The sequence below is a fragment of the Streptomyces sp. NPDC087270 genome (assembly GCF_044744625.1).
Classification (GTDB): domain Bacteria; phylum Actinomycetota; class Actinomycetes; order Streptomycetales; family Streptomycetaceae; genus Actinacidiphila.
Genome location: NZ_JBIUYR010000002.1, coordinates 56,444 through 168,753, shown reverse-complemented (window position 1 = coordinate 168,753; position 112,310 = coordinate 56,444). Strand labels below are relative to the sequence as shown.

Here is a 112,310-nt window from a genome sequence, read left to right as displayed (position 1 = left end):
CACACGTCCGGGTACGGACGTGCGCGGAGTGACGTTCACCCGGAGGCGTGCACGGACATGCGGGCGCGCGGGGCCCGGGCCGGGTACGGCCGGGCGCCCGCGCGACGGGACGGGGGTGCGGCGGGTCAGGTGTTCGAGGTGCCCCAGTCGCTGTCGGGCGCGTTGCCGTTGCGGCCCGCGCGCATCTTTCCGGCCAGGGCGTCGGGCATCCGGTCGCCGACCTTCGCCGTCACCGTCTCCTTCGCCTTGCCCGCGGCGGTACGGCCCTGCTGCATCGCGGACTCCGCGGTGTTCCGCACCGCCGGGTTCTGCGCGAGCTTCCGGGCGGCCTCCCGGATCTGCTCGTACCGCTCCCGCCCGGCCCGCGCGCCGAGCACGAAACCGACCAGGGCTCCGGTGATGAACGTCAGCCGGTAGCGCATGGCTCCACCCTTCCTAACTCCGGTTCTGCCGGACCTGTGGCGCGCCTACCCTGCGTCGCCGGGGGCAACCCCGTGCAAGCAGTTGGCGGAGCACCCCCCTGCTTGCGCTAATGTATGTGTCGCACCGAGAGCGCGCCTTCCGGGAGGACCCTGGGGGGTGCATTCGGTGCATGTAGCGCGATCCCCTGTAGCTCAATTGGCAGAGCAGCCGGCTGTTAACCGGCAGGTTACTGGTTCGAGTCCAGTCGGGGGAGCTGATCCCCTGTAGCTCAATTGGCAGAGCAGCCGGCTGTTAACCGGCAGGTTACTGGTTCGAGTCCAGTCGGGGGAGCGCGGAATCAGGACCCTTCGGGGTCCTTTTTCGTCCCCCGGGCCGCTGTCCCGCCCTCACCTCCGGTCGCGTCGCGTCCACCTGACGACGCGTCCGTACACCCGCGAGGGCGACAGATCGTATGAGCGGCTATGCTGCGGCAGACGGCGCGCACGGCACGCCGCACGGGGCGGTAGCTCAGCCGGTTAGAGCAGCGGACTCATAATCCGTCGGTCGTGGGTTCGAGTCCCACCCGCCCCACCCTGCCGGCCTTCCCCGCCACCCGGACCCACCTGCGGAAACCGCTCTGCCGAGCCTTCCCGCGGGGGCCTTCGCGGGACCCTCGAACGGCCGATGAGCCCGGGGTCGGCCCGGGAGTCTGGCTTCCTCCGATCGGACGAGTCCGCGGGGACGGGCCGGGCGGCGCGGTTCGGGGCGTCGGTGGCGAGGTTCCGTTCGACGGGGTCCAGGTCGACGGTGCCCGGGTCGACGGGGTCCGGGTCGGCGGGGTCCGGGCTGACCGCCACGGCGGCCGCCGCGGGAGCGGAGGGGCTGATCGGCATCCTGCGACGCGCAGCCGTCCGTGAGGGACCCCGCGGCCCCCGCACCCGATGGCGCCGGCCCCACCGCCGCCCTGCGCACCGGCGGCGCGACGGTCACGCCGTATCCCACCGCCGCCTCCCGCACCGGCCGACTCGACCCGGGCGGAGTCCACTTCGGCTGTCCCGGCGCCGGCAGAACCATCCCGGCGAGGTGGTGGCGGTCACCGGGCCGAGCGGCGCCGGCAAGTCCACGCTGCTCGCGCTGCTGATGCGCTTCTTCCACGACCCGGACGCGGGGTCGATCCGGCTGGACGGCGCCGACCTCTGGGACCGGTCACACTGCTGCCGCTGCGCACCCGCATCCTCAGCGGCAGCGTCCGGGAGAACATCGCCTGCGGCCGGCCGGGCGCGACCGACGAGGAGATCCGGCGGGCCGCCCGTACGGCAGGGGCGCACGGATTCGTCACCGCGCTCGACGACGGCCGCTTCACCCGGCTGTCCGGCGGCCGGCTCCAGCGCATCGCGATCGCCCGCGCCCTCGTGCGCGACACGCCCGTCCTCGTCCTCGACGAGCCGACCACCGCACTCGACCCGCGGGCGGCCCACGACCTCCTCCCCGCGCTGCCCGGCCTGTCCGCCGACCGCACCATCGTCATCGTCCGTCAGCCACGACGTGAGCCTCGCCGCCCGGGCCGACCGCGTGCTGGTCCTCGACGAAGGACAACTCGCCGAATCCGGCGCCCGCACCCAACTGCTCGCCCGGGGCGGCCGCCAGGCGAGCCTCCACGCCTGAGCGCCGCTGCCGCGGGTCAGGGCGGGTCCCAGGCGGTCGCTCACCTCTGCTTGCTGTACAGGCGCAGGGCGATCGGGGTGCAGACGAGCGCGAGGGCGGCGGTGGCGGTCAGGGACCAGGTGACCGCGCCGGCGGTGTGGCCGGTGTCGTTCATCAGGTCGCGGGCCGCGGTGGCGACGTGGCTGAGCGGGTTGACGCGGACGACGGCCTGGAGCCAGCCGGGCATGGTGCGGGGCTGGACGAAGATGTTGCTGGCGAACGAGAGCGGCATGAGGACGGCGTTGGCGATGCTGATGACCACCGCCGGGTCGCGGACGAGCAGGGCGACCGCGGCCCACAGCAGGGACAGCGACAGTCCGAAGGCGACGACGAGGGCGACGGCGGCGAGCACGCCCGGCACGCCGCCGTCGGCGCGGTAGCCCATGGCCAGGCCGAGGCCCACCACGATGGCGGAGGCGAACAGGTAACGGGCGGCGTCGCTGAGCAGACCGCCGAGCACGAAGGCGCCGCGCCAGATCGGCAGGCCGCGGAAGCGGTCGAAGGCGCCGCTGCGCACGTCCTGGGCGAGGCGGCCGCCGCCGTACATGGTGACGATGGCGATGCTCATGCTGAGCACCCCGGGCAGCAGGATCGTGAGGTAGTCGCCGGTCGAGCCGCTGATCGCGCCGCCGAACAGGTAGGTGAACAGCACGGTGAACAGGATCGGGATGGCGGCCGAGTCCACGAGCTGCTTGGGGTCGTGCTTGATCTTGAGCAGGGCGCGCCGGCCGAAGGTGGCCGAGGCGGTGAGCGCGGAGGCGCGGCGGGCGGAGCGTCCGGCGGCGAGCAGGGCGTCGATCGGGTCGGCCGGTGCGGGGGTGGGGCGGGCGGAAGAGGCGGAGGTGGCAGCGGAGGAGGCCGAGGCGGCGGAAGTGCTCATACGGTCGGGTCCTTGCGGTCGTCGGCGGTGGCCGGGCCGGCCGGGTGGCCGGTCAGCGCGAGGAACGCCTCGTCGAGGCTGGGCCGGCCGAGGGAGAGGTCGGCGACGCCCACGCCGGCGTCGGCGAGCCGGGTCATGGCGCGCCCGACCAGCCGGCCCATGTCCCGTGCCCCGTCCGTGCTTTGCGCACCCGGCGTCCCGTTCACGCCCGGCGCCCCGGCCGTGTCCTGCGGGTCCTGCGCGTCCTGCCTGCCCCGCGGGTCCGGCCGGGTGGCGAGCGATACGGACAGGGCGAGCGGGTTGGCGGCGAGCCGGATCGTGCCCTCCAGGCTGCCGGCCAGGATGTCGCGGGCCTTCGGACGCTGCTCGCCGTCGAGGAGCCGCAGGTGCAACGTGCCCGAGCCGACCCGGGACTTGAGCTGGGCGCTGGTGCCTTCGGCCACGATCCGGCCGTTGTCGATGACCGCGATCCGCTCGGCGAGCTGGTCGGCCTCTTCGAGGTACTGGGTGGTGAGCAGCACCGTGGTGCCGGCCGCGGCGACGTGGCGGACCAGCTCCCACACCTGGTTGCGGCTGCGCGGGTCGAGACCGGTGGTCGGCTCGTCGAGGAAGAGCAGGTCGGGGGTGACGACCAGGCTGGCGCCGATGTCGAGCCGGCGGCGCATGCCGCCCGAGTAGCCGCCGACCGGCCGCCCGGCCGCCCCGGTCAGGTCGAACGCGGCGAGCAGGTCGTCGGCGCGCCGCCTGGCGGCGGCCCGGGTCAGGCCGTGTAACCGGCCCAGGACCAGCAGGTTCTCGTATCCGGTCAGGTCCTCGTCGAGGGAGGCGAACTGGCCGGTCACCGCCACCCGGGCGCGGATCGCGTCGGCCTCGGTCACCACGTCGTGGCCGAGGACGCGGGCGGTGCCGGCCGAGGGGCGGGTCAGCGTGGCGAGGATACGGATCGTGGTGGTCTTGCCGGCTCCGTTGGGGCCGAGGAACCCGAACACCTGGCCGCGCCGGATCGTGAGGTCGATCCCGTCCAACGCCCGGCTCTCGCCGTAGACCTTGACCAGGCCGCGTGCCTCGATCGCCGGATGGTCGTCTCCGCTCCCGGGTGCTCCACTCCAGCTTTTCTTTGACATGCCGTAAGAGTTGGCTAACTCTGTCGGCTTGTCAAGGTTACGGTCGGGCGCATATTGTCGCGGCATGGCCGACCCGCACGACCCGCACGAAGCCCCCGCACCGCACGACACCCCCGCACCGCACGACGTCCCCGCACCGCACGGCATCCCCGCACCGCCGCCGCCGTCACGGCGCCGCCGGGCCGACGCCCGGCGCAGCATCGACGCGATCCTCAACGCGACCCGGGTGGTGCTCGGCGAGCGGCCCGACGCGAGCATGGAGGACATCGCCGCGGCGGCCGGCGTCACCCGCCAGACCGTCTACGCGCACTTCTCCTCGCGGGAGGTCCTGGTCGCGGCCCTCGTCGAGGTCGCGTCCGCCGAGTTCGCCGCGCTGCTCGACGAGGCCGCTCTCGACACCGCCCCGCCCGCCGACGCGCTGACCCGGTACCTCGACGCCGGCTGGCGGTTCCTCGACCGCTACCCCCTCCTGCTGCACTCCGCCACGGCCCAGATCCCGCGGCCCGCCCACGACCCCCACGACTTCGTGCCCCCGCGGCTCACCCGGCTCGTCCGACGCGGCCAGTACGCGGGCGACTTCGACCCGGCGCTGCCCGCGGACTGGCTCGCCGCCGCCATCCTCGGGCTCCAGCACACCGCCGTGGACCAGGTCGCGGCCGGGCTGCTGACCAACGACAAGGCGGCGGAGCTGTGTGCGGAGAGCGCGCTGCGCCTCTGCGGCGGCCAGGCACAGCCGTAGCCCCATTGGTGGCCGTGCCGTGGCCGTGCCGTAGCCGTAAGGGCGCGGGCCGGCTGTCACGCCTCCTCGGCCCACCAGGACCCGGACCAGGACCAGGACCCGGACCCGGGACAGGCCGGGGTGCGCCGAGGCTCCGCCGCACGTCCGCTCGGGCAAAGGGAGTTGCGCCCTGGGCCGATCCGTTTGCGTCCGTGGCCAGGGCCTGTGTCCTGCCGGCCTCAGGGGTCCGCGGCTGCACCGGCTGGGGCGGCACCCGTCTCCTCAGCGAGGCGCCGAACCCGCCCGGTTCGCTCCTGACGCCCGGCGCGACGACCGGCCCTGCCGGCGCCGTCGGCGGAACCTGAGGCCGAGGCCCACGCACGGGGGCCGCGTACCGGCGCCCGGTACGCGGAAAGTGCCCGCCACCTGGACCGGCGCGACCCGAAGGTTCGTCGTCCCAGCGCGGAGGGCACTTTTCGCGTGCACGGCGGGCGGCGATCAGCAGGAGAGGTTGCCGATCGGTGCGGTGATTCGGTGCGTGGACGGGTGTGGAGATCGGTGTGGAGATCGGTGCGGGGTGGGCGTGGGGATCGGTTCGGCGGAGCCGCGACGCCGGACGGCGCCCATGCCCGCGCTCCGCGCGCCTGGCTCCACGCGGTCACGGGTGATCGTCCGTCCAACCGGGCGGACATGATGGGGCGTCAGGCGTAGAGTGCCTGATATGGAAGCCGAAGGGGGAATCGGCGGCCGGAGCTCCTGGGCGGCGCCGTCGTGGGCGGTACGTATCCGGCGGGGCGATGGGACGATCGCGGGGGCCGGAGTGCTGGTCGACCCGGAATGGGTACTGACGCACGCGGGGGCGGTCGCCGAAGGAGAGCGCGTCACCGCGGAGTTGGTCGGCGCCGGCGGGGTCTCGCTGCACGCGGTCGCGGACCAGGTGTGCGCGGCCGAGGCGGGCGGGGTGGCGCTGCTGCGGCTGGACGGGTCCGGCCCGGCGGGCGCGGCCGGTTCGCTGCGCCGGCTGTCCGTGCCGCACCGCAGGGTGCGGATGTACGGCTTCCCGGCCGCCGACGGCACCGGGCGGTGGATGGCCGCGGCCACGGAAGCCGTGGCGAGCGGCACCGACGGGCGGGTCCGGCTGGCGCCGGCCGGTCCGGGCGCCGCGGGCTTCGGCGGCGCCGGGGTCACCGACGCCGCCACCGGCGACATCGTCGGCGTGGCGCTGCCCGGAAACGTGAACGGCGACCGCGCGGGCCCGTATCTGAGCCCGGCCGAGACCGTCGTACGCCACCTGCCGCGCGCCCGCGGCTGGACCCGCGGCTGGGCCGCCGTCGACGAGCGGCTGGACGTGCTCGGCCGCGAACGGGGCATGTTCGACCCGCACTTCGCGCAGCGGCTGGCGGAGTGGTTCCGCGGTGACCGCCCGAGGTCCGTGCCGCGCCCGCCGGGTGCGCCCCATGTGGCGGGCGCGCCGGTCCGGCCCGGTCCGGCCCGCACCCGACGGCGTACCGGCGACGGCAGCCAGGTCAAGATCAGCCAGGTCCGCGCCGACCACCCGGTGCGGGTGACCACGCTCTGCCGTGCCCTCCGGCTCGCCGACCGCGAACTGCCCGGCCCGGCCGCCGGCGACGCGGACACCGACCCGCCGCCCGGTGGCCTCGACCTGGCGCTGAGCGCGTCCGGCCGCAGCACCCTGTGGATCGCCGAGCGGGTCGCCGACCGGCTCGGCGTGCTCCCGGAGGGCCGGGAGGACATCGACGACACGGGCGTCGACGCGATCGTCCGGCGCATCCTCGCCGCCTCGACCACCCTCACCCTCGTCCTGGTCGGGGTCGACGAGGCGCCCGACCCCGACGGGCTGCTCGACCTGCTCGCCCGGCTGCGCGTGCACGGCGACCGCATGCTGCTGGTCTTCCGCCGCGACGGGGCCCATGTCGCCCGCGCGGAGAGCCAGTTGGTGATCGAGCCGAGCCAGCAGCGGCAGGCGCGGCTGGTGGGGATGCTGACCGAGATCACCGGCCCGCTCGCCGACGCGCTGCACGAGCGGATGGCCGAGGTGCGCGCCGACTGCGACCGGGCGCTGGACGCGCTGGTCAAGGCGCACGCGGTACGGACCACCATGGCGGGCACGGTCGGTGTGGCGGCCGGACGCGGCGGGCACCCGGACCTCGCCCGGTTCGAGCGGGTGGCGGTCCGGGCCGAGCGGCGGATCAGGGAGGCCGTCGAGCGCCTCGACCCGCTGATCGAGCGCCGCGCGGAGCTGATCGGACGCCTCGACTCGTACCAGGTGCTCCACCAACAGGCTTTGGACAGCGAGGACTTGGCCGCGGAGGACCGTTACCAGGCCGCCTACGAACTGCTGCACGCCCGGCCCTGCGACCTGGCCGCAGCGGAGGTCGCGATGCGCGAGTACGCCGGCTTCATCGAGCGATGGAGCAGCAGGCACCCGCAACGGCGGGGGCCGTCGGGCCCGGGGGCGGACGGGCAGCCGGGGAGCGGGGACGGTGCGGGGGAGGGGGCGGAGGTGCACCACGTTGCGTCGCCGAACCGTCGTGCGGAGCCGAGCCACGAGGTGGAGCCGAACCACGGTGCCGGGCCGAACCACGGTGCCGGGCCGTACCGCGCCGCCGGACCCCGCCACGCTTCCGAGCTTGGCCAAGTCCCTTTACGTGAACCGGATCAGGAGGGAGGCGAGCCCCGACTGTGACCGACCCGCCCGTGCGCTGCCCGCGCCCCGGATGCGACGGCACCCTCATGTCCACCGGCTTCTGCGACACCTGCTCCCGGATGCCGCCCGCGGCGGCCCCTCGCGGCGTCACCTCCGTATCCCCACCGAGGACCGCGCCCGCGCCTGTCCCCACCCCTCCGCCTGCCCCCGCACCCGCGCCCCCGTCCCCGCCGACGCCCACCCCTGCGCCCGCTCCCGCTCCCGCGGCCACACTCGCGGCCACACCCGCCCGTGAAGGAGCCGGTCCCGGACCGGACCGGCCCCGCACGCCCGGGCCCCGTACCGGCGCGGACAGCTCGGCGGACTTACCCGACGGCGAGTCCGGCCGTACCGACAGCCGCCGCGAGCGCGCCCGCCGGCAGCGCGCCACGCGCCGCACCGCCGACCGAGACCGCGACCGTGACCGCCAGGGTGACCGCGACCGTTCCGCCGAGGACGCCGCGTCCCGGCCCGGCCTCGCACCGGCCCCCGCCGTCCCCAACTTCGACACGTTGGACAGCGACGGCCTCGTCCCGCTCCCCGACATCCCCGCGCCGCCGCTCGCCAGCATCGCCCGCGCCCCCAGCCCGCCGCCGGTCGGCGGCCGGCCCTGCGGCATCCCGGAGTGCCCCGGCACCATCGGGCTGGCGTACGACGGCGGGCCGCCACCCGACCACGGCTACTGCCCCGAGTGCGGCACGCCGTACTCCTTCCGCCCGCAACTGCGCGTCGGCGACGAGATCGGCGAGGCGAGCCGGCAGACGTACCGCGTGCTCGGCTATCTCTCGCCGGGCGGCACGAGCTGGGTGTACCTCGCCGAGGACACCGAGCTGAAGGACCTGCGGGTGGTGCTCAAGGCCCAGATCAACAACAGCGACGCCATCGCCCGCCTGCGCGCGGTCGAGGAGATGCGCTCGCTCGCCTCGCTGCACCACCGGGACGTGGTCGGCGTCATCTCCTCGCGCAAGCACCTCGCGCCGGGCGAGGAGGAGCCCACCGACTACATCGTGATGGAGTACGTCGCCGGGCGCCCGCTGAACCTGCTGCTGAGGTCGAACCCGGACGAGCTGGAGGAGCTGTTCGGCGAGCCGTTCGCCCTCGACCACGTGGTGACGTACGGCTGCAAGATCCTCGGCGCCCTGGAGTACCTGCACGACCAGGGGCTGCTCTACTGCGACATGAAGCCCGCGAACGTCATCCACTACGGCCGGCAGATCAAGTTGATCGACCTCGGTGCGGTGCGCCGCAAGGACGACCGCGCCACCCGGCTGTCGTACACCCGCAACTACGCCCCGCCGTCAAGGGAGTTGAGCCAGCGCGGGTTCCATGTCGACAGCGACCTGTTCACGGTCGGCCGCACCCTGAACGAGCTGTACGACAAGGCGGTGCCGGCCGCCGGGCTCGCCGAGCGCTCCTTCGACCGGCTGATCGCCCGCGCCACGCACGACGACCCGGCCGCCCGCTTCACCTCGGCGGCGCAGATGTCCCGGCAGCTGTGGGAGGTGCTGCGGGAGCACCGCGCACTGAGCCGGCACGAGCGGCACCCCGAGCGCTCCACCCGGTTCGAGCCGACCGCGGTGCTCTTCGGCGCGGTGCTCGGCGAGGCCCCGGGCACCGGCTACTGGACGGGGCGGGGCGGGCGGACCGGGCGGACCGGGCAAGCCGGGCAAGCCGGGCAGGCCGGGCAGGCCGGGCAGGCCGTCGGGACCGCACCGGAGCTGGAGTTCGGCGCGCCCGGCCCGAAGGAGGTGGCCCGCGCGCTGCCGGTGCCGATCCCCGACCCGGACGACGGCGCCGTGGTCTTCCTCGGCCGGCTGGGCGCGGCGGTGCCCGAGCGCGTCGCGGAGCGGGTGCTGCACGATCCGCCGCTGCGTACGGTCGAGGTGGCGCTGTGGCTGTGCCGCGGCTATCTGTGGCGCGGCGGCGAGGAGGCGGCCGAACAGGCCGCGGCGTGGCTGGCCGAGGCGGAGCGGCTGATGGGCCCGGACGCCGCGGCCTACGACTGGCGGCTCGCCTGGCACCGCGGCCTGCGCGACCTAATGAACGACCAAGTGCACACGGCACAGGGCTACTTCGAGGCCGTCTACGACATCGTGCCCGGCGAGTGGGCGCCCAAGCTCGCGCTCGGCTACTGCGCCGAGCGCCTGCGCGACCCCGAGCAGGACGTCAGCCGCTACTACGAGGCGGTCTGGGAACGCGACCGCACCCAGGGCAGCGCCGCGTTCGGCCTGGCCCGCGGCCACCTGCGTGCCGGGCACCGTACGGCGGCGGTCCGGGTGCTGGGCGAGGTCCCCTCCACCTCACGGCATTACGACACCGCGCGGATCGCGATGATCCGGGTGCTCACCGGGCGGCTGCCGGGCGCCGACCCCACCGCGGCCGACCTGCGCGACGCCGCCGACCGGATCGCCGAACAGCCCTCCGGCGCGGCCAAGAAGCGGCTGGTCGCGGAGGTGCGGGAGCAGGAGTACGCGCGACGGCTGGCGGCGGCGACGTCGCCGGGCGGACCCGAGGAGGCGGCGTACAGCCGAGGCGCCGCTCCCGTCGGCCAACTCGCGCAAGCAGAAGGGGTGTTGACGCGGCTACGCGGCCGGCTGGGCCGCCTGCCGGTGCTCGGCGCCCACCGGCCGCCGACCGGTCCCGACGGCGCCTGGCTCGACCGGCCGTTCCCCGCGCTGCCGCCCGGGGAGCTCTTCGAGGGCGCGGCCGACGGGCGCCGGCTGGCCACGCTGCTGCACGAGTCGCTGCACGACCTGGCCGACCAGGGGCACGACGCGGCCGAGCGCGGCGACCTTCTCGACCGGGCCTACGCGGTCCGTCCGGAGAGCAGGTTCTGACGGCACCGGCGGCGGACCCGTGCCGGCCACGGGCCCTCCGACCGACCTACCCACCTACCGACCTACCGAGCGACCGACCTACCGAGGCGACCGACCGAGCGAGCGGTGAGGAGCAGCAGGCAGCAGTGGACACTCACGGGAGCACGAGCGGGGACGCGGGCGCGTACGGTGACGGGCCCGGCTCCGGGCCGCCGGTCCCGCCCAACGGGCCTGGCGCGGAAGCGGGTTCGGGCCCGCCGCCGTACCAGGGCCAGGACCAGGACCAGGACCAGGGTCAGCACCAGGACCAACGCCAGGACCAGGGCGCCGGGCACCGCCAGGACGCGGCCGGCCCCGCCGTCGGGCTCGGGATCAGCCAGCGCATGTACCTCCCGGCCGGAGCCGGCGCGCAGGACCTGCACGCCATCCTGACCGTGCACGTCGACGGCATCGACGAGGCCGCGGCCACGGGCGCCGCCGCGGGCGCCGACGGGCCGCCGCTCGCCGAAGTCCTCGTCGTGGACTGCTCGGTCTCGATGAACGTGCCGGAGAAGAAGATCCACGCGGCCCGGCAGGCCGCCGTCACCGCGCTGAAGGCGCTGCCGGACGGCACCCCGTTCGCGATCGTCAAGGGCACCCACCACGCGGTGACCGTCTACCCGCCCTCCGGACCGATGCGCCCGGCCTCCGCGGCGACCCGGGCCGAAGCGGCGCTCGCGGTGTACGCCATGCAGGCCGGCGGCGGCACCTGCGTCGGCAACTGGCTCGACCTGGCAGGCACGTTGCTCGCCGAGCAGTCCGCGCCGATCCCGCACGTGCTGATGCTCACCGACGGCCGGAACGAGCACGACGACCGCAACCCGCTCGCCGCGGTGCTCGACACCTGGCAGGGCCGCTTCCTGTGCGACGCCTGGGGCATCGGCAAGGACTGGGACGCGCAGGTGCTGGTGGACGTCACCACGCGGTTGCACGGCAGCGCGGACGCGGTGCACGACGAGTCCGAACTGCCGTCCGCCTACGCGGCGTTGGTCGAGCGGCTGCTGGCCAAGCCGCTGCCGGAGCTGGAGATCCGGGTGACGCCCTCACCCGGCAGCCGGCTGCGCTACCTGCGCCAGATGTTCCCCAACGAGCTGATCCTGCCGCAGACGGCGACCGAGACCGCGACCGGTGCCGCGGTCGCCTTCACCACCCGCGCCTGGGGCAACGAGGTGCGCAGGTACCAGCTGTGCCTGACGGTCGATCCGGAGGGGCGGGCGCTGGACGAGGACCTTCAGGCGGCGGTCGTGGAGGTGGTGGCGCCCGGCAGCCGGTTCCGGCCGGCGGGCGGACACCCGCCAGGGCCGGGCGAGTTGCGGCTGCCACCGGCCAAGCCGTGCCGGGTGCGGTGGACCGACGACCCGGTGCCGGCGCTGACCGGCAACGAGGAGGACGAGCACTTCGAGAAGCACCGGCGGCTGGGCGACACCGCCGGGCGGGCCGCCGAGGCGTTCCGCGTCGGGCAGCGCGAAGCCGCGGTCCGGCTGCTCGGGATCGCGGTCATGCTCGCCCACGAGCTGAACGCGCATCGCCAACTGGCCGAACTCCAGCGGATCGTGGAGATCCGCGACCCGGCCAACGGGAACGTGGTGCTGCGCGAGGGCGTGACCCGGGACGCGTTCGAGCACCTGATCACCGCGAGCACCCACACCACGCACGGCCCCACCTCCGACGGCCTGCCCGGCGGAGACCTCCAGGTGCGGCCCGTGGCCGGGCTGGTCGGCTGCCCGAAGTGCCGGGCCCCGATCCCGTCGAACGCCAAGTTCTGCCCGCACTGCCGGCACCGCCTCACGCCGAGAGTCGAGGCGCCATGAGCACCACCTCGCGCGAACTGTGGCACCGGCTCTGGCTGTTGACGGCTCTGATCACGGTCACCACGCTGGCCCTGCTCGGCTCCTACGCCGGGGTGCACAGCGACGCGGTGCCGCTGGCGTCGTCCACCGCGTCCGGCGTGCTCGACGTGGACACCGCGAAGGACGCGCTGCTCCAGGCCAAGTCCGACGCGGAACAGGACGCGGCCTCCGACGCGGCAGGCACCAGCAGCTTCTCCACCCAGGTCGCGGTCGCCAACCAGATCCTCACCTCGGCCGCGGCCGAGGACGTCACCGGGCCGAGCGGCCGGCTGACCCTCAAGACGGTCACCGGCCTGATCTCGGCGTACTCGTACTGGATCGGGCTCGCCGGACAGGTCCCGAGGGACTCGCCGCTGCACGACGGCTACATGCACGACGCGGCCAACGTGCTGGGCGCGCCCGGTGACGCGGTGACCGGTGCGTCGCTGATGAGCCGGCTCAACGCGCTCCAGCAGGCGCAACTCGCGGTGGCGCGCCGGCAGGCGTCGTTCGGGTGGCCGCTGGTGCTGGGCTGGTGCCTGTCGGCGGTGCTGGTCGTCGCGCTGACCGCCGCGCTGGTGGAGGCGCACCGCTTTCACCGGGCCCGGTTCCGGCGCCGCTGGAACCGTCAACTCGGCGCGGCCGGCGGCCTGCTGGTGTGCGGTGCGGTGGTCCTCGCGGCCTTCACCTGGCAGACCCACACCGGCCTGTTCCATGCCCGCAGGCTGCTGGAGCGGCCGCACGCGGGCGGGCAGATCAGCACCGCGGGGGCGGAAGTCGCCCGGCGGATGGCGGACACCGGCTTCCGCGCCGCGGCGGCCGGCTGGATAGTGGCCGGGGGAGTGGCACTGATGGTTCTGGTCGTGTGGGCACTGGTGCCGCGGATCAACGAGTACCGCGTCAAGGCGTCCCGATGAGGCGGCCGGACGCGCGGGGATACGGCGTCATCGGCCTGTGCCTGGTGGTGGTCGCCGTGGTGGGTGTCGTGGTGGTGCGGGCGGTCGGCGGGAACGGCTCGGTGACGCTGCTGGCGAACTGGAGCGGGGGTGACGAGACGCTCTTCCGGCAGCAGGTGATCCAGCCGTTCGAGGCCGAGGAGCACATCCACGTGCTCTACCAGGGCAGTTCGGCCGAGAGCCAGGTGCTCGACGCCGACGCCGAGGCCGGCGCGCCGCCCGACATCGCGGTGCTGCCCGGCCCCGGCGAACTCGCCGACTACGCGTCCAAGGGCCAACTCGCCCCGCTGGACGGCCTGATCGACGGCAAGGACTTCAACGCGCCCTGGGCGCGCAAGGTCGACGGCCCTCCGGGCGAGGGCGCGCACTACTACTGGCTGCCGATCAAGACCGACCTGAAGAGCGCGGTGTGGTACCCGAAGGGCATGACGGCCGGACAGCGCACCGCGGCCGCGGCCGCCCCCGGCTCCTGGTGCCTGGGCATGGTCTCCGGCGCCACCTCCGGCTGGCCCGCCACCGACTGGATCGAGGACATCCTGCTCCAGCAGGCCGGTCCCGCCGTCTACCAGCAGTGGGCCGGCGGGCGCCTGCGGTGGACGGACGCGCGCGTCGCACGGGCCTGGCGGACCTGGGGCGACATGGTCGGCGCCGGCCAGGCCGCGTACGTCCGGCCCGCGGTGACGCGCCCCTACGACGTGGTCTCCCGCACCGCGGCCGGCGGGGGCGCCGCGTGCACCCTGGAGCACCAGTCGTCGTTCATACGGGCCGACGCCGGCTGGGCGAACAGCGCGGACCCCAAGCGCTCCGACGCGGACTTCGTGCACTCCGCGGACCTCATCCCCGGGTCGGACAGCGCCCAGGACGCCTGGGAGGTCTCCGGCGACCTCGCCGCGATGCTGCACGACACCCCGCAGGCACGGAAGTTGATCAGCTACCTGGCGCGGCCCGAGGTCCAGCAGAAGTGGAGCCTGTCGCAGTCCGCGTTCTCCGCCGACCGCGCGGTGCGGACCTCCGCCTACGGCGCCGACCCGGTCAGCCTCGCCGCGGCCAGGACCCTCGACTCGCCCGGTACCGTACGCTGCTACGACGCCTCCGACGCGATGCCCGCGGTGATGCGGGACGCCTTCGAACTCGCCGCGCTGCGCTACCTGGCCGAACCCGCCTCGCTGGAGCACCAGTTGACGATCCTGGATGGGGTGCGGAAGCGGCGGACCATGGTCTGGCTGCCGAAGGTCTGCGGCAGCGGCACCGGTTGACGTATCGACGCCTCAACGCCTCGACGCCTGGAACACGTTCCCTGCGCGGACCGGGTGCGGGGCGGGTGCGGGTTGGGTGCGGACCGGGGCAGCGGGGGCGTTCAGGTGCCGGGCCGCCGCGCGCCGAGGGACGACAGCAACTGGAGCTTGTCGTACGACTCGGAGCCCGGCGTGGCCGTGTACACCAGCAGCCGCTGCGACTGGTCCTCGTCGAGCAGGTTCTGGCAGTGCAGTTCGAGCAGGCCCACGTCCGGGTGGAGCATGCGCTTGATCTCGACCCTGCGCAGCCCCACCTCGTGGTCGCCCCAGATCCCGGCGAACTCCTCGCTCGACGCCAGCAGCGCGTCCACGAGTTCGCCGGCCGGCGAGTCCGGGCCGAGCGCGGTGTACCCCTCGCGCAGCCCGGCGGTGAAGAAGCGGCTGTGCTGCGGGTGGTCCGGCTCGGGGTAGGTCAGCCGGGCCACCGGGTCGGTGAACCAGCGGTAGACCATGAAGCGGTCCAGGCCGGAGTAGCCGGTCTGGTCGCCGACCAGCGCCATCGACGGCTGCGTCTGGAGCAGCGTCTCCCCGAGCACCGACATCACCTGCGCTGGGGTGTCGGCCAGCCGGTCCACGATCCGCATCATGCCCGGGCTGACGTGGTCCGCGCGCAGGCTGCGGCGCGGGGTGCCGTGGCCGGCCATCCGGAAGAGGTGGTCGCGCTCGTCGAGCGACAGGTGCAGGCCCCGGGCGATCGCGGCGAGCATCTGCTCGGACGGCTGCGGGCCGCGGGCCTGCTCGATCCGGCCGTAGTAGTCCGCGGACATCCCGCACAGCGCGGCGACCTCCTCGCGCCGCAGCCCCCTGGTCCTGCGCCGCTGCCCGCGCGGCAGCCCCACGTCCTCGGGTTGCAGCGCCTCCCGCCGGGTGCGCAGGAAGTCCGCCAGTTGTTCTCGGTCCATGATCCCAGTCTCCCTCGCCCGCCCGGCCGCCGTTCCCCGCCGGCCGCCGTTCCCCGCCGGCACGGTCCTCCGCTAGAGCAGGGTGCCGCCGGACGCCTCGACGCGCTGGCCGTTGATCCAGCCGGTGTGCTCCGACAGCAGCGACGCGACCACGCCGCCGATGTCGTCGGGCTCGCCGACCCGGCCGAGGGCGGTCTCCGCGCCGAGCTGCGCGCGCACCTGCGCGTTGTCCCGCAGGTAGCCGCCGCCGAAGTCGGTGGCGATCGGCCCGGGGGCCACGGTGTTCGCGGTGATGCCGCGTTCGCCCAGCTCCAGCGCCAGGTAGCGGGTGAAGACCTCCACCGCGCCCTTCATCGTGGCGTACGCCGACATGCCCGGGCGGCTGAAGCGGGTCAGCCCGGAGGAGATGTTGATGATCCGGCCGCCGTCGGCGATCAGCGGCGCGAGCGCCTGGGTGAGGAAGTACACGCCGCGCACGTGCACCGCGAACAGCGCGTCGAAGTCCTCGACGGTGGCCTGCGCGAAGGGCGCGGCGGCGGCCTGCCCGGCGTTGTTGACGAGGTAGTCGAAGTCCTCGCGCCGCCACCCCTCCTTCAGCGTCCGCCGCACCTCCGCCACGAAACCGGGGAAGTCCTCCAGCCGGCCGGTGTCCAGCGGCAGGGCCCGCGCGGTGCGGCCGAGCGCGGTGATCTCGTCGACGACGGCCTGCGCCTCGTCGGCGTGCGAGCGGTAGGTGATGATCGAGTCGACGCCTTCCGCGGCGAGCCGCAGCGCGGTGCTGCGGCCCAGCCCGCGGTTGGCGCCGGTGATCAGGGCGACGCGGTCGCGGGTCTCGGTCTGCTGGGTCATGGCGGTCTGCTCCTCGCGGGTGGGCGGCGGCCGTACCGTCCGTACGGCCTGCGGTCTCCGCCTTCGCTCACCAGCCTGCGCGCGTCCGCGCACCGGATGAAGGCCCGGCTCAACCAGGGACCCGCGATCCCTGGCTACGGCCCGCCCGCCCCGCCCGCCGGAGCCCCGCCCGCCCCGCCGGAGCCCCCCCACCCGGGTCCGCTACGTCAGCGGCCCGGTGACCGGCAGGACCACCTCGCACGGCACCGGCCGCGGGTGCGCCGGGTCGAGCGCGTTGAGCACGTCGGTCAGCGCGATCGGGTCGTACGCGATCTCCAGGTGATCGCTGGCGTCCAGCCCGCACTGGTCCTGCACGGTGATGTTCGTGACGTTGGGCGCGGCGGGCAGCAGCGCGTTGGTGTACGGCGTGACCACCTCGTCACCGGTGGTGGTGATCACGGTGTACGTCACGCCGGGCACGGTCTCGCCGCCGCTGTTGAGCGAGGTGAGGAAGTCCGAGCCGACCTCCTGCTCGACGCAGGCCGCGCAGGCCGGGCCGACCACGAACTGGTTGGCCGGCTCCAGCAGGCCGAGCTGGCGGCCGAACTCGGTGAGGCCGTCCAGGGTGGTGCCGTTGTTGCTGGGGGACAGCGCGATCAGCTTGTCGGTCTTGGCCGCGCCGCCCAGGTTCTTCAGGTAGTAGCGCGGCATCATGCCGCCCTGGGAGTGCCCGACCAGATCGACCTTGGCCGCGCCGGTCGCCGCCAGCACCTGGTCGACGAACGCGGAGAGCTGCGCCGCGCCGTCCTCGGCCGGACCGGTGCCCTGGATCGCGGCGGACGCCGAGGAGCCGCCGTAGTCGAAGGCGAAGACGCAGTAGCCGTTGTTCGCCAGCAGCGGCGCGGCGCCGCCCCAGTTGTCGTTCATGTTCTCGAGGGTGCCGTGCACCAGCACCACGGGGTACGGGTGCGCGGCGCTCGGCGTGCACGACCAGTTGTTCGCGCCGGCCGGGGCCTTCGTCGGGCTGAAGAACCCGCCGACGAAGCCGGTGCTGAAGTGGTAGTTCACCGGGAGCCGGCCCGACGCGGCCGGTGCGGCGGCGTCCGTGCCGGCGGAAGGGGAAGCGGAGGAGGCGGCGGCAGAGGTGGCGGAGGCGGTGGAGGCGGAGGTGGTGGAGGCAGCGGCGAAGGTGCCCTGGGTGCCGGCCAGGGTCAGGCCGAGCGCGGCGGCGGCCGTCGCGCAGCCGCGCAGAAGGGTGCGTTTCATGTGGCGTTACCGTCCCTTGTTCGGGAATGCGAATTCCGGCAGTGCGGCGATCGGTGATGCTAGGAAGCGCCGTCGGGCCGGTCAACGGCCTCGGCCGGACGCCCGGAAAAGCGCGTGCGGAGATGCCAGGAAACCGTGCGCCCGCAATGCGGAACTGTCATCGGCGGCAGAAGAACAGCCGCCCCTGCCCCACCTGTTGACTCGCCGGTAACATCGCCGCATACTCCCCTGTGGGCCACCAGCACCGGCCGGACCGGCCGTGTCGGGCCGGGACGCACCGCATCGCAGCCCGGCCCGACGGAGGTCACCGGTGGACGGACCGTGGACGCGCTTTCCGCCGCGATTCGCCGTGGAGGTGCGAAAGGAGCGTTCCTCGCTCGCCGCCGAGATCATCAGCGAGATACGGCGCCAGGTGCCCGAATTCGCCCGGCCGCTCGCCGGGAATTTCGGTGCCGGAATCCAGCAGGGCGTGGAGAGCGCCCTCGCGGAATTCGCCGACCTGCTGGCCGCCGGCCGGGCCGAGGGCGCTTTCAGCGAGGACCGGCTGCGGGTGCACCGCGCCCTGGGCCGGGGCGAGTTGGCCGAGGGCCGCAGCCTCGACGCGCTCCAGGCCGCCTACCGGCTCGGCGGCCGGGTCGCCTGGCGCCGCTACGCCCGGGTGGCGCGCCGCTCCGGGCTCGGCGCGGACCTGATGGTCGTCCTCGCCGAGGCGATCTTCGCCTGCCTCGACGAACTCGCCTCCGCCGCGGTGCGCGGCTACACCGAGGCGAGGGCCGACGAGGCGGGCACCCTCGTCCGGCGCCGCCACCGGCTGCTGGACCTGCTGGTCGGCCCCGCGGCGCCCGACGCCGTACGGGAGGCGGCCGGCACCGCGGACTGGCCGCTGCCGGCTGCGGTGGCCTGCGTGGCGCTCGGGCCGCCGCCCGCGCCCGGCCCACCCGCCGCCCGTGCCCGGCTGCCCGATCTGGTGCTCGCCGACACCGACGGCGCGCAGCCGTTCCTCCTGGTGCCCGAGCCCGCGCTCTACCTGCGCGACGGGCAGGTCCAGCGGGTGCTGCACGAACGGACCGCGGTGATCGGGCCGACCGTGCCGGTCGCGCTGGCCGCGGACTCGCTGCGCTGGGCCCGGGCGATCCTGGCGTGCCTGCCCGAAGGGCAGCGCGGCGGGCTGGTCGACTGCGACCGCTGCCTGCCCGAGTTGATGCTGCTGGGCGACCCTGCGCTGGTCCGGCTGATCGCCGAACGGCGGCTGCGCCCGCTGGCGGCGCTCACCCCCAAACGCGGCGAACGGCTCGCCGAGACGCTGCTCGCCTGGCTCCAGACCAACCGGGGCAGCGCGCCCGACGTCGCCGCGCGGCTGGGCATCCACCCGCAGACCGCCCGCCGCCGGCTGCACCAGGTCCAGCATCTCTTCGGCCCCGCGCTCGCCGACGCCGACGCCCGCTTCGAACTCGAAGTCGCCCTGCGCGGCCGGGTGCTGGCCCACCGCCCGCTGCCCAGCCGCTGATCAGCCGTCAGCGGCAGGGCGGCCGGCCGACGGGACGCCCCTGGCGGGCCGTCGGCCGCCTTCGACCGGCGTCGGGCCGACCAGGCCCCGGCCGGTCAGCCGAACAGCTGGGTGGACCAGTCCTGGCCGGCCGCGAGGCCGGGCGGGGTGACGAAGACGCCGCTGCCGATGTGCTGGATGTACTCGTTGAGCGCGTCGTGCTGGCCGAGGATGCGCTGGAGGGTGCTGAACTGGTCCGGGCTCTTCATGAACGCCACGAAGAACAGCCCGCCCAGCAGGTCGCCCGTCTCCGGGTCGATCCCGTCGGTGTACGAGTAGCCGCGCCGCAGGATGCGCAGCCCGTTGTTGTTCTCGTGGGCGGCCAGCCGGATGTGCGCGTCGGCCGGGATGACGTACTGCCCGCCGGACTTGGCGTGGAAGTCGGGGGTGTCGTACTCGGCCTTCCCGGTCAGCGGCGCCCCGCTGGACTTGAACCGCCCGAACACGTCCTGCTGGTCGCCGAGCCGGTCCCGGTCCCACTGCTCCATCCGCATCTGGATCTTCCGGCTGACCAGGTACGACCCGCCGCGGGCCCAGCGCTGCGGCTCCTCTTCGCCGATCCACACGTGCTGACCCATCAGCGCCGCGTCGGTCGCGTCGATGTTGCGGGTGCCGTCCTTGAAGCCCAGCAGGTTGCGCGGGGTGGCCTGCTGCGGCGTGGTGGAGGAGGTGCGGCCGAAGCCGAGTTCCATCCAGCGCGGCGCCAGCGTGCCGAAGGCCAGCCGGCGCAGGTTGCGTATCGCGTGGAAGGCCACCTGCGGGTCGTCCGCGCACGCCTGCACGCACAGGTCGCCGCCGGAGTTCTCCGGGTCGAGGTTGTCCTTCGGCAGGTGCGGCAGCGTCTTGAGCGCGGAGGGGCGGCGCGCGGCCAGCCCGAAGCGGCCGTCGAAGAGCGAGGGGCCGTACCCGATGGTGATGGTGAGGTTGCCGGGCGCGAGGCCGACCGCCTCGCCGGTGTCGTCCGGCGGGGCGTTGAGGTCGCCGACGTCGCCGGGCACCGGTTTGCCGAGCGTCATGGCCTCCGCGGCGGCCGTCCACGTCTTCAGCAGCTCCGCCAGGTCGGCGCGGGTCACGCCCGGCGTCACGTCGAAGGTGGCGAAGCACAGCCGGTCCTGCGACGGGGTGGCGATCCCCGCCTGGTGGCCGGCCCGGAAGGCGACGATCTGGCTCTTGGCCGCGCCGCCGGAGCCGTTGCCGCCCGAGCCGGACGAGCCGCCCCGGGCCAGCACGGTGCCGCCCACGCCGACGGCGGCCCCGGCCACCGCCGCCCCGGCGCCGACCGCGCCCAGCAGCCGGCGCCTGCTCACGGCGGCCGCCGCCTCGGGCCGCCGCTCTTCGGGTTCGGGAGTGATGTCCGGGGTGCTGTCGGTCACTGGTCAGGCAATCTTTCCGGCGATCTTGGAGACGGACTCCGCGTAGGCGTCCACGGTCTGGGACAGGGTACGCCGCTGGGCGGCGGTGACCTTCCGGTAGTCCACGTAGCCGCTGTCCTCGTAGCCGGGCGTGGCGGCGTACTTCTTCAGGGCGGCCGCGGTGGCCTGGTAGCGCTGGGTGACCTCGGCGGCCAGCGCCGGGTCCTTCTTCTTCAACGTCGGCATCAGCACGTCGACCGCCTCGTTGGCGCCGGCCAGGTTGCCGTCGAAGTCGAGCAGGTCGATGTGCGAGTACCGCTCCTCCTCGCCGGTGATCTTCGAGGACTGGATCTCGTTGACCAGGTCGGTGGCGCCGTTGGCGATCACCGCGGGCTGGTACTCGACCGTCGGCACCTGGTCGTTGAGGCTCTTGACGTCGGCGTTGAGCTGGTCGGCGAGCTTGCCCATGCCGGCCAGCGACTTCTGCTGCCAGATCGCCTGCTCGATGCGGTGGAAGCCGGTGAAGTCCGCCGGGGTGGCGGCGTCGTCGGCGCGGCCGTCGATCCGGCCGTCCAGGTCGCCCCAGATCTCCGCGGTGGGCTCGATCCGCTCGTAGTGCACGCGGGCCTTGCCGTAGAGGGTCTTCGCCTCGTCGAGCTTGCCGGCCTTGACCGCGGCGGTGAACGCGGCGGTGGTGGTGACGAGCTGCTTGACCTCGCCGTCGATCCAGGTGCCGTACTGCTGGGTGGCGGCGACCAGTTGCGGGTCGTCCTTCCAGGTCTTCTTGACGGCGCCGGTGACGGTGAACGCGGAGCGGTTGGTGCTCGCGCCGGGGCAGTAGACGGAGTACGTGCCCTTGTCGAGGTTGAGGGTGAAGTCGCCGGACAGGCCCGGGGTCAGGTTCTCCTTCTCCCCGAGCATCTTGCCGTGGTCCTGCAGCTCCGCCTCGGTGACCTTCGCCGAGTTCTTGTTGGCGACGGTGAACTTCACGGTGCCGGCCGGTGCCTTGGCGGGGCTGGGCGCGCAGCCCTTGTCGGTGATGGTGATGGTGACCTTGGAGGTCTTCGCGCCGGCCGCTTTCGCGTCGGTGCCGGAGGAGCCCTTGTCTCCCTTGTCGCCGCCGCAGGCGGTGAGCAGCATGCCCGCGGCTATCACGGTCGCGGCGCAGGCCAGGACTCGGCGGTGGGTGGCAGCGGGGTTCACGAGGGCTCCTTGGTGAGGCCGCGCGGGGCACGGCGGAAGACGGTGGTGGTGCGGTGTGCACGGGGCGGCGCGAGGGCCGTAGGCCGGTTCCGGGGGCCGGCCGGCACGCGGGGGAGGGGCGGCCGGCCGGTACGAACCGGCCGGCGCGCGCGGGTTCAGCCGGCTTGCACGGGCTCGGCCGAGGGCTGCTTGGCGGCGGCCTTCTTGCGGCGGGCCGGCCACAGCACGACCGCGAGCATCGGGACCGTGTAGACCAGCCAGCCGATCACCATGGCCCAGCTCGGGAACGGCTGGATGCCGAGGACGCCGGTGACCACGGAGGAGGTCGGGGTGCCCGGGCGGACCAGCCAGGACAGGTCGAACGCCTGGTTGTTCCGGTCGATCCAACCGCCTTCGTACGCGGTCATGATCGCGGTGGAGACCAGGCCGGCGGCGACCAGGATCAGCACGATGCCGGTGATCCGGAAGAAGCGGGAGAGGTTGATCCGTACCCCGCCGCGGTAGATGCCGTAGCCGACCACCACGGCGACCAGGATGCCGAGCGTGGCGCCGGCGCCGCCGTACCAGGGGTTGTTGCTCTCGTTGAAGGTCGCGAGCAGGAACACCGACGTCTCGAACCCCTCGCGCAGCACCGCGAGGAAGGCCATCATCACCAGCGCCGACGCCGAACCCTCGGACAGCGCGCGGCCGGCCGCGCCCTCCAGGTCCTTGCGCAGGTCGCGGGAGTGCCGGCGCATCCACAGCACCATGTAGCTGACCATGACGACGGCGATCGCGCCGACCACCGTCTCCAACCGCTCCTGCTGGCGGGTCGGCAGGTCGCTGGAGAAGATCTGGAGCGCCACGGCGACCGCCACGCAGATCGCCACCGCGATGCCGACGCCGATCCACACCTTCTTCAGCGCGTCGCGCCTGCCCTGCTGGCCGAGGAAGGAGGCGATGATGCCCACGATGAGGGCCGCTTCGAGACCTTCGCGGAGTCCGATCACGAACGTGGGGAGCATAGGGGTCCTTGTCGGTGCCGGCGCGGGGCGGCCGGAGCTTGGCGGTAAGGGAGCTAAGGGGAGGCTGCCCTAGCTTAGGTCACCCTTATTAGTACGGACCCCGCCCGGTACGCGTCAAGCCCGCGGGTGCACGCAATCCGCGGCAAACCGGACCCGATGTGGGGCGGCTCACCCGACCTTGGCCACCTCTTTACGGTCGGCCGGGCCCGGCCCTGGCGAAGGTGTCCTCCGCCGCCCTTGGGGACGTCCCGTTCCTGCCATCGGCGGTCGCCCGCCGCGGAGTTTCCGGGCAAACGCACGGCAAGCGGAAAGCGAGGGTTCCCTCTCGCCACACCCGTCCCCTAGTGTCCCTTCCGCCATGGACTACTGCTACGCGTGCCGACGCCATCTCAACGGCGCCTACTCGTGCCCGGGATGCGGTACCCCTGCCGACCGGCTCGCGCTGCCCGCGGTGGGCGAGACCGCCCAACTCCCGGCGATCGGCGCGGACGGGGATGGTCCCGCCGACGACGCGGCCCACGGCGGCGGGCGCGCCGCGCGACGGCTCGCGGCCCGCGGGCAGGCGGCCCACCAGGCCAGGCGCGGCCGGCAGCGGGCCACGGTCTACGGGATCGGCGTGATCGCCGCGGTCGGCGCCGCGGCGATGCTCTCGGTGGCGGCGCTGTCCGGCGGGTCCAGCGGCGACGGGACCCCGCCGGCCCCGCTCGACCACAACCCGCCCGCGCCCACCTCCGGCGACACCTCGCCGGACGGGTCCGGCGCCGGCCCCGACCACGCCGCGCCGAGCGGCGGCCCGCAGACCTCCTCGTCCGGGACCCCCACCACCTCGCCCACCGCGTCCGGTTCCGCGTCGCCCACCGCCACTCCCGGCGGCGGCACCCCGAGCACCCCGGCGTCCCCGGTGACCGGCTCGATCAGCCCCAAGCCGCCGTCCCGGAGCCCGTCCACCGCGCCGACCACCCCGCCGCCGCCGTCGTCCTCCCCTTCCCCGACCCAGACCCCGTGCAAGCAGGTGCTGTGGTGGTGCGGGTAACGGCCGGGTGAGGAGCGGCCGTTCACCGCACCCGGCCGACCCCGGACCGGAGGCGACGGCCGCCCGGCTCCGGAGCGCGGGCTCAGGCGACCAGTGCGGCGGGCGCGGTGTCGGCCGAGCGCCGGTCCTCCGGCAGGAAGGCGGTGCCGACGACGCCGAGCGCGCACAGCACCCCGCAGCAGACGCAGACCAGCCACGGCCGGCCGTCCCCCGCGGAGGTGAGGGCGGCGGCGACGAAGGGGATCGTGCCGCCGACGACGGCACCGGTGATCTCCCGGCTGAACGTCACCGCGGTGTAGCGGACGCGGACGTCGAAGAGCCCTGACAGCATGGCCGCCTGGGAGGCGAGCGTCATGTCGCAGCACAGGGTGAAGATCATCACGAGCGCGGCCCAGACCACGACCGGCGTCCCGGTGTCGAGCATCGCGAAGAACGGGTAGAGCAGGATCGCGCCGGCCACCGATCCGATGATCATCACGCGGCGGCCGCCGATCCGGTCGGCGAGCCGGCCCGCCGTCGGGATGGTGACGAACTTGATCATGTTGGCGATGATGATCCCGACGAGACCGATCCAGCCGGAGACACCGACGGTCTTCGACAGGTAGGTCAGGGCGTAGACCGACGGCAGGTAGGTGAGCACGTTGGGCGCGATGCTCATGAGCATCGCGAACGGCACCCGGCGTCCGCTGAGCCGGAGCATCTCCGGGAACCGGCCGCGGACGACGCCCTTCGTCCGCACGGCCGCCGTGAACTCCGGGCTGTCCTCCACCTTGCGCCGGATGAGGTAGCCGGCCGCGGCGAGGACCACGCTGAGCAGGAACGGCACGCGCCAGCCCCACGCGAGGAACGCGTGCTCGGAGAGGGTCTGCTGGAAGAGGAAGAAGATCCCGGTCGCGATCACCGAACCGAAGGCGTTGCCGACGCTGGGTATCGAGGCGTGGAAGCCGCGGGAGCCCTTCTCGGCGTGCTCCGCCGACAGGAGCATGGCCCCGGCGTACTCCCCGCCGGCGCCGAGTCCCTGGAACACCCGCAGGACGACGAGGAGGGCCGGCGCGGCGACCCCGACCTGCCCGTAGGACGGCAGGCAGCCGATGAGGACCGAGGACGCCGCCATGAGCAGCAGCGTCACGAACAGCATCTGCCGGCGCCCGAACCGGTCGCCGAGCAGGCCGATGACGATGCCGCCGACCGGTCGGGCGAAGAAGCCCACCGCGAACGTCGCCAGCGACGCGAGGGTCCCGGCCGTCGCACCGTCGCCGGGGAAGAACACCTTGGGCAGCACGAGCGCCGCCGCCGTGCCGTAGAGGGAGAAGTCGTACCACTCAAGGGCGCTGCCGACCGCGGAAGCGAGGGTGGTACGCGTGAGCCGTCGAGTTCGCGCCATTGCTGAACCTTCCGTCAGTGGACATCGGCACCCTAACGACCGCATCCGCCAAGAATCAAGGTTCTTGTATTTTTTTCACGTTAGCAATAACGTTAACGACCATGACGACCTCAACGTCCACCCCGGACGGCGACCTCGGGTCCCAGTTGCGTGACGCCCTGCGCAGCACCGACCCGGCGCTGTCCCGGTTCAACCCCCTGCGCCGGATACTCGCCCACGACGACTTCAACTCCGGCCTGCACGGCTGGGTGGAGCTCGGCGGCAACTACAACGGGCGGGGCGACTACGACTCGCTCGACCGCCACTTCCGCGACTTCCGCCCGCCGCAGCTGTCCTCGTGCGACTTCTTCGACGTCGGCACCCACGGCGCGATGTCGGGCACCTACGCGCTCAAGCTCGCCACCCGCCCCCACCCCGGCCACACGGCGACGGCGATCCGCCGGCTGACGATGAGCGGTCGCGGCCTGCTCCAGATCGAGGCGTACCTCGCCTACAAGGCCGAGGCCACCGTCGGGCCCGATGCCGTCGACGGGTTCGGCGACATGGCGTGGGACGGCAACCAGCACCCGTCGGAGGCCCAGTTCGGCGCCTTCACGGTCGCGACGGACCTGTGCGGCGACGGCGGGCTGCGCTACCACACGGTGGCGCGCTACCAGAACGCCGACGCCGAGGGCCGGATGCGGCGGCAGTGGATGTACCCCGTCGTCCCCGAGCCGACCCCGCGGGAGCACTTCGAGGGCAAGGTCGACCACCCGTACGCCGCGGACTTCACTGCGCCGAACCCGGAGGACTGGCGGGCCTACGGCGACCCGCAGGAACTGTGCATGAACGAGGTGCCGACCAAGGTCAACTGGCACTACCTGCGCTGGGTGATCGACACGGAGGCGCGCCGCAACGTCGAACTCCAGCTCAACGACCGGACCATGGACTGGTCGCACGTCCCCGTCCCGCCCTACGAGGAGCGCTACGGCTCGCTGGAGAACCTGCTCAACTTCTACTTCTCCGTGCGCACGCTCAGCGGGCAGCGCAACTTCCTCTACCTCGACTCCGTCGTGATCTCGGCAGATTGGTGACCACCATGCGTGAATCCCAGACCGCCGTCCTCGAACGCGGCATCCGCGTCGAGGACGAGTTCGCCACCGAGCCGTTCGAAGTCGCGTGGGCGGGCGAGGCCCGCTGGTTCGTGCAGTTCCTCGAACCGGGCGAGGACGCCACCGTCACCCTCACCCCGCAGGTGTCCGCCGACGGTCTCGCCTGGGTCGACCACGAGGCGCCCGCCGTCGAGGTTGCGGCCGGCGGCCTGATCACCCTCCCGCTGCGCGACTTCGGCCACTGGCTGCGGCTGGTCGTCCGGCGCTCCGGCGGGCGCACCGCTCCGCTGGCGCGGATCTACCTCGCCCTCAAGGAGTGAGCGCCGGCCGGGAACGGGACCCGGGACCCGGCCGAGGGAGCGGCGGGGAGCGGGAACCGGCCGAGGCGGCGGTGGATAGAGTGACGTGACGACAAGGAGGCGGGTCGAGGACGGTGGCCACCATGCGACGCAGCACCCTGAGCGACCTCGCCGAGAACCTCGGCCTGTCGGTCAACACGGTCTCCCGGGCGCTGAGAGGAAAGGACGGCGTGGGCACCCGCACCCGCGACCTCGTCCTCGAAGAGGCCGTCCGGATCGGGTACATCACGCCGGGCGCGTCCCGCCCCGGCACGGAAGACGCCCCCTCGGCCCGGTCGAGGTCGCGGACCATCGGCCTGACGATCCCGTCCTCGACCCACGTCTTCGCCTCCGAGCTGATCGGGGCGATCGAGGCCGGCGCCCGCGCGGCCGGCTACTCGCTCGACCTCTTCGTCACCGAGGAGAGCGCGAGCCAGGAGGCGGGCATCGCCTCGCAGATCACCGACGCCGGCCTGGCCGGAGCCGTGGTGATCCCCGTCCAGGGCGAGCGCGACCCGTGGGCCCGGGTCCGCGCCGAGGGCATCCCCGTCGTCGCCGTGTCACGCGAGATCGACCAGCTCAGCTGCGACTTCGTCGGGGTCGACAGCGAGGCCGGGGAGTACGCCGCCGTCCGCCATCTGCTCAGCCGGGGCGCCCGGTCGATCGTCAGCTTCGAGGAGGACCTGGCGATCAGCACCATCGCCAACCGGCAGCGCGGGTTCGCCCGCGCGCTCGCCGAGGTGGCCGGCACGACCTCGCGCACGGTTCCGGTGCCGAGCCGGCGGTTCGAGACCGGCGAGTCCGACTGGCGACCGGAGGAGGCGTATCGCGCCTGCCGCGAGTTCCTCGACACGGACACCGCCTTCGACGCCGTCACCGTCGGGGACGACTACTTCGCCCTCGGGGTCGCCCGGGCGCTGGCGGAGCGGGGCATCCGCGTGCCGGACGACGTGCGCATGGTCGGCTACGGAGACCACGCCTACTCGGCGTGGATGCGCCCCTCGCTCTCCTCGGTCCGCCTGCCCACCCGGCTGATCGGCGAACTCGCCGTCTCGCTCGTCCTCCAGCGGGTCGCCGGCGAGACGAGCCCACCGGTGCGGCGCCTCATCAAGCCCGAACTGGTCGTGCGCGAGTCGAGCGGGCCCCGCCCGGTCACCGCCGCCTGAATCCTCGGCCGCGTCGGCCCTTCCGCGGCCGGTGCGTGAGAGCATCGGGGCATGACGGAACTCCCCGCGCGGGTCCGCCGGGAGGAGCTGCGGCCCTCCGACCGCGACCGCGAGCAGGTCGCCGAGGCGCTGCGCGAGGCGGCGGCCGAGGGGCGGATCGACTTCGCCGAACTCGACACGCGGATCAGCGCGGCCTACGGCGCCAAGCGCTACGCCGAGTTGGACGCTCTCACCCGGGACCTGCCCGCGGGCGCGGGTGGGGATAGCGGGGCGTCGGCGGCCCGGGCGGGGTGGGGGTCGCGGTGGGCGGTCGCCGTCTTCGGCGGGTTCGCGCGCAAGGGCGCCTGGGCGGTGCCGCGTTCGATGACGGCGCTGTGCGTGTGGGGCGGCGGCGTGATCGACCTCAGCGAGGCGCGGTTCACCGGTGCCGAAACCCGCATCCGCGCGTACGCGTTCTGGGGCGGGATGAAGATCGTGGTCCCGGCGGACGCAGAGGTGTACGTCAACGGGGTGGGGTTCCTGGGGCTGTTCGGGCGCAAGGCGAGCGGGCCCGGGGTGGCGGGGGCGCCGCGGATCAGGGTGCGGGGCCTGGCGATGTGGGGCGGGGTGACGACGAAGCGGGCGGGGTAGCGGCGCCGCACCGGTGCAGATGGCCGTACGGTGGCCGCCGATCCGTACGGTGCCCGCCGAGCCGTCCGGGCCTGCCGAGCCGTGCGGCCCTACCGCACCATGCGGGCGAGCAGGTCCCGCAGCACGCCGCGTTCCCCCTCCGACAGCGCCGCCAGCGGTTCGCGGGCGAACTCCAGGGAGTCCCTGAGCTGTTCGGCCGTCGCGCGCCCCCGGTCGGTGGCCGCGGCGAGCTTGACTCGGCGGTCGGCCGGGTCGTTGCGGCGTTCGGCGAGGCCCTGCGCCTCCAGCCGGTCCACGATGCCCGTGACGTTGGACGGCTCGCACTTCAGCCGCTCGGCGATCTTGCGCATCGGCAAGGGGTCGGTGGCCAGCAGCGCCAGGACCCGGGCCTGCGCGCCGGTCAGGTGGTGCACGGCCGCGGCCGCGTCGTACTCCTGGTGGTAGCGCGCCACGACCGTGCCGATGAGGTCGAGCACCTCGGCGGTGAGCGGGTCCATGCGGCGGGTCATGGGGGCGAGGGTACCTGTTTCCTTGACAATCTGAAACATCAAGGACATCGTTCATTAGGCAAGGAAACATTGCAGGCGCGACGCGAGACCGTTCCTCAGGAGGAACCGTTCATGACCATCCAGTCCGTAGATGTCCTGTACACGGCGGTTGCCACCGCGGAGAACGGCCGGGACGGCCGGGTCGCGAGTGACGACGGCAAGCTCGACGTGGTGGTGAACCCGCCGAAGGAGATGGGCGGAAGCGGGGCGGGGACGAACCCGGAGCAGCTCTTCGCGGCGGGGTACAGCGCGTGCTTCCAGGGGGCGCTGGGCGTGGTGGCGCGCCAGGCGAAGGCCGACATCTCCGGATCGCGGGTGACCGCGAAGGTGGGGATCGGGAAGGTCGAGAGCGGCGGCTTCGGGCTGACCGTCGAGATCGCGGTGTCGATTCCCAAGGTGGACGAGGCCACGGCGAAGGACCTGGTGGAGAAGGCGCACCAGGTGTGCCCGTACTCCAACGCGACGCGCGGGAACGTGGATGTGCGGCTCAGCGTGATCTGACCCGCCCCGCTCCGTTTCGCCGCCCTTTCGCTTTCCCCGCTTTCCCCGCTCGCCCCCCGGCGCCCTGCCGGGGGGCGAGCGGCGTCATGGGCCCGGACCTGCCGAGGTCTCCTCCTGGGTGGGGGCGGGCGGTGATACTGGGGCCGCGGATCAGTCGTCGGCGGCGGAGGGATGGCGGGATGGCGGAGCAGGGCGCGGTCGAACGGGTGGTCGCCGAGGCGTTGGAGAAGTTGGGGTTGGCGGAGAAGGCGGGGCTGCTGGCGGGCAAGGACATGTGGGCCCTGGGGGCGGTGCCCGAGGTGGGGTTGGGGGAGCTGGTGATGTCGGACGGGCCGATCGGGGTGCGGGGGCGGCGCTGGACGGCGGTGGACCCGTCGGTCGCGCTGCCGAGCCCGACGGCGCTGGCGGCGGGATGGGACCCGGAACTGGCCCGGCGGGTGGGGCGGCTGCTGGCACAGGAGGCCCGGCGCAAGGGGGTCCATGTGCTGCTGGCGCCCACCGTGAACCTGCATCGCAGCCCGCTGGGCGGGCGGCACTTCGAGGCGTACAGCGAGGACCCGTATCTCACCGGCGTGATCGGCACGGCGTACGTCCGGGGCGTGCAGGACGGCGGGGTCGGGGTCACGGTGAAGCACTTCGTGGCCAACGACGCCGAGAGCGAGCGGTTCACGGTGAACAACGTGGTGGGCGAGCGGGCGCTGCGGGAGCTGTATCTGGCGCCGTTCGAGGCGATCGTGCGGGACGCGCGGCCGTGGGGGGTGATGGCGGCCTACAACGCGGTGAACGGCGTGTCGATGACGGAGCACGAGGCGCTGCTGCGCGGGGTGCTGCGCGAGGAGTGGGGCTTCGACGGGGTGGTGGTGTCGGACTGGTTCGGTGCGCGGTCGACGGTGGGCGCGCTCGTGGGCGGGCTGGACATCGCGATGCCCGGCCCGATGACGGTGTACGGCGAGGCGCTGGTCGCGGCGGTGCGGGCCGGCGAGGTGGACGAGCGGCTGGTCGACGAGGCGGCGGCGCGGGTGCTGCGGCTGGCGGCGCGGGCCGGAGTGCTCGCGGGGGCGCCGGCGGACGTGGTGGAACCGCCGGCCGAGGTGGACGGCGCGGCGCTGGCCCGCGAGGTCGCCGTGCGCGGCTGCGTGCTGCTGCGGAACGAGCCGCGGCAGGGCCGCCCGGTGCTGCCGATCGACCCGTACGGCGGCGGGGTGGCGCTGATCGGCGCGGCGGCGCGGCACGCCCGGGTGCTCGGCGGCGGGTCGGCGCAGGTCTTCCCCGACCATGTGGTCTCGCCGCTGGACGGGCTGCGGGCGGCGCTGCCGCGGCAGGAGCCGCTGGTGTACGCGGTGGGCGCTGACCCGAGTGACGAACTGGGCACCGCCGGGCCGGGTTTCGCGCTGCACGCGGTCGCGTTGGACGCGCGGGGGCGGGAGTTGGGCAGCGAGCCGCTGCCGAGCGGGCAGGTGCAGTGGATGGGCGACCTGCCCGAGGGCGTGGTGTACGAGGAGGTGAGCGCGGTCGAGGTGCGCGGGGAGTTCGTGCCGGCGGTGGCCGGCGCGCACCGCTTCGGCACGCGCGGCAACGGCGGGTTCCGGCTGGAGGTCGACGGGCGGGTGCTCTTCGAGGGGGTCCAGGCAGACGCGCACGAGGACCCGTTCGAGGCGTTCTTCGGCCGCCCGGCGGAGCGCGGAACCGTGGAGCTGGCCGCCGACCAGCCGGTACGGGTCGCGCTGCGCTACGAGTTGCCGCCGGAGCTGGCCGAACTGCCCATCCAGGCCGTCGGGTTCAGCCTGCTGCACGGCGAACCGGAGCGGGACCCGGAGGAGTTGCTGGCCGAGGCGGTCGCGGCGGCCGCTGCCGCGGAGACCGCCGTGGTGGTGGTCGCGACGACCGAGCGGGTGGAGTCCGAGGGCTTCGACCGGACCGACCTGCGGCTGCCGGGCCGGCAGGACGAGCTGGTGGCGCGGGTGGCCGCGGTCAACCCGCGCACGGTCGTGGTGGTCAACGCGGGCGCGCCGGTGGAGATGCCGTGGCGCGAGGACGTGGCGGCGGTGCTGCTGGCGTGGTTCCCCGGCCAGGAGGCCGGGGCGGCGCTGGCCGACGTGCTGCTCGGCGCCGAGGAGCCGGGCGGCCGGCTGCCCACCACCTGGCCGGCCCGGCTGGCCGACGCCCCGATCAGCCAGGTGACCCCGCGGGACGGCGAACTGCGGTACGACGAAGGGCCGTCGATCGGCTACCGCGCCTGGGCCGCCCGCTCCGGGGCCGCCCCCGCGTACCCCTTCGGGCACGGACTGGGCTACACCACCTGGGAGTACACCGCGCTGGAGGCGCAACCCTCCCCGGCGGACGGCGTGCTGGCCACGGTACGGGTCACGGTGCGCAACAGCGGCGACCGGGCCGGCCGGGAGGTCGTGCAGGTCTACCTCACACCGTCCGGCGGCGCCCGCCGGCTGGCCGGGTTCGCGACCGTGACGGCGGAGCCGGGCCGGAGCGCCGAGGCCGTGCTCGAACTGCCGCTGCGGGTCGCGCAGTTCTGGGACGAGGCGGCCGGCGGATGGCGGCCGGCGCCGGGGCCGTTCACCCTGGACGCGGCCCGCTCGAGCGCCGACTCCCGGCTGTCCGCCGTCCTCTCCCACCCGGCCGGCTGAGGCGCGCGGCACGGCGGGTCTTCGGCGTCGCCGGCCGGGTCACAGGTCCTTGCGCATGCAGACCCGGGGCCAGCGGTCCAGGCCGTAGGCGGCCTCGCGGGCGCGGATACGGCGGAGCCCGGCGGTGAGCTCGGCGTCGTCCAGGGCGCGGAATCCGCAGCGCGCGTAGTACGGCGCGTTCCACGGCACTTGGGTGAAGGTGGTGAGCGTCAGCGCGGGGATCGCGCGGGCCGAGGCGTGGTCGGCGAGGTGGTCCAGCAGGGCGCGGCCGATCCGCCGGTGCGCGCGGTCGGGGTGGACCGAGACCTGCTCGACGTGGAGGTTGCCGTCGACGGGGTCGGCAATGAGATACGCGACGGGCGTCTCCTTGTCCCGCCCGGCGCCCGCTTCCGGGCCCGCGCTGACGCCCGCTCCCGGGCCGGTGTCCGTCTCCGGACCCGGGCCCTGCCCCGTTCGCGCGTCGACCGCGACCCATGCGAGCCCGGCCTGCTGGTAATGGGCGAGTTCGGCGAGCGGGAGGGGGCTGTCGTCGGCGATCTCGGGCATGCCGATCTCGCGGAAACACCGCCCCGCGGCGGCCTCCACGCCCTGTAGCAGCCGCAGTTCGTCGAGGCGGGCCGTGCGGATGCGGATCGAGTCCATGGGCTCGCTTCCTGTCGTTTCGGTAGGTCTGCGCAGGGGGCGCCGGCGCCTTTCGGAGGGCGCCGGCTAGCTCGTCGCCGTCGCCGGGCGGCCGGCCACCGCCGCCATGATCCGGGCCAGTTGGGACTCTCCCTGCGGGTTGGGGTGGAACCAGTCCCAGTCGCTCAGGTCGCTCGTGTCGAAACGGTAGGCGAAGACCGCGCCGCCGTCGTAACGGCAGCGCTGGTACGTCGCGCAGACCTGGCCGAGCACCGTGTTGTACGCCTGCACGCGGTCGCGCACCGCCGTACGCCGCTGGGTGGCGGCCGGGCTGTCGGAGGTCGGGTCGTCCAGCATCGTCGGGCACAGCCCGAGCTTCCACACCTCGCGGCCCAGCGGGTTGGCCTTGCCGACCGACCAGAGCCGTTGCAGGTCGGGGATGCTGGCGACCAGCACCTGCGTGGTGGGCAGCGTGCGGTGCAGATAGGACAGGGTGCTGTCGAAGGAGGCACGGAAGTCGGCCACCGACGTCATGGTGCCGGTGTCGGCCGCGCACGCGTCGTTCGCGCCGATCAGCACGGTGACCATCGCCGGGTGGTGGGCCGCCGCGGCGCGGGCCTGGTCGGGCAGGTCGGCGACGTGCGCGCCCGACCGGGCCACGTTCCAGCTGCTGGCGGCGCCCAGCCGCGTGCTGACGCTGTCCACCTGCTGCCGGCCGCCGGTGGCCCACGACACGTCCGGGCAGTCCGACACCGGCTTGCAGGCGTCGAAGCCGCGGGTGATGGAGTCGCCGAGCGCGGCGACGCTGCTCGGGTGGGTGTTCCACGGCCGCGCCGGGGCCGCCTCGCGCGGGGTGCCGCCGGAGGGCGCGGCGGACCCGGATTGCGAACTGTGTGCGGGAGGCGTCCCCCGGCCACTGTGCGGCGCACCGCCGCCGAATCCGCATCCGCCCAGCAGAACCGCGGTCACGGTGAGTGCCAGAGCGTGTCGCGACAGCATCCGCATGCGCTTCTTCCCTCCGACGAGTGGGTGACATCTGCCGTCAGCCCGACCGTACGCCACTCCCAGGAAGACGCCGCAGGGTAGCTTTTCCCTGACAGGCGAACCGATCTGACGGGAGGTCGACGGCCGACGGGCGACGGTGACGAAAGTTGTCCTGATTCAGCTGAATAGTGCAGAATGTGTCATGTTGCCCCGGGTTCAACCAGTACGAGGGTGAGGCCGCTGGGGAAGGCGAACCTCGTCCCACACTGGAGGTACCGGTGACGACACGTGGTGTTCTGTACGTGCACGCCGCACCGCGCGCGTTGTGCCCACATGTGGAGTGGGCCGTCGCGGGCGTCCTCGGCGTGCGTGTGAACCTCGACTGGGTCCGGCAGCCCGCGGCTCCCGGCACCTGGCGCGCCGAGTTCTCCTGGCAGGGAGAGCCCGGCACCGCCTCGAAGCTGGCGTCCGCGCTGCGCGGCTGGCAGCTGCTGCGCTTCGAGGTCACCGCGGAGCCGTGCGCGACCGCGGAGGGCGAGCGCTACAGCGCGACCCCCGAACTCGGCATCTTCCACGCGGTCATCGGCATGCACGGCGACATCCTCATCCCCGAGGACCGGCTGCGCGCCGCGATGCAGCGCGCCCGCAAGGGCGAGGCCGACCTGGAGGCAGAGCTGTCCCGGCTGCTCGGCAAACCCTGGGACGACGAACTGGAGCCCTTCCGCTACGCGGGCGAGGGCGCGCCGGTCCGCTGGCTGCACCAGGTGGTCTGACCGCCCCCGGCACCCCGCGCCGTACGTCCGGCCGCGCCACCGCCGTACGTCCGGCCGCGCCACCGCCGTATGACCAGTCGTACGACCAGCCGGACGACCGCGCCACGTCCCGTCGTACGCGCCGTCCTGTGTTCGCCGCGGCCGCGCAATAGCCTGCTCGCATGCCATCGCAGAAGCTCTCCGTCGCAGTCCTGGGCACCGGCATCATGGGTGCCGGTATGACCCGCAACCTCGCCGCCGCCGGACACGAGGTCCGCGCCTGGAACCGTACGATCGCCCGTGCGCAGCCGCTCGCCGAGGCGGGGGTCCATGTCACCGCCGACCCGGCCGAGGCCGTACGGGGCGCCGACGTGGTGCTCACGATGCTGCTCGACGGACCCGCCGTGCTCGACGTGATGCGCACGGCCGCGCCCGCGCTGGAGCGGGGCGCGGTGTGGGTGCAGAGCAGCACCGTCGGGCCGGACGCGCAGAGCGAACTGGCCGCGGTCGCCGCAGCGAACGGCCTGCTCTTCCTCGACGCGCCCGTGCTCGGCACCAAGGGGCCCGCGGAGAGCGGCGACCTGACGGTGCTCGCGGCCGGGCCCGCCGCGGCGAAGGCGCTGGCCGGGCCGGTCTTCGAGGCGATCGGCCGCAAGGTCATCTGGGTCGGCGACGACGGGGCCGGCGGCGCCGCGAGCGCGCTCAAGCTGGTGATCAACAGCTGGGTGCTGGCGATCACCAACGCGGCGGGGGAGGTGATGGCCCTGTCCGAAGCGCTCGGGGTGGACCCGGACCGCTTCTTCGAGGCGATCGAGGGCGGGCCGATGGACACGCCGTATCTGCGGCTCAAGGCCGCGGCGATCCGCTCCGGCGACTACACGCCGTCCTTCACGGTCGAGGGCGCACTCAAGGACCTACGGCTCATCGCCGACGCCGGCGAGCGCAACGGAGTCCGGCTCGACCTCGCGGCCGCGGGGGCGGAGCGCTTCCGGCGCGCCGCCGAACAGGGCCACGGCGCCGACGACATGGCGGCCAACTACTTCGCGAGCTTCCCGCAGGAATAGCCGTTTCCCCGCGTCCGTCGGCAGGGGCCGCCCTGACCAACGGGCGCGGGGAACCGCGCGAACAGCCATCCACGGACCGCAAGGTCCCGGCACCAGGGGTGCGGGCACCCCGGAGGGTCCCGTTACTGCGGCAGTGTCCGCAGGGCCAGGACGACGTTGTGGCCGCCGAACCCGAAGGAGTCGTTGAGCGCCGCGATGGTGCCGGCGGGCAACGGACGGGGCTCGCCGCGGACGACATCCGCGTCCATCTCCGGGTCCGGGTTCTCCAGGTTGATCGTGGGCGGCGCGAGCCGGTTGTGCAGGGCGAGCACGGTCGTCACCGTCTCGATCCCGCCGGCGCCGCCGAGCAGGTGACCGGTCATCGACTTGGTCGCGGAGATCGCCATGTGGTCGACGTCGTCCCCGAACACCTTCCGCAGCGCCTTGAGTTCGGCGATGTCACCCTGCGGGGTGGAGGTCGCGTGCGCGTTGGCGTGCACGATCTCGGCCGGCTTGATGTCGGTGTTCTCCATCAGGTGCTGGAGCGCCGAGGCGATGCCGCGCCCGGACGGCTCCGGCTGCGTGATGTGGTGCGCGTCGGCGGAGATGCCCTGGCCGACCGCCTCGCAGTAGACGCGCGCGCCGCGCGCGGCGGCGTGCTCCACGGACTCCAGGATCACCACGCCGGCGCCCTCGCCGAGCACGAAGCCGTTGCGGGCCGCGTCGTAGGGCCGGGAGGCGCCCTCGGGGTCGTCGTTGTTCTTGGACATCGCCATCATGTTGCCGAAGGCCACGATGGGCAGCGGGTGGATGGCCGCTTCGGTGCCGCCGGCCACCACCACGTCGGCCCGGCCGGTGCGGATCATCTCGATCGCGTAGCCGATCGCCTCCGCGCCGGACGCGCAGGCGCTGACCGGGGTGTGCACGCCCGCGCGGGCGTTCACGTCGATGCCGACGTTCGCCGCCGGGCTGTTGGGCATCAGCATCGGCACGGTGTGCGGGGAGACCTTGCGGACGCCCTGGTTCTTCAGCACGTCGTACTGGTCGAGCAGCGTGGTGACGCCGCCGATGCCGGACGCGATGACCGCGCCCAGCCGGTCCGGGTCGACCGAGGGGTCCTCGCCGGCCTTCGCGGTGAACCCGGCGTCCGCCCATGCCTCGCGCGCCGCGATCAGCGCGAACTGCGCGCTGCGGTCGAGCTTGCGGGCGAGCGGGCGGGGCAGGACCTCGCCGGGCTCGACGGCGATGGTCGCGCCGATGCGCACCGGCAGCTCGGCCGCCCACTCCTGCGGAAGCGTCCGGACACCGGAACGGCCGGCCAGCAGCGCTTCCCAGGTCGACGCGCTGTCGCCACCCAGCGGTGTGGTTGCTCCGATACCGGTGACGACCACGGTGTGATTGGTCGGGCTCACAGGAATTGTCTCTCCACGTCTAGAAGGGCGGGCGACAGGCGCGTCGTCCGGGTGTTCACGGGTCCGCGCGGGACCCGTCACGGGGGGTGAGGCGGCTGGGGAGCCGACTCAGTTCTGGGCCTTGAGGATGTAGTCGACCGCGTCGCCGACCGTCTTGAGGTTCTTGACGTCGTCGTCCGGGATCTTCACGCTGAACTGCTCCTCGGCCGCCACGACGACCTCGACCATGGACAGCGAGTCGACGTCCAGGTCGTCGGTGAAGGACTTGTCGAGCTGCACGTCCTCGGTGGGAATGCCGGCGATCTCGTTCACGATGTCGGCGAGACCGGCGACGATCTCTTCCTTGGTGGCTGCCATGTCTGGGGCGCTCCTTGATGTTTCGCTGTCGATGCGGCGTGCGGGACTGCGGCGCCGCGAGGTGTGTCTAGGGGAGAGTAACGACCGTGGCCGCGTAGACCAGCCCCGCCCCGAACCCGATGATCAGAGCGGTGTCGCCGCTCTTGGCCGCGCCGGACGCGAGCAGCCGCTCCATCGCGAGCGGGATGGAGGCCGCCGAGGTGTTCCCGGTGGTCTCCACGTCCCGGGCCACCGCGACGTGGTCGGGCAGTTTGAGCGCCTTGATCATGGAGTCGATGATGCGCATGTTGGCCTGGTGCGGGATGAAGGCGTCCAGGTCAGCGGCGGAGATCCCGGCGGCGTCCAGCGCCTCCTGGGCCACCCGGGCCATCTCGTAGACCGCCCAGCGGAAGACCGCCTGGCCCTCCTGGGTGATCGCCGGGAACTTGACCTCGCCGTGCGAGTCCACCGGCAGCTGCGACACGTCGCCGCCGCGGAACTGGTCCCAGGCCACCGTCTGGGTGATGGTGCCGGACTTGTCGCCCTCGGAGCCCCAGACCGTCGGTCCTATGGCGGGCTCCTTCGACGGGCCGAGCACGACCGCGCCCGCGCCGTCGCCGAAGAGGAAGGCGGTCGCCCGGTCCTCCTTGTCGGTGAGGTCGCTGAGCCGCTCCACACCGATCACCAGGACATGGCCGGCGGTGCCGTCGGTGATCATGCCCTTGCCGAGGGTCAGGCCGTAGGTGAAGCCCGCGCAGCCGGCCGAGATGTCGAACGCGGCCGGCTTGCCCGCGCCGATCCGGTGCGCGATCTCGGTGGCGACCGCCGGGGTCTGCTTGAAGTGCGAGACGGTCGCGACCACGACGGCGTCGATCTCGGAGGCGTCGATGCCGGCGTCGGCGATCGCCTTGCCGGCCGCCTCGATCGACATCTCCGCGACGGTCTCGTCCGGTCCGGCCCAGTGCCGGGAGGCGATCCCGGACCGGGACCTGATCCACTCGTCGCTGGAGTCGATGTGTTCGAGGATGACCTCGTTGGGAACCACCCGGACCGGGCGGTAGCCGCCCACCCCGCGAATGCGTGCGTGGGGGGCACCCTTGCTGGGGCTGATCTTCGCTGTCATCGCTGCGGGTGCTCCTCTGTCGCGTCCTGCGGGATGGAGTCTGCCGGCGCACCCTGCGGCGGGTTGCCCGCCGTCTCGGCGGCCAGCTCGCGCGCGGCCGCCAGGTGCTCCGGTGTCTTCAGCGCCAGGGTGCGGACCCCTGGCAGGGCGCGCTTGGCCAGGCCGACCAGCGTGCCACCCGGCGACACCTCGATGATCGCGGTGACCCCGAGCTGCTTGAACGTTTCCATGCACAGGTCCCAGCGCACCGGGTGCGAAACCTGCGTGACCAGTCGGCGCACGACCTCCGCGCCCTTGTCCACCTTCTGCCCATCCGCGTTCGAGACATACGGCAAAGAGGGGTCCGCGACGGTCAGATTCGGCGCGAGCGCCTCCAGCGCGGCCACCGCGGGGGCCATGTGGGCGGTGTGGAAGGCGCCGGCCACCGCCAGCGGCCGTACCCGGGAGCCCTCCGGCCGCTGCTCGGCGAGCACGCCGAGCTGCTCCAGGGTGCCGGCCGCCACGATCTGGCCGGCGCCGTTGATGTTCGCCGGGGTGAGGTCGAGGCCGGTCAGATGGGCGAGCACCGTGTCCTGGTCGCCGCCGAGCACCGCGGACATGCCGGTCTCGGTGACCGCCGCGGCCTCGGCCATCGCGCGGCCGCGGGTGGCCACGAACGACAGCGCGTCCTGCTCGGAGAGGACCCCGGCGAGCACGGCCGCGGTGATCTCGCCGACGCTGTGGCCGGCGACCGCGTCGGGCCGCCCGGTGCCGCCGTTGCCGAACAGGCCGAGCTCACCGGCCGACAGCAACCCGGCGGCCACCAGCAGCGGTTGGGCCACCTTGGTGTCGCGGATCTCGTCCGCGTCGGCCTTCGTGCCGTAGTGGACCAGGTCGAGGCCGACCGTGTCGGACCAGCCCGCGAGGCGGTCGGCCGCGCCGGGCAGGTCGAGCCAGGGGGACAGGAAGCCGGGCGTCTGGGCGCCTTGGCCGGGAGCGACGAGTACGAGCACGTTCACACTCTCTCTCGCGGGCGGGTGTCACCGCCCGTGGGGACAAGGACGAAGAAGTGTCAGCCGATTTGTGGGTGTCCAACAAACGAGTCAGCGAGGCCGGTCGCCGTCCGAGAGACGTCCCAGGATCAGCGCGATGCGCAGGGTGAACGCCGAACGCACGTCGGAAGGTGACCAACCGGTGACATCAGTCACACGTCGCAGCCGGTAGCGAACCGTATTGGGGTGCACGAACAGCATCCGTGCGGCACCTTCGAGCGAGGATGCCTGCTCCAGGTAGACACTCAGAGTCTCCAGTAGCGCCGAGCCCGCCTCTTCAAGCGGCCTGTAGATCTCCTCCACCAGCTGACTGCGAGCATAGCGGTCGCCCGCCATCGCACGCTCCGGTAGCAGATCGTCGGTGAGTACCGGGCGTGGCGCGTCCGGCCAGGCCCGGCACGCCTTGAGGCCGGCCGCGGCGGCCTGCGCGGACCTGGTCGCCGACAGCAGGTCGCCGACCACCGGGCCGGCCACCACCGGACCCGGCGCGAACGGCCCGATCAGCGCCTTCGCCACCCGGATCGGGTCGTCGTCACCGCCGGCGATCACCACCAGCCGCTCGCCGAGCACCCCGGTGAGCACCTGGAGCTTCGCGTGCCGGGAGGCCCGCCGGATCGCCTCCACGGTCAGCTCGCTGTCGCCGTTGGGCGCGGTGCCCAGCACCACCACGATCTTGTCCGGCGAGCTCCAGCCGAGCGCGGCGGCCCGTGACAGCACGCCCTCGTCGGCCTCCCCGGAGAGCACCGCGTTGACCACCAGCGACTCCAGCCGGGCGTCCCACGCGCCGCGCGCCTCGGCGGCCTGCGCGTAGACCTGCGCGGTGGCGAAGGCGATCTCCCGGGCGTAGACGAGCAGCGCCTCGCGCAGCACGCCCTCGTCGCCGGGCGCGGCGACCTCGTCGATCGCCGACTCCATGACCTCGATGGTGGTGCGCACCATTTCCACCGTCTGGCGCAGCGAGATGGCCCGGGTCAACTCGCGCGGCGCGGTGCCGAAGACGTCGGTGCTGATCGCCTGCGGGGCCTCGGGGTGGCGGAACCACTCGGTGAACGCGGCGATACCGGCCTGCGCGACCAGCCCGATCCAGCTGCGGTTCTCCGGGGGCATCGCCCGGTACCAGGGAAGTTGCTCGTCCATCCGCGCGATGGCGTGCGCGGCCAGCCGGCCGGCCGACTTCTCCAGCCGCCGCAGGGTCGCGGCGTGGTCGCCGCGGGGCGGCTCCGAGGAGGCGTGCGGGGGCTGCCGCTTCTGCGGGTTCTGCGGGCGTTGCGCGGGAGGAGGCACGGTCCAAGCCTGCCTTATGGGTGTGGCCGCGCAGGTGGCGGGTTGTCCGTTTCGGCTATCCGTACGACGGTTCGGCGGTCATCCGCCACACCAGGTACTCGGCGTCGGGGGGCGCTTCGGCCTGCCGGGCGCGGGAGTTGGCGGCGCGCAGGGCGTCACCGGGGCCGAGTTCGCGGCCGTCCACCCGGACCGTGCCGCGCAGCACGTGCAGGTAGAGGAACGGGGCGTCCGGCAACGGGCCCGAGCCGCGCGCCAGGTGCAGCGCGGCGTGCGGCTGGCGCAGCGGCAGCGGCGCGTCCGGCGCGGCGGAGGCGAGCAGGTACGGGCCGGGCCCCGGCGGTGCGACGTCGGTGGCCACGGAGTGCCGGGACGGGCCGCCGGCCGGGTCCGGGTGCAGCCACATCTGGAGGAAACGGCACGGATCGGCGCCCGGGTTGCGCTCGACATGGCGTACGCCGCCGCCCGCGCTGAGCAGTTGGGCGTCGCCGGCGCGCAGCCGGGTCGCGACGCCCTCGGTGTCGCGGTGCTCCAACTCGCCCTCGATCACCCAGGTGACGATCTCGGTGTCGCGGTGGGTGTGCTCGGCGAAGCCCGCGCCGGGCGCCAACCGCTCCTCGTTGCACGCCAGCAGCAGCCCGAACCGTACGTTCGCCGGGTCGTAGAAGCCCGCGAAGGAGAACGCGTGCCGCGTCTCGATCCCGGCCGACGGGTCCCCGCCGGTGTAGCGGCGCTCCGCCCGCCACACCTCGCCCGCCGCGGTCATCCGGCCGCCCGCAGTTCGGTGAGCACCGCGTCGGTCAGCCGCGGCCACAGGGGCAGCGCCCACTCGCCGAAGGGGCGGTCGGTCAGCGCCACGCAGGCCGCGCCCGCGACCGGGTCGATCCACAGGAAGGTGCCGGACTGGCCGAAGTGGCCGAAAGTCGCGGGGGAGGAGAGCGCGCCGGTCCAGTGCGGGGACTTGGCGGCGCGGATCTCGAAGCCCAGGCCCCAGTCGTTCGGGTCCTGGCGGCCGTAGCCGGGCAGTACGCCCTTCAGGCCGGGGAACGCCACGGAGGTCGCGGTCGCGACCGTGGAGGGGTGCAGCAGCCGCGGGGCCTGCACCTCGGCGGCGAACTTCAGCAGGTCCGCGACGGTGGAGACGCCGTCGGCCGCGGGGGAGCCGTCCAGCGTGGTGTCCGCCATGCCCAGCGGCTCCAGCACCGCCTGGCGGGCGTACTCCGCGAACGGGATGCCGGCCGCCTTCGCGAGGGCCTCGCCCAGCGCCTCGAACCCGGAGTTCGAGTAGATGCGGCGGGTGCCGGGGGCGGCCATCACCTTCGGGGCGTCGAAGGCGAGGCCGGAGGCGTGGGCGAGCAGGTGCCGAACCGTCGCGCCCTCGGGGCCCGCCGGGTCGTCCAGCTCGAACACGCCCTCCTCCCAGGCCACGAGTACCGCGTACGCCGCGAGCGGCTTCGTCACCGACGCCAGGGGGTAGCTCCGCTGGAGGGTGCCGTACGTCCCGGCCACGGTGCCGTCCGCCCGGACCACGCCGGCGGAGGCGTTGGGCACCGGCCATTGCGCGATCATCGCCAAGCTGTCCATGGGGCCTGACCCTACGGGGTGGGGGGTTCTGCCGGTTCCGGGACCACCTGCGAGTCGGGGCCGGTCGCGCAGTTGCCCGCGCCCCTGAACATGCGCGGCTCGCTCCGCGAGAAGACGCCCACCACCAGGGGCGCCTTGCTTACTTGCCTAGAGTGCGCTCGAAGGTCTTAGCGTAAGAGGTATGACGGTCGTGCAGGTGGCGAAGAGCAAGCCGAGCAACACAGCGAGTTGCGAGGACCCGGAGACGCATCTGCGGCCGGACGGGCAGGACCAGTACACGATCAGCGAGGTCGCGGAGTTCACCGGGCTGAGCGCGCACACTTTGCGCTGGTACGAGCGGATCGGGCTGATGCCGCACGTGGACCGCTCGCACACCGGCCAGCGCCGGTTCAGCAACCGGGACCTGGACTGGCTCGCCTTCGTCGGGAAGCTGCGGCTGACCGGGATGCCGGTCGCGGACATGGTGACGTACGCGGAGATGGTGCGGGCCGGCGACCACACCTACGGCGAGCGGCAGGCGCTGCTGGAGTCCACCCGGGTGGACGTGGTCCGGCGGATCGCCGAACTCCAGGACACCCTCACGGTGCTGGACCACAAGATCAGCACCTACGCCTGCTCCCGGGCGCCGGAACGGACCGCGTGAGCGGAGCGCCGCCGCGCCGCCGCCGTCCCCGTCCTACGGCCTGACGCGGCTGGTACGGATCGCCGCCAGCACCGCCGCGGCGAACGGGAGCGACTCGTGCACCGAGCCGTACCCGAGCCCGAAGATCACGCTCGCCGGGTCGCGGTCGGCGGGGGGCAGCGGCTCGGCCGGGTCGCGCAGCAGCAGCCGCAGGTGGCCGTGGACCTGCTCCGGTGAGCGCCAGTCGACGCCGCACAACTCCTCGACGGGGAAGGTCTGGTCGCCGGAGTTCCACTTCGCGGTGGAGGCGCCGGTGCGGAACCAGTGGAAGCCGACCGCGTGGCCGTCGAAGGTGGCCTTCGCGTCGTACGCCTTGAAGGAGCGCGGTACCGCGGGGGCCGGCACCAGGTAGCGCCCGCCGGGCGGGTCCGCGGTGACCGCGGCGGTGCGGACGGCGGCCAGCAGGTCGTCCCGGGCGGCCTCGGCGAGTTCGGCGCTCTGCTCGGGCAGCACCAGCCGGTAGGGATCGGCGCTCTCCCGCAGTTGCCCGCCGGCGACCTCGATGAGCGGGTCGACGCCGGGGTGCGGGGTCGCGCGCAGGACCACGGTGCCGCGGCGGCCGGGCACCAGCTCCACGTCCTCCAGCGCCTCGTGCGGCACCCGCCGCTCACCGAGCGCCTGGAGTAGCCGGGAGCCTCGTACGCCTCTGCTGTACCGGATCACCACGGCGTCGGGTTCGAATTCCCACACGGCGTTGCTCCCGGCCAGCACTTCACCCATAAGGCCCAGCTTATGGCCGCCTCGGCGGACTGCGCCCCTTACCCGCTACGCGCGTCATCGAAAGGGGGACGGGTTTTCCCGGCCGCGCCCGGCTCAGCCAAGACCACTGGTGCAGGTGTTCTCCGTGGGGCAGGTGATCGCCGAGTAGTCGCCGAGGGCGATGTCCGCGAAGTTGGCGAGACTGGTCGTCCCGGGGACGAAGTAGCCGCCGTGGCCGTCGGCGCCGTCGGTACTGATCACCCGGGCGCCGAAGCCGCCGGAGACCGGGTCGGGGCCGTGGCCGAGCCCGGCGAACTCCACGTGCGGCACGTCGCCGATCCAGTCCCCGGAGTCCCGGGCCGCCCAGACGTGCGCGGTGGTGTGCAGGGCGGCGACGTCGCGGGCACGCATGCCCGGGCTGCCCATGACGGCGATGTCGCGGACCCGGCCGGGCGGCAGGTGCGGAGCGGCCAGCCCGCACAGCACCGAACCGTAGGAGTGGCAGAACAGCGCCACGTCGCGGCGGCGGGGGAGCGCGGCGAGGAGCGATTCGAGCCGGACCGCTCCTCGGGCGGCGAGGGTGCCGGTGGAGGCTTCCAGGCCGAGGCCGTCCGGGGCGGTGTAGCCCGCCCAGGCGATCACCGCGGTGCGGGCGTCCGGCCGGTCGAGCCGCTCGGCGCCGTACAACGCGCGGGCCATGCCGGCGGTGGCGGCGTACCGCTTGGCGTCGTCCCGCTCGAAGTCGGCCAGGTCGGTGGCGACGCCGGGGACGACCACCGCGACGTGGGTCGCGGTGCGCAGGTCGCCGAGCACCTCGGCGATGTGGCCGTCGCCGGTCGGGTCGAAGGCGAGGATCTGCCGGTGGCCGGCGAGCAGGGACGTGTAGCGGTCGGCGAGGTCGGTCATGGCGGCGCGGCCGACCGGGGTGAGCGCGTCGCTGCGCTCGTCGGCGAGGGCGGCGGCCCGCTGCCGGGTCAGCGCGAGCCGGTTGGCGCCGTAGCGCAGGGCCGGGTCGACCCCGTCGAGGTTGCCGACGACCAGGGGGTAGCGCCGGGCCAGGCCGAGCCGCTGGGCGCCGGTGAGCGAGGCGAAGAAGCGGGCGACGGCGCCGGGCGGCGCGTCCGGGTCCGGCAGCCGCCGGGCGCCGACGGTGCCGTGGGTCCAGGCGGCGAGCGCGGCGGCCATCGCGTCCTTCGCCGCGCGCGGCGACAGCGTGGCCGTCCACCCGGTGGTCGCCAGCAGCACGAAGATGACCGCCAGGGCCACCAGCGGACGCGCCCCGCCCGGGAGCCCCTGGCGCCTCCGCCCCCCGGTGCGCCGTCCCCGCCCGCCGGCCGGCGCCCACACGCCCACGGGCGCGTCCCTCGGCGCCCGGCTCGCGGGCACGGCGACCCGTCCGTGCGGACCCCTGACCGGGCGCCCGCCACTCGGGGACAGCGTGCCCGTACGTGCGGGCGGCAGCGTCACTCGCTCATGCCTTGCGGGCTCCGTCCCGGGGGATGTACGGGCTGCGGTCACTTCCTACGGTTCGTCCGGGATGCTACGGCACCCCCCACCCCTCACCCCGCCGCCGCGCCCGCCCACCCCGCCCACCGGCACCCGAAGTGCTCCCCCTGGGCCCCGCCGCGGGCACCCCCGCCCGGGCGGGTCTTTTCGGGGGCGCGGGGCAGGTGGTCCGGGGACGGACAGAACACCCCTGCCCGGCCGGGTCTTTTCGGGGGCGCGGGGCGGGTGGTCCGGGGACGGACGGAACACCCCTGCCCGGGCGGGTCTTTTCAGGGGCGCGGGGAACTGCGCGACAAGCCCCCCACCGGCGGGTGGTCCGGGGACGGACAGAACACCCCCGCCCGGGCGGGTCTTTTCAGGGGCGCGGGGAACTGCGCGAGAACCCCCCACCGGCAGGTGGTCCGGGGACGGACAGAACACCCCCGCCCGGGCGGTCCCGTCACCCCCCGAACGCACGGCGGGCCCGCCCCGGAAAAACCGGTGCGGGCCCACCCGTGGTCTCGCTGACCGCGGAGCGCAGCGCTACGCGTCGCCGCCCGCCGCGCCCGGGTGAGCCGCGGAGGCGTCCAGCAGCTGGTAGCGGTCCACCGCCTGCTTGAGCGCAGAGCGATCGACCTTCCCGTCGGCAGCCAGCTCAGTGAGCACCGCCAGCACCACCGACTGCGCGTCGATGTGGAAGAAGCGGCGCGCCGCCCCCCGCGTGTCGGCGAAGCCGAAACCGTCCGCGCCGAGCGAGGTGTACCGCCCCGGCACCCAGCGGGCGATCTGGTCCGGCACCGACCTCATCCAGTCCGACACGGCCACGAACGGCCCCTGCGCCCCGGACAGCTTGCGGGTCACCCACGGCACCCGCTGCTCCTCCTCGGGGTGCAGCAGGTTGTGCTCCTCGACCGCCACGGCCTCGCGGCGCAGCTCGTTCCAGGAGGTGGCCGACCAGACGTCGGCGCGCACGTTCCACTCCTCCGCGAGGATGCGCTGGGCCTCCAGCGCCCACGGCACCGCCACACCGGACGCGAGGATCTGCGCCGGGATCTCGCCGGCGCTGCCCGGCTGGAACCGGTGCACGCCCTTGAGGATGCCCTCGACGTCCACGTCGGCGGGCTCGGCCGGGTGCTGGATCGGCTCGTTGTAGACCGTGAGGTAGTAGAAGACGTCCTCGCCGGGCTTGCCGTCCGCGGTCTCGCCGTACATCCTGCGCAGGCCGTCCTTGACGATGTGCGCGATCTCGAAGCCGTACGCGGGGTCGTAGGCGACGCAGGCCGGGTTGGTCGAGGCCAGCAGCTGGGAGTGGCCGTCGGCGTGCTGGAGACCTTCACCCGTCAGGGTGGTCCGGCCGGCCGTCGCGCCGAGCACGAAGCCGCGCGCGAGCTGGTCGGCCATCTGCCAGAACTGGTCGCCGGTGCGCTGGAAACCGAACATCGAGTAGAAGACGTAGACCGGGATCAGCGGCTCGCCGTGGGTGGCGTACGCCGAGCCCGCGGCGATCAGCGAGGCGGTGCAGCCCGCCTCGGAGATGCCGTCGTGCAGCATCTGGCCGGTCGGCGACTCCTTGTAGGCGAGCAGCAGTTCGCGGTCGACCGACTCGTACTGCTGGCCGAGCGGGTTGTAGATCTTCGCGCTCGGGAAGAACGCGTCCATGCCGAAGGTGCGGTACTCGTCCGGGGCGATCAGCACGAACCGCTTGCCGATCTCCTTGTCCCGCATCAGGTCCTTCAGGATGCGGACGAACGCCATCGTGGTGGCGATCGACTGCTGGCCGGAGCCCTTCCTCGCCGCCGCGTACACCTTGTCCTCCGGCAGCGTCAGCGGCTTGGCGCGGACGATCCGGGTCGGTACGTAGCCACCGCACGCCTTGCGGTGGTCGTGCATGTACTGGATCTCCTCGGAGTCCCGGCCGGGGTGGTAGTACGGCGGGTAGCCCTCGTCGAGCCGCTGGTCGGTGATCGGCAGGTGCAGCCGGTCCCGGAAGCGCTTGAGGTCGTCGACGGTGAGCTTCTTCATCTGGTGGGTCGCGTTGCGGCCCTCGAAGTTCGGGCCCAGCGTCCAGCCCTTGATGGTCTGGGCGAGGATCACGGTCGGCTGGCCCTTGTGCGCCAGGGCCGCGGTGTAGGCGGCGAAGACCTTGCGGTGGTCGTGCCCGCCGCGCCCGAGGTGCAGGATCTGCTCGTCGGTGAGGTCCTCGACCATCTTGCGCAGCCGCTGGTCACTGCCGAAGAAGTGCTCGCGGATGTACGCGCCGGTCTCGGTGGCGTACGTCTGGAACTGGCCGTCCGGGGTGGTGTTCATCTTGTTGACCAGCAGGCCGTCGCGGTCCTGGGCCAGCAGCGGGTCCCAGGAGCGGTCCCAGACCAGCTTGATGACGTTCCAGCCGGCGCCGCGGAACTGCGACTCCAGCTCCTGGATGATCTTGCCGTTGCCGCGCACCGGGCCGTCGAGCCGCTGGAGGTTGCAGTTGACCACGAAGGTCAGGTTGTCCAGGCCCTCGCGGGCGGCGATGGACAGCTGGCCCAGCGACTCCGGCTCGTCCATCTCGCCGTCGCCGAGGAACGCCCACACGTGCGACTTGGAGGTGTCGGCGATGCCGCGCGCCTCCATGTAGCGGTTCATCCGGGCCTGGTAGATCGCGCCGAGCGGGCCGAGGCCCATGGACACGGTCGGGAACTCCCAGAAGTCCGGCATCAGCCGCGGGTGCGGGTAGCTGGACAGGCCGTCGGGGGCCTTCGACTTCTCCTGCCGGAACGCGTCGAGCTGCGCCTCGGTGAGCCGGTCGAGCAGGAACGCGCGCGCGTAGATGCCCGGCGAGGCGTGGCCCTGGAAGAAGACCTGGTCACCGCCGAGGCCGTCGTCCTTGCCGCGGAAGAAGTGGTTGAAGCCCACGTCGTACAGCGACGCCGAGGAGGCGAAGGTCGCGATGTGGCCGCCGACCCCGATGCCGGGGCGCTGGGCGCGCGAGACCATCACCGCGGCGTTCCACCGGGTGGCGTTGAGGATCTTGCGTTCGATCTCCTCGTTGCCGGGGAAGAACGGCTCGTCCTTGGTGGCGATGGTGTTGACGTAGTCGCTGCTGCGCATCTCGGGGACCGCGACACGCTTCTCGCGGGCCCGTTCGATCAGGCGGAGCATCAGGTAGCGGGCGCGCTCCCGGCCCCGCTCGTCGATGGCCGCGTCGAGCGAGTCGAGCCATTCCGCCGTCTCCTCGGGATCGAAATCCGGGACCTGGCTGGGAAGGCCGCCAATGATGATCGGGTTGCGATCTGATCCGGAAGCCACGCTGTTCCTTCGCTCACTAGGACTGCTACGGGATGTCTCTGGACGTGATGGAGTGGCCGCCGACGGCGGCACGCGCCGCGTCCATCGTGTACCGAGGCCGTTCGATACGTCATCTCTACCGGGCGGTAACCCCAGGTGGGCGGCCAAATCCGAACTCTACGCCCAGTCGGACGTACGACCGACTCGCGGTGCCAACACTCTGCAAAACGGGCAACCCCGGCAGATGTCCGTGATCTGCGTCACCATGGGAGAGTGCGCAGGGCGGCGGTGAAGCGGGGAACTTGCCATGAAGACGGTCGAATCGTCACCGTTTCGACGGTCTCGTACGGCGGGTACTTGCGCGATCCGCCCCGCCCGTGTGGACTACCGCCAATAAGCTCGCACCGTCGCGGGCACATACAGACCATGAAGACCCGCACGAAATCTGTGCCCATGACAGGAGGCAAAGCGTGAGCGCGACCGCGGACCACGCGGAGGAGCGGACCAACCCGGCGAGCCGGCTTGGTTTCGAGCCCGGACAGGTGGTCCAGGAGCTCGGGTACGACGAGGATTGCGACCAGGAGCTCCGTGAGGGGATCGAGGAGCTCACGGGTGAGGAGCTCGCCGACGAGGAGTACGACGACGTGCCCGACGCCGTCCTGCTGTGGTTCCGCGAGGACGACGGCGACCTCACCGACGCGCTCGTCGACGCCACGTCGACGATCGACCCCGGCGCCCCGATCTGGCTCATGACCCCGAAGACCGGGCGTGACGGCCACGTGGAGCCGAGCGAGATCGGTGAAGCGGCGCAGACTGCCGGCCTGGCCCAGACCAGCAGTGTCAACGCGGCGAAGGACTGGACGGGCAGCCGTCTGGTGACCCCGAAGGCGGCCAAAGCCGGCAAGCGGTAGGCGGTACGGACCGCGCCGTAGTGGGTCGCGGTCCGTTTCCGGCCGCGCCGTCGCCGTGGCTTGTCGCGCGGTTCCCCGCGCCCCGGGTAGGCACGGCCGCACCCGGGGCGGGGGGAACCTCATGTCCGCTTGGCGCAGGGAGCCGTTTTCATGCCGATCGACGCGGGCGGACCCGCACCTGATCTGCGGCTGAGGGACCAGCACGGCCGCACCGTCGCCCTGGACGACTTCCGGGGCGTCAAGAACGTCCTGCTGATCTTCTTCCCGTTCGCCTTCACCAGCGTGTGCTCGGGCGAACTCCAGGCGATCCAGAACGAGTTGGCCTCGTTCCAGAACGAGCACAACCAGGTGCTCGCGGTGTCCTGCGACTCCATGCACGCACTGCGCGCCTTCTCCGACGCCGAGGGCCTGGACTTCCCGCTGCTGAGCGACTTCTGGCCGCATGGAACGGTTTCCCGCGCCTACGGCGTCTTCGCCGAGGAGAAGGGCTGCGCGCTGCGCGGCACTTTCGTGATCGACCGGCAGGGTCTGGTGCGGTGGACCGTGGTGAACGGCCTGCCGGACGCGCGTGATCTCGGCCAGTACGCGAAAGCGCTGTCCGCGCTGTAGCCAATCGGGAACGGGTCACTAAGCTCTGGACGTTGATCCAGCAAGCGCAGCACACAACGACCCACACCGCACCGACGGGCGGGGAAACCGACAGGAGGACTCGTGGGAGTCAGCCTCAGCAAGGGTGGCAACGTCTCGCTGACCAAGGAGGCGCCGAACCTCACGGCGGTCGTCGTCGGTCTGGGCTGGGACGCCCGCACCACCACCGGCAGCGACTTCGACCTCGACGCGAGTGCGCTGCTCACCGACGAGCAGGGCAAGGTCCTTTCCGACCAGCACTTCGTCTTCTTCAACAACCTCAAGAGCCCGGACGGCTCGGTCGAGCACACCGGCGACAACCTCACCGGTGAGGGCGAGGGCGACGACGAGGTGATCAACGTCAGCCTGGCCACTGTGCCGGCGAACGTGGCGAAGATCGTCTTCCCGGTGTCCATCTACGACGCCGAGCCGCGCCAGCAGAGCTTCGGCCAGGTGCGCAACGCCTACATCCGCGTGGTCAACGCGGCGGACGGCGCCGAACTGGCCCGTTACGACCTCACCGAGGACGCCTCGACCGAGACGGCGATGGTCTTCGGCGAGCTGTACCGGCACGGCGCGGAGTGGAAGTTCCGCGCGATCGGCCAGGGATACGCCTCGGGCCTGCGCGGCATCGCCCAGGACTTCGGCGTCAACGTCTGACCGCCGGCACGCTGCCCACCACCACGTTTGAGGGGGAAAGGACCACGATGGGCGTCACGCTCGCCAAGGGGGGCAACGTCTCCCTGTCCAAGGCCGCGCCGAATCTCACCCAGGTGCAGATCGGCCTCGGCTGGAGGGCCCGTTCGACCACCGGTGCCGACTTCGACCTGGACGCCAGCGCGCTGCTGTGCTCCGGCGGCCGGGTGCTGGGGGACGAGTACTTCGTCTTCTACAACAATCTGAAGAGCCCGGAGGGCTCCGTCGAGCACACCGGCGACGACCTCACCGGCGGCAGCGGCGGTGACGACGAGACGATCCTGGTCGACCTGACGAAGGTGCCGGCCACCGTCGACAAGGTCGTCTTCCCCGTCTCGATCTACGACGCCGACGCCCGGGTGCAGACCTTCGGGCAGGTCAGCGACGCCTACATCCGCGTGCTCAACCAGTCCGACGGCGTCGAACTGGCCCGCTACGACCTCACCGAGGACGCCTCGACCGAGACGGCGATGATCTTCGGCGAGCTGTACCGGTACGGCGGCGAGTGGAAGTTCCGTGCAGTAGGCCAGGGGTATGCCTCGGGGCTGCGCGGTATCGCCCTAGACTTCGGGGTCAACGTTTCGTAAAGCCGCGCACCGCGCGGGGGACCCTTGGCTCAAGGGATCACAAGGGATTGGGTGGGAAGCACGTGCTCCTCAGAACATTCGGCTGGTCACTCGGCATCACTGCCGCCGGCCTGGCCCTGGCCGGCATCCTCTGGGGAGGCAAAGGGCTCGCCATCGTGGCGATCCTGTCCATCCTCGAGATCTCGCTCTCCTTCGACAACGCGGTCATCAACGCGGGCATCGTCCGCAAGCTGAACGCGTTCTGGCAGAAGATCTTCCTCACCATCGGTGTGCTGATCGCGGTCTTCGGCATGCGGTTGGTCTTCCCGATCATCATCGTGGCCGTCACCGCGAAGCTCAGCCCGTGGGAAGCGGTCCGGATCGCGGTCAACGACCACGACCGCTACGAGAACCTCGTCTCCAACGCCCACCCGGCGATCGCCGCCTTCGGCGGCATGTTCCTGCTGATGATCTTCCTCGACTTCATCTTCGAGGAGCGGGACATCAACTGGCTGTCCTGGCTGGAGAAGCCGCTGGCCAAGCTCGGCAAGCTGGACATGCTGTCGGTGGCGGTGGCGATGATCGTCCTGGTCATCGCGGGCACCACGGTCGCGGACTCGGTGCCGCTGCACGGCGGGCACGGCACGGTCGACAAGGCCGAGACGGTCCTGCTGGCGGGTGTCGCCGGTCTGATCACCTACCTGGTGGTCGGCGGCATCTCCGGCTTCTTCGAGGAGCGGCTGGAGGACGACGAGGACGAGGACGGCGACGAGGACGGCGAGGGCCCCAAGGCCGTCGAGGAACCCTCGCTGGGCGCCAAGGTCCCCGCGGCCACCAGCGGCGCCAACGTGGCCCGGACGGTCGGTCTGGCCGGCAAGGCCGCGTTCTTCATGTTCCTGTACCTGGAAGTCATCGACGCGTCGTTCTCCTTCGACGGCGTCATCGGTGCCTTCGCGATCAGCAACGACATCTTCGAGATCGCCCTGGGTCTGGGCATCGGCGCGATGTACATCCGGTCGCTCACCGTCTACCTGGTCCGCAAGGGCACCCTGGACGACTACGTCTACCTGGAGCACGGCGCGCACTACGCGATCGGCGCGCTGGCGGTCATCCTGCTCATCACGATCAAGTACGACGTCAGCGAGGTCATCACCGGCCTGGTCGGCGTTGTCCTGATCGCGGCGTCCTACTGGTCGTCGGTGGTACGCAACCGCCGTCTCGGGGAAGGCTCTGGTCAGTCGGACGACGACAAGGCGGAAGTCTCGTCCGGGGTGTGACCCCCGGCCGCGCACGCGCCGCTGCCCCCGCCGTCCGGCGGGGGCAGCGGCGCGTCCGTGCGGCGGGTGGCTGCGGTGCTGAGCGACAGGGGAGGACGGACGACAATGGCCTGGTGGCGGTTCCTGCGGCCCAACGGCCCGGACCAGTTCGACGTGACGAACACGCACAGCGTGGAACTCACCAAGCGGCGGCCCGAGCTGTCGCTGACGAAACACGGTGCCGCGGTCGGCAACATGCGGGTGAACCTGTCCTGGCAGATGCGGCCGACCGACTCCGGGGACTGGGTGACGGATCGGGGCAGTTTCCTGCGCCGCCAGATCGACGTGTTCAAGCCACGTGTGGTCCAGGCGGCCGGCCCGGCGATGGTCAACGTCGACCTGGACCTGGCGTGCATGTACGAACTCGCGGACGGCACCAAGGGGGTGGTCCAGCCGCTCGGCGACTTCCACGGTGACCTGGACGCGCCGCCGTACATCCAGATGACAGGCGACGACCGGTTCGGCGGCACCTCGGGCGAGACGCTGTACATCAACTTCGACAAGCGCGAGGAGTTCAAGCGCCTGCTGGTGTTCGTGTACATCTACGACGGCACGCCGGCGTTCGACCGCACGCACGCGAAGGTGGAGATCTTTCCCGGGTCCGGGCCGCGGATCGAGATCCCGCTCACCGAGCGGGAGCCGCAGGCGCGGTCCTGCGCGGTGGTGCTGATCGAGAACCGCAAGGACGAGATGGTCGTCCACCGCGAGGTGAAGTACGTCTACGGCTTCCAGGCGGAGATCGACCGGCTCTACGGGTGGGGGCTGCAGTGGGGTCGGGGGTACAAGTCCAAGGTGTGACCCTGGCGGTGGGGCTGGGCGGACCCTCCGGGGTGGGTGGTGCTGTCGGTTCCGGGACCACCTGTCGGTGGGGGGTTCTCGCGCCGTTCCCCGCGCCCCTGGGTCAGTTGCGGGAACTCCCTGAAAGGAAGCTCCCCTGTCGGGGGTGGTTGTTGTTGTTTGGGGATCACCTGTCGGTGGGGGGCTTGTCGCGCAGTTCCCCGCGCCCCTGGGTATGCGGCGGCTCTTCCTTGAGAAGAAGCTGTCCTGGCTTGGGTGGTGTTTCGGCTGTGGGCTACCCGACAGGGGAGTTGCTCGCGCTGTTCTGCCCTGGGCTTCGCCTGGTCCCGAGCGGTCAGGCGGATTGGAACTGGGGGCCCTGCGGGGGGAGGGTGAAGTGGCCGTCGGGGGGGAGGGCGTTGGTGGCGACGGGCTGGGGGTAGCCGTAGGCCGGGTAGGCCTGTTGGGGCTGTTGGTGGACTACGGGTTGCTGAGGGGGCGGGGGAGGGATGGTGGCGGCGACGGGCTGGGGGTAGCCGTAGGCGGGCTGGGCGGGGACGTGGGAGGGGTACGGGGCCGGGAGGGGGTAGCCGTAGGCGCCGGGGGGTTCGGGGGCGGACACGGTGGGTCCTGCGGCCGCGGTGTAGCCGCCGGTGGGTGCGGGGCCGGGCATGGCGGCGGTGGGGCCCGCGGCGGCGGTGGCGCCCTGGGCGGGCTCCTCGGAGTCGCCGTCGTCGACCGCGATGCCGTATTCCGTGGCGAGGCCGACCAGGCCGGTGGCGTATCCCTGGCCGAGCGCGCGGAACTTCCAGCCGGCGTCCTTGCGGTACAACTCGCCGCAGATCAGCGCGCTTTCCTGGCCGGTGTCGGGCACCACGTCGAAGGTGACCAGCGGGGCGGCGTGCTGCGGGCCGGCCGCGTCGAAGAGGGCGAGCACCAGGTCGGGCACCAGCCGGAACGGCCCGCCGTCGCAGGACGCGGCGACCACCACCCGGTCCACGCCCGGGTCGAGCGCGGCCAGATCGACCTCCACGGTGTCGGTGAAGCCGTCGGAGACGCGCTGCTTCGGCAGGTGCCGGGCAAGGCCCGAGGGGTGCCGGGGGGCGTTGTAGAAGACGAAGTCGGCGTCCGAGCGCACCCGGCCGTCGGCGCCGAGCAGCAGCACGGAGGCGTCCACGTCGGGAGCGGTCGGCGCCGGGCTCCAGCGGAGCACCGCCCGGATGCCCGAGGCGTCCAGCGGGATGTTCGAGCCCTTCACCATCACGTGCGTCATGACTGCCATCCTGCCCGTCCTGCGGGGCGGCCCACAACGCCGCGGACGGCGGGCCGGGTGCGGGGGTCCGCTCCGGCCGCGCGTGCGGTGCGGGTGACGCGCGGGGACGGACACCTGGCCGACCGGAGCCGGTTACCTGTTTGTCACGCGCTGCGGGAACCTTTGCGACACGGGCACACGTACGATAATCGGCCACGCGATTGACGCCTTCTCTCGCGGCTGCGACTCTGAAAGGGGGCGTATGCGACACTTCGGACATCTTGCGTCAGACCTCAGGGGTGAGCTCTTCCACCGGGAACCTCAGGAGTTCACCTCCGGCTCACCCGCGCGCGTCCTCGCGACCGCCCTCGGTGCCACGCTCTACAGCCCGGCCACCCGGCCGCGCCTCGCCGACGACGTGCTCAAGCAGGCCGCCCGCGGCGTGGTCTCCATGGTGCTGTGCCTGGAGGACTCCATCGACGACCGCGACGTCGAGGCGGGCGAGGCGAACCTGGTCCGGCAGTTCGCGGATCTGGCCGCCCGGCCCGGCGCCGAGCAGGCGCTCCCGCTGCTGTTCATCCGGGTCCGCACCCCGGCCCAGATCACCGATCTGGTGCACCGGCTCGGCGACACCGTACGGCTGCTGTCCGGATTCGTGCTGCCCAAGTTCACCGAGGAGAGCGGCGTCCCCTTCCTCGAAGCGGTCGGCAACGCGGAAAGCGCCTCGGGGCATCGGCTGTTCGCGATGCCGGTGCTGGAGTCCCCGGAGCTGCTGCACCTGGAGAGCCGGGTGGAGACGCTCTACGGGATATCCCGCACCGTCGACAAGTACCGCGACCGGGTGCTCGCCCTGCGCCTTGGCGTCACCGACTTCTGCTCCTCCTACGGCCTGCGCCGGGCGCCCGCGATGACCGCGTACGACGTGCAGATCGTCGCCTCCGTCATCGCCGACGTGGTCAACGTGCTCGGCCGCGCGGACGGCAGCGGCTTCGTCGTCACCGGCCCGGTGTGGGAGTACTTCCGGCACCACGAGCGGATGTTCAAGCCCCAGCTGCGCCGCAGCCCGTTCACCCCCGAGGCCGAGGACCTGCGCGAGGCCCTCATCGAGCAGGACATGGACGGCCTGCTGCGCGAGATCGAGCTGGACCGGGCCAACGGCCTGCAGGGCAAGACCTGCATCCACCCCAGCCATGTGCCGGTCGTCAACGCGCTGAGCGTCGTCACCCACGAGGAGTTCTGCGACGCCGCCGACATCCTGCACCAGGACCGCAGCGGCGGCGGGGTGCTCCGCTCCGCCTACACCAACAAGATGAACGAGGTGAAGCCGCACCGCGCCTGGGCCGAACGCACCCTGCGCCGCGCCGAGGTCTTCGGTGTCGCCCGCGAGGACGTCGGCTTCGTGGAACTGCTCGCCGCGAGCCTGCCCTCCTCCTGACCGGTGCCCACCCATCCGTACGTAAGGACACCCGCCTGATGCCAACGAACGCGCCCTGGACCGGGCAGTGGGTCGCCGACCGCCTCGGCGTCACCCTGCACGGCGACGGCCTCGCCGACCTGGTCGGCCTGGCGCTGCGGCGCAACCCCAAGCGGGCCCATCTGCTCGTCTCCCAGGTGCTCGGCAAGCACGTCCCGCAGGACCCCGGCACGGTCTACGGGTGCGCCTTCGCGCTCGGCCTGCGGGTACGGGACCTGCTGGGCGCGGCCGACGCGCGGAACGCGGTCGTGCTCGGATACGCCGAGACCGCCACCGGGCTCGGCCACGCGGTCGCCGACGGCATCGGCTTCGCGCCTTACCTGCACTCCACCCGCCGCGCGGTGCCCGGCGTCACCCCGCACGGCGGTTTCGAGGAGGAGCACAGCCACGCCACCTCTCACCTGCTGCTGCCGGAGGAGCCCGGGCTGCTGACCCGGCCCGGCCCGCTCGTGCTGGTCGACGACGAGTTCTCCACCGGCCGCACCATCCGCAACACCATCGCGGCCCTGCACGCCCTCCACCCGCGCGAGCACTACGTCGTCGTGGCGCTCACCGACATGCGCGCGCCCGCCGACCGCGACGCGCTGGACGCCTTCGCCGCCGAACTGCCCGCGCGCATCGACGTGATCGCCCTGGCCACGGGGACGGTCGGCCTCCCGGACGGGGTGCTCGGCAGGGGCCAGGCGCTGGTGGCCGCGCACCACGCGGCGGACGAGGCGTCCGTCGCCGTCCCCCCGGCGGCCGGCGGCCCCGCCTCCGCCGGGCGCGTACGCCGGGTGGAGCTGGAGTGGCCCGAGGAGGTGCCCGACGGGGGTCGGCACGGCTTCCTGCCCGGGCACGCCATGCGGCTGGCGGAGGCGCTGCCCGCGATGGGCGGCCGGCTCGCCGACGCCCTGCCGCCGTCCGCCGGCCGCGTCCTCGTCCTCGGCAACGAGGAGCTGATGTACGCGCCCCTGCGGCTGGCCAAGGCGCTCCAGGGCACCCTGGAGGCCCGGGCGCGCGCCTCGGCGCCCGGGAGCGCCCCGGCCGCCGTCCGGTACTCCACCACCACCCGCTCCCCGGTACTGGCCGTCGACGACCCCGGGTACGCCATACGGCACCGGATCGCGTTCCCCGCACACGACGACCCGACCGACGAGGGCAGCACGGACCGGTTCGCGTACAACGTGCGCGGGTTCGACGCGGTGGTGTGCGTGGTGGACTCGACCGGGGACACCGCCGCCCTGCACGCGCCCGGCGGGCTGCTGGACCGGCTGGCCGCCGCCACCGACTCGGTACTGCTCGCGGTGGTGCCGTCCTACCGACCGAACGGAAGCACGCACGCGATGAGCCCGACGAACAGCCCGAGCGGTGCGACCGCGCGGGCCCCGCAGACCCCCGAGGCCCCGGCCGAGTCCCGCGGTCCGGCCGGGTCGTCCGGCCTGGCCGAGCCGCTGCGGGGGCCGGAGTTCTCCTCCTACGCGCCCGACGAGGTGGGCTGGCTGCTCAAGGACCTCTCCGACGTCGAGTTGGAGGCGCCCACCGAGGAGCGCGAGGAGGCCATCCAGAGCGGCGGCGCGCACTACGCCGAGTCGCTGCCGGTGGAGTACCAACCCACCCCGGAGTACCAGGAGTTGTTCCGCTCGGCGCTGGACGGCTCGGCGCGGCGGATCGCCCGTGCGGTCGGCACCGTCACCGAACTGGTGCTGGCCGAGCGCGGACCGGACGCCGTCCTGGTATCGCTCGCCCGCGCCGGCACCCCCGTCGGCGTGCTGATGCGCCGCTGGGCCGAGCACGCGCACGGGCTGCGGCTGCCGCACTACGCGGTCTCCATCGTCCGTGGCCGCGGCATCGACGCCAACGCGCTGCGCTGGCTGGCCGCCCACCACGACCCGGCCGACGTGGTGTTCGTCGACGGCTGGACCGGGAAGGGCGCGATCACCCGCGAACTGGCCGCGGCCGTGGCCGAGTTCGCCGAAGCGCAGGCGTCGGAGCAGGGCTCGGGCGGGGCTTCGGGTTCCGGTTCGGGTTCGGCTTCGGGTTCGGGGAAGCCGGGATTCGACCCGGAGATCGCGGTCCTCGCCGACCCGGGCGGCTGCGTACGCACCTACGGCACCCGCGACGACTTCCTGATCCCCTCCGCGTGCCTCAACTCCACCGTCTCCGGGCTGATCTCCCGCACCGTGCTGCGCGAGGGGCTGATCGGACCGCACGACTTCCACGGCGCGAAGTTCTACCGCGACCTGCTCGGCGCCGACGTCTCCGGGTACTTCCTCGACACCGTCGCCGCCGGCTTCGACTCGGTCGCCGACCCGGTCGCCGCCGACGTCAAGTCGCTGCGCGGGCAGGACCGTTCGCCGACCTGGGCGGGCTGGGCCGCGGTGGAGCGGATCAGCGAGGAGTACGGCATCGGGGACGTCAACCTGGTCAAGCCCGGCGTCGGCGAGACCACCCGGGTGCTGCTGCGCCGGGTGCCGTGGAAGATCCTCGCCAAGCGCGGGGTGGGCGCCGACCTGGACCACGTCAGGCTGCTCGCCGCGCAACGCGGCGTACCCGTCGAGGAGGTGGACGACCTGCCGTACTCCTGCGTCGGCCTGATCCACCCGCGCTTCACGCGCGGCGCGACCGGTGTGGACGGCAAGGCGGTGGCCGCGAAGTGAGCCGCGCACCGATGCCCACGCACCACCGGACCGTGGTCGCCAGCGACCTCGACCGCACCCTGGTCTACTCCGCCGCCGCGCTGGGCCTGACCATGCCGGACGAGCAGGCCCCGCGGCTGCTGTGCGTCGAGGTCCACGAGGCCAGGCCGCTGTCCTACCTCACCGAGGCCGCCGGGCGGCTGCTGGTCGAACTCGCCGACACCGCGCGGTTCGTGCCCGCCACCACCCGCACCCGCAAGCAGTACCGCCGGATCAAGTTGCCCGGGCGGGTGCCGCGTTACGCGATCTGCGCGAACGGCGGGCACCTGCTGGTCGACGGGCGCACCGACCACGACTGGCACGACGAGATGCGGCGCAGGCTCGCCGACGGCTGCGCGCCGCTGGCCGAGGTGCGGGCGCACCTGGCCGCCACCGCGGACCCGGAGTGGCTGCGCAAGGAGCGGATCGCCGAGGAGCTGTTCGCCTACCTCGTGGTCGACCGGGAGCGGCTGCCCGTCGGCTGGGTCAAGGAACTCGCCGGGTGGGCCGACACCCGCGGCTGGACCGTCTCGCTCCAGGGACGCAAGATCTACGCCGTGCCCAAGCCGCTCAGCAAGTCCGCGGCCCTCGCGGAGGTGGTCCGGCGCACCGGTGCGCACGAGGTGCTCGCCGCCGGAGACTCGCTCCTGGACGCCGACCTCCTGCTGGCCGCGGACGCCGGCTGGACCCCCGCGCACGGCGAGCTCGCCGACACCGGGTGGACGGCTCCCCACGTCACCGCGCTCGCGTCCGCCGGAGTGGCCGCGGGCGAGGAGATCCTCCACCGCGTCCTCGCCCGGCTCGAAGACCGTCCCGGCGTACGGCTCGACGGCTGACCGGCGCCCGCTGCCGGCCGCGCGTCACAGCCCGGGGCGCCGTGGCGGGAGCGGGCCCGGAACCGCCGGGACGCGGGAGTTCGCGAGGATGACCGCCAGGCAGCCGACCGCGAGCACCGCCAGCGCGAGGAGCAGCACGGGATAGCCCACGACGGACGACGCGGCGGCGAGCACGGTCGGCAGCAGGAAGCCGGCGTACGCCGCCGCGTAGTACACGCCGGTGAGCCCGGCGAGGTCGTCGGGGCGGGCTATGCGCTGGATCTCCACCAGTCCTGAGACGATCGCGATCCCGTAGCCCGCGCCCAGCACCAGCGCGCCGACCGGCGCCAGCCACGGCGAGCGGGTGTGGGCGTCCAGCCCGCACACGGCCATGCCCAGCGCCATCAGCACCATGGCGGCCGACATCGCCGGCACGCTCGACCGGGCGCCGAGCCGTTTCGCGAGGGGCTGGACGACGGCTCCCATGCCCAGGGTGAGCACGGTCAGCGCGGTGGCGTAGGCCAGGCCCCAGTTGCCGACCCGGGCGTCGACGAGCTGGGGTGTCACGGCGTACGCGATGCCCGCGGACCCGAACACCCAGGGCGCCATGGGGAGGACGATCCGCCGGAAGCGGCGGTGACTGGCGGCCGGGACCCTCAGATCGGCCAGGAACTCGCGGGCCCGCAGCCCTGCGACGCGTAGCCCTCGCCGTCCTCTGGTCGGCAGCCCTCCGGCCGCTTCCGGCCGGACCGCCGGCCGCTTCCGGGTCTCGGGTGCCCCGAGCATGACCGCCAACAGGGCACCGCCGACCGCCACATGGACCAGGTAGGGCAGCGCGGTGGGCCACGGACCCCACTGGGCGAGCGCGCCGGCCACGCCCGGACCGATCCCGAAGCCCGCGGTGAGCGCCAGCGAGCTGCGCCGGGCGCCCGCGCCCGGGTCCGCGCCGGGGTCGAAGGGGGCCTGCGACAGCTCCTTCACCCAGCTCGACCCCACGGCCATCGCGATCCCGACGGCGGCGCCGGTCAGCAGCCGCCCCGCGACGAGCGGGCCGAGCCCGAGCGACCCGGCCGCGAGGACGGCACTGGCCAGCAGCGAGAGCGCCGTGCCGGCGATCATCAGCGGCCGCCGCCCCCAGCGGTCGGAGAGCGGACCGCCGATCAGCAGGCCGGGGATGAGACCGACCACGTACGCGCCGAGCAGCGCGTCGACGGTCACCGTCGAGTAGCCGTCCGTACGCCGGTACATCAGCAGCAGCGGGGTGAACTGGTTGCCGCCCCACCCGCAGGCGACCAGCCCGGCGGCGGCCTGCCGCCAGCCGTGCGGGCGGGCGGCGCGGGGCGTCGTCGCGCGCGTGGCCCCGGTGGTCGCGGTGGAGGCGCTGGAGGCGGTGGTCGCGGTCATCGGGCCGCTCGGCTCCGCGTGGTGGGCTCTGCGGCGCTCGGTGCCGTTCGTGCCGACGCTGTTCGTGCGGGTGCCGTTCGTGCGAGTGCTGTTCGTGCGGGCGCCGTCGGGCTCCGCCGTGCTGCCGCCGGTGTGCTGTGCGCGGTCCTTCGCATGGTCAGCGGTCGCCGCCGTCCAGCGCCCGGTGGGTGTCGTCGAGGTGGCGGCGCAGCGCCGCGGCGAAGGCGGTCTCGTCGCGCGCGGCGATGTGGCGCACCAGCGCCTCGTGTTCCCGCGCGAGCACGCTCAGCCGGTCCGGCCGGGGCCGCAGCGCGTGGACGGCCATCCGCCGCTGCCGGTCGCCGAGGGAGGCGTAGAACCGCTCGGCGAGGCTGTTGCCCGAGACGGCGACGATCGCGAGGTGGAACGCCTGGTCGAGGCGGGTGAAGGTGTCGACGTCCAGGTCCCGGGCGGGTGCCTCCTGCTCGCTCAGGCGGCGGCGCAGCAGGGTGACGGCCTCGGCGAGCCGGTCGTCGTCGCCCGCCAGCAGCCGCCGGACCGCCGCGCACTCCAGCGCCTCGCGCACCTCCAGCACGTTGGCGGCCTCGTGCGGTGGGACCGGCACCACGACCGCGCCCCGCTTGGGGATCAGCCGCAGCAGTTCCTCGCTCTCCAGGCGCAGGAAGGCGGCCCGGACCGGGGTGCGGCTCAGCCCGATCCGGTCGGCGACCTCGACCTCGCTGATCAGGCTGCCGCCGGGCAGGTCGCCGGCGAGAATCCGCTCCTTGGTGTCGGCGTAGGCCCGCTCGGCGGCCGAGACGGGCCGGTCCTGGCGGTGCGCGGAGTCGGGCGGTGGGGTATCCATACATGCACCCTAGCATGGATACATGTATGGGCCATGAGATCTCGGGGAGTCGGGCGGGCATCGCGGGAGCCGGTCGGGCGCCGCCGGAACGGGGTCGGGGTCAGGCACCCCGTTCCGCGCTGATGACGCGGGAGCAGTGGGCGCGGCCGGACTCGGCCCGTCGGGCGTTGGGCCGCTCGCTGTCGGCGATGAAGGCGATCGCCTCGTCCTGGGAGCGCCCGCCCCCTACGTGCCGGTGCAGCAGCCGGCGTTCGCGCAGCCGCCGGGGCGTGTCGACGTACCAGAGTTCGTCGAGGAGGTCGCGGACCTCCGACCAGCCGGCCCCGTCGTCGGCCAGGTAGTTCCCCTCGGTGACGACGAGCCGCGCGGTGGCGGGGACGACCAGGGCGGCGGCCACCGGCTCGTCGAGCCGCCGGTCGAACCCGGGCGCGTAGACCGGCCGTTCACGGATCGCCCGCAGCCGGCGCAGCAGGTGCACGTACCCGTCGACGTCGAACGTCTCGGGCGCGCCCTTGCGCCCGCGCAGCCCCAGCCGGTCCAACTGGGCGTTGGACAGGTGGAATCCGTCCATCGGCACGTACGCCGCCGTGTCCGCGCCGAGCCGGCCGTTGACGCCGCCGACCAGTCGCTGCGCGAGCGTCGACTTCCCGGCGGCCGGCGCGCCCGCCAACCCGAGCAGGGCTCGGCGGCCTGGGATGCTGGGTACCAAGGCGATCACGTCATCGACGAGCATCCGGACAGCCTAGGGCGACGGGCCCCGGGGTGGGCCCGAGCCAGACACCGTTCACGGGAGAAGACGTTGTACGAGACGAAGAACCCCCCGCTCACCCCGGAGTTGTACGCGTACGTCCTCGCGCACAACCCGCCGCTGAGCCCGGCCCAGCGCGCGCTGGTGGACACCACGCACCGTCGGTTCGCGGACTCCGCCGGGCTCCAGACGGCGCAGGAGCAGGGCCCGCTGCTGGAGTTCCTGGTCCGGCTCACCGGGGCCCGCCAGATCGTGGAGGTCGGCACGTTCACCGGCTTCTCGACGCTGTCGATGGCGGCGGCGCTGCCGGAGGGCGGCCGGGTCATCGCCTGCGACGTCTCCGAGGAGTGGACCTCGGTGGGGCGCGCGGCCTGGGCGGAGGCGGGCGTCGTGGACCGGATCGACCTGCGGATCGCCCCCGCGATCGAGACGCTGCGGGCGCTGCCGGACGGCCCGTGGATCGACCTGGTCTTCCTCGACGCCGACAAGGGCTCCTACGTCGACTACTGGGAGGAGCTGGTGCCGCGGATGAACCCCGGCGGCCTCCTCGTGGTCGACAACACCCTCTTCCACGGCGAGGTCACCGACCTGGGCAGGGGCGGCGGGGCCGCGGCGATCCGGGAGTTCAACGACCGGGTGCGGGCCGACGACCGGGTCGACGACGTGCTGCTGACGGTCGCGGACGGCACGACGCTGGCCCGCAAGCGGTGAGGTGGCGGGGGTAGCGGAGCGGGGTGGGGCGGGGCGGGCGGCGGATGGCGGATGGCGGCGGCCCGGCGCGCGGGCTTACGAGGCGGGCGTCTCGGGCATCGCGGGTGTCTCGGGCGTCTCGGGCGTCTCGGGCCTGAGCAGGGCCGCCAGCAGCGGGCGGTAGTGGGCGAAGGGCGGCACCTGCGCGGCCGGGTCCTTCGCCCGCTCGTCCCAGCGGCGCAGCGTCACCGCGTCGCGGGCGTACGGCTCGGCTTCGTACGCCCGCGCCTGCGCGACCGTCATCGGGCCGCCCTGCAGCGCCAGGGTCCGCACCGACTCGGCGGAGAGCTTGTCGTGGTAGCCGGGTTCGGCGCGGCACAGATACCGCTTGGCGGCCACGTGCAGCCGTACCGGCTCCGTGACGTCCGGGCCGAACCACGCGGCGAGCCGGTCCGCGCCCGTGTGGCTGTGCCGGTTGTCGGTGCCTTCCAGCCACTCCTCGCCGCTCACGGTGCCGTGGAAGTGGCCGATGTCGTGCAGCAGCGCCGCGGCCACCAGCGCGGGCCGGGCGCCGTCGGCCTCGGCGAGTGCCGCCGCTTGCAGCATGTGCTGGGCCTGGGTGACGTCCTCGCCGAGGTACTGGTCGGCGCCGGCGCCGAGGAAGAGCGCTTCCAGCGCGTCGAGGGGGGCGGTGTCCATGGCCGGAAGATGCCACACCTGGGCGGTCCTTCGGCGTCACCCGGGTTACCTGTGGATGAACGCCGACCCCGCCCACGGCTCCGGCTACCCTGAGGGCATGCCCCGTTACGAGTACCGCTGCAAGGCGTGCGGCTTCACCTTCGAGATGCGCCGCCCCATGTCCCAGTCCGACGCCCCCGCGCCCTGCCCCCGCGGCCACGCCGACACGGTCAAGCTTCTCTCCACCGTCTCCGTCGCCTCCTCGTCCTCCCCTTCCCCCGCAGGGCCCTCCGGGGGTTCCGGCGGAGGAGGCTGCTGCGGAGGCGGCTGCTGCGGCTGACCCCGTCCCCCCGGGGTCGCCCGGGGTGCCCGGGGGAGTGCCCGCACTTGCTCAGGGACGCGTGGGGGGGCCTCAAGGCACCCGGGGGCACTCCCACCCAGGCGAAGCTCTGGGCAGGAACGGCGCGACCGGCCCAGCCCGGCGGGTGGTCCCGGGACGGCGGCCTGACCCGAGTCGGGGGGTCCGTCAACGCCCCGCCGCGCGGTCCTCCCGAATATTGGACACCACCCGGTTCACCGTGTCGCGCACCGCCGCGGTCTCCGTGAGGAACGCCCAGTAATCGGGGTGCCGCCCCTCCAGCGCGCCCACGGCGCGGTCGAGCCGGGCCACCGCCTCGTCGAGCGGTCGCGCGTGCCGGGGCTCGGGCGTACTCCGCCCCTGCATCGCCAGCCGCTGCGCGTCACGAATCGCGAACCGCGTCTTCTCCACCTCGCCGGTCGGGTCCTTGCTGACCTCGTTGAGCCGGCGCAGCCGATCCCCTGCGGCGGCCACGGCGCCGTCCACGTCGTCCATCTGCGTACGTACGGTCGCCAGCCGTGAGGTGGCGTCGGCCCAGCGCTGCTCCGTACGAGCCACCCGGGCCTCGGCGAGTGCCTGCTCGGCGAGCCGGACCGCCTGCGCGGCCTGATCCGGCACCGCCTGCAGGTCCTGCCAGCAGGCGGCGGAGAAACGGCGCCGCAACTCGCTGAGCACGGGGGCCACCCCCTCCGCCCGGGTGCCGAGTGCCTGCACCCGGGTACGCAGCGACACCAGCCGCTTGTCGATCTCCTTCGCCTGCTCGGGCAGCCGCTCGGCCTCGGCCCTCACCGCCTCCGCGGTGCGCCGCATCTCGTCGGCCCGCCGGACCGTCTCCCGTACGCCGTGCTTGCTCGCGCCCTCGTTGAGCTTTGTGAGCTCCGGGCCGAGCGAGGCGAGCCGGGCCGCCAGCGCGTCGGCCTTCAGCCCCGCCGCGCGCACCGCGTCCAGCGCCTGGCTCGCCGCGAGCAGCGACTGCTTGGCCCGCTCCCGGGCCGGCGCCAGCTGGGCGAGCTGCGTCTCGGCCTTGCCCAGCAGCGGGGCGAGGCCGGCCTGGTACCGCTCCAGCTCGGTCTTCGCGTTGGTCAGGTCGTCCTTCGCCCGGGTCAGCTCGGTCACGGCCCGCGAGGCCGCCGCGTGGTCCAGGTCGTCCCGGTCGATGTCGTGGGCGTCGACGGTCGCGATGTAGGCGCCGCTGACCCGGTCGATCTTCTCGCCGAGTGCCCGGAAACCGTCCAGCGCCCGCCTGGCCTGCGGGGTGTCGTCCACCGCGGAGATCGTCTCTATCGAGATCTCCAGGTCCCGCTGGGCCGTGTCCAGGTCGTAGAACGCCTGGGCCGCGGCGTCCTTCGCCGCCTGGGCCTCCGCACGCAGGTCGTCGCCGCGCCGCCACCACGAACGTGCCGTCGTCACAGTGACACTCTCTCCCCGCGCTCGCTGCTCACTGTCGTCCGCCCCATCCTCCCACCCACCCGGCCCGAACACACGGCCCCCTTTCCCCGCGCCCGCGCTCCGGCCCCGCCGGCTCCAGACCGAGCCTCGCTGCCGGGCCCGCCCCGGCCCGCCGCCCGGCCCGCCGCGCTTGCCGAGCACGCCCCACCCCGGGGTAACCTGTGACGTCGCAAACCCCGGGGGCGTGTAGCTCAGTGGTAGAGCGCCGCCCTTACAAGGCGGATGTCGGCGGTTCGAAACCGTCCACGCCCACCCCGTGCACCACCCGGAATGTGACGAAGGGCCAGGTCAGGGCGTTGCCCCCGACGTGGCCCTTCGCTTTTCCCGGATTCTGCTGGAACCCGCTACCCCTCTTCTGGAACTTGCTTCTCCCTGGACGTCCCCCGGATGTCTCCCAAGTGATCATGGCCACTCCGCAGGTCGGCGCGCCCGTCTCGGGCACGACTCGGCCCCCGTCTCCCACGGAGACGAAGGCCGGTCCTCGGGTTGTGTGGCTGGTGGTGGGTGGCCCCGGCGCGGCAGGGGTCGGCGTGTGCGCCGGGGCCGGTGGTCGCCCGTTTGACGTCGGGCGGCCGTGCCGCGGGACCAACCGCGGCAGCTATCGGGGCGGGACGGTGATGACGGAGCGGGGCGGGGTGTGGTTGGTGCTGCTTGTCTGCCAGGTGTGGGGGCCGCGGTGTCGGGCGTACAGGGCGCAGCCGTCCATCCGGTCCGGGCTCGTTTCGGGGCAGTCGGCGAGGACTCGGAGGTGCGGGCTGCCGTCTCGTCGCCACACGGCCCACACGGCATGCGTCGGGTCGATCTCGGCGACGAGTCCGTAGTGGGTGCCGGTCTCGTGGGGGAGGCAGCACTGCACGGCCTTGTCGACGGCGCTGGAGTCTGCGGTCATCCGCACGGCGGCGGCGAGCGTGCTCAGCGGCAGCAGGAGCGTCGTCGAGCAGCACACGACCGGCGGGTGGGCGTGGTGGATTCCTGCGGGGGCGGTCGACATCGTCAGGACTCGGTCGGGTTGCCGGTGGGCGGGGTGGTGGGTTTGGGGTCGGTGGTGCAGCCGCCCTTACGGCAGCGGGCAACGCCACAGGACATGGTGATCACTCCTCGGTGGGTGGGGCGGCCGGTGCCGCCTCGATCTCGGTGCGCAGCGCGATCGTGAGGTCCAGTGAGGCGCCGGCGCGGTGGTACAGGGTGCTGACGAGCACGTGCAGGCGCCGCCTGCCCTCGCCACCGACCTGCCCTTCGAGGGCCTGGCGGATCTCGGCGAGCGTGACGTCGAGCGGACGCGCGGCCAATTCGCCGCACGCCGCTTCCAGTGACCGCACCCGCGGGATACGCAGCTCCCCATCGAGCAGACGTCCGACGGCGGACCGCCGAACCGTGGACTGCCGCATGCTGCGCCCCTTGCTGGCGTGGCCACACCCCGGACCGTGGCGGGGCGCGGGGCTTTCTGCTGCAAGGTTCCGTGACCGTGCGTCGCGATTCGATACCCGAGCGGTAATCTCACCGTGGGATACATTCCGATCCCGCCGTGAACCGTGCGGAGCCGAGGTGGCCACAGCAGCGAACACCCAGGTAGCAATGCCTGATTGGGCCTGGCAGCGCGCCGACGTGCGCGAGGCGCTGCGCGGCCGAGACATGGCCGCCATCTTCCGTGCGGTCCAGCAGCACACCGGCGCAAGTCAGGCCCGGATTGCGGCCGCCGTCGACATGACGCAGGGCCGGGTGAACGAGGTGATCAACGGCCGCCGGGAGATCTCGCGGCTCGACGTGTACGAGCGCGTCGCCGACGGCCTCGGCATGCCGGACGACGCCCGCCGGCTGCTCGGTCTCGCCCCCTCCCGCGAACAGCGCGCCAGCGGCGCCGCGTTCGACCTCGCAGCCTTCCCCGAGGTCGTCAGGGTCTACTCGGCCCAGGCCGCGGCCGCCGAGGAGATCCAGCGGCACGCCACCACCGCGGCGGAAATCGACGTCCTGGCGGTGCGTGGCCTCGGGCTCTTGGCTCTCAACGACAGCCTGCTTCGGCCCGGCCTCGCCCGCCGGGAGCCGCCACGGGTCCGGGTGCTGCTGCTCGATCCGGACGCGCCCGCGGTCGCCGGCAGGGCGGCCGAGATCGGTGAGTCTGCCGAGTCCCTGGCGGGGGGTATCCGTCTGGCCGAGGCTCGACTGCGCGAGCTGGCCACGGGTCGTCAACTCGCGGTCTACCGGTACCGCTCGCTACCCACATGGCGAATCATCCGGCTGGACACCACCATGTACGTCAGCGCGTTCACCGCGGGCTGGGAGGGGCATGAGTCTGCGGTGTACAAGGTGATGCACACGCCGTCGGGCCCGCTCTACGGCGGCTTCCGCAGGATGCTGGACGCGCTCGCCGCCGATGCCGAGCGGACCATCTAGGAGGGGCAGTTGATCGAGGCAGAGCTGAAGGCGCGGGTCCGCGATCCTGAGCACGTGCACGCAGAGCTGGAGAAGCGTGCGGTCGGCCGCGCCGAGGTCTACCACGACACCTACTACGACACCCCCGACCGCGAGCTGACCGGCGGGGACCGCGAGTTGCGGGTACGCACCGTCCACGGCCCGGACAGCACCCGCACGGTCCTCACTTACAAGGGCGCCCGGGTCGATGACGCCAGCGGCTCCAAGCCGGAGTCCGAGACCGCCGTCACGGACGCCAGTGCGGTGCACGAGATCGTGCGCGGCCTCGGGTACACGCCCGTGATCGAGTTCGAGAAGCGCTGCCGGAATTACTCGATTGAGGCGCACGGCCGCTCGATGCTCGCCACCCTCGTGCAGGTGCCGGAGGTAGACGGGCAGCACTGGATCGAGTTGGAGACGATCGTCCCGGACGACCAGGTCGACGCCGCGCTCGACGATGTACGCGCGGTCCTCGTCGAGCTGGGCATCGAGGACGGCGACTTGACCACCGAGCAGTACACCGACGCGGTTGCCGCCAGCCGGAAAGGCTGAGGCCCCCGTCGCGCTGTTGACGGGGGCCGGTCCATTGGCGTCGGGGGCCGTGCGGGTGCGCGCCGCGCGGTGCGTGTCGGCGCCGTACCGTCCGCGTTCGAGCCGTGGAGCGCCCCTCGGCGACGTGCCGCGGCCGGTCCACGCTCAGCCGGTGAGTTCGGCTCGCCATTGCCGGGGCCACGAACCCGAGGGCGGCGGGTCTCCCGCGATGCCGAGGTCGCGTCGGGCGCTCGCGTAGAAGGCATCGCGTGCCGCGCTCGCCAGGGCGTGGGCCTTGGTCCACATCGCGGGGTCCGCCGGCCCCTCCCGTACGAGGAGTTCGATGGTCCAGATCGTCTCGTGCCAGCGCCGCGCCGCCGCGATCGTCGCCGCGTCACCGACCAGCAGGACGGACTCCCACTCCGTCGCGCGGCGGGACTCGGCGTCGGCGAGGAGCGGGAGGCCGTCGGCGGGCTGCAACGGGTCGGCCACGTCGGCGAATCCGAGGGCGGCGCCTATGCGCTGGGCGACGCGCAACTGCGCCTTGAGCACGTTGGCGTAACGGCCGTACGTCTCGAAGCGCTTCTCGTCCCAACGCTCCTCCCGCTGCCGCCTCCACCGTCGGCGCTCGGTCGAGGTCTGCACGGCGTACGAGCCGAGCGAACCGATCACGACGCCTATCAGAGCGGGCAGTTGATCCCAGAGCGCCACAGTCTCTCCCCGGCCGAATCCGCGCTGCCGCACCCTCGTCCCCGCGGCCCGGGAACCCTACCCACATTCGCCGCGGCACACCTCCGCGCCGACGCGGCACCGGTCCGGCCCGGTCCCCGTGGCGTCGGGTCGACGGCCGCCCGGCTCGCCCCGTGCCGCCGTGCCCGTTATGGCTCGCCCCGTGAGGATTCTTCCGCGGGCGGGGGTCAGAACGGGGTGTCGTCGGTGGGGCGGGTGGTGCCGGGGCGGGTGTTCACGGACCAGATGTGGGTGCAGCGCGGGCACTGGAGGTGGATGACCGGGCCCTTGTTGGCGAGCAGGTAGCGCCAGTGCTCGCCGCAGTTGCGGCGGGCCGCGCAGGTCGCGCAGTGGCGGGCGTCGTCGCAGACGGGGCAGGCCACCCAGGCGCGGCGGGCGATGTCCGCGTGCGGGTCAATGGGCAGCCGCACGGCCCGGCTCCTCCCCTGTCCCCGGCAGGACGCCGGCCGCCACCAGCAGGTCGTAGGTGCGCTGCTGGTCGGCGTCCAGGTCCGAGTAGAGGAGGGCGTACGCCTCGTCCTCGCCCCGCAGGACGGCCATCGGGTCCCAGTCCGGACCGAGCGCGGCCACGACCTCGGCCCGGCGGCGGGCTTCCTCGAAGGTCAGGTCGATCGCGAAGGGTATGAGGCCGGTGGTGTTGTCCTGGTTCATGGCGAGACTTCCGGTGTACGGGGGTAACCTCACCATCTGTACCAGGCGCCCGCGAGGTGGGAAAGGGGCTCCGGGGTGGCCCGGGAGCCGTCCGGAGCGGGGCTTCCCTCGGCCCCGCGCCGGCCGCGCCCGGATCGGTCGCCGGGCGGGGGCTGTTGCCGCGCCCGAGCCCCGACCGCCGGGTATGCCCTGCTTGCGACGGTGTGACGTATTTCATGACGGCTTCCGCGCGGGCGGAGGGCGTGGTTGCGGAGTGAAGGGTGGGGCGGTTGAGTGGGGATCATGATCACTCGAACCCTGTACCTGTTCGCTTCCGCCGCGCCTCCGGTGTTCGACGTGGCGCGGGTGATCGAGTCCGCGCAGCGGGCCGGGTGGGACGTGTGCCTCGGGCTGACGCCCACCGCGGCGCGGTGGTTGGGCGACTCGCTGGACGGCCTCGCGGTGCTGACCGGGCACCCGGTGCGCTGGGAGTACAAGTTGCCCGGGCAGCCGGACGTCTGGCCGCCGGCCGACGTGGTCGTGGTGGCCCCGGCGACCTTCACGACGATCAACGCGTGGGCGGCCGGGATCACCGACAAGTTCGTGGTCGGGGTGGCCGCGGAGGCGATCGGCAAGGGCACCCCGCTGATCGCGATGCCCTGCCTGAACGCGGCGTACGCCCGGCATCCCGCGTTCGAGCGGTCGGTGGGGGAGCTGCGGCTGGCCGGCGTGCGGGTGCTGCACGGCCCGGGCGGCTTCGAGCCGGGCCCGCCGGAGGGCGACGACCCGGTGGGCTACCCGTGGCACCTGCTGCTGGAGGAGCTGGGCGCGGCGGGCGACGTACGGTGAGCGGGCGAGCCCCGCGCTGAGCGGTGCCGGGAGCGGGTGGCCGGGCGGCGGGTGGCCGGGCCGGCAACGGTCGAGCGACGCCCGGCGCCGGCGGGCGGCGCCGGCGTACGCACCCGCTCCCCACCGTGCCCGGCCCCACCCCGTAACGGCCCCCCGATGAAAGGGCGTTGGGCGACACGCCGACACGTTTAGGGATTTGCTGACCCTTTCGGGTGAACGAAGAGGGTTCGCGCGGGTGTGCGCGGTGGTGCTGCGAAGCATTGAGGGGTGAGCACTTCATGGGGGAGGCTCGCCCGGATGTGGGCGGCGCTCGCCGTGGTGATGGCAGCGGGTTCATGGGGTCTGAGCGGCGTGGCGGCCGCGACCCCCGGACCCGGCTGCCCCGACGGCATACGCGCGGCCCGCGCCTGTACGACCTCCCATCCACCAGCCCGCCCGGGCGCCGCGCGAGAACGGTCAGGGCCGCCCGGCCCGGCGTCCTCCCGGCACTCGGGCCCAGCGGCGTACGCGCCGCACCCAGCACACGCGAACCACGCACCGGCGGCGCCCCAGGACCGCCCGGACCGGCCGCACCACCCCGACCGGTCCGGCCCAGGGGCCACCGCGCCCTCGCGGGCGACACCGGACGGCCCGAACCCGTCGGCGGAACCTGACCCGACGCCGAGCCGTACGCCGACCCGCGTGCCGAGCCCTACGCCGACATCGGCACCGACGCCGACCCGTACGCCGGCACCTACCTCCACCCCAACTCCCGTCCCCAGCACGGTCCCTGCCCGTACCCCGGCTCCCGCGGCGACCAGCGCGCCGCCCACCCCGGTTCCGACGGTCGGCACACCCGAGGTCGTGCCCGACCGGACCGACCAGCCGCCGTACCCGCGGCAACCGGCCCACGTACGGCCCCCGTTCTGGGAGCTCGGCGCGCACCACGCCGGCCGGCCGCGGACGCATCGGCACCCGAGCCCGTTCCCGGGCTCGCCCTGGCCGCTGAAGTGCGGCCCCTGGTACTGGCCTTGGGCGTGGACCTGGAGCTGGACCGGGGGCTGGTCCGGCACGTGGACCTTCCCGTCGGGCTGGCTGTGGCACCCGCGCCCCCCGGCGTCCTGCCACCCGAAGCCGCCCCCGCCGCCACCTCCACCACCCACGACTCCGCCACCCACGACCCCGCCACCGTCGACCCCCACCCCCACACCCACGCCCACCCCGAAGCCGAAACCGACCCCGACCCCGACCCCCACCCCGACCCCCACCCACCGCGCGGCCGTGGCACCGCCGCCCGCTTCTCCACCGCCCCCGCCACCCAGCCCCACCCCGCGACCGACCCCCACCCCCACTCCCAGGGCCACCCCGAGCCCCGCCGCCGCGCCGCCGCAACCCGTGGCCTGGCCGACCCCCGCGCCCAAGGCCGTGCGCAAGCCGACGCGGCACACCCGCACCGTGATGGAGACGATGCTGCTCACCACCGTGCCCGCCCTGCTCGCCGTGGCCGTACTGCGGCCGGGCTCCAACACCTACCGCAGGAACCGCTAGCGAAAGAGGGGGAGTTCACCCATGTCACAGTGGTTGGTGCTGGTCATCGCGATGGCCGCGGTGTGTGCCGTGGTGATCAGTGTCGTGGTGCTCAGACAGCGCAGGATCACCGACGACGACGACCCGTCCGAGACCCCGGACGTCATCGAGTACATGGTCATGATGATCGGCGTGGTCTACGCGATCGTGCTCGGTCTGGCCATCGCGGGCGTGTGGGAGGGCCGCGGCAGCGCCCAGGCGGACGTGCTCGCCGAGGCGCAGGCCCTGCACGAGATCAAGGCCCGGGTGCAGGTCTACCCGGCCGGTGTACGGGACCAGGTGCGCGCGGACGTGGACGCGTACGCCTCCTATGTCGCCGACAAGGAATGGCCGTACATGCGGAACCACGACGAACTGTCGCCCAGGGCCACGCAGTTGCTGGACAAGGTGCGTACCGACGTCACGCAGTACGACCCGAAGAGCGACCTCGGCCAGCAGGCGTACCAGCCGCTGCTGGACCAGGTCACGGCCGTGGACCAGGCCAGGACGAACCGGGGGCAGAGTCTCGGGGCCACGATGCCGGGGATGGTGTGGTTCGGCCTGATCACCGGGGCGCTGGTCACGGTCGGGCTGATCTTCACGTTGCAGATCCGGCGCTCCGGAAGGGAGTTGCTCCTCGCCGGACTGTTCAGCGCGCTCATCGCGTTCCTGCTCTTCCTGATCTGGGACCTGGACGCGCCGTTCGGCGACGGCCTGTCGGTGAGCGCGAGCGTCTTCCGGGAGATCGTGCTCCGGCAGTGAGCGGCGGCGCGACCGCCGAGCCGTGAGACGTGAAAGAGGGCGGTTCCCCCACCAGGCCCGGTGGGGGAACCGCCCTTCTCGGTACGGCTGTCATGCGGTTGCTAGGTCCCGCGGCTGCTGCGCGCTGCGGCGGCTACGGCCCCGCGGCAGCTCCGCCGCACGGCTCAGCGCCAGTTGGACACGTTGACGTTCTCCAGCACGCCGAGCGCGTCGGGCACCAGCACGGCGGCGGAGAAGTACGTCGTCACCAGGTAGCTGATGATCGCCTTCTCGTCGACGCCCATGAAGCGGACATTGAGCCCGGGTTCGTACTCGTCGGGCAGGCCGGTCTGGTTGAGACCGATGACGCCCTGGTTGTCCTCGCCGGTACGGATGGCGATGATCGAGCTGGTCCTGGCCTCGGTGACCGGGATCTTGTTGCAGCTCAGGATGGGCACGCCGCGCCAGCCGGGGACGGTGGAGCCGTTCACCTCCACGGGGTCCGGGTAGATGCCCGCGCGGGTGCACTCGCGGCCGAACGCGGCGATGGTGCGCGGGTGGGCGAGCAGGTAGCGGGTGTTGCGGCGGCGGCTGATCAGCTCGTCCAGGTCGTCGGGCAGCGGCGGCCCGGCGTGCGGCTGGATGCGCTGGTCGTAGTCCGCGTTGTTGAGCAGGCCGAACTCGGGGTTGTTGATCAGCTCGTGTTCCTGGCGCTCCCGCAACGCCTCGACGGTGAGCTTGAGTTGCTGCTCGGTCTGGTTCATCGGTTCGTTGTAGAGGTCGGCCACCCGGCTGTGCACCCGCAGCACGGTCTGGGCGACGCTCAACTCGTACTCGCGCGGCTTGACTTCGTAGTCCACGTAGGTGGCCGGCAGCGCGGCTTCGCCCTTGTGGCCCGAGGCCAGCTCGATCGCGGCCTCACCGCGCTTGTTGGTGCGCTGGGTCGGGATCGCCCGGAACGCGTCGAGGTGTTCGCGCAGCGGTGGGGCGGCATCCAGCAGCGACAGCAGCGACTGCCGCGGCAGTTCCAGCACCGTGGTCGCGGTGGCGGCCTTGGAGGTGTACTGCCAGGTGTCCTCGCCCAGCAGCGCCTGCTCGCCGAAGTAGGCGCCGTCGGCGAGCGAGCCGAGCTGGGTGGGCTCGCCGTACGACCCCTCGCCGATCTTCTCGACCTTGCCGTGGGCGATCAGGAAGACGGTGTCCGCCGGGCGGCCGGCCTCGGCCAGCACGTCACCCGCCGCGTACTCCCGTTGGACGAAACGATCCGCCAGCGCGGTGAGTGCCGCCACGTCGTCGAACGACCGCAGCGCGGCGATCTCGCCCAGTTCCTGCGGGATGACCCGGACCTCGGAGCCGGTCTTCACGAAGGTCACCCGGCCGTCGCCCACCGCGTAGCTCAACCGGCGGTTGACCCGGTACGTGCCCGCGTTGACCTGCACCCACGGCAGCACTTTGAGCAGCCAGCGGGACGAGATGCCCTGCATCTGCGGGGTGGACTTCGTGGTGGTCGCCAGATTCCGCGCGGCGGCAGTGTCGAGACTGGTCCGCGCGTGAGCGTCCTGCGGATTGCCTTGTGCGGTGTCCTGACCCGCATCAACCGACATGGACTGTCCTTCCCGTAAGGAGCTGATACGGCCCAATTCTTTCCAGTACGCAGAGTGCTGACTATTGCCGGATCGAGTGAGAATACTTTCCGAAATTCTGGAAAGCGGGGCTCCGGCCGGGGTGATCCGTCCGGTTCCGTGCGGCTCCGTGGGCATCCGTCCCTGGGGTGCGAACTGATGTGCGTCGCATGGGGGTTGGGGGGAAGGCGAGGGTCTGAGGGCGCCGACCGGGCGCTCGGGGCGCCTACTCCGGCGCCGACCGCTTCAAGGAGGCTTCACATGCTTGCTGCCGTGGGCGCTGTCATCTTCGCCATCGGGTACATCGTCAACGCGACCAGCACCGGAACGGACGCCGGTTTCACGCCATTCAGCCTGCTGCTGGCCGGTGCGTTCTGCGTCGCGCTGCACCTGGCCGGGGTCGGCTCGGGGTGGAGCTACCCGTCGTCCAGACGGCGTCGTCGCTGATCGGCGGCGGCCGGTGGCGGGGACGAGGCGGACCGGGGTGGCCGTAGGGGCCGCAGGCCGGCGCGGAGGCGCTCGGCGCCGCGCGCGGGCTGTGCGGCCGGGCGCTCAGCGCGTCAGCGCGCCTCCACCACCGCGCCGCCCACCGGCGGCGTGGTCTGCGGCGGGATGCCGAGCGGGTTGCCGGCGAGCGAAGGGGAGAGCGAGGGGGAGAAGGCCGGCCGCGGCGGGATGAGCGGGGGGACCAGCGGCGGAATCAGCGGGGCGATCGGTGTCGAGAGCGGCGCCGCCGCGGAGGCCGCCGCTGTGACAGGGGCCACGAGGGGCGTCGCGAGGGGTGTCACGGCAGGTGTCGCGTCAGGCGTCACGACGGGGGCCGCAGCCGACGGACCCGCGGTGAGCGGCGCGGCGGCGAACTCGGCCGCCTCGATCGCTATCCGCCGCTCGCGGCGGAAGATCAGCGCGGCGAAGGCCCCGGCGCCCAGCAGTGCGATGAACGACATCAGGGTGCCGAACCAGCTCGCGCCCAGCCACCGGCCGCCGATCCAGCCGAGACCGACGCTGTAGGTGGCCCAGCAGACCCCGGCCAGCGCCGACCAGGGCAGGAAGTCGCGCGGGCGGCGGCGGGCCGCTCCGGCGCCGAGGCTGACGACGCTGCGGCCGGCGGGCGCGAAGCGGGCCAGCACCACCAGGGCGCCGCCACCGCTGTTGAGTACCTGTCCGAGCCGTTCATGGGCGGCGGCGAGCCGTCGCGAGTTCGCGATGCGCCGGTCGAACCACGCCCCGCCGCGCCAGGCGAGCCGGTATGCGAGCAGATCGCCCGCGCAGGACGCGGTCGCCGCGCACACCAGCAGCACGAGGATGTCGAGGATGCCGTCCCTGGCGCCGGTCGAGCCGGCGGTGGCCGCGCTGATCACCAGGACGCCGCTGGGCAGGACCGGGACGAACACGTCCAGCAGCACGGAGAGCGCCACGAGAACGTAGATCCACGGCCACTCGAAGAGGGAGCCCAGGTGATGCAGCACTACGCCTCCTCGCCCTTCGCCGTCGTGCCCGTGTCGTGCCTTGGTCTGGTGCCTTGGTCCTGCGAGCCCGTCTGCGAAGTGCCCCGGAGACCTGCTTCCGGTGTCGCGTCAACGAGCGGCGGATCTTCATCCGCCGTCAGCCGTACAGCGTACGCCAGTAGTGGACCGCGGTTCCGTCGAGGGCACGTGACGTAATAGACAATCACGGCGTTATTACGGCGGGAATACTCTCGCGGAAACGGTTCGGCGCAGATTCTGCGGAGTCGGCGACGAAACCGCACGCCAAGTGTGAGGTGGTCCAGTCCCGTGACAGCGGCCGGCGCCGTTCTTCTGCCCGAGTCCGGCGGTTTCCCGGCCGTCTCGCTCCCTTCGTTCCCTTCGATCCCTTTGCCCTCTTCGCTCGGATCACCCGCTTCTTTCCTGGCGTCTTCTTCGTCCTCGTCGCTGCTGCCGGTGAACCGGACGCTCGGGATCGTGCTCGCGGTGCTGCTGGTGGCGGCGGCGGGCATCGCTGCTTACGCGCGGCTGGCCGACGTGCGGGAGAACTACGCGCACGGCATCGTGCTGGCCGGCGTCCGGGCCGCGGTGCAGCTCGCCGCGGTGTCCGCGCTGATCGGGTGGGTGGTCAAGCACCAGGCCGCGCTGCTCGCCTTCGTGCTGCTGATGTACGCGGTCGCCTCGCGAACGGCGGGACGGCGCGTCACCACCGACCGTACCTGGCGCTGGGCCGCGGTGCCGGTGGGCGCCGGTGCGCTGCCCGTGGTGGCCGTGCTGGTGCTCAGCGGGCTGGTGCCGATCGACGGCATCGCGCTGATCCCGGTGGCGGGCATCCTCATCGGCGGCGGGCTGACGGCCACCGTGCTGGGCGGGCGGCGGGCGCTGGAGGAGCTGTCCGGGCGGGCCGGCGAGGTGGAGGCGGCGATGGCGATCGGCCTCAGCGACCGGGACGCGCGGATGGAGATCGCCCGGCCGGCGGCCTCGGGCGCGCTGATCCCGGGGCTCGACCAGACCAGGACGGTGGGCCTGGTGACCCTGCCGGGGGCGTTCGTCGGCATGCTGCTGGGCGGGGCGAGCCCGGTGTCGGCCGGCGCGGTGCAGCTCTTCGTCCTGATCGCGTTGATGGCGGTGCAGGCGGTGTCCGTGGCGGTGGTGCTGGAACTGGTCGCGCGCGGCCGGATCACCCGGCCCCGGCACGGTGAGCCGCCGCACAGACGCTCGTGGGCCGAGGTCGTGCGGGGGCGGAAGGCGTGAGCCTACGGCGGGATGGCGGGTCGTACGGTCTCGCGCCCTCGCGGGCCCGTTACCGTAGGCGAGCGCGCCGCTCGGGAGCGTGACCGTGCGCGGTCGCCCCCGGCCGGGCCGGGGGCGGGATGCCGTACGATGAGGGCAGCAGAAGGGGAGTAGCTCTTCGCCGGACCGTCGACATACTGCCGGGCCGTTCCGCATCGCGAGGTGCGCGGACGTGCCGGGCCGGCGCCCGGAGGCGGTGCACCGCGCGTGCCCGCCAGCGAGACCTTCGGCCGCAGTGTCCTGACGCTGCCGTGCCGAAGCGACCCCTGGAAAGCCCATGGTCCTCTCGGTGCGGCCGCCCCGACCGATCGAGGAAAAGCTTCCGTGCTCAGCATCAGCGTCATCGCCGTCGTCTTCGGCGTGATCTTCCTGGCCGAACTCCCCGACAAGACCGCGCTCGCCAGTCTCATGCTCGGGACCCGCTACCGCCCGTCCTACGTCTTCGTCGGCGTCGCCGCCGCCTTCGTCGTCCATGTCGCGCTCGCGATCGCCGCCGGCAGCCTGCTGACGCTGCTGCCGCACCGCTGGGTGCAGGGCGTCGTCGGCCTCCTCTTCCTCGGCGGCGCCGCCATGCTGCTGCTGTCCAAGGGAGAGGACGAGGAGGAGGTCAAGGAGCCGGCCGGCCAGAGCTTCTGGAAGGTGTCGGGGGCGGGCTTCATGCTCATCCTCGTGGCCGAGTTCGGCGACCTCACGCAGATCATGACCGCGAACCTCGCGGCGCGCTACGACAATCCCGTCTCCGTCGCCATCGGCGCCGTGCTCGGGCTCTGGGCGGTCGGCGCCCTCGGGATCTTCGGTGGCCGCCTCCTGATGAAGCGGGTGCCGCTGTCCCTGATCACCAAGGTCGCGGCCGCGGTCATGGTCGTCCTCGCGGGCCTCAGCCTGTACGAGGCGGCGACGGGCGCGGCGCTCCTCTGAGCGACCCGGGCCGCCCCGGTTGTCGGACCCCGTTCGTAGGGTGGCGGTCGTGACGGGAACGAAGAGCGGTGCGGGGGCCATGTCGTGCGCGAACTGATCGCGTTGACGGTGGGAGCGGGGGCCGGCGGGGGAACGGGCGCGGCGCGGGGCGGGGGCCCGGCGGCGGCGCTGGCGGCCGCGCGGCCGGCGCGTACCGCGGCGGCGCGGATCACCGCGGCCGGCGGGGTGGACGAGCAAGTGGCGGGCGGGCTGCGCGCGTTGGTGGCGGAGCGGCTGGGCGGCAGCGCCGCGCGGTGGCTTCGGGTGCACGACGCGCTCGCCGAATACCCCGGCAGCGTGCCCGAGTTGCTCGCCGACGAGGCCCCGCCCGTGCCGCCGGCCCCGTCGGGCGGCGCCTTGCGGGCACCGGCGCCGCGCAGCGTGCACGACACGTTCGCGCTCCTGATCGAGCACGCCGCGCCCGAGCACGCGGCCGTCGCGCTGGCGGCGCTGCCGGACCGTACGGTGGAACTGCTGCTGTCCGGTGGGGCGTTGCCGGGGCCGGGCCTGACCGCGGCCGTCACGGAGCACGGCGGCACCCGCGCCCGGGTGGCGCTGGCCCGGCACTCCCGGCTCGACCCGAGGGTGCTGGCGCGGCTGCTCGACGTCGGGGACCCGGCGGTCGGGGCGGCGGTCTACCGCAACCCGCGCGCCACGTACTCCCTGCGCCGTACGCTCGCCCGCCGGCTCGACACGGTGCCGATGGACGAGGCGCTGCGGGCCGAACTGACCGACCCGGGCGCCGATGTGCCGCGCACCTGGCTCGCGCCGCTGCTGTGCTCGGGCGATCCGGCGCTGACGGCAAGGGCGTTGGGCGCCGGCGCCCGGGGCGTGGCCCAGCAGTACGCCCTGGCCCGGGTCTGGGAGCGCGGCGGCCCCGAGGCGCTGCGCGGCCTGCTCGACGACCCGGCCGTCACCGGCCACCTGACCCGGCCCGTGCACGGGGCCGTCGCCGCGGCACTGGCCGAGGAGGACGGTTCGGGCGACGCCCTGCGCCGGCTGTACGCGCGGGGCGAGCCGTACGACGACCCCGGGCGGCTGCCGGGCCTGCTCGCCGTCACCCGCGGCACCAGCACGCTGCGTGACCTGCTGGCGGAGCCGTACGCGCACGACCTGCACGCGCTGCACAAGGCTCACGTGGAGCGCCCGTTCATGCCCAAGGCGTGCGAGGAACTGGCCCGGCACGAGGGGGCGAGCGACGAGCAGCGGCTCGCGTTCAGGCTGAGCGTGCTCAACGAGCCCTGGCGCACCGGCGGTCGGCGCTCCGGGAACATCTCGGCGCCGGAACGCCGCCTGGCCGAGGAGGAGTTGGACTACGGCGCCGAGCTGTGGGCGGAGGGGGTGGTCGCGGCGGGGCTGCTCGACCCGGTCGAGCTGGTGCGGGCCGCCCGGCCGGCGGTCCGGGCGCTCGCGGCGCTGAGCGCGCTGGAGGGGCGCGGCCTGCTCACCGGTGCCGCGGTGGGGGAGTTGCGCGCGGCGGCCGACGCGCATCTCGGCGACTCGGCCGAGGCGTGGGCGGCGTTCGACCGGCTGCTGCCCGAATATCCGGGCGGGCTGAGGGAGTTGATCGCGGCGGCGGCGGAGGCCGTGGCGGCGGAGGGGCCGCAGGGGTCGGAGGAGTCCGGGGAGTCCGGGGAGTCCGGTGCGGCGGGGGCCTCCGCCGAGGCTTCCGCCGGGGATGACGCGCTCGCGGCGGGAGGTTCGGGGGTCGCGGGGGAGCGGTACGACCCGCCGCTGACGCCACGGGGAGCCGTCGAGCGGGCCGCGCTGTCCGCCCTCGACCTGCTCCGTACCCTCGCCCCGGCCGACGCGGCGCCGCCCGATCCCGTCGATGTCGGCGTCCTGCGCTTCCTGGCGGGCACCAGTTGGGCGGACAGCCCCGGCCTCGCCACCCCCGGGTGGCTCGTCGGCGCGTGCGCGGCGCGGGAGGTCGAGCCACCGGACCACGGCTCCTGGTATGCCGCGCCCGCGTCCGCGACGGTGCGCGGGAAGCTCCCGGAGTCCTGGGGGTCCAGCGCGGTCCCCACCGAACTCGCCTACACCCAGGGCATCCTGACCGCCGACGACCTGCTCGGCTGGCTGCCCGCGTACCGCCTGCTGAGCCTCCCGCACGACTGGCGGCGGTCGGCCTTCCCCGTCGGATGGCGCAACGCCCTTGCCCGGCGCCTGCGTTCCGCACTCGGCGCCGACCCCGAGGCATGGCTCCGGCTGGCGGCGGTGGCGGGGCAAGCGGCCGTCGAGGACACCTGGCTGGAGCTGCTGTCGCGGGCGCGGGCAGGAGCCGGGCCCGGCGCGGAGGCGGAGGTCGGGCCGGAGGACGGGGCGGGCCGGCCGTCCTGGGACCGGCACACAGCGCGCCCGGGCACCCCTGAGGAGGCACTCGGGTTGCTGGCACACGGCGACCACCTGTGGGTCTGGCCGGTGGGCACCCTGCTGTGCCTGGCCGACGCCGAGGTGATCGACGCGGTGCTGTCCCGACTCGGCCCCGACGGACCGTGGTTGCTCGCCGCGTACCTGCTGCGCCACGACCACATACCGCGCCCGGCCTTCGAACGGCTGCTCGCCGGCCGCGACCCGCGGGCCCTGCGGGTCCTCGCCACCCAGCAGCGTTGGCTCGAAGACGGCCTGGCCGCGCGGCTGGCCGACGTCGACGACCCCGGCACCGATCTCGCGCTGCTGCGACACACCCGCGATCCGCTCGTCGTACGCCGCGTCGTCGAGCGGTCGTCACGTCGTACCGCTGCGGCGGCAGCGGCACAGGCAGCGGCAGGAGCCGCACGCACGGATGCCGGTACGGATGCCGGTACGGACGCCGCTACGGCTACGGGCACGGGCGCGCCCATGGAGCCGGTCGCCGCGCTGGTGCTCGCCGAGGTGCGGGCCGATCCGTCGGCGGGGCCGGCCGGGGGCATGCGATGGCTCGGCTCGGCCGAGCCGGACCTGGTCGAGGAGATCCTCGTCCGGTACGCCACCGAACTCGGCTTCGTCCAGCAGGTGTTCGGCTGCCTGAGCCTCCTCGAACACGGCGGCGCGACCCGCCTCACCGCGCTGGTCGGCCGCGGCCCGCTCGGCCAGGCCGCCACCAAACTGTGCATCAAGGCGCTGGACTCCCGTGATCCGGCCGCCGTGCTCCGCGCCCGGCTCGACCGGGAACGCGCCCCGGCCAAGATGGTCAAGAAGCTCCGCCGCGCCTCCCACCGCTGGACCGCGACGAGCGCCGTGACGGCGGACCCGGTCGGCGCCGACTGGCAGGCGTTGGAGGCCGCGCACCAGGAGGAACCGCTGCCGTACTGGGAGGAGTTGATCGGCATGTCGCTCGCTCCCCCCGAACTGCGGCTGCGCTACGCCGGGTCGGTGCGCGAGCCCGGCCCGTCCGGCCTGCCCGACGGCGCCGCACTCACCCGGGCGCGCGCCCGCCACGGAGTGGCCGGCCTCTACCACTGCGCGACCGTCACCCAACTCGACGGCCTCCTCACGTCCGGCCTGCTGACCGCCACCGACCTGCTGGACGTGGCCGCCCCTGCGGCCCTCGTCCTCGACTACCTCGGCAGCGCCGCCCGCCGCACCGACGCCCCGTCCGAGGCGGCCACCGCACTCGCGGCGCTGGCCGGCCTCGTCCGGGTCCGGCTCGGCTCCGACGAGGCGGCCTGGGCGCGGGTCACCGCGCGGCTGACGGGCCGCGATCCGCGCTGGGAGCCCGTGTCCCCGGTGGACGCGCTCCTCTCGTGAAGACTTCGCGGAGGGCGACGCAAGGCGCGGGAGGGCCGGGTTAGGCTGCGCCCCACGTCTCCGGGGGGAGCTCATCGTGCGCCGATCACCGGCCGTCCCGCTCATCGCCGTCGCGGCTGCCGTGACGGCCGCGCTGACCGGGTGCGGGGGAGGGCACGCGGCACCCAAGCCCGCGCCCTCCCGTACGCCCGACTCCGCGCTGGAGTCGTTGAAGTCGCAGCAGAGTCTGGTCACCACGGTGCGGCGGGCCGCACCCGACCCCGACAAGGCCACCTCCTGCGACAGTCTCGTGCTGGACTCGTGGGAGCAGCGGGTGGCCGGCTTCGTCGTCAACGGCGAGCACTTCCCCGCCGTCGCCGATCCCGCGCACCCGAAGACCACCACGTCCGGGCGACCGGAGGTGTACGCCAAGCGGTTCAGCGCGGGCCGGGCGTTCCTCGACCCGTCGAGCGGACGGCTGGTCGACGGCGCCGACGCGGCGCAGACCCGCGCGTACGACGCCTGGCTGGTGGACCCCGCCGTCGTCCACAAGGCGTACCAGCCCTATCAGAGCTTCCTGTTGGGCTATCTCGACGGTGGCGGGTCCTGCTGACGCCTACTTGCTCTCCAACGTCCCCAGCGGGCTGGGGTCTTCGGCCAGCGCGGCGGCCGCTGCCTTCCAGCCGGTGTCCTCGGGGCGGAGCGCGCTGTGCAGGAAGGCCGTGCTGAGCCGCTGGACCAGCGCGACGCGGGCCGGGTTCTCGTCCGTCGTGGCGGTGGACTCGTACCCGTTGATGCCGCCGAGCGAGTGCTCGGCCCCGAAGAGCGTGAGCAGGCTCTTGCCGCCCGGGCTGTAGGTGTAGGGGTCGGTGAACCAGTCGGGGCCGCGGGTGGACAGCGCGGACTGGTCGTGGTCGCCGGCCACGATGAGGGCCGGCGCGGTCATGGCGTCGAAGGACGGCCGCATGAAGGAGAAGTGCTCGGCGGCGAACGGGGTCAGCTCGTCGCCCAGACCGGTCAGGGCGAACAGGACGCCGGCCTTGACGCGGGGGTCGGTCATGTCCTCGCCGGGCACCCCGGCGGAGTCCAGGACGCGGGCGCCGAGCAGCGTGCTCGCGCTCTGGGCGCCCCAGGAGTGGCCGGCCACCGCGACGCGGTCGTGGTCGACGCGCCCGGCGAGGCCCGGCACGGCGGCTTCCACCAGGTCGAGCCCGTCCAGGACGCGGGTGAGGTCCTCGATGCGGAAACGCCAGATGCGGGGGGTGCGGGGGTCCTCGGCGGGAATGCCGAGGGTGCGGGAGTCGAGGTGGGTGGGTTGCAGGACCACGAAGCCGTGGGCGGCCCAGAAGTCGGCGAGCGGGGCGTAGTCGTTCATCGACCCGCCGAAGCCGTGCGAGAAGACGACGACGGGCAGGTGGTGGCCGTCGGCGGGGGCGGAGACGCGGACCTGGAGGTCCTCGCCGCGCTCGGGCGCGGCGGGCAGGACGACCGGCCGTACGGATATCACGGTCGCGGATGTGCCAGAGGTGCCAGAGGTGACCGAAGTGCCGGAAGTGGCTGATGTGGTCGAGATGGTCGCAGTGGTCGGGTCGGACATGGAGCTGCCTTCCGTTCGATGCGCCCGGCAGCGGGCGGCCGGTGTGGCGCCGCGGGTCCTGCCGGGCGGGAGCGAGAGCGCGAGGAGGGCGTGCCGCGGCGCGGGACGGCTTGGTGGCCGGCCCCCGATCTGCCACAATGCACGAAACGGAACCTCGCTCCGCCAACGATACGGAGCAACGTTCCGCTTTGCAAGCTCCTGAGAGGATCACGCGGTGGACGACGGGGACGACGTGGACGGCAGCGCGCACGGCAGCGCTCGCGGCACGGGAAGCGGACCGGCCGGGTCCAGGCGCAAGGACGCCCGGCGCAACCAGCAGACCCTGCTGGACGCGGCCGCCGAGGTCTTCGTCGCCTCCGGCGTCGAGGCGCCGGTACGCGCCATCGCGGAGAAGGCCGGGGTCGGGGTCGGCACCGTCTACCGCCACTTCCCGACCCGCGCGGACCTCATCGTCGCCGTCTACCACCACCAGGTCGACGCCTGCGCCGCCGCCGGCCCCGCGCTCCTCGCGAGCGCGGCCACCCCGTACGACGCCCTGCGGCAGTGGGTCGACCTCTTCGTCGACTTCCTCGTCACCAAGCACGGGCTCGCCGCCGTCCTGCGGCCCGACAGCCCCGGGTTCGACGCGCTGCACGCGCACTTCGTCGACCGGCTCGCCCCCGTCTGCGACCGGCTCCTCGACGCCGCCGTCGAACACGGCGACATCCGCGCCGACCTCGACGGCGCCGCCCGCCTCGACGGGCTCGAACTCATGCGGGGCGTCGGCAACTTGTGCGTCGGCGCGGACAGCGACCCCGACTACGACCCGCGCCGCCTGATCTCCCTCCTCGTCGCCGGCCTCCGCGCCACGCACTGACGCACCCCGCGCACTGGCGCACCCCGCGCACTGGCGCACCCCACGCACTGACGCACGCGGCGCACTGACGCGTAGCCCGACCCGGTCTGCGCCGCGCAGGCCGCACCCCTTCGTGTCAGTTGCCCACGTGCAGCCCGAAACCCGTGCGGCCCGCGGGCTCCAGCCCCTCCTTCAGGTGCAGCGACGGGATCTCGTAGTCGCCGAAGTTCTGCCGCCGGAACGCGATCGGCTCGGTCGTCTCCAGGGTGAGCAGCCGCTGCTGCCAGGCCCGGGCGACGTCCGGGTACTCCTCGTCGGTCATCCGGTCGGTGCCGTACAGCACGAAGGGCGGCAGCACCTCGATGCCCGGGTAGTAGAGGATGCCGTGCTGGATCGGGAACAGCAGGTCGTCGATGGGGCCGTTGATCCCGCGCGCGGCGTAGTGCGACTCCGGGCCGCCGGCGGTCACCGACAGCAGCGCCCTCCTGCCCGCGAGGGAGCCCTCGCCGAAGCGCTCGCCGTACTTGGTGGCGCTGTGCTCGCCGACGCCGTACGCGAAGTTGTAGGTGAACACCCGGTCCACCCAGCCCTTGAGGATGGCGGGCATCGAGTACCACCACAGCGGGAACTGGAGGATGACCGTGTCGGCCCACAGCAGCTTCTCCTGCTCGGCGCGGACGTCCGGGCCGAGCGCCCCGGCGTCGAAGGCCCGGCCGGAGTCGCGGGCGACCTTCAGCGGGCTGGAGGCGTGCGGGCCGTAGTCGGCGGCGTCCACCACCGCCTTCCAGTTCATCGCGTAGAGATCGCTCACCAGCACCTCGTGGCCGGCGCTCTCCAGCGTGGACACCGCGAGGTCCTTCAGCGAGCCGTTGAGCGACTTCGGCTCCGGGTGGGCGTGGACGATCAGCGTCTTCACGGGGACTCCTTCGGATCGGGTGGGTGCCTTCGATTCTGGGCACCGCGTCGCCCGCTGTTCAGGGGCGCCGCTTCCGTCGGACGGGACTTCCTGGTATCGGCAGGACCACCTTCGCGCGGCGCCGCCGAGGCCATACTGGAGGTCATGGACGATCTCGCGGGCTTCCTGCGGACCCGGCGCTCCCGGGTCGACCCGGCGGTCTTCGGCCTCGCCACCGACAGCCGCCGCCGGGTCGAGGGGCTGCGCCGCGAGGAGGTCGCGCACCTGTCCGGCGTCAGCGTCGACTACTACGTACGCCTGGAGCAGGGCCGCGCGACCCAGCCCTCCCTCCAGGTGCTCGACGCGCTCGCCCGCGTCCTCGGCCTCGACGAGACCGAACGCGACCACCTGTGCCGGCTGGCCCGGCAGCGCCGCCGCCGCGCGAAGGCGCCCGGCGGACGGGTCAGGCCCGAACTGCTGCGCGTCCTGGACCTGGTCGGCGACGCGCCCGCGCTGCTGGTGGACCACCGCATGGACGTGCTCGCCGGGAACCGCCTGGCCGGCCTCCTCTACGGCCGGCCGGTGGCGGGCCTGAACACCGCGCGGCACATCTTCCTGGAGGAGGCCGAGCGCGGTCTCTACGCGGGCTGGGAGGACTGCACCGTGGACGTGGTCGGGCACCTGCGGCTGGCCGCCGGAAAGTACCCCGACGACCCCCGCCTGGCCTCGCTCATCGGCGAGCTCGCGATGGGCAGTGACCGCTTCCGCCGCCTGTGGGCCCGCGCGGACGTGCGCGCCCGCACGCACGGACGCAAGGCGTACCGGCACCCGCTGGTCGGACTGCTGGACCTGCACCAGGAGAACTTCTCGCTGCCCGACGCGTCCGGCATGGAGCTGCTGGTGCTGACCGCGGCCCCCGGCAGCCCCTCCGAGGACGGGCTGCGCCTGCTCGCGGGCCTGGGCACGGACCGCGCTGACGTGCGGCCGCTAGTGGACGCCGAGGTCCGCGAGTAGCCGGACGGTGTCCGCCCGGGGCGGGGCGCGCGGGGCACGCGCGGGGGACGGGCAGGGCGCGCACTGGAAACGGGCATGGCACGGGCAGGGCACGCGCTGGGCGCGGCTCCCCGGTCACCAGGGTCCGTGGTCGGCCAGGCCGAGGGTCAGGGCGGCCACCGCCGTGGCGAGGAAGACGATCCCGCCCACGATGTTCCGCGAGCCCACCCGCAGATGGGCGAAGATCGCGCCGATGAAGTACAGCACGAGGCCGCAGGCGGCAAGGGTCCCCAGCAGCGGCACGGCGAACCCGGCCGCCAGCCCCACGGTGCCCGCCGCCAGCAACATGCCCAGCACCGGCACCCACTTGCGGGCTATCCCCTTCATGTCCGCCTGGGTCTTGGGGTATTCGTGGCCGATCAGGTAGGTGACGGCGGCGGCGCCGTTGAAGACCACACCGAGGATGGTGACCGTGACGTAAGCGGCGAACACGTTCTCTCCGTTCTGTGCTGCGAGCCGGGCGATGAGGTTGCCGGGCACTCCGTCGCGGGGTGCCGCTGCCTTGAACGACCGGCGGGCGACCCGATCTGTGACATCCGCCGGTCGGCGGACGGCCCGCGTACTCCGGGGCGTACTCCAGGACGTGCTCCGGGACGTACTCCGATCCGCGTAGTGCGGATGCCGCCCTGGGGCGGACGCGGCCCGGCTCCGCCCGGACCATGCTGAGCAGGTTGGGGACGTCGGGGCGGGGGAGAGGAGACGGCGCGGGTGGTCGCGGTACCGATCGGAAGCCGGCGGCAGGGGAGCGCGGGCCGTACCAGGATCAGCGGGTGGCTGATGGGCGACGCCGTGACGGCGGTCGTGATCGCCGTCGCCGGAGCCGTCGGCACGGGGTTCGAGGGGAGCCCGCAGCGGGCGGAGGTGCCCATCGACGCCCGGGGCTTCGCGCTGTTCGTGACGGCCGCGCTGGTCCTGGCACTGCGCCGCAGGTGGCCGCTGGCCACGCTTGCGGTGGTGGCGGTCTGCACCGCCGGCTACCTGGACCTCGGGTACGCCTACGGGCCGATCATCGCCACCTTCATGATCGCCGTCTACACCGTGGCCAGGCACGCGCCCCTGGCCCGAGCGGTGCCGTACGCCGTGGGCGGGCTCGTGCTGGTCCTGCCGCACCTGATCGTCCGTGACTCCGGGCTCGGCGTGTCCGGGGCCATCCCGGTCTCCGCCTGGGCGGTGGTGCCCTTCGCCCTGGGGTACGCGCTCCGGCTGCGGCACGAGACGGTGGCCCGGGCGCGCGCCGAGGTGATCCGGCAGAGCGTGGACGACGAACGGTTCCGTGTCGCCCAGGAGGTGCACGACATCGTCGGCCACGGCCTCGCCGCGATCAAGATGCAGGCCGACATCACGCTGCACGTGCTCGCCAGGAAGCCCGAACAGGCGGAAGTGGCGCTGGAGGCGATCAGCCGCACCAGCAGCGAGGCGCTCGACGAGCTGCGGGCCGCGCTCGCCGTGGTGCGCCGCACCGGCGCCGGCCCGGAGCGGTTCCCGGTGCCGAGCCTGGTCCGGCTGGACGAGTTGCGGCAGCGGATGGCCGAGGCGGGGGTGTACGTACGGCTCGACGTCGACGGCGACGCCGCGGCCGCCCTGCCGGTCGCGGTGGAGCTGACCGGCTACCGGATCATCCAGGAGTCGCTGACCAACGTGCTGCGGCACAGCGGGGCCCGGCAGGCCACGGTCGGCATCCGCTACGCGCGCGACAGCGTGTCGATCGTCGTCACCAACCCCGTGGCCGCCAACCCCGTGGTCGCCAATCCGGTCGTCGCCAATCCGGTGGTTGCCGATCCCGCCGTCGCGGCGCCGCCCGGTGCCGGTGCGTCGGGCACGAGTGCCGGCGGGGGTGCGGGCGACGAGACCGCGGGCAACGGGTCGACGGGCAACGGACGTTCGGGCGGCGGCGGTTCCGGCATCGCCGGCATGCGCGAGCGCGCCATCGCCCTCGGCGGGGAACTCACCGCCGCGCCCTCCGCCCGGGATACGTTCGAGGTGCGTGCCCGCCTTCCCCTCGGAGCCCCGTCATGATCACCGTGCTGGTCGTCGACGACCAGGACCTCGTGCGCTTCGGCCTGCGCACCCTCGTGGAGAACGAGGAAGGCATGGCACTGGCCGGCGAGGCCGCGGACGGGCTGGCCGCGGTGGCCGTCGCGCGGCAGACGCGACCGGACGTCATCCTCATGGACATCCGCATGCCGGGCATCGACGGCATCGCCGCCCTGCGGCGCATCACCGCGGACCCGGCGCTCGCCGGCACCAAGGTCATCATGCTCACCACGTTCGAACACGACGAGTACATCTTCGACGCCCTGCGCCACGGCGCCGGCGGCTTCCTGCTCAAGGACACCAAACCGGCCGAACTCCTCCAGGCGATCCGCTCCGTCGTCGACGGCGGCACGCTGATGTCGCCGTCGGTGACCCGCAAGGTGGTGCGCGAGTTCGTCTCGGCGTCGCCCCGGTCGCTGAAGCCGCATCCGCAGCTGCGCTCCCTCACCGACCGGGAGCGCGAGGTCGTCGTCCTGGCCGCGGAAGGGCTCGACAACGACGAGATCGCCGAGCGGCTCGTGATCAGCCCGGCCACGGCCCGCACCCACGTCAGCCGGGCGATGGTCAAGCTCGGCGCCAGGAGCCGTGCCCAACTGGTCGTCTTCGCCTACCAGTCCGGGCTCGCCGACGGGGCGTGACGGCCCGCCCTGACGTGACGGCCCGCCCCGACGTCGCGGCGCGGCCGGCGTAAGCGGATCTGCGTACGGCGACTGTCGCCCGGCAGCCGACGTCCGCGGGCGCGCCGCGACCCACGATGGGCGCATGGTCAATCAACGACATCAGGCACAGCCGCACCGGGCGGACACGACGCGCAGACTGGCCGTCGGCGGGATGACCGCGGCGGCCCTGGGAATCTACGTGCAGCGCGCGGGCGGCGCGGACTACCCGGTCGTCCCGCCGGGCGTCGTCGTCCTGCTGGCCGGCGCGGCGCTGCTCGCGCTGCGCCGGCGGTGGGCTCCGCCGCTCGGTGCGCTGATCGCGGTCTTCATCTCCTTCGGCGGGATCGTGACGCCCAAGATGCGCGACCAGTTGGGCGCGGCGTCCAAGGTGACGGCCTTCTCCGGAACGGTGATCGAGCTCGTGGGCCTGGTGCTCGGCCTGGTCTGCGGTGTCGCGGTGGCCGTCCGCGCGGTGCGCGGGAGGCGGCCGGCATGAGCGGAACCGGCAACGCCCAGGGCGACTTCGGCTCCTTCGCGATCGACGTCCGCGGCCTGAGCAGGAGTTACGGCGGCCACACGGTCGTGGACGGTGTGACCTTCGGCGTGCGGCCCGGAGTCATCACCGGCTTCCTCGGCCCGAACGGAGCCGGCAAGTCGACCACCATGCGCATGATGATCGGCCTCACCCCGCCGACCTCCGGACGCTGCACCGTACTCGGCCACGACTACCGGCACCTGCCCAACCCGGGCCGCCGGGTCGGGGTGCTGCTGGACGCGTCGGCGCAGCACTCCGGGCGCACCGGCCGCGAGGTGCTCACCCTCTCGGCGATGGTGATGGGCCTGGAGCGCACGCGGGTCGACGAGGTGCTCGAACTCGTCGGCCTCACACCGACCGAGGCCCGCCGCCGTACCGGCACCTACTCCCTGGGCATGCGCCAGCGCCTCGGCGTGGGGCACGCGCTGCTGGGCGATCCGCGGGTGCTCATCCTCGACGAGCCGGCCAACGGGCTCGACCCGGCGGGCATCTACTGGATGCGCGGCCTGCTGCGGGACTTCGCCGACGGCGGCGGCAGCATCCTGCTCTCCTCCCACCTGCTGCGCGAGATCGAGGTCATCGCCGACGAACTGGTCGTCATCGGGCGGGGGAGGATCGTCGCCCAGGGCGCCAAGGAGCAACTGCTCGCCGCCGGGGGCACGTTCGTCCGCGCTACGGACGACCGCGCTCTGGCCGACGCGCTCACCGCTGCCGGCATCGACCACACCGCCACCGACGGCGGTCACCTCACCCAGGCCCCCACCGACCAGGTCTCGCGCGTGGCGGCAGCGGCCGGGGTGCGGCTCACGGAGTTGCGCGCAGCCGGGCAGACCGGCCTGGAGGACATGTTCCTGCGGCTGACCGCCGACCACTCGCGCGAGAACGCGAAGAACCCGAAGAGCGCGAAGAGCGCGAAGAGCGCGAAGAGCGTAGAGGACGCGACGACCGGGACCACCGCGAAGGATGCGACGCGACGATGACCACGAACGTGCACCCGGCCCCGCGGCCCGCGCCCGCGCCCGCGGAGCGGCACCCCGGCATCCCCTTCTCCCGCCTGCTCGGCACCGAACTGCGCAAGCTCCGCGACACCCGGGCGGGCCGCTGGCTGCTGATCGCCATCCTCGTCACCACGCCGCTGGTGGTCGCGGTCATGCTGTTCACCGCCGACCCCGAGAAGCTCACCTTCACGAAGCTGGTCGACTTCACCCAGACCCCGCAGAAGCTGCTGCTCCCCGTCGTGGGCATCCTCGCCGTCACCAGCGAGTGGAGCCAGCGCACCGGACTGGTCACCTTCACCCTGGAGCCCGACCGCTCACGGGTGTTGCTGGCCAAGGGCGGCGCGGCCATGCTGCTCGGGCTGCTGATGGTCGTCAACACCCTTGTCTCGGCGGCATTCGGCACCCTCCTGGGCGTCGCACTGCGTCACGGCGACGGCAGTTGGGCGTTCGGCGCCGGCGGTCTCGGCGACATCACCCTGGTCCTGTTGAGCGGTCTGGCGCTGGGCCTGGCGTTCGGCATGCTGCTGCTGAACGGCGCCGCCGCGATCGTCGCGTTCTACGTGCTGCCCAACCTGTCCAGCGTGCTGTTCAACGCCGTGCACGGGCTCAAGGGCGTCAGCCACTGGCTCGACCTCAACCTCGCCCAAGGACCGCTCTACGACCACGGGTTGAGCGGGCACCAGTGGGCGCAGCTGTGCACGGCGACGCTCCTGTGGGTGGTGCTGCCCGGGGCGTTCGGCGTCCTGCGGGTGCTGCGCAGCGAAGTCACGTCGGGCTGAGGGCAACGCCGGCCATGGCCTCCACCGAAGCGCCCTCCCACCGCCGGGCCTGGGCCCTGTTCGTCGTCGCGACCGCCGCCGGCGCGGGCCTGGTCAGCCCCTACCTGACGTTCCATGTCGGCAGCGGGCGGCTCGACATCACCGGCCGCCTGCACTGGTACGTCCTGGTCGTGCACATCTTCGCCGCCCTGGTCGCGCTGGTCCTCGGGCCGTTGCAGTTCATCCCGGCGATCCGGGCGCGCCGGCCGGTGCACCGCGCGATCGGCCGCGGCTACCTCCTCGCCGGGGTGCTGCCGGCCGCGCTGGCCGCGGTCCCGGTGGCGCTGCTCTCCGGGCGGCTGCTCACCCAGGTCGGGCTGACCGTGGCCGCGGCCGGCTGGCTGGTCACCGGCCACCTCGCGCTGCGGGCCGCCCGCCGGCGGGACTTCGAGGCGCACCGGTCCTGGATGGCGCGCAACTACGCGTTCACCTTCCTCGCCGTCACCGCCCGCGTGGTCGTGCCCCTGCTCCTGCTGGCCCAACTCCCTTTCCGGGGAACGGCCGAGCGCGCCTCCTTCGGCAACGAGGCGCACGACCTCATCCCCGTCGGCCAGACCCTCGGCTGGATCGTCGACCTCGCCGTGGCCGAAGTGCTGATCCGGCGCCGCCGCGCCCGCTCAGCCCACACGTGACCGCCGGTCGCGCCCGCGCCTGACCTCCAGGTCAGTCCGACGTCTGCGCCGGCCCGCCCGTGCGCCGGTAGAGGGCCCGCGCCTCGTCGGTGCGGCCGAGGCTCTCCAGGCAACGGGCCTCGTCGTGGCGGCTGCTGAGGGTGTCGGGGTGGTCAGGGCCGAGCACCCGTTCGCGTGCGTCGGCGACCTCGCGGTAGGCGACCAGCGCCTCGCCCCACCGCCCGAGCCAGCCCAGGCACACGGCGACCTCCCGCTTGCTGACGAGGGTGTCCTCGTTGTCGGGGCCGAGCAGCCGCTCGCGGGCCGCGGCCACCTCGCGCGCCTCGGCCAGTGCTTCCTCCCAGCGGCCGAGGCGGCCGAGGACGACACCGCGCACGTGACGGGCCCGCAGGGTCTCGCTGTCCGTGGCCCCGGCGCCGCGGGTACGGCTCGCCACCAGCTCCTGGAAGACGTTGAGCGCCTCCGCGTCGCGGCCCAGGCGGCCCAGGCAGATCCCGATCTCGTAGTGGGCGGCCAGCGTGTCGGGATGGTCGGGGCCCAGCACCCGCGACCGGTCGGCGGCGACCTCGCGGTTGGCCTCCAGCGCCTCCTCCCAGCGCCCGTTCCGACCGAGCAGGAGAGCGGCCTCGCCACGGGTGACGAGCGTGTCGGGGTGGTCGAGGCCCAGCACCCGCGACCTGGCCTCGGCGACCTCGACCGTGGCGGTGTAGGCATCCTCCGTACGGCCCGACTGGGCCAGGTTGTAGGCGAGGTTGTGCTTGCACCGCAGCGTGTCGGGGTGCTCGGGACCGAGGGTGCGCTCGCGCGCGTCGAGTACCGCGGCGAACTCCTGGCGGGCCTCCAGGTGCCGGCCGAGCATGCCGAGCGTGTACGCGGCCTCGTGGCGCGCGGCGAGCGTGTCGGGATGGTCGGGGCCCAGCACGCGGCCGCGGGCCTCGGCCACCTGGGTGTGCAGCGGCAACGCCTCCTCGGCCCGGCCGAGTCGGGTCAGCCAGCAGGCCGCTTCGTGCCGGCCGGCCAGGGTGTCGGGGTGCTCGGGGCCCTGGACGCGCTCGCGTTCGGCGGCGACCGCGGCGCTCAGGTCGTACGCCTCGGTCCAGAGCCCTAGTCGGCCGAGGCTGTCGGCCGCGGCCTGGCGGGCGGCCAGCGCGGAGACGCGGTCGTCGTGGCCGGACGGGGACGGCACGTCGTCGGTCGAGGGGGCGGCGGGGCCGGGGTCGGGGGCCGGTGCGGAAGGGTGCCACGACTGCTGCTGGGGGGCGGCGGCCTGCTGCTGCCTCGCCGTGAGGCGCGCGGTCACCTCGGCGGCCTGCTGCGGGCGGTCCGCGGGGTCCTTGGCGAGCAGGTCGAGGATGAGGCGTTCCAGCTCCTCCGGCAGGTCGGGGCGCCGTGCGCGCGGCGGCTCGGGGATGTGGTCGCGGTGCGCGATCAGGATGGACCATGCGTCGCCGAGGTCGAACGGCGGTTTCCCGGTGGCGAGTTCGTACAGCACGCAGCCCAGCGCGTACAGGTCGCTGCGCTGGTCGACGACGGAGGCGTTGATCTGCTCGGGGGACATGTAGTGCGTGGCGCCCAGGGCGACGTCGGCGTTGGTGAGGCGGGAGGAGAAGCTGTCGTCGCCGAGCCGGGCGATGCCGAAGTCGCAGACCTTCACGGTTCCGTCGCCGAGGCGCATGATGTTGGTCGGTTTCAGGTCCCGGTGCACGATGCCGCGCTCGTGGGCGTAGGCCAGTGCGGACGCCAACTGCAGGGCGATGTCGACGAGTTCGGGGATCGGCAGCAGGCGGCCGCCGGACTGGGCGAGCACCTGGCGCAGGTTGCGGCCGTCGAGCAGTTCCATCACCAGGAACAGCACGCCGTCGTGCTCGCCGAAGTCGTGCACGACGGTGATGCCGCGGTGCTGGAGCGCCGCCGCCACCCGCGCCTCGCGCCGGAACCGCTCCTGGATGGCGCGGGTGAGCCCAGCGCGGCCGGAACGACCCGGCGGCAGAAGGCACTTGACCGCCACCCGGCGGGCCAGCGACTCGTCCTCCGCACGCCACACCTCGCTCATCCCGCCGCGCCCGATCAGCCGGCGCAGCCGGTAGCGGCCCTGGATCAGGGCGGGCGGGGCGGGTCCCACGGCAGGGACCGCCGGCATCGCGGGGAACTCCCGCGCGGTCTGCGGGCCTTGGGCCGCCAGGGAGAGGGGTGGCGCGAGTGGCGGGGCGTCCGGCGGCGCGATGTCCGCCAGGTCGTCGAGGAACCGGCGGGCCGTGGGCCGCCGGCGCGGGTCGGGGTCCAGGCAGCGCTCGATCAGCGTGCGCAGGTCGCCCAGGTGCCCCGGCAGCCGGGCCGGGAAGCGGGGATCGTGCGTCACCTCGTAGACCAGGGTCGTCCCCAGGCCGTGGATGTCGAAGGACGGGTCCAGCGGCTCGATCGTCGAATATCCCTCGGGCGGCAGGGGACCGGTGGCGCGGGAGCGGTACTGCGGATACGGGTGGACGCGTCCGTCGAACTGGGCGTAGACCCAGCTGATGAGGACCACCGAGCCGGGGACGGTCAGGACGGCGTGCGGTGAGAGGTTGCCGTGGACGATGCCCGCCGCGTGGGCCCGGTCGAGTGCCGTGGCCAGCTCGCGGGCCAGTGCGGCCAGGGAGCGGAAGTCGTCCGCGGGGCGGGCGCGCTGCCAAGGGGCGCGGATGAGGTTCGCCGCCGCGCCGCCCGACGGCGAGGTGACGTACTGCATCGCCAGCCAGGACGGCGGGGTCTGCGGGTCGATGCCGAGGAACGACGGTGCCTGCCGGCCGTCCATCCGGCGCAGCGCCTCCGCCTCGACGCGCAGAAGGGCGCCGAGCATCTCGGGGCCGGGGGTGGAATCCCACGGCAGCTCCTTGACCAGGGCCTGCCTGCCCTCGGCGTCCTCCCCCAGGTAGACGTCGGAGAAGTCCGCCGAGCTGACGAAGCGGACGAGCCGGTACGGGCCGACCGTGCGCGAGGTGCCGAGGGTGCCGGGGGTGCCGGGGGTGCCTGGGGTGCCGGGGGTGCCGGGGGTACCGGGAGCGGCCCGGCCGCTTCTGGCGGTCCGGCCGGCCGCCGGGTCGGCCGGGCTGGTCGGGAGGCCCGGGAGCCTCGGAGCAGTGCGGCTGCTCGGGTTGGCGGGGGAGGCGGGCGCAGCGGGGGCGTCGGGGTGCGCGAGGCCGTCGGCCGAGGACCGGACCCGAGGAGGCGGGCTCGCCAGCCCGGCCCGGTCCAGCGCCTCCTGCCGCAGCAGCGCCCAGGGAATCCCGTCGGCGGGCAGCTCCGCACCGCCGGCGGGATCGGGCAGCAGGCCCGGGACCCGTCCGGCCGCCCGCGGCGCCTGGCGCTCGACGAACCGGGACACCGCCCGGATGACCTGGTCCGTCTCGTGGCCGCGCAACGACCCGAGCAGGGTGGCGCGCACGCCGGGAAGGAAGTCGTGGGGGATGTCCTCCGGCGCGATGTCCTCCGGCGCGGTGGGGCGGCCGGTCGGCTGCGGGACGACGAGGCCGCTGAACAGGACCTCGGCCAGTACCGTCGGCGGGCTTCCCGGGATCATGGCCGCCTGCACCACCCGCATGATGGACACGCTGAGCGGCACGGCCGACAGGCAGGCCAGCAGCCGGAACGCCGCCGGCGTGGCGGTCGCGTGGAAGTCCCGCAGGCGCCGGTCCGGCGTTCGCGGATCGTCGCGGGCCGGCGACGGCTCGGGGTCGGCGGACAGCAGCGCGACCGCGGCGTTGGCGCTGCGGGAGCCGGGGCCGGCCAGCAACTCGGCCCAGGGCCCGAGCCACGCGGGGCTCAACTCCAGCACCGGCACGGGGATGCTGCCGTGCGGAAGTTCCCGGCTGCCGCGCCGCCGCCCGGTGTACGCCAGATCGGTGTTCGCCGCCGAGAGGGGCGCGCGCCGCAGCCGGGCGGGTACGGCCGGCAGCGCCGTACGGCTCCACAGCCGTTCCGGCAGCGCCTGGAGGACGGCGAGGGGTCCGGCCGCCGCCCACCGCCGCATCGTGTGCCGCACCGCGGGGTCCTGCCAGCCGGGCGCCACCGCGTCGGTGAGGACCAGCACCAGCCGGCGGCCGGACGGGTCGTGCAGTTCCGAGGTGGCCCGCAGCCGGTCCGACGGCGGCGCCGGTTGCGCGCTCACTCCCGGTGAGCCGTCGCGCCCGGCATGCAGATAGCGCACCCGTACGGTCCTGAAGGCCCCCAACTGGATCAGCAGGCGGTGCACTTGGCGGGCGAGGGGAGCCCAGAGCAGCAGGCTGGTCGGGTGGCCGTCCACCACGAGGACCGCGTCGAGCCAGCGTTCCGGCGCGGGCCGCAGCACCGGCAGCCGCGCGGCCCCGCGATGCCGGGCGGGCCGCCCCGCCATGGCGTCGACGGTGGCTTCCTCGTCGAGGTCGCCGCCCTGCCGCGAGGGCACCCGCCGCTTGAGCGGCCGCAGGGCGCGCAGCAGTTCGAGCTGATGGGGCAGCGGCGGGGCGGCGGACAGCCGTACCGGACGGGCCGGCCGCCGGCGGGCGCCGCCCGGGAACGGGGCGCTGCCCGGGGCGTGCAGCGGGATCGCGGGATCGCCGGCCGCGGGCGCCCCCTCGTCCGGGAGCGCGGGGCCGGTGTCGACGGTGTCGTCGTGCGCTGCGGGCGGGGACTCCGCCGGCTCCTCGCCGGCCGCGGGCGCGCCGGCGCCGGCGGGCAGCCGCGTGGCGAGCCAGAGGATCTCGGCGATCTCCCGCGGTGTGGGGTCCTCCGCGCCGGGTCCGAGACCAGGTCCGGGTCCGGGCCCGGGGCCAGGCCCTGGTCCGAGTCCGGCCAGCACGGACCGGAACGCGTCCACGCTCACAGGCGGTCCTGGTTGAGGAACTGCAGGACGAGATCGGCGACATGGCCGCGGTCGGTCGTGTCGCCCTGCGCGTGCCGGGCCAGGTACACCGCCTGCAACAGCTGGTCGGTGGCCAGTTCGCCCTTGCTGCGCCGGTCGAGGAAGAGCGAGATGAGGTGCTCGGCGTGCGGCGCCGCCTCGCCCAGATGGGCGTGCACGATGGCGCGCAGCCGCTCCGGCGAGGGCGTCGGAAGGTGCAGGCGTACGCACCGCCGGAGGAAGGCGGGCGGGAAATCCCGCTCGCCGTTGCTGGTGAGCACGACGAACGGGAAGGCCCTGCACCGCACTTGACCCGCGGCGACCGCCACCCGCCGGCCGTCGTCGGCCGGCCGGACCTGCGCGTCGGTGAGCGTGTCGGCGACCCGCGACAGCTCGGGGATCTCGAAGAAGCCTTCCTCGAACACGTCCAGGAGGTCGTTGGGAAGGTCGATGTCGCTCTTGTCGATCTCGTCCACGAGCAGCACCCGGGGCAGCGCGTAGGGCGCCATCGCGGTGCCGAGCGGACCGAGCCGGAAGTACCGCCCGACATCGACCGGCGTGGCCTCGGGTGTGCGGTCGGCCTCCTCCAGCCGGCCGATGGCGTCGTAGCGGTAGAGGCCGTCCTTGAGGGTGCTGCGGCTGGTGATCGGCCAGCGCAGCACCGGGCCGAGCCGCAACTCGTGGGCCACCGCGTACGCCAGGCTGGACTTTCCCACGCCCGGGTCGCCGGTCACCAGCAGGGGACGCCGCAGGTACAGCGCGGTGTTGACCATCTCGACCGTCTTCGGGTCGGCCTGGTAGGCGACGGCCCGCAGCGGCCAGCGGTCGGACAGGCCGTAGGCGTGGTCCCGGTCGAAGGGGGTGGGCCGGTCGGAGTAGAACGCGCGCCAGGGCGGCGGAGCGGGCAGATCCTGGATGCCGTCGTGGGGTTCGCCGCTGCCGCGGTAGATCAGCCAGTCGTCCATCGGATCGCTCTTCTCTTCCTACGCGTAGCGCAGCGGCGGGTGGGGGAGCCGCCGCTCGGGGTCGTCCCACAGGAGCACGAGGTCCTGGGCGTGGTGTCCGCCCGCGGGGGTGACCGCGGCCCTCCCGCGCAACTGCCGTACCCGCTCCGGCCACTGCTTCGGCGGGGTGACCTCCACGTCCGTGCGCAGCCTGGTGAAGAACGTCTCGGCGGGGCAGCGCCGGTCGCCGGCGCCGCCGGGACAGTCGCGGGGCAGCCGGGACGGGCAGCCCGAGTACGCGGCGGCGGAGCAGTCGTGGAGGTCGGACCGGCGCCAGAGGATCACCGGCACCCCCGAGGCCAGCGCGACCTCCAGGACGGCGCCGGAGGAAGGGTGCCGAAGCGAGCTGGCGAGCACCAGCGCGGCCATCGCGGGCTCGGACTCGATCCACCCTTCGAGGACCTCCTGGTCCGACTCGTCGTTGCAGGCCAGTGCCAGCGACGGTCCCGCCGCCGACCCGGCGGTGAACCGGTCCCACCGGCTGTGCCAGTACTGGCGCAGCTCCTCGTCGTCGAACCGCTCCAAGTCCCGCAGCACCACCGGGTGTTTGCGGCCGAGGCTGGACCAGGCCTTGCGGGTCCAGGGCTTCCACTCGTCGAAGTCCTGCTCCATGAGCTCCTGGGGGACGATCAGTTCGACCATCACCGGGTCGCCGCCCGACCGGCCCAGGAGGGCGAGCTGCTCCGGCAGCATGCTCCGGGCCCGCTCCAGCGCGTCCACGAGCGGGAGGGCGTCCGACTCGTGGCCGGCGGGCGAGATGGCGTCCGGACCCTCGTAGCGCCACATCGCCACCGTGTAGCGGGCCGGATCGACCGCGGAGGGCGTGAGGCGGATCATCACCGAACGCGGGACGGCGGGCTGCGCGGCGGCGGCCGGCAGGCTGTCGGTCAGGTCCTGGACGTCCAGTCCCAGCGCGTCACCCTGCGTGTCGATCCACCACCGCAGCTTCTCGGCGGCGCCGCCGGACGCCGTACGGGCGACGGCCGCCGCGTGCAGCAGGCCGCGGGGAACGCGTTGATCCGCCGCGCCGAGCGCCTCCAACTCGCTGACGACGTCGCGGTGTTCGTGCAGCGGCAAGGCGGGTGCGGCGGCATAGCGGCCGGCCGCGTCGTGGAAGGCCGGCAGCAGGCCGCCCGGCTCGGGCGAAGGGACGGCGGCCAGCAGGCCGAACAGCGTGCGGTGCCCGCGCGGGGACAGCAGCGGCCGCCCGAGCGGCGTCCCCGCGGGCGCCGGCGCGGTGGGCCACCGTACGTCCGTGGCGTGGAAGGCGTCATGGGCGCGGACCAGCGCCCGGTACGCCGTCGGGTCCAGGCAGCGCAACGCGCCGACCGGGGTGGCCAGACCGCCCATGTCGGTGCTGTCCATCCGGGTGGCCTTGACCACCGCGCAGATGCCGTGGGTGCCCAGATCCACCACCGGGCCGCCCGACATGCCGGGGGTGACCTCGTCGTGCTTGAGCCGGAACATCAGCCCGCCGTCGAAGAACTGGTCGCCCTGGTACGCGAAGACGGCGGTGACGATCTCGGGCTCGACGCGGTACTTGTCGGAGTAGCCGATGGCGGTCAACTGCTGCCCGCCCCGCGGGATCTGGTCGTGCCACCAGGCACAGGGGTGGCCCTCGGGCGGGTCCTGGAGCGCCACGATCGCCAGGTCCGGAAACGGCCACAGGCCGCCGTGGGCCGGGGCCGCGGAGGCGGCCAGCACCGAGCCGCCCAGCTCGCGGCCCTGCCAGCTCACCGTGACCGGTCCGCCCCGCTCGCCCGCGACATGGGCGCAGGTGACCACGTAGCCCGGCGCGGCCAGGAACCCGCTGCCCGCCGTCCGGCCCCGCACCCGGACCAGGCACTGCTGCGCCGGCCCGGTCAACTGCGCTGTCCGCAAGGGCAGTTCGACCGCGCCGGTAAGCGGGTCCCGGTCACTGCGGCGCCCCGGCGCCCGGCTGCTCGCCGCCCCACTCGAGCGTCACCTTGACCGCCGCGGTGCCGCTCGTCCCGGCCAGCGCGGCCACCAAGCCGTCCTTGCCGAGGGCGAGTTCGACGCCGAACTCCACGCTCACCTTGTCGGGGGCCGCCTGCGCCACGGCGTCGCGGACGTTGGTGGCCACCGTCCGCAGCGTCGTCTCGAACCCGCGGAGCGCTCGGGCGCCGCCGTCGAGGAGGCCGGAGTCCTGGGGTCCGTCGGGGGATTCGATCCGGGCCCAGATCGCCTGTCCGTCCGGGAGTTGAACCTCCACCAGCTGCCGCATGTCCCCCACCCGAACCGTGCCGACTCTCCAGGTTTCCACGATAGAGCCGCCGCGCGGCGCGGCGCAGGAGGTTCGTCCGTATGAGACTCCCGGCAGCCCTCCGCCCGGGGCCGGCGTGGCTTGGCCGGGGGCGCCCTGGATCGCCCGGGATCGGCGGGGATCGGCGGGGCGTTCGGCGCCCGCGGTCAGGCGTCCGCGGTCGAGCGGTGACGGTCAGGCGGTGACGGTCAGGCGGTGACGGTCAGGCGGTGACGGTCACCAGGAGGCCGCCGCCGGGCGCGGGCCGCACGCTCACGTGCTCCAGGGAGGGGGCGTGCGCGCTGGGCTGATGGGCGGCCGCGCGGGGGCCGACACCGACGACCCGCATCCCCGCCGCGCGGGCCGCCGCGATGCCGACCTCGGCGTCCTCGAAGACGAGGCACTCCTCGGGGGCGAAACCGAGTTCGGCGGCGCCCTTCAGGAAACCCTCGGGGTCGGGCTTGCTGGCGCTCACGCACTCCGCGGTGACCCGGACCGCCGGCATCGGCAGTCCGGCGGCGTCCATGCGGGTCTGCGCGAGGCCGATGCTCGCGGAGGTGACGAGGGCGTGCGGGTGCCCCTGGAGCGCGGCGAGGAAGGCGGGCGCGCCGGGGACGGGCACCACGCCGTCGGTGTCGGCGGTCTCCTCGGCGAGCAACTCCGCGTTCTCGGCGAGGTTCTCGGCCACCGGCCGGTCCGGGAGGAGCACGGCCATCGTGGCGTGGCCCTGGCGGCCGTGCACGACCGAGAGCACGTGGACCGGGTCGAGCCCCTTGCGCTCGGCCCAGCGCCGCCAGCAGCGCTCCACGACCGCGTCGGAGTTCACCAGGGTGCCGTCCATGTCCAGCAGCAGCGCGCGGGCGCGGAACTCGGCGGAGGGGGCGGACGGCGTCATGGAAGTGCTCCCTGGGGTGCGAGACGGTGCGGGGGCGGGGGGGGGGGGGGGGGGGGGGGGGGGGGGGGGGGGGGGGGGTGGTCGTGGGGGGGGGGGGGGGGGGGGGGGGGGGGGGGGGGGGCCCGGGGGGGGGGGGGGCGGCCCCCCCCCCCCCGGCGGTAACTCCGTACTCCGTGGTCCCGCCCGCCGGTCAGGGGTAGCGGGCGGAACCACTTTGTTCCATCACGATACAAAAGATGTGGCCGCTGCGCCAGTCCCCGCCCCGACCGCCCTAGACTCGCCGCATGCCCACGGAACCCTTCGGGCCGCTCCAGTTCCAGCTCGTGCTGCTGCGGCGGATGGCCGACCACCAGCCGGGCCTGGTCGACGACGCGCTGCGCACGCTGGGCGTGAACCACACCGATCTGCGCGAGGCGAACCGCCGGTGGCAGGCGCGGCTGCACAGCCGCACGTTCCCGCGCGGCGAGGCCCGCTACCGTACGGCGCTCGGGCCGCCGGAGGACGTCAGGGAGCAGCGGGCCGGGGATCTGGAGCTGCGGGCGGCGCTGTGGCCCGTGCCGCTCTGGCCCGACCTGCGGTTCGAGGTGGTCACGCTGCCCGGCCCGGGGGGAGGCGGCGCCGGGGCGGTCGTCAACGAGTGGCTGGTGCGCGCGCCCGGGGCGGAGCCGCCGCGCCCGGCGGCCGTCGCGGACCTGGCGCCGTGGTCGTGCACCGTGGACGACGCGGCCCGCGCCTTCCCGCCGGCGGCGCCGCTGCCGCCCGACGCGCCGTCCCGGGCCCGGCTGGCGCTCACCGACCCGCTGACCGGGGGCCGGGTGATCGCGCACTTCACGTGGGGCCTGCTCCAGTACGTGGAGCCCGCGGGGACCGCGCCGGGGCGGCCGTAGCGCCGGAGGCCGGCCTGGCCCGCCGGCTGCCGGGTGCCCTCGTCCGGGGCCCCGGGCCGGCGTTCGGCTCGTCCTACGAGTCGCCCTGCGTCTGGCGTTCGAGGGCGGCGCGGGTCTTGGGCCCGTACACGCCGTCGTGGCTGCCGTCGGCCGCGTCGGTGACCCAGTACCAGACCTGGAAGGTGGCCACCGCCAGCCGCGTCTGGCTGTTGAAGACGCCGTTGATCGGCCCCGCGTAGACCCACACCTCGCTCAGCCGGCGCTGGAGGTCGGCGACGGCCGGGCCGGAGTCGCCGAGCTGGAGCACCTGCGTGGCGGCGGACGAGGCGTCGCTCGCGGGCGGCGTGGAGGTGTCGGTGCCCGAGCCGGTGGCGGGGTCCGAGGGCGCCGCGGGGGTGCCCGGCGCGGCCGAGGTGGACCCGGCGACGTGGGCCGATGTGCCGCCCGGGCCGGCCGGAGTGGCGCTGTCGGTGGCCGGCGGCGTGGTGGCCGACGTCGAGGGGGTGGCCGACGGGCTCGCCGCGCGGGTCGTGGTGGTCGTGGCGCGCGGGGCACCGGGGTCGGCCATGGCCGGGGCCGACGACGCGGTGGACTGCGTGGCGTCCGTCGGCAGCACCACGTCCGGCATCGACGAGGACTGGTCGGGCAGCGCCCGGTCGGTGCTGCCCTGCTCCTGGCCGATCTGGCCGCTGACCGCCACGGCGCCCGCGGCCAGTGCGGACGCGGCGACCGCTGCCGCCGCCACCACGATGCCGCGCTTGCGCCGCCGGTGCCGGCCCCGGGCGGCCGCCACGGCGTGCGCGTGGGCCGCGTCGTGCCCCCCGTCGTGCGGGGCCTCGGCGTACTCCACACCCGCGTACGTGGCGGGGAACAGGCCCAGGTCGGCGACGGCGGGCCCGTCGTCGTCCACCGGGCCGGGCGGGTCGGTGTCGATCAGCCGCCGTACGGTGCTCTCGCCGGCCGCGTCGCCGTGCGGATCGGTGACGTAGGGGCGCAGCCGCAGCGGGTGGAAGCCCTCCACGGCCGCCACGGCCGCCGCGCGCTGCGCGGACCGCTCGGCGGCCCGTATCCCGCCCGCGTCGTCCTCGGCGGCCGTGCCGGGGCTGGTGGGCCCGGTGCCGTCGGCGGCGGTCGGGACGCCGTCCGCGCCGGCGCCCCCGATACGGTCCTCGGTCATGCCGTCACCCTTCGCGGCGCGGTCGCCCTGGGCGTACGCGTACGGCCGGTACGACGGGTCCGGCCGGTCGTCCCGGCCGTCCTGTCCGTTCGGCTGCTCCGGCGCCACTGGGTCCCCTCCCGCCGTTCGTACCCGGGTCCGCACGATCCGTTCACACGGTGCGCGCGAATTCTCCGGTGATTATGCCGATCCGACACGCCTCCGGCACAGCGCCCGGCGGTAGTGGTGACCGGTTCCGCAGGCCATAACCGTACAAAGGGTGGGAATATGAGTTTCTGGCCCTCGGGGAAGCGAGGCGAGGAGCTGCCACATGGCCCAGGACACCAGCACCGCCGCGGCACCGGCGGCGGCACCGGGCGAGCAGCAGGACAAGCGCGCGGTACGGATCGCGATCGGCGCGCTCGCCCTCGGGCTGCTGCTGGCCGCGCTCGACCAGACCATCGTGTCGACCGCGCTGCCCACGATCGTCAGCGACCTCGGCGGCATCGACCACCTGTCATGGGTCGTGACCGCCTACCTGCTGGCGTCCACCGCGGCAACTCCACTGTGGGGCAAGCTCGGTGACATGTACGGCCGCAAGCGGCTGTTCCAGTCCGTGATCGTGATCTTCCTGATCGGCTCGGCGCTGTGCGGGATCTCGCAGAGCATGGGCGAGTTGATCGCGTTCCGGGCGTTGCAGGGGCTGGGCGGCGGCGGGTTGATCGCGCTGTCCATGGCGATCGTCGGCGACATCGTGCCGCCCCGCGACCGCGGCCGCTACCAGGGCGTGTTCGGCGGGGTGTTCGGCGCGGCGAGCGTGCTCGGGCCGCTGCTGGGCGGGGTGTTCACCGAACAGCTCTCCTGGCGCTGGGTGTTCTACATCAACCTGCCGATCGGCATCGTGGCGCTCGCCGTGATCGCCGCGGTGCTGCACATCCCGGTACGCCGCACCGCGCACCGCATCGACTACGCCGGCATGGCGGTGGTGGCCGCGGCCGCGACCTGCCTGGTGCTGGTCACCTCGCTCGGCGGCACCACCCTGGCGTGGAGCTCGCCCGGCATCATCGTGCTGGCGGTGGTCGGGGTCGCGCTGGTCGCGGTGTTCGTGATGATCGAGCGGCGCGCGCAGGAGCCGGTGCTGCCGCCGGGGCTGTTCAAGGTGCGCACCTTCGTCATCTGCTCGGGCATCTCCTTCATCATCGGCTTCGCGATGTTCGGCGCGATGACCTACCTGCCGACCTTCCTCCAGGTCGTGCACGGCTACTCGCCGACGCTCTCCGGCGTCCACATGATCCCGATGGTGGTCGGGCTGCTGCTCGCCTCCACCGGCTCCGGCCAGATCATCAGCCGCACCGGCCGCTACAAGGTCTTCCCGATCCTCGGCACCGCCGTCACCGCGGTCGGGCTGATCCTGCTGCACCAGCTCGACGAGTTCACCGCGACCTGGGTGATGAGCCTGTACTTCTTCGTCTTCGGGTTCGGCCTCGGCCTGGTGATGCAGGTGCTGGTGCTCGCGGTGCAGAACGCGGTCGGCTACGAGGACCTGGGTTCCGCCACCTCCGGCACCACCTTCTTCCGCTCCATCGGCGCGTCCTTCGGCGTCTCGGTGTTCGGCACCGTCTTCACCAACCAGCTCTCGGACAAGCTGGGTTCCGCGCTGCGCGGGGTGCGGGTGCCGGCCGGCTTCGATCCGGCCAGGCTCCAGGCCGACCCGACGGCCATCGCCGGACTGCCGAGTGCCATCAAGGCGCCGGTGCTGCACGCCTATTCGCAGTCCATCACCACCGTCTTCCTGTGGGCGGTGCCGGTCGCGCTGCTCGGCTTCGTGCTGGCCTGGCTGCTGAGGGAGCAGCCGCTGCGCGGGTCGGTCACGGCGCCGGACGCCAACGAGACGTTCGGCACCAATCCGGTGGAGCGCTCCTCGCTCGACGAGATCGCCCGCTGCCTGTCGGTGCTGGGCAACCGGGAGACCAAACGGGACCTGTACATCCGCGTCACCGACAAGGCCGGCGCCGACATCCATCCGGCCACCAGCTGGCTGCTGCTGAGAATCGCCCACCAGGGCGAGGCCGACCCGGTGGAGCTGGCCGAGCACGCCACGGTGCCGAGCGCGATGATCGAACGGTCCGCGGTCGAGGCCGAGACCCGCGGGTTCGCCGTCCGCGACGGCAACCCCCTGCGGCTCACCGAGTCCGGTAAGGCCATGGCGGCGCGGCTCGGCGAGGCCCGCCGCAACGTCCTGGCCGACCTGCTCGGCGACTGGGACCCCTCCCGGCACAGCGAACTCGCGGCGCTGCTGACGAAGTTGAGCGGGGAGTTGTGCGGCGGCGACCATGACCGGCCGGAGCGGCCCGAACGGCCGGCGCACGCGCACCGGGTGCTCTGAATCCCCTTCCCGCGGCCCCCTTCCCTTCCTCCGTCCTTTCCTCCTTCCTTCCCCGCCGCCGGGCGGTCCGGGTTTGCGGGTGGTGACGCGGGCAAGGCGAGCCCGCGAGGGAAGGGAGGCCCGACATGTCGACAGGAGCCGTCATCGCGATCGTGGTGGCAGTCCTCGTAGTGATCGCTGTCGTCGTCGTATGGAGCATGTACGGCGGCACACCCGGCACCGGCCGTCTCAAGCACCGGTTCGGACCCGAGTACGACCGGGTGCTCGCCCGGCACGAGGGCGACACCAAGGCGACCGACAAGGAGTTGGCGGACCGCGTCAAGCGGTACGGCGACCTCGACCGGCGGCCGCTGTCCGAGGCCGACCGCGCGCAGTACGCGCAGCGCTGGCAGGCCGTGCAGGCACAGTTCGTCGAGGACCCCGCGGGGGCGCTGGGCGCGGCCGACCGGCTCGTCGGCCAGGTCGCCGCGAACCGGGGCTTCCCGGAGGCCGGTTCGCCCGAGCACTTCGACGCGCTGTCCGTCCACCACGGCACCCGGCTCCAGGGCTACCGCCGCGCCCACGCGCTGGCCGAGCACGCCAGTGCGGGCGGCGAGGGCGCCACGGAGGACCTGCGCCAGTCGCTGATCGGCGCACGGGAGCTCTTCGACGAGCTGACCGGAGCCGACGGCGGTACGTCCGCGGTCGCGCGGCCCGCGCAGGTGCCGGACGCACCCGAGCCGACCGCGGAGCCCCGGGAACCCGCGGCGACCGCCGGCCCCGCCAGGACCGCTGAGTCCGCCGAGCCCGTCGAGCCCGCCGTGGGCGACGACGACGTACGCGAGGCCGACCGCGGGCACCACACGCTCGGGGGCCGCTTCGCCGCGCTCACCGGCAGCACCCGCAAGAGCGACGACCCCGGCCGCGGCGAGGCATGACCCCGCGACCGCCGGCACCCACGACCTTTCCGCACACCTGGAGGCGAAGACGATGACGCCGAACACCCCGCACGGCCGTACCGGGACCGAGACCGAGATCAGGACCGACGACGTGGACGAGACGAAGAGCGGGAGCGAGGGCAGGAACCCGACCGGGAAGTACGAGAAGCGCGACGCCGGGACCACGACCGGGACCGGGACGACGACCGGGACCACGACCGGGACCGGGACGACGACCGGGACCACGACCGGGACCGGGACGACGACCGGGACCACGACCGGGACCGGGACGACGACCGGGACCACGACCACGACCGGGACCGTCACCGGTACGGGCGCAGAGCGGAGCGAGACCGTGCCCGACGAGGCCGGGCCGCCCCCCGCGAGCCCGTCGGCGGAGCGGACCGGGCGGACCGCGCCTGACCGGCCGACCGAGCCGAAGCACCCCGCGACCGCGACCACGGCCACTCCCGATACCCCCGCCACTCCCGCCGGCGACGGCGGTCTGAGCGAGCGGATGGAGCACGCCGTGGGCGGCTTCGTGGACGACCCGAGGGGCGCCGTACGCGAGGCCGAGACCGTGCTCGACGAGGCGGCCCAGCGGCTCACCCGCATGCTGGAGCAGCGCCGCGAGTCGCTGCGGGCGAGCGTGCACGGCGGATCGGAGCCGGACACCGAGGAGTTGCGGGTCGCCCTCACCCACTACCGCGACATGACCCGCAAGTTGCTCGACTTCGCGTAGCCGCCCCGCCCCGCGCTCGGCGCGGCCCTTTCCCCGCACCCCGGTCAGGGGCGCGGGGAAACCGCGCGGGCGGCATCGCGCCCGCAGGCGGTCCTCACCCCACGGAACGCTGCACCCGGGCGGGTCCGGCCACCGAAGCCGTCGAGGTCGGCGCGGCTTTGAGGAAGCGCAGGAACCGTGCCAGGTCCTTGCGTGTGGTGGTCAGCACCACGGTCGGATTGTCGCTCTCGCGGAGGAGGACCGCGCCCCCGTGGGCGGTCAACTCGACACAGTCCCCGCTGTCTTGCGAGTACGTGGACTTCTGCCAAGCCAGGGGCGCGGTCATGGGATGAGGGCCCTTTCAGAGGTTCAGAGGTCTCGGGAGATGGAGTGCATGAAGTCGCGTGACTTTTCCCGGTCCAGCGCCACCTTCGTGAGGATCTCGAACCGGTTGAGGTAGTTGGCGAGTTGCGTGGCCGCGTGCAGCAGGATCACCCCGTGTGCGGAGTCGATCTGCACGGTGTCCAGCTGGGGGACGGTCCCGCTCGCGTAGAGCATCGCGTGACTGGAGCCGACGTGGCCCTCGGAGGCGAACGGAATGACCCGCACGCTTATCTGCGGCAGCCGGCTCAGCTCCTGGATGTGTTCCAGTTGGGCCTTCGCCACCTTCGCCCCGCCGAACCGCATCCGCAGCGCCGCCTCGTGGACCAGCGCTTCGTACGGCGGAGCGGCCTCGCGGTGCAGGACGTTGGCGCGTTCCATCCGGTGGGCGACCCACGCCTCCAACTCGTTGGCGGGCAGCGGGGGGACCGCGTGGCCGACCACGGCCCTGGCGTACGCCTCGGTCTGGAGCAGTCCGGGGATGTGGCTGACCTGGAGCGGGCGCAGGTGGACGGCGTAGTGCTCCATCTCGGAGATGTCGAGCATGCCGGCCGGCACCACCCCGCGGTACGCCTCCCACCAGCCCTTGCGGCCATGGCCGTTGGCCATGCCGACGAGGGCGTCGATCAGCGCGGCGTCTCCGCATTCGTAGAACGCGGCGAGACGTCGTAACCGCTCCTCGCTGACACCGAGCCGACCCGCCTCGATGTGACTGACTTTCGCCGGGTCGGTGCCGAGCAGCCGCGCGGTGTCGCGGGCGGTGATCCCCGCGGCTTCCCGCATCTTCCTCAGCTCCGCGCCTAGGCGCTCCTGACGGGCGGTCGCGGTGCTTCTGAGCGGCATGGTGTCCCTTCTTGGTGCTGGTTCCGAGTGTGCCGTTCCGCTCTCGCGGGGTCCAGATCGTTTCTGGAAATTTCGGCGACAATGTTGCAGTGGTGCACTATTGCCCCATAATGCCTCGGTGGTGTTGCTCCCGCACAGTCAACTCCCTTGCTGAAGTGCTGCGTTGGGCGGGTGTGCCGGTAACGGGAGCGATCCTGACGCCCCTGTGGCGGGGCTGATCAATGCGGCGGAAGGGTCGGACGAGAAGGCGCGTTCACGCTGGGCGAACACCGAGGGCGTCCGTGAGGGAACGCACGGTGGCGGCCGTATGTCATGTGATCCGGCTGTCCGACATATGCGTTCCGCATGGCGATGAGGTGACAACGGTGACTTCTCCCGATTCCGCTCCCGTGCCAATCTCGGTCCCGTCACCGCGAAAAGGGGGGATCGATGGACAACCGCTACGAGGTCTTCTGCCTCACCGACCCGCACTTCTACGAGAGCCTGGACCGGCTGTCCGCGACGACCGGAAACGGAAACGGGAACGGGGCCGCGAACGGGAACGAGTCCGGGAACGGGTCCGGGAACGGGTCCGGTTCCGCGAACGGCGCCGGCCCGGGCACCGCCGGCGTACCGCTCTTCGACACCGCGCGGCGCCCCGTCCCCGACGGCTGGCACACCCTCCGCAACGGCGACTGGCTGCACCTCGATCCGCCGGCCGGCGAGCGGGCCTACCCCGCGCAGGGCTGGAAGGTGCACGCCTCGGCCACCCTGGAGTGCGCCGACAAGGTGGCCGCGAAGGTCTGGGACTACTGCGTGCCGCGGAACATCCCGTTCAAGTTCGTGCCCGGGCCGCAGCTGCTGCATCTGCGCAACTCCAAGTACGCCGGCCGCGACACCTCCGGGAAGTTCGTCACGATCTACCCGGCCGACGAGGAAGCGCTGCGGGTGGTCCTCGACGAGCTCGGCGCGCTGCTCGACGGCGAACCGGGACCGTACATCCTCACCGATCTGCGCTGGCGGCAGGGCCCGCTCTACGTCCGCTACGGCGCCTTCGCCAAGCGGTACTGCGTCGGCGGGCGCGGCACGCTGGTGCCGGCGGTCGAGGACGGCGAGGGGCGGCTGGTGCCCGACGACCGGTCGCCGGCCTTCCACGTGCCCGACTGGATCACCCTGCCGGACTTCCTCGCCCCGGAGCTGGCCGCGCGCAACGCCACCACCGTCGGCGACCTGCCGTACCGCATCGAGAAGGCCCTGCACTTCTCCAACGGCGGCGGTGTCTACGCCGGCACCGACACCCGCACCGGCGAGAAGGTCGTGCTCAAGGAGGGCCGCCCGCACGCCGGGCTGGCCTCCGACGGTGCCGACGCCGTCACCCGGCTGCGCCGCGAACGCGACGCGCTGCGGCGGCTGTCCGGACTCGGCGTCGCCCCCGAGATGCGCGACTGGTTCACCGTCGGCGACCACCGCTTCCTGGTGATGGACTTCGTCGAGGGCAAGCCGCTCAACTCCTACTTCGCGCACCGCCATCCGCTGCTGCGCCCCGACCCCGACCCGGCCGACGTCGCCGACTTCACCCGCTGGGCGCTGCGCATCCACGCCGGCGTCGAGGAGGCGGTGGCCGCGGTGCACTCGCGCGGGGTCGTCTTCAACGACCTGCACATGTTCAACATCATGGTCGCGCCCGACGACGAGACGGTGTCCCTGCTGGACTTCGAGGCCGCCGCGCGCGCCACCGACAACGGCCGCCAGGCCGTGGCCCACCCCGGCTTCGTCGCGCCACCCGACCGCCGCGGCACCGCCGTCGACCACTACGCCCTCGCCTGCCTGCGGTTGGCCCTCTTCCTCCCGGTCACCACGCTGTTCGCCATCGACCGCGGCAAGGCCGCGCACCTGGCGGAGGTGATCGGCCGCGAGTTCCCGGTGCCGGACTGGTACCTGGAGGAGGCGGTGGCCGAGATCACGAGGACCGCCGACGACGCGGCGGGCACCCGGAGCGCCGCCGTGGACGGCGCGGGACCCGGCGGAGCGGCCGGCCTCGGGGGAGCGGTGGGCGCCCGGCCGGTCAACGGCACCGACCTCCGTGCGAGTTCACCCTCGCCCGACCTGCACGTGCAGGTGGGGGAGCCCGAGCGCGGCGCCGGCACCGGCCGCACGGAACCGTCCGGCGCCCCCGGCTCCCGGCGCGCCTCCGGCGACCTCGGCGGAAGCGGCCTGCCCGCGGGCACCCGCCCGGGACCGCCGCGCCGCTACCTGCCCGCCGAGCCGCGCGACTGGATCACCGCACGCGACTCCATGGCCGCGGCGATCCTCGGCTCCGCCACCCCCGACCGCGAGGACCGCCTCTTCCCGGGCGACATCGCGCAGTTCTCCGACGGCGGCGGCCTCGGCATCGCCCACGGCGCCGCCGGCGTGCTGCACGCCTTGGACCAGGTCGGCCTGCCCCGCTACGACGAGGGCGAGCAGTGGCTGCTGGCCCGCACCGCGCACCTGCCGAACGGCACCCCGCTGGGCCTGTACGACGGCGTCGCCGGCGTCGCGTACGTCCTCGAACGGCTCGGCCACACCGAACGCGCCCTCGCCCTGGTCCGCTCCCTGCTCGGCGAGAACTGGCAGCGCCTGTCGTCCGACCTCAGCGGCGGCCTGGCCGGAATCGGCCTGGTGCTCGACCACCTCGCCCATGCCACCGGCGAAACCGACCTGGGCGAGCGGGCGTTGGAGGCCGCCGGGATCGTCGCCGGACGGATCGCCGCCGAGGCCGAGCAGCTCGAACAGGCGCAGGGGTCCGAGTCGTTGCCGCACCAGGCCCAGCAGGGCTCGCGGGCTCAGCAGGGCTCGCAGCGGGGCGGCCCCCCGCGCCGGGCCGGCCTGATGCGCGGCGCCACCGGCCCCGCCCTGCTCTTCCTGCGGCTGTACGAGCGCACCGGCCTGCCCGCGCTGCTCGGCCACGCGGCCCGCGCGCTCGCCCTCGACCTCGACTCCTGCGTGGTCACCGCGAGCGGAAGCCTCGAAGTCGACGAGGGCTGGCGCACCATGCCCTACCTCGGCGGCGGCAGCGCCGGCATCGGACTGGTCCTCGACGACCTGCTCGGCCTGGCCGGTTCCGGTGACCTCGACGAGGCGGCCACCGCGCGCTTCGAGCAGGCCAGGACCGGCATCGTCCGGGCGGCCACCGCACGGCTGTACGCGCAGCCCGGGCTCTTCGTCGGCCGGGCCGGGATGATCCTGCACCTGGCCCGTACCACCGCACCGGGCGTCCCCGACGGCGCGCTCGCCGCGCAGATCGACGCGCTCGGCTGGTACGGCATGGCCTACCGCGGCGAACTCGCCTTCCCCGGCAACCAGATGATGCGGCTGTCCATGGACCTCGGCACCGGCACCGCGGGCTGCCTGCTCGCCCTCGGCGCCGCCAACGCGGGCCAGCACCCCACGCCCCGGCTGCCGTTCCTCCCCCCACCGCCCGCGTCCTGAACGCGGGCCCCACGAACCGGTCCGGGCAGCGACCCGGGCCGTGCCTCACCCTGCCGAATTCCTCGGCGACACCAATGGAAAGGAAACACCTGACATGGCCCTTCTCGACCTTCAGGACATGGAGCCCGCCGAGCACGGACACGGCGGCGAGAACGCCAGCTCGCTGAGCCTGCTGAGCTGCGTCAGCACGGTGAGCTTCCTCATCTGCCTGTGACGTCACGGCGGTTCGACCGGTGACCAAGCCCCGCCCCCCGCACCCGGGGGCGGGGCCCCGGCATGCCCGCCCCCGTGCCTGTCTCCGCCTTCGCCTTGGCACCCGTCTTCGGCCCCGCCTCGGCCCCCGCTCACCCGCACGCCGCCGCCCGCCGGAGGAGGAACGCATGGCCGACCCTGACGCGACGCCGCCGCCCCGCGTGGTGCGGCCCGCGACCCGCGGCAGCAGGGCCGCCGTCTGCGCGGTCGCGGTGCTCGCCGGGCTGTCCGTCGGGCTCGGCCTGCTGCTGCCCACCGCGCTCGGGCACGC

Annotated in this window: 99 protein-coding genes, 4 tRNA genes and 3 pseudogenes (1 of these 106 cut by a window edge); 59 read left to right on the top strand and 47 right to left on the bottom strand. The window is 73.6% G+C overall.

The window, feature by feature from the left end; genetic code table 11:
- Nucleotides 1–125 precede the first annotated feature (125 nt).
- Entirely contained in the window at nt 126–422 is a 297-nt protein-coding gene (locus tag ACIPAE_RS04295; RefSeq protein WP_328463753.1) for a YtxH domain-containing protein, read from the bottom strand.
- Nucleotides 423–603: 181 nt separating this feature from the next.
- Here ACIPAE_RS04295 and ACIPAE_RS04290 point away from each other — a divergent pair.
- The 5 genes and pseudogenes from ACIPAE_RS04290 to ACIPAE_RS04270 all read left to right on the top strand — a co-directional run.
- A tRNA-Asn gene (locus ACIPAE_RS04290) sits at nt 604–676 on the top strand.
- Nucleotides 677–680: 4 nt separating this feature from the next.
- Nucleotides 681–753: transfer RNA gene (locus ACIPAE_RS04285), tRNA-Asn, on the top strand.
- A 166-nt stretch (nt 754–919) separates the two neighbouring features.
- Nucleotides 920–993, top strand: a tRNA-Ile gene (locus ACIPAE_RS04280).
- 93 nt (nt 994–1,086) lie between these two features.
- A pseudogene (locus ACIPAE_RS04275) lies at nt 1,087–1,593 on the top strand (ATP-binding cassette domain-containing protein); the annotation flags it as partial.
- 5 nt (nt 1,594–1,598) lie between these two features.
- A pseudogene (locus ACIPAE_RS04270) lies at nt 1,599–1,844 on the top strand (ATP-binding cassette domain-containing protein); the annotation flags it as partial.
- 263 nt (nt 1,845–2,107) lie between these two features.
- Here the strand turns inward: ACIPAE_RS04270 and ACIPAE_RS04265 are convergent.
- Complete coding sequence (locus ACIPAE_RS04265; RefSeq protein ID WP_402442801.1) at nt 2,108–2,986, bottom strand: ABC transporter permease; 879 nt, start codon at nt 2,984–2,986, stop codon at nt 2,108–2,110.
- Nucleotides 2,983–4,110 carry an ATP-binding cassette domain-containing protein gene (locus ACIPAE_RS04260; protein WP_402442799.1) on the bottom strand — a complete coding sequence of 376 codons (1,128 nt, stop codon included), beginning with the start codon at nt 4,108–4,110 and terminating at the stop codon, nt 2,983–2,985. Before ACIPAE_RS04260 ends, ACIPAE_RS04265 begins: the two co-directional genes overlap by 4 nt.
- A gap of 64 nt (nt 4,111–4,174) precedes the next feature.
- On the opposite strand from ACIPAE_RS04260, the gene ACIPAE_RS04255 reads away from it, so the two are divergent.
- From ACIPAE_RS04255 to ACIPAE_RS04230, 6 genes are all read left to right on the top strand, one after another.
- Nucleotides 4,175–4,849 (top strand): TetR/AcrR family transcriptional regulator, encoded by a 675-nt coding sequence (locus tag ACIPAE_RS04255; protein ID WP_402442797.1) that lies wholly within the window; start codon nt 4,175–4,177, stop codon nt 4,847–4,849.
- A 700-nt stretch (nt 4,850–5,549) separates the two neighbouring features.
- Complete coding sequence (locus ACIPAE_RS04250; protein ID WP_402442795.1) at nt 5,550–7,535, top strand: serine protease; 1,986 nt, start codon at nt 5,550–5,552, stop codon at nt 7,533–7,535.
- 47 nt (nt 7,536–7,582) lie between these two features.
- Entirely contained in the window at nt 7,583–10,372 is a 2,790-nt protein-coding gene (locus tag ACIPAE_RS04245) for a tetratricopeptide repeat protein (protein ID WP_402443293.1), read from the top strand.
- A 125-nt stretch (nt 10,373–10,497) separates the two neighbouring features.
- Nucleotides 10,498–12,201: a VWA domain-containing protein gene (locus ACIPAE_RS04240; RefSeq protein WP_402442794.1), complete on the top strand. Its 1,704-nt coding sequence runs from the start codon at nt 10,498–10,500 to the stop codon at nt 12,199–12,201.
- Nucleotides 12,198–13,136, top strand: coding sequence for a hypothetical protein (locus ACIPAE_RS04235; protein WP_366411381.1), 939 nt, complete (start codon nt 12,198–12,200; stop codon nt 13,134–13,136). The genes ACIPAE_RS04240 and ACIPAE_RS04235 overlap by 4 nt, the downstream gene beginning before the upstream one ends.
- Entirely contained in the window at nt 13,133–14,431 is a 1,299-nt protein-coding gene (locus ACIPAE_RS04230; protein ID WP_402442793.1) for an extracellular solute-binding protein, read from the top strand. Before ACIPAE_RS04235 ends, ACIPAE_RS04230 begins: the two co-directional genes overlap by 4 nt.
- A gap of 101 nt (nt 14,432–14,532) precedes the next feature.
- Here the strand turns inward: ACIPAE_RS04230 and ACIPAE_RS04225 are convergent, their stop codons facing one another.
- From ACIPAE_RS04225 to ACIPAE_RS04215, 3 genes are all read right to left on the bottom strand, one after another.
- Nucleotides 14,533–15,372, bottom strand: a complete 840-nt coding sequence (locus ACIPAE_RS04225) for a helix-turn-helix transcriptional regulator (RefSeq protein ID WP_328463730.1) — start codon at nt 15,370–15,372, stop codon at nt 14,533–14,535.
- Between the two features lie 72 nt (nt 15,373–15,444).
- Entirely contained in the window at nt 15,445–16,221 is a 777-nt protein-coding gene (locus tag ACIPAE_RS04220; protein WP_402442791.1) for an SDR family NAD(P)-dependent oxidoreductase, read from the bottom strand.
- 201 nt (nt 16,222–16,422) lie between these two features.
- Complete coding sequence (locus ACIPAE_RS04215) at nt 16,423–17,466, bottom strand: alpha/beta fold hydrolase (RefSeq protein ID WP_366411377.1); 1,044 nt, start codon at nt 17,464–17,466, stop codon at nt 16,423–16,425.
- A 349-nt stretch (nt 17,467–17,815) separates the two neighbouring features.
- On the opposite strand from ACIPAE_RS04215, the gene ACIPAE_RS04210 reads away from it, so the two are divergent.
- Nucleotides 17,816–18,973, top strand: coding sequence for a helix-turn-helix domain-containing protein (locus ACIPAE_RS04210; RefSeq protein WP_402442789.1), 1,158 nt, complete (start codon nt 17,816–17,818; stop codon nt 18,971–18,973).
- Nucleotides 18,974–19,068: 95 nt separating this feature from the next.
- Here ACIPAE_RS04210 and efeB read toward each other — a convergent pair whose 3' ends face one another.
- From efeB to efeU, 3 genes are all read right to left on the bottom strand, one after another.
- Nucleotides 19,069–20,385, bottom strand: coding sequence for an iron uptake transporter deferrochelatase/peroxidase subunit (gene efeB, locus ACIPAE_RS04205; RefSeq protein WP_402442788.1), 1,317 nt, complete (start codon nt 20,383–20,385; stop codon nt 19,069–19,071).
- A 3-nt stretch (nt 20,386–20,388) separates the two neighbouring features.
- Nucleotides 20,389–21,567 carry an iron uptake system protein EfeO gene (efeO, locus tag ACIPAE_RS04200; RefSeq protein WP_329369703.1) on the bottom strand — a complete coding sequence of 393 codons (1,179 nt, stop codon included), beginning with the start codon at nt 21,565–21,567 and terminating at the stop codon, nt 20,389–20,391.
- 155 nt (nt 21,568–21,722) lie between these two features.
- Entirely contained in the window at nt 21,723–22,571 is an 849-nt protein-coding gene (gene efeU / locus ACIPAE_RS04195) for an iron uptake transporter permease EfeU (protein WP_328463717.1), read from the bottom strand.
- Between the two features lie 358 nt (nt 22,572–22,929).
- Between efeU and ACIPAE_RS04190 the strand changes: the two genes are divergently transcribed.
- Nucleotides 22,930–23,604: a hypothetical protein gene (locus tag ACIPAE_RS04190; protein WP_402442787.1), complete on the top strand. Its 675-nt coding sequence runs from the start codon at nt 22,930–22,932 to the stop codon at nt 23,602–23,604.
- 82 nt (nt 23,605–23,686) lie between these two features.
- On the opposite strand, the gene ACIPAE_RS04185 is transcribed toward ACIPAE_RS04190, so the two are convergent.
- Nucleotides 23,687–24,988, bottom strand: coding sequence for an MFS transporter (locus ACIPAE_RS04185; RefSeq protein WP_402442786.1), 1,302 nt, complete (start codon nt 24,986–24,988; stop codon nt 23,687–23,689).
- Between the two features lie 101 nt (nt 24,989–25,089).
- Between ACIPAE_RS04185 and ACIPAE_RS04180 the strand changes: the two genes are divergently transcribed.
- The 4 genes from ACIPAE_RS04180 to ACIPAE_RS04165 all read left to right on the top strand — a co-directional run bounded on the left by ACIPAE_RS04180 (nt 25,090) and on the right by ACIPAE_RS04165 (nt 28,213).
- Entirely contained in the window at nt 25,090–26,061 is a 972-nt protein-coding gene (locus tag ACIPAE_RS04180; RefSeq protein WP_329369708.1) for a DUF6772 family protein, read from the top strand.
- Nucleotides 26,062–26,066: 5 nt separating this feature from the next.
- A complete protein-coding gene (locus tag ACIPAE_RS04175) occupies nt 26,067–26,399 on the top strand; it encodes a hypothetical protein (protein WP_329369710.1) in 333 nt (110 codons plus the stop codon).
- A gap of 122 nt (nt 26,400–26,521) precedes the next feature.
- The gene (locus ACIPAE_RS04170) at nt 26,522–27,583 is read left to right on the top strand and encodes a LacI family DNA-binding transcriptional regulator (protein WP_402442785.1); all 1,062 of its coding nucleotides are present in this window, start codon (nt 26,522–26,524) and stop codon (nt 27,581–27,583) included.
- Nucleotides 27,584–27,634: 51 nt separating this feature from the next.
- On the top strand, nt 27,635–28,213 hold the full coding sequence (locus ACIPAE_RS04165) for a DUF1707 domain-containing protein (protein WP_329369714.1): 579 nt from the start codon (nt 27,635–27,637) through the stop codon (nt 28,211–28,213).
- Nucleotides 28,214–28,302: 89 nt separating this feature from the next.
- Here the strand turns inward: ACIPAE_RS04165 and ACIPAE_RS04160 are convergent, their stop codons facing one another.
- Complete coding sequence (locus ACIPAE_RS04160; protein ID WP_329369716.1) at nt 28,303–28,722, bottom strand: MarR family transcriptional regulator; 420 nt, start codon at nt 28,720–28,722, stop codon at nt 28,303–28,305.
- A gap of 111 nt (nt 28,723–28,833) precedes the next feature.
- Between ACIPAE_RS04160 and ACIPAE_RS04155 the strand changes: the two genes are divergently transcribed.
- A complete protein-coding gene (locus ACIPAE_RS04155) occupies nt 28,834–29,262 on the top strand; it encodes an organic hydroperoxide resistance protein (RefSeq protein ID WP_329369718.1) in 429 nt (142 codons plus the stop codon).
- A 179-nt stretch (nt 29,263–29,441) separates the two neighbouring features.
- A complete protein-coding gene (locus ACIPAE_RS04150) occupies nt 29,442–31,904 on the top strand; it encodes a glycoside hydrolase family 3 protein (RefSeq protein WP_402442783.1) in 2,463 nt (820 codons plus the stop codon).
- Nucleotides 31,905–31,943: 39 nt separating this feature from the next.
- Here the strand turns inward: ACIPAE_RS04150 and ACIPAE_RS04145 are convergent, their stop codons facing one another.
- A complete protein-coding gene (locus ACIPAE_RS04145; RefSeq protein WP_402443291.1) occupies nt 31,944–32,537 on the bottom strand; it encodes a GNAT family N-acetyltransferase in 594 nt (197 codons plus the stop codon).
- Between the two features lie 75 nt (nt 32,538–32,612).
- Nucleotides 32,613–33,524: an SGNH/GDSL hydrolase family protein gene (locus ACIPAE_RS04140; protein WP_329369724.1), complete on the bottom strand. Its 912-nt coding sequence runs from the start codon at nt 33,522–33,524 to the stop codon at nt 32,613–32,615.
- 263 nt (nt 33,525–33,787) lie between these two features.
- Between ACIPAE_RS04140 and ACIPAE_RS04135 the strand changes: the two genes are divergently transcribed.
- Nucleotides 33,788–34,282 carry a DUF3145 domain-containing protein gene (locus ACIPAE_RS04135; RefSeq protein ID WP_202233532.1) on the top strand — a complete coding sequence of 165 codons (495 nt, stop codon included), beginning with the start codon at nt 33,788–33,790 and terminating at the stop codon, nt 34,280–34,282.
- A 161-nt stretch (nt 34,283–34,443) separates the two neighbouring features.
- Complete coding sequence (locus ACIPAE_RS04130) at nt 34,444–35,325, top strand: NAD(P)-dependent oxidoreductase (RefSeq protein WP_402442780.1); 882 nt, start codon at nt 34,444–34,446, stop codon at nt 35,323–35,325.
- A gap of 122 nt (nt 35,326–35,447) precedes the next feature.
- Here ACIPAE_RS04130 and ACIPAE_RS04125 read toward each other — a convergent pair whose 3' ends face one another.
- The 7 genes from ACIPAE_RS04125 to ACIPAE_RS04095 form a co-directional block, all read right to left on the bottom strand.
- The gene (locus ACIPAE_RS04125) at nt 35,448–36,716 is read right to left on the bottom strand and encodes a beta-ketoacyl-[acyl-carrier-protein] synthase family protein (RefSeq protein ID WP_329369731.1); all 1,269 of its coding nucleotides are present in this window, start codon (nt 36,714–36,716) and stop codon (nt 35,448–35,450) included.
- A 108-nt stretch (nt 36,717–36,824) separates the two neighbouring features.
- A complete protein-coding gene (locus ACIPAE_RS04120; RefSeq protein WP_328463685.1) occupies nt 36,825–37,073 on the bottom strand; it encodes an acyl carrier protein in 249 nt (82 codons plus the stop codon).
- A 67-nt stretch (nt 37,074–37,140) separates the two neighbouring features.
- Complete coding sequence (locus tag ACIPAE_RS04115; protein ID WP_329369733.1) at nt 37,141–38,175, bottom strand: ketoacyl-ACP synthase III; 1,035 nt, start codon at nt 38,173–38,175, stop codon at nt 37,141–37,143.
- Entirely contained in the window at nt 38,172–39,167 is a 996-nt protein-coding gene (locus tag ACIPAE_RS04110) for an ACP S-malonyltransferase (RefSeq protein ID WP_366411367.1), read from the bottom strand. The genes ACIPAE_RS04115 and ACIPAE_RS04110 overlap by 4 nt, the downstream gene beginning before the upstream one ends.
- Nucleotides 39,168–39,257: 90 nt before the next feature.
- Nucleotides 39,258–40,397, bottom strand: a complete 1,140-nt coding sequence (locus tag ACIPAE_RS04105; protein WP_328474050.1) for a helix-turn-helix domain-containing protein — start codon at nt 40,395–40,397, stop codon at nt 39,258–39,260.
- A gap of 148 nt (nt 40,398–40,545) precedes the next feature.
- The gene (locus ACIPAE_RS04100; RefSeq protein WP_329369736.1) at nt 40,546–41,253 is read right to left on the bottom strand and encodes a pirin family protein; all 708 of its coding nucleotides are present in this window, start codon (nt 41,251–41,253) and stop codon (nt 40,546–40,548) included.
- Nucleotides 41,250–42,071 (bottom strand): serine hydrolase domain-containing protein, encoded by an 822-nt coding sequence (locus tag ACIPAE_RS04095; protein WP_329369737.1) that lies wholly within the window; start codon nt 42,069–42,071, stop codon nt 41,250–41,252. Before ACIPAE_RS04095 ends, ACIPAE_RS04100 begins: the two co-directional genes overlap by 4 nt.
- Nucleotides 42,072–42,252: 181 nt before the next feature.
- On the opposite strand from ACIPAE_RS04095, the gene ACIPAE_RS04090 reads away from it, so the two are divergent.
- Nucleotides 42,253–42,714, top strand: coding sequence for a MerR family transcriptional regulator (locus ACIPAE_RS04090; RefSeq protein ID WP_328463677.1), 462 nt, complete (start codon nt 42,253–42,255; stop codon nt 42,712–42,714).
- A 33-nt stretch (nt 42,715–42,747) separates the two neighbouring features.
- Here the strand turns inward: ACIPAE_RS04090 and ACIPAE_RS04085 are convergent, their stop codons facing one another.
- The 3 genes from ACIPAE_RS04085 to aceE form a co-directional block, all read right to left on the bottom strand.
- Entirely contained in the window at nt 42,748–43,473 is a 726-nt protein-coding gene (locus tag ACIPAE_RS04085) for a DUF4429 domain-containing protein (protein WP_328463676.1), read from the bottom strand.
- 93 nt (nt 43,474–43,566) lie between these two features.
- Entirely contained in the window at nt 43,567–44,718 is a 1,152-nt protein-coding gene (locus ACIPAE_RS04080) for an alpha/beta hydrolase (RefSeq protein ID WP_329369742.1), read from the bottom strand.
- A 762-nt stretch (nt 44,719–45,480) separates the two neighbouring features.
- Nucleotides 45,481–48,228 (bottom strand): pyruvate dehydrogenase (acetyl-transferring), homodimeric type, encoded by a 2,748-nt coding sequence (aceE, locus tag ACIPAE_RS04075; protein ID WP_329369744.1) that lies wholly within the window; start codon nt 48,226–48,228, stop codon nt 45,481–45,483.
- A 449-nt stretch (nt 48,229–48,677) separates the two neighbouring features.
- On the opposite strand from aceE, the gene ACIPAE_RS04070 reads away from it, so the two are divergent.
- The 6 genes from ACIPAE_RS04070 to ACIPAE_RS04045 all read left to right on the top strand — a co-directional run bounded on the left by ACIPAE_RS04070 (nt 48,678) and on the right by ACIPAE_RS04045 (nt 53,121).
- Nucleotides 48,678–49,118 (top strand): DUF3052 domain-containing protein, encoded by a 441-nt coding sequence (locus ACIPAE_RS04070; RefSeq protein ID WP_103883542.1) that lies wholly within the window; start codon nt 48,678–48,680, stop codon nt 49,116–49,118.
- Between the two features lie 150 nt (nt 49,119–49,268).
- Nucleotides 49,269–49,727: a peroxiredoxin gene (locus ACIPAE_RS04065; RefSeq protein ID WP_329369747.1), complete on the top strand. Its 459-nt coding sequence runs from the start codon at nt 49,269–49,271 to the stop codon at nt 49,725–49,727.
- A gap of 102 nt (nt 49,728–49,829) precedes the next feature.
- On the top strand, nt 49,830–50,405 hold the full coding sequence (locus ACIPAE_RS04060; RefSeq protein WP_103883544.1) for a TerD family protein: 576 nt from the start codon (nt 49,830–49,832) through the stop codon (nt 50,403–50,405).
- Between the two features lie 47 nt (nt 50,406–50,452).
- On the top strand, nt 50,453–51,028 hold the full coding sequence (locus ACIPAE_RS04055; RefSeq protein WP_329369749.1) for a TerD family protein: 576 nt from the start codon (nt 50,453–50,455) through the stop codon (nt 51,026–51,028).
- Nucleotides 51,029–51,090: 62 nt separating this feature from the next.
- Nucleotides 51,091–52,284, top strand: a complete 1,194-nt coding sequence (locus ACIPAE_RS04050) for a DUF475 domain-containing protein (RefSeq protein ID WP_329369751.1) — start codon at nt 51,091–51,093, stop codon at nt 52,282–52,284.
- Between the two features lie 105 nt (nt 52,285–52,389).
- A complete protein-coding gene (locus ACIPAE_RS04045) occupies nt 52,390–53,121 on the top strand; it encodes a Tellurium resistance (RefSeq protein ID WP_329369753.1) in 732 nt (243 codons plus the stop codon).
- Between the two features lie 334 nt (nt 53,122–53,455).
- Here ACIPAE_RS04045 and ACIPAE_RS04040 read toward each other — a convergent pair whose 3' ends face one another.
- On the bottom strand, nt 53,456–54,373 hold the full coding sequence (locus ACIPAE_RS04040; protein ID WP_402442773.1) for a TerD family protein: 918 nt from the start codon (nt 54,371–54,373) through the stop codon (nt 53,456–53,458).
- A gap of 241 nt (nt 54,374–54,614) precedes the next feature.
- On the opposite strand from ACIPAE_RS04040, the gene ACIPAE_RS04035 reads away from it, so the two are divergent.
- From ACIPAE_RS04035 to ACIPAE_RS04025, 3 genes are read left to right on the top strand one after another with little or no spacing between them, the layout of a single operon-like run.
- Nucleotides 54,615–55,787, top strand: coding sequence for an HpcH/HpaI aldolase/citrate lyase family protein (locus ACIPAE_RS04035; RefSeq protein WP_402442771.1), 1,173 nt, complete (start codon nt 54,615–54,617; stop codon nt 55,785–55,787).
- Nucleotides 55,788–55,825: 38 nt separating this feature from the next.
- The gene (locus ACIPAE_RS04030; protein WP_402442769.1) at nt 55,826–58,465 is read left to right on the top strand and encodes a phosphoribosyltransferase; all 2,640 of its coding nucleotides are present in this window, start codon (nt 55,826–55,828) and stop codon (nt 58,463–58,465) included.
- An 11-nt stretch (nt 58,466–58,476) separates the two neighbouring features.
- Nucleotides 58,477–59,319, top strand: coding sequence for an HAD family hydrolase (locus ACIPAE_RS04025; RefSeq protein WP_329369760.1), 843 nt, complete (start codon nt 58,477–58,479; stop codon nt 59,317–59,319).
- 24 nt (nt 59,320–59,343) lie between these two features.
- On the opposite strand, the gene ACIPAE_RS04020 is transcribed toward ACIPAE_RS04025, so the two are convergent.
- The 3 genes from ACIPAE_RS04020 to ACIPAE_RS04010 all read right to left on the bottom strand — a co-directional run bounded on the left by ACIPAE_RS04020 (nt 59,344) and on the right by ACIPAE_RS04010 (nt 62,279).
- Nucleotides 59,344–60,702: an MFS transporter gene (locus tag ACIPAE_RS04020; protein WP_402442767.1), complete on the bottom strand. Its 1,359-nt coding sequence runs from the start codon at nt 60,700–60,702 to the stop codon at nt 59,344–59,346.
- Between the two features lie 157 nt (nt 60,703–60,859).
- A complete protein-coding gene (locus ACIPAE_RS04015) occupies nt 60,860–61,546 on the bottom strand; it encodes a GntR family transcriptional regulator (protein ID WP_402442765.1) in 687 nt (228 codons plus the stop codon).
- 100 nt (nt 61,547–61,646) lie between these two features.
- Nucleotides 61,647–62,279 (bottom strand): nucleoside/nucleotide kinase family protein, encoded by a 633-nt coding sequence (locus ACIPAE_RS04010; RefSeq protein ID WP_366412063.1) that lies wholly within the window; start codon nt 62,277–62,279, stop codon nt 61,647–61,649.
- A gap of 66 nt (nt 62,280–62,345) precedes the next feature.
- On the opposite strand from ACIPAE_RS04010, the gene ACIPAE_RS04005 reads away from it, so the two are divergent.
- Nucleotides 62,346–63,005 (top strand): O-methyltransferase, encoded by a 660-nt coding sequence (locus ACIPAE_RS04005; RefSeq protein ID WP_402442763.1) that lies wholly within the window; start codon nt 62,346–62,348, stop codon nt 63,003–63,005.
- A 75-nt stretch (nt 63,006–63,080) separates the two neighbouring features.
- Here the strand turns inward: ACIPAE_RS04005 and ACIPAE_RS04000 are convergent, their stop codons facing one another.
- Nucleotides 63,081–63,683: a phosphonate degradation HD-domain oxygenase gene (locus ACIPAE_RS04000; protein WP_366412061.1), complete on the bottom strand. Its 603-nt coding sequence runs from the start codon at nt 63,681–63,683 to the stop codon at nt 63,081–63,083.
- Nucleotides 63,684–63,780: 97 nt separating this feature from the next.
- Between ACIPAE_RS04000 and ACIPAE_RS03995 the strand changes: the two genes are divergently transcribed.
- Nucleotides 63,781–64,002, top strand: a complete 222-nt coding sequence (locus ACIPAE_RS03995; protein ID WP_328463643.1) for a zinc ribbon domain-containing protein — start codon at nt 63,781–63,783, stop codon at nt 64,000–64,002.
- Nucleotides 64,003–64,188: 186 nt separating this feature from the next.
- On the opposite strand, the gene ACIPAE_RS03990 is transcribed toward ACIPAE_RS03995, so the two are convergent.
- Nucleotides 64,189–65,430 (bottom strand): hypothetical protein, encoded by a 1,242-nt coding sequence (locus tag ACIPAE_RS03990; protein WP_329369772.1) that lies wholly within the window; start codon nt 65,428–65,430, stop codon nt 64,189–64,191.
- 219 nt (nt 65,431–65,649) lie between these two features.
- Between ACIPAE_RS03990 and ACIPAE_RS03985 the strand changes: the two genes are divergently transcribed.
- Nucleotides 65,650–65,721, top strand: a tRNA-Val gene (locus ACIPAE_RS03985).
- Between the two features lie 346 nt (nt 65,722–66,067).
- On the opposite strand, the gene ACIPAE_RS03980 is transcribed toward ACIPAE_RS03985, so the two are convergent.
- Both ACIPAE_RS03980 and ACIPAE_RS03975 read right to left on the bottom strand, forming a co-directional pair.
- A complete protein-coding gene (locus ACIPAE_RS03980; protein ID WP_402442761.1) occupies nt 66,068–66,460 on the bottom strand; it encodes a hypothetical protein in 393 nt (130 codons plus the stop codon).
- Between the two features lie 100 nt (nt 66,461–66,560).
- A complete protein-coding gene (locus tag ACIPAE_RS03975) occupies nt 66,561–66,857 on the bottom strand; it encodes a hypothetical protein (RefSeq protein WP_402442759.1) in 297 nt (98 codons plus the stop codon).
- A 157-nt stretch (nt 66,858–67,014) separates the two neighbouring features.
- Here ACIPAE_RS03975 and ACIPAE_RS03970 point away from each other — a divergent pair, with 157 nt between their 5' ends.
- Together ACIPAE_RS03970 and cyaB are read left to right on the top strand one after the other, a co-directional pair.
- The gene (locus ACIPAE_RS03970) at nt 67,015–67,860 is read left to right on the top strand and encodes a helix-turn-helix domain-containing protein (RefSeq protein WP_402442757.1); all 846 of its coding nucleotides are present in this window, start codon (nt 67,015–67,017) and stop codon (nt 67,858–67,860) included.
- A gap of 9 nt (nt 67,861–67,869) precedes the next feature.
- A complete protein-coding gene (gene cyaB / locus ACIPAE_RS03965; RefSeq protein WP_329369780.1) occupies nt 67,870–68,430 on the top strand; it encodes a class IV adenylate cyclase in 561 nt (186 codons plus the stop codon).
- Nucleotides 68,431–68,574: 144 nt separating this feature from the next.
- Here cyaB and ACIPAE_RS03960 read toward each other — a convergent pair whose 3' ends face one another.
- The 3 genes from ACIPAE_RS03960 to ACIPAE_RS03950 all read right to left on the bottom strand — a co-directional run bounded on the left by ACIPAE_RS03960 (nt 68,575) and on the right by ACIPAE_RS03950 (nt 69,810).
- Nucleotides 68,575–69,120 carry a hypothetical protein gene (locus ACIPAE_RS03960; protein WP_402442754.1) on the bottom strand — a complete coding sequence of 182 codons (546 nt, stop codon included), beginning with the start codon at nt 69,118–69,120 and terminating at the stop codon, nt 68,575–68,577.
- Nucleotides 69,121–69,326: 206 nt separating this feature from the next.
- On the bottom strand, nt 69,327–69,569 hold the full coding sequence (locus ACIPAE_RS03955; protein ID WP_366412056.1) for a hypothetical protein: 243 nt from the start codon (nt 69,567–69,569) through the stop codon (nt 69,327–69,329).
- On the bottom strand, nt 69,553–69,810 hold the full coding sequence (locus ACIPAE_RS03950) for a DUF6400 family protein (protein ID WP_329369787.1): 258 nt from the start codon (nt 69,808–69,810) through the stop codon (nt 69,553–69,555). Before ACIPAE_RS03950 ends, ACIPAE_RS03955 begins: the two co-directional genes overlap by 17 nt.
- Nucleotides 69,811–70,092: 282 nt before the next feature.
- On the opposite strand from ACIPAE_RS03950, the gene ACIPAE_RS03945 reads away from it, so the two are divergent.
- The 3 genes from ACIPAE_RS03945 (at nt 70,093) to ACIPAE_RS03935 (ending at nt 72,945) form a co-directional block, all read left to right on the top strand.
- A complete protein-coding gene (locus tag ACIPAE_RS03945) occupies nt 70,093–70,638 on the top strand; it encodes a flavoprotein (protein ID WP_366412055.1) in 546 nt (181 codons plus the stop codon).
- A gap of 1,404 nt (nt 70,639–72,042) precedes the next feature.
- A complete protein-coding gene (locus tag ACIPAE_RS03940) occupies nt 72,043–72,165 on the top strand; it encodes a hypothetical protein (protein ID WP_402442751.1) in 123 nt (40 codons plus the stop codon).
- A 21-nt stretch (nt 72,166–72,186) separates the two neighbouring features.
- Nucleotides 72,187–72,945: a DUF4239 domain-containing protein gene (locus ACIPAE_RS03935; RefSeq protein ID WP_329369793.1), complete on the top strand. Its 759-nt coding sequence runs from the start codon at nt 72,187–72,189 to the stop codon at nt 72,943–72,945.
- A gap of 164 nt (nt 72,946–73,109) precedes the next feature.
- On the opposite strand, the gene ACIPAE_RS03930 is transcribed toward ACIPAE_RS03935, so the two are convergent.
- The gene (locus tag ACIPAE_RS03930) at nt 73,110–74,528 is read right to left on the bottom strand and encodes a family 2B encapsulin nanocompartment shell protein (protein ID WP_329369795.1); all 1,419 of its coding nucleotides are present in this window, start codon (nt 74,526–74,528) and stop codon (nt 73,110–73,112) included.
- Between the two features lie 279 nt (nt 74,529–74,807).
- Here ACIPAE_RS03930 and ACIPAE_RS03925 point away from each other — a divergent pair, with 279 nt between their 5' ends.
- On the top strand, nt 74,808–74,993 hold the full coding sequence (locus tag ACIPAE_RS03925) for a hypothetical protein (RefSeq protein ID WP_328463621.1): 186 nt from the start codon (nt 74,808–74,810) through the stop codon (nt 74,991–74,993).
- A gap of 434 nt (nt 74,994–75,427) precedes the next feature.
- On the opposite strand, the pseudogene ACIPAE_RS03920 reads toward ACIPAE_RS03925, so the two are convergent.
- A pseudogene (locus tag ACIPAE_RS03920) lies at nt 75,428–76,015 on the bottom strand (DedA family protein); the annotation flags it as partial.
- 444 nt (nt 76,016–76,459) lie between these two features.
- Between ACIPAE_RS03920 and ACIPAE_RS03915 the strand changes: the two are divergent.
- The 4 genes from ACIPAE_RS03915 to ACIPAE_RS03900 all read left to right on the top strand — a co-directional run bounded on the left by ACIPAE_RS03915 (nt 76,460) and on the right by ACIPAE_RS03900 (nt 82,583).
- Nucleotides 76,460–77,266 (top strand): ABC transporter permease, encoded by an 807-nt coding sequence (locus ACIPAE_RS03915; RefSeq protein WP_329374329.1) that lies wholly within the window; start codon nt 76,460–76,462, stop codon nt 77,264–77,266.
- 363 nt (nt 77,267–77,629) lie between these two features.
- Entirely contained in the window at nt 77,630–78,223 is a 594-nt protein-coding gene (locus tag ACIPAE_RS03910) for a TMEM165/GDT1 family protein (RefSeq protein ID WP_329369800.1), read from the top strand.
- An 84-nt stretch (nt 78,224–78,307) separates the two neighbouring features.
- The gene (locus ACIPAE_RS03905; protein WP_402442748.1) at nt 78,308–81,991 is read left to right on the top strand and encodes a hypothetical protein; all 3,684 of its coding nucleotides are present in this window, start codon (nt 78,308–78,310) and stop codon (nt 81,989–81,991) included.
- Nucleotides 81,992–82,067: 76 nt separating this feature from the next.
- Nucleotides 82,068–82,583: a hypothetical protein gene (locus ACIPAE_RS03900; RefSeq protein WP_402442746.1), complete on the top strand. Its 516-nt coding sequence runs from the start codon at nt 82,068–82,070 to the stop codon at nt 82,581–82,583.
- 3 nt (nt 82,584–82,586) lie between these two features.
- On the opposite strand, the gene ACIPAE_RS03895 is transcribed toward ACIPAE_RS03900, so the two are convergent.
- Nucleotides 82,587–83,567, bottom strand: a complete 981-nt coding sequence (locus ACIPAE_RS03895; protein ID WP_402442745.1) for an alpha/beta hydrolase family protein — start codon at nt 83,565–83,567, stop codon at nt 82,587–82,589.
- Nucleotides 83,568–83,781: 214 nt separating this feature from the next.
- On the opposite strand from ACIPAE_RS03895, the gene ACIPAE_RS03890 reads away from it, so the two are divergent.
- Nucleotides 83,782–84,423: a TetR/AcrR family transcriptional regulator gene (locus ACIPAE_RS03890; RefSeq protein WP_402442743.1), complete on the top strand. Its 642-nt coding sequence runs from the start codon at nt 83,782–83,784 to the stop codon at nt 84,421–84,423.
- 115 nt (nt 84,424–84,538) lie between these two features.
- Here the strand turns inward: ACIPAE_RS03890 and ACIPAE_RS03885 are convergent, their stop codons facing one another.
- Nucleotides 84,539–85,318, bottom strand: a complete 780-nt coding sequence (locus ACIPAE_RS03885) for an NAD(P)H-dependent oxidoreductase (RefSeq protein WP_329369808.1) — start codon at nt 85,316–85,318, stop codon at nt 84,539–84,541.
- A gap of 144 nt (nt 85,319–85,462) precedes the next feature.
- Between ACIPAE_RS03885 and ACIPAE_RS03880 the strand changes: the two genes are divergently transcribed.
- Nucleotides 85,463–86,311 (top strand): helix-turn-helix transcriptional regulator, encoded by an 849-nt coding sequence (locus ACIPAE_RS03880; protein WP_366412051.1) that lies wholly within the window; start codon nt 85,463–85,465, stop codon nt 86,309–86,311.
- Between the two features lie 114 nt (nt 86,312–86,425).
- Here the strand turns inward: ACIPAE_RS03880 and ACIPAE_RS03875 are convergent, their stop codons facing one another.
- Nucleotides 86,426–86,782 (bottom strand): DoxX family protein, encoded by a 357-nt coding sequence (locus ACIPAE_RS03875; RefSeq protein ID WP_328463605.1) that lies wholly within the window; start codon nt 86,780–86,782, stop codon nt 86,426–86,428.
- Between the two features lie 276 nt (nt 86,783–87,058).
- Between ACIPAE_RS03875 and ACIPAE_RS03870 the strand changes: the two genes are divergently transcribed.
- The 6 genes from ACIPAE_RS03870 (at nt 87,059) to ACIPAE_RS03845 (ending at nt 92,026) form a co-directional block, all read left to right on the top strand.
- Nucleotides 87,059–88,366 carry a sensor histidine kinase gene (locus tag ACIPAE_RS03870; protein ID WP_402442740.1) on the top strand — a complete coding sequence of 436 codons (1,308 nt, stop codon included), beginning with the start codon at nt 87,059–87,061 and terminating at the stop codon, nt 88,364–88,366.
- Nucleotides 88,363–89,022 carry a response regulator transcription factor gene (locus ACIPAE_RS03865; RefSeq protein WP_366412049.1) on the top strand — a complete coding sequence of 220 codons (660 nt, stop codon included), beginning with the start codon at nt 88,363–88,365 and terminating at the stop codon, nt 89,020–89,022. The genes ACIPAE_RS03870 and ACIPAE_RS03865 overlap by 4 nt, the downstream gene beginning before the upstream one ends.
- Before the next feature lie 124 nt (nt 89,023–89,146).
- On the top strand, nt 89,147–89,539 hold the full coding sequence (locus ACIPAE_RS03860; RefSeq protein WP_329369817.1) for a hypothetical protein: 393 nt from the start codon (nt 89,147–89,149) through the stop codon (nt 89,537–89,539).
- On the top strand, nt 89,536–90,558 hold the full coding sequence (locus ACIPAE_RS03855) for an ABC transporter ATP-binding protein (RefSeq protein ID WP_402442737.1): 1,023 nt from the start codon (nt 89,536–89,538) through the stop codon (nt 90,556–90,558). The genes ACIPAE_RS03860 and ACIPAE_RS03855 overlap by 4 nt, the downstream gene beginning before the upstream one ends.
- Nucleotides 90,555–91,355 (top strand): ABC transporter permease, encoded by an 801-nt coding sequence (locus ACIPAE_RS03850; RefSeq protein WP_402442735.1) that lies wholly within the window; start codon nt 90,555–90,557, stop codon nt 91,353–91,355. Before ACIPAE_RS03855 ends, ACIPAE_RS03850 begins: the two co-directional genes overlap by 4 nt.
- Nucleotides 91,356–91,369: 14 nt before the next feature.
- Entirely contained in the window at nt 91,370–92,026 is a 657-nt protein-coding gene (locus ACIPAE_RS03845; RefSeq protein WP_402442733.1) for a DUF2306 domain-containing protein, read from the top strand.
- A gap of 31 nt (nt 92,027–92,057) precedes the next feature.
- On the opposite strand, the gene ACIPAE_RS03840 is transcribed toward ACIPAE_RS03845, so the two are convergent.
- From ACIPAE_RS03840 to ACIPAE_RS03820, 5 genes are all read right to left on the bottom strand, one after another.
- Nucleotides 92,058–96,866, bottom strand: coding sequence for an SAV_2336 N-terminal domain-related protein (locus ACIPAE_RS03840; RefSeq protein WP_402442731.1), 4,809 nt, complete (start codon nt 96,864–96,866; stop codon nt 92,058–92,060).
- Nucleotides 96,863–97,849, bottom strand: coding sequence for a MoxR family ATPase (locus tag ACIPAE_RS03835; RefSeq protein ID WP_366412044.1), 987 nt, complete (start codon nt 97,847–97,849; stop codon nt 96,863–96,865). Before ACIPAE_RS03835 ends, ACIPAE_RS03840 begins: the two co-directional genes overlap by 4 nt.
- 18 nt (nt 97,850–97,867) lie before the next feature.
- Entirely contained in the window at nt 97,868–99,754 is a 1,887-nt protein-coding gene (locus ACIPAE_RS03830; RefSeq protein ID WP_402442729.1) for a trypsin-like peptidase domain-containing protein, read from the bottom strand.
- Nucleotides 99,755–99,803: 49 nt separating this feature from the next.
- On the bottom strand, nt 99,804–100,133 hold the full coding sequence (locus ACIPAE_RS03825; protein WP_402442727.1) for a CU044_2847 family protein: 330 nt from the start codon (nt 100,131–100,133) through the stop codon (nt 99,804–99,806).
- Between the two features lie 241 nt (nt 100,134–100,374).
- Nucleotides 100,375–101,046, bottom strand: coding sequence for an HAD-IA family hydrolase (locus ACIPAE_RS03820; protein ID WP_329369824.1), 672 nt, complete (start codon nt 101,044–101,046; stop codon nt 100,375–100,377).
- A gap of 284 nt (nt 101,047–101,330) precedes the next feature.
- Here ACIPAE_RS03820 and ACIPAE_RS03815 point away from each other — a divergent pair, with 284 nt between their 5' ends.
- On the top strand, nt 101,331–101,933 hold the full coding sequence (locus ACIPAE_RS03815; RefSeq protein ID WP_329369826.1) for a hypothetical protein: 603 nt from the start codon (nt 101,331–101,333) through the stop codon (nt 101,931–101,933).
- A 73-nt stretch (nt 101,934–102,006) separates the two neighbouring features.
- Here ACIPAE_RS03815 and ACIPAE_RS03810 read toward each other — a convergent pair whose 3' ends face one another.
- Entirely contained in the window at nt 102,007–103,218 is a 1,212-nt protein-coding gene (locus ACIPAE_RS03810) for a peptidoglycan-binding protein (protein WP_402442724.1), read from the bottom strand.
- Nucleotides 103,219–103,420: 202 nt separating this feature from the next.
- On the opposite strand from ACIPAE_RS03810, the gene ACIPAE_RS03805 reads away from it, so the two are divergent.
- The 3 genes from ACIPAE_RS03805 (at nt 103,421) to ACIPAE_RS03795 (ending at nt 107,134) form a co-directional block, all read left to right on the top strand.
- Nucleotides 103,421–105,475 carry an MFS transporter gene (locus ACIPAE_RS03805; protein ID WP_329369828.1) on the top strand — a complete coding sequence of 685 codons (2,055 nt, stop codon included), beginning with the start codon at nt 103,421–103,423 and terminating at the stop codon, nt 105,473–105,475.
- A 125-nt stretch (nt 105,476–105,600) separates the two neighbouring features.
- Entirely contained in the window at nt 105,601–106,392 is a 792-nt protein-coding gene (locus ACIPAE_RS03800; RefSeq protein WP_402442722.1) for a hypothetical protein, read from the top strand.
- Nucleotides 106,393–106,444: 52 nt separating this feature from the next.
- A complete protein-coding gene (locus tag ACIPAE_RS03795; protein WP_402442720.1) occupies nt 106,445–107,134 on the top strand; it encodes a hypothetical protein in 690 nt (229 codons plus the stop codon).
- A gap of 94 nt (nt 107,135–107,228) precedes the next feature.
- On the opposite strand, the gene ACIPAE_RS03790 is transcribed toward ACIPAE_RS03795, so the two are convergent.
- Both ACIPAE_RS03790 and ACIPAE_RS03785 read right to left on the bottom strand, forming a co-directional pair.
- On the bottom strand, nt 107,229–107,459 hold the full coding sequence (locus ACIPAE_RS03790; protein WP_329369833.1) for a DUF397 domain-containing protein: 231 nt from the start codon (nt 107,457–107,459) through the stop codon (nt 107,229–107,231).
- Between the two features lie 23 nt (nt 107,460–107,482).
- Nucleotides 107,483–108,337, bottom strand: a complete 855-nt coding sequence (locus ACIPAE_RS03785) for a helix-turn-helix transcriptional regulator (RefSeq protein ID WP_328463581.1) — start codon at nt 108,335–108,337, stop codon at nt 107,483–107,485.
- A gap of 429 nt (nt 108,338–108,766) precedes the next feature.
- Here ACIPAE_RS03785 and lanKC point away from each other — a divergent pair, with 429 nt between their 5' ends.
- From lanKC to ACIPAE_RS03770, 3 genes are all read left to right on the top strand, one after another.
- Nucleotides 108,767–111,787 (top strand): class III lanthionine synthetase LanKC, encoded by a 3,021-nt coding sequence (lanKC, locus tag ACIPAE_RS03780; protein WP_402442718.1) that lies wholly within the window; start codon nt 108,767–108,769, stop codon nt 111,785–111,787.
- A 94-nt stretch (nt 111,788–111,881) separates the two neighbouring features.
- On the top strand, nt 111,882–112,001 hold the full coding sequence (locus ACIPAE_RS03775; RefSeq protein ID WP_328463576.1) for a SapB/AmfS family lanthipeptide: 120 nt from the start codon (nt 111,882–111,884) through the stop codon (nt 111,999–112,001).
- A gap of 166 nt (nt 112,002–112,167) precedes the next feature.
- Nucleotides 112,168–112,310 carry the 5' end (the start) of an ABC transporter ATP-binding protein gene (locus ACIPAE_RS03770; protein WP_402442716.1) on the top strand. 1,597 nt of this gene lie beyond the right edge of the window, so the window shows 143 of its 1,740 coding nt (coding positions 1–143); its start codon is at nt 112,168–112,170; its stop codon lies beyond the right edge, outside the window.

Excerpts from the sequence above, each read along its gene's own strand:
- ACIPAE_RS04295 (WP_328463753.1), bottom strand. The coding sequence starts at position 422 with ATGCGCTACCGGCTGACGTTCATCACCGGAGCCCTGGTCGGTTTCGTG.
- ACIPAE_RS04265 (WP_402442801.1), bottom strand. The coding sequence starts at position 2,986 with ATGAGCACTTCCGCCGCCTCGGCCTCCTCCGCTGCCACCTCCGCCTCT.
- ACIPAE_RS04260 (WP_402442799.1), bottom strand. The coding sequence starts at position 4,110 with ATGTCAAAGAAAAGCTGGAGTGGAGCACCCGGGAGCGGAGACGACCAT.
- ACIPAE_RS04255 (WP_402442797.1), top strand. The coding sequence starts at position 4,175 with ATGGCCGACCCGCACGACCCGCACGAAGCCCCCGCACCGCACGACACC.
- ACIPAE_RS04250 (WP_402442795.1), top strand. The coding sequence starts at position 5,550 with ATGGAAGCCGAAGGGGGAATCGGCGGCCGGAGCTCCTGGGCGGCGCCG.
- ACIPAE_RS04245 (WP_402443293.1), top strand. The coding sequence starts at position 7,583 with ATGTCCACCGGCTTCTGCGACACCTGCTCCCGGATGCCGCCCGCGGCG.
- ACIPAE_RS04235 (WP_366411381.1), top strand. The coding sequence starts at position 12,198 with ATGAGCACCACCTCGCGCGAACTGTGGCACCGGCTCTGGCTGTTGACG.
- ACIPAE_RS04230 (WP_402442793.1), top strand. The coding sequence starts at position 13,133 with ATGAGGCGGCCGGACGCGCGGGGATACGGCGTCATCGGCCTGTGCCTG.
- ACIPAE_RS04225 (WP_328463730.1), bottom strand. The coding sequence starts at position 15,372 with ATGGACCGAGAACAACTGGCGGACTTCCTGCGCACCCGGCGGGAGGCG.
- ACIPAE_RS04220 (WP_402442791.1), bottom strand. The coding sequence starts at position 16,221 with ATGACCCAGCAGACCGAGACCCGCGACCGCGTCGCCCTGATCACCGGC.
- ACIPAE_RS04215 (WP_366411377.1), bottom strand. The coding sequence starts at position 17,466 with ATGAAACGCACCCTTCTGCGCGGCTGCGCGACGGCCGCCGCCGCGCTC.
- efeU (WP_328463717.1), bottom strand. The coding sequence starts at position 22,571 with ATGCTCCCCACGTTCGTGATCGGACTCCGCGAAGGTCTCGAAGCGGCC.
- ACIPAE_RS04190 (WP_402442787.1), top strand. The coding sequence starts at position 22,930 with ATGGACTACTGCTACGCGTGCCGACGCCATCTCAACGGCGCCTACTCG.
- ACIPAE_RS04185 (WP_402442786.1), bottom strand. The coding sequence starts at position 24,988 with ATGGCGCGAACTCGACGGCTCACGCGTACCACCCTCGCTTCCGCGGTC.
- ACIPAE_RS04180 (WP_329369708.1), top strand. The coding sequence starts at position 25,090 with ATGACGACCTCAACGTCCACCCCGGACGGCGACCTCGGGTCCCAGTTG.
- ACIPAE_RS04175 (WP_329369710.1), top strand. The coding sequence starts at position 26,067 with ATGCGTGAATCCCAGACCGCCGTCCTCGAACGCGGCATCCGCGTCGAG.
- ACIPAE_RS04170 (WP_402442785.1), top strand. The coding sequence starts at position 26,522 with ATGCGACGCAGCACCCTGAGCGACCTCGCCGAGAACCTCGGCCTGTCG.
- ACIPAE_RS04165 (WP_329369714.1), top strand. The coding sequence starts at position 27,635 with ATGACGGAACTCCCCGCGCGGGTCCGCCGGGAGGAGCTGCGGCCCTCC.
- ACIPAE_RS04160 (WP_329369716.1), bottom strand. The coding sequence starts at position 28,722 with ATGACCCGCCGCATGGACCCGCTCACCGCCGAGGTGCTCGACCTCATC.
- ACIPAE_RS04155 (WP_329369718.1), top strand. The coding sequence starts at position 28,834 with ATGACCATCCAGTCCGTAGATGTCCTGTACACGGCGGTTGCCACCGCG.
- ACIPAE_RS04150 (WP_402442783.1), top strand. The coding sequence starts at position 29,442 with ATGGCGGAGCAGGGCGCGGTCGAACGGGTGGTCGCCGAGGCGTTGGAG.
- ACIPAE_RS04140 (WP_329369724.1), bottom strand. The coding sequence starts at position 33,524 with ATGCTGTCGCGACACGCTCTGGCACTCACCGTGACCGCGGTTCTGCTG.
- ACIPAE_RS04130 (WP_402442780.1), top strand. The coding sequence starts at position 34,444 with ATGCCATCGCAGAAGCTCTCCGTCGCAGTCCTGGGCACCGGCATCATG.
- ACIPAE_RS04120 (WP_328463685.1), bottom strand. The coding sequence starts at position 37,073 with ATGGCAGCCACCAAGGAAGAGATCGTCGCCGGTCTCGCCGACATCGTG.
- ACIPAE_RS04115 (WP_329369733.1), bottom strand. The coding sequence starts at position 38,175 with ATGACAGCGAAGATCAGCCCCAGCAAGGGTGCCCCCCACGCACGCATT.
- ACIPAE_RS04100 (WP_329369736.1), bottom strand. The coding sequence starts at position 41,253 with ATGACCGCGGCGGGCGAGGTGTGGCGGGCGGAGCGCCGCTACACCGGC.
- ACIPAE_RS04095 (WP_329369737.1), bottom strand. The coding sequence starts at position 42,071 with ATGGACAGCTTGGCGATGATCGCGCAATGGCCGGTGCCCAACGCCTCC.
- ACIPAE_RS04090 (WP_328463677.1), top strand. The coding sequence starts at position 42,253 with ATGACGGTCGTGCAGGTGGCGAAGAGCAAGCCGAGCAACACAGCGAGT.
- ACIPAE_RS04085 (WP_328463676.1), bottom strand. The coding sequence starts at position 43,473 with ATGGGTGAAGTGCTGGCCGGGAGCAACGCCGTGTGGGAATTCGAACCC.
- ACIPAE_RS04065 (WP_329369747.1), top strand. The coding sequence starts at position 49,269 with ATGCCGATCGACGCGGGCGGACCCGCACCTGATCTGCGGCTGAGGGAC.
- ACIPAE_RS04055 (WP_329369749.1), top strand. The coding sequence starts at position 50,453 with ATGGGCGTCACGCTCGCCAAGGGGGGCAACGTCTCCCTGTCCAAGGCC.
- ACIPAE_RS04045 (WP_329369753.1), top strand. The coding sequence starts at position 52,390 with ATGGCCTGGTGGCGGTTCCTGCGGCCCAACGGCCCGGACCAGTTCGAC.
- ACIPAE_RS04040 (WP_402442773.1), bottom strand. The coding sequence starts at position 54,373 with ATGACGCACGTGATGGTGAAGGGCTCGAACATCCCGCTGGACGCCTCG.
- ACIPAE_RS04035 (WP_402442771.1), top strand. The coding sequence starts at position 54,615 with ATGCGACACTTCGGACATCTTGCGTCAGACCTCAGGGGTGAGCTCTTC.
- ACIPAE_RS04030 (WP_402442769.1), top strand. The coding sequence starts at position 55,826 with ATGCCAACGAACGCGCCCTGGACCGGGCAGTGGGTCGCCGACCGCCTC.
- ACIPAE_RS04025 (WP_329369760.1), top strand. The coding sequence starts at position 58,477 with ATGCCCACGCACCACCGGACCGTGGTCGCCAGCGACCTCGACCGCACC.
- ACIPAE_RS04020 (WP_402442767.1), bottom strand. The coding sequence starts at position 60,702 with ATGACCGCGACCACCGCCTCCAGCGCCTCCACCGCGACCACCGGGGCC.
- ACIPAE_RS04015 (WP_402442765.1), bottom strand. The coding sequence starts at position 61,546 with ATGGATACCCCACCGCCCGACTCCGCGCACCGCCAGGACCGGCCCGTC.
- ACIPAE_RS04010 (WP_366412063.1), bottom strand. The coding sequence starts at position 62,279 with ATGCTCGTCGATGACGTGATCGCCTTGGTACCCAGCATCCCAGGCCGC.
- ACIPAE_RS04000 (WP_366412061.1), bottom strand. The coding sequence starts at position 63,683 with ATGGACACCGCCCCCCTCGACGCGCTGGAAGCGCTCTTCCTCGGCGCC.
- ACIPAE_RS03995 (WP_328463643.1), top strand. The coding sequence starts at position 63,781 with ATGCCCCGTTACGAGTACCGCTGCAAGGCGTGCGGCTTCACCTTCGAG.
- ACIPAE_RS03980 (WP_402442761.1), bottom strand. The coding sequence starts at position 66,460 with ATGTCGACCGCCCCCGCAGGAATCCACCACGCCCACCCGCCGGTCGTG.
- ACIPAE_RS03975 (WP_402442759.1), bottom strand. The coding sequence starts at position 66,857 with ATGCGGCAGTCCACGGTTCGGCGGTCCGCCGTCGGACGTCTGCTCGAT.
- ACIPAE_RS03950 (WP_329369787.1), bottom strand. The coding sequence starts at position 69,810 with ATGAACCAGGACAACACCACCGGCCTCATACCCTTCGCGATCGACCTG.
- ACIPAE_RS03945 (WP_366412055.1), top strand. The coding sequence starts at position 70,093 with ATGATCACTCGAACCCTGTACCTGTTCGCTTCCGCCGCGCCTCCGGTG.
- ACIPAE_RS03935 (WP_329369793.1), top strand. The coding sequence starts at position 72,187 with ATGTCACAGTGGTTGGTGCTGGTCATCGCGATGGCCGCGGTGTGTGCC.
- ACIPAE_RS03930 (WP_329369795.1), bottom strand. The coding sequence starts at position 74,528 with ATGTCGGTTGATGCGGGTCAGGACACCGCACAAGGCAATCCGCAGGAC.
- ACIPAE_RS03925 (WP_328463621.1), top strand. The coding sequence starts at position 74,808 with ATGCTTGCTGCCGTGGGCGCTGTCATCTTCGCCATCGGGTACATCGTC.
- ACIPAE_RS03895 (WP_402442745.1), bottom strand. The coding sequence starts at position 83,567 with ATGTCCGACCCGACCACTGCGACCATCTCGACCACATCAGCCACTTCC.
- ACIPAE_RS03880 (WP_366412051.1), top strand. The coding sequence starts at position 85,463 with ATGGACGATCTCGCGGGCTTCCTGCGGACCCGGCGCTCCCGGGTCGAC.
- ACIPAE_RS03865 (WP_366412049.1), top strand. The coding sequence starts at position 88,363 with ATGATCACCGTGCTGGTCGTCGACGACCAGGACCTCGTGCGCTTCGGC.
- ACIPAE_RS03860 (WP_329369817.1), top strand. The coding sequence starts at position 89,147 with ATGGTCAATCAACGACATCAGGCACAGCCGCACCGGGCGGACACGACG.
- ACIPAE_RS03855 (WP_402442737.1), top strand. The coding sequence starts at position 89,536 with ATGAGCGGAACCGGCAACGCCCAGGGCGACTTCGGCTCCTTCGCGATC.
- ACIPAE_RS03850 (WP_402442735.1), top strand. The coding sequence starts at position 90,555 with ATGACCACGAACGTGCACCCGGCCCCGCGGCCCGCGCCCGCGCCCGCG.
- ACIPAE_RS03845 (WP_402442733.1), top strand. The coding sequence starts at position 91,370 with ATGGCCTCCACCGAAGCGCCCTCCCACCGCCGGGCCTGGGCCCTGTTC.
- ACIPAE_RS03835 (WP_366412044.1), bottom strand. The coding sequence starts at position 97,849 with ATGGACGACTGGCTGATCTACCGCGGCAGCGGCGAACCCCACGACGGC.
- ACIPAE_RS03825 (WP_402442727.1), bottom strand. The coding sequence starts at position 100,133 with ATGCGGCAGCTGGTGGAGGTTCAACTCCCGGACGGACAGGCGATCTGG.
- ACIPAE_RS03820 (WP_329369824.1), bottom strand. The coding sequence starts at position 101,046 with ATGACGCCGTCCGCCCCCTCCGCCGAGTTCCGCGCCCGCGCGCTGCTG.
- ACIPAE_RS03815 (WP_329369826.1), top strand. The coding sequence starts at position 101,331 with ATGCCCACGGAACCCTTCGGGCCGCTCCAGTTCCAGCTCGTGCTGCTG.
- ACIPAE_RS03805 (WP_329369828.1), top strand. The coding sequence starts at position 103,421 with ATGGCCCAGGACACCAGCACCGCCGCGGCACCGGCGGCGGCACCGGGC.
- ACIPAE_RS03800 (WP_402442722.1), top strand. The coding sequence starts at position 105,601 with ATGTCGACAGGAGCCGTCATCGCGATCGTGGTGGCAGTCCTCGTAGTG.
- ACIPAE_RS03795 (WP_402442720.1), top strand. The coding sequence starts at position 106,445 with ATGACGCCGAACACCCCGCACGGCCGTACCGGGACCGAGACCGAGATC.
- ACIPAE_RS03790 (WP_329369833.1), bottom strand. The coding sequence starts at position 107,459 with ATGACCGCGCCCCTGGCTTGGCAGAAGTCCACGTACTCGCAAGACAGC.
- ACIPAE_RS03785 (WP_328463581.1), bottom strand. The coding sequence starts at position 108,337 with ATGCCGCTCAGAAGCACCGCGACCGCCCGTCAGGAGCGCCTAGGCGCG.
- lanKC (WP_402442718.1), top strand. The coding sequence starts at position 108,767 with ATGGACAACCGCTACGAGGTCTTCTGCCTCACCGACCCGCACTTCTAC.
- ACIPAE_RS03775 (WP_328463576.1), top strand. The coding sequence starts at position 111,882 with ATGGCCCTTCTCGACCTTCAGGACATGGAGCCCGCCGAGCACGGACAC.